The sequence below is a fragment of the Brevibacillus gelatini genome (genome assembly GCF_050920745.1).
Lineage (GTDB): Bacteria > Bacillota > Bacilli > Brevibacillales > Brevibacillaceae > Brevibacillus > Brevibacillus gelatini.
Genome location: NZ_CP154342.1, coordinates 2,168,675 through 2,284,017, shown reverse-complemented (window position 1 = coordinate 2,284,017; position 115,343 = coordinate 2,168,675). Strand labels below are relative to the sequence as shown.

The 115,343-nt window shown below is 54.4% G+C and carries 89 protein-coding genes (2 of these 89 running past the window's edge); 21 read left to right on the top strand and 68 right to left on the bottom strand.

Features of this window, described 5'->3' with window-relative positions:
* The 6 genes from AAFJ72_RS11260 to AAFJ72_RS11235 all read left to right on the top strand — a co-directional run.
* A protein-coding gene (locus AAFJ72_RS11260) for a non-ribosomal peptide synthase/polyketide synthase (protein ID WP_432774041.1) crosses the window boundary here: on the top strand, window positions 1-5,771 show its end. The gene continues 13,690 nt to the left of window position 1, outside the view; the window shows 5,771 of its 19,461 coding nt (coding positions 13,691-19,461); its start codon lies beyond the left edge, outside the window; the stop codon is at window positions 5,769-5,771.
* 85 nt (window positions 5,772-5,856) lie between these two features.
* Complete coding sequence (locus AAFJ72_RS11255) at window positions 5,857-7,638, top strand: ABC transporter ATP-binding protein (RefSeq protein ID WP_432774040.1); 1,782 nt, start codon at window positions 5,857-5,859, stop codon at window positions 7,636-7,638.
* Between the two features lie 2 nt (window positions 7,639-7,640).
* A complete protein-coding gene (locus AAFJ72_RS11250; RefSeq protein WP_432774039.1) occupies window positions 7,641-9,428 on the top strand; it encodes an ABC transporter ATP-binding protein in 1,788 nt (595 codons plus the stop codon).
* Window positions 9,394-10,206: a thioesterase II family protein gene (locus AAFJ72_RS11245; protein WP_432774038.1), complete on the top strand. Its 813-nt coding sequence runs from the start codon at window positions 9,394-9,396 to the stop codon at window positions 10,204-10,206. The genes AAFJ72_RS11250 and AAFJ72_RS11245 overlap by 35 nt, the downstream gene beginning before the upstream one ends.
* Window positions 10,207-10,255: 49 nt before the next feature.
* Window positions 10,256-11,845 (top strand): alpha/beta hydrolase, encoded by a 1,590-nt coding sequence (locus AAFJ72_RS11240; protein WP_432774037.1) that lies wholly within the window; start codon window positions 10,256-10,258, stop codon window positions 11,843-11,845.
* Window positions 11,846-11,993: 148 nt separating this feature from the next.
* Window positions 11,994-14,249, top strand: a complete 2,256-nt coding sequence (locus AAFJ72_RS11235; protein WP_432774036.1) for an ATP-binding cassette domain-containing protein — start codon at window positions 11,994-11,996, stop codon at window positions 14,247-14,249.
* Between the two features lie 1,433 nt (window positions 14,250-15,682).
* Here AAFJ72_RS11235 and AAFJ72_RS11230 read toward each other — a convergent pair.
* The 9 genes from AAFJ72_RS11230 to AAFJ72_RS11190 all read right to left on the bottom strand — a co-directional run bounded on the left by AAFJ72_RS11230 (window position 15,683) and on the right by AAFJ72_RS11190 (window position 22,177).
* Entirely contained in the window at window positions 15,683-15,811 is a 129-nt protein-coding gene (locus tag AAFJ72_RS11230) for a DUF4241 domain-containing protein (RefSeq protein ID WP_432774035.1), read from the bottom strand.
* Window positions 15,812-15,827: 16 nt separating this feature from the next.
* A complete protein-coding gene (gene deoD / locus AAFJ72_RS11225) occupies window positions 15,828-16,535 on the bottom strand; it encodes a purine-nucleoside phosphorylase (protein ID WP_432774034.1) in 708 nt (235 codons plus the stop codon).
* 122 nt (window positions 16,536-16,657) lie between these two features.
* The gene (locus AAFJ72_RS11220; protein WP_432774033.1) at window positions 16,658-17,452 is read right to left on the bottom strand and encodes a glycosyltransferase family 2 protein; all 795 of its coding nucleotides are present in this window, start codon (window positions 17,450-17,452) and stop codon (window positions 16,658-16,660) included.
* Window positions 17,382-18,260: a hypothetical protein gene (locus AAFJ72_RS11215; RefSeq protein ID WP_432774032.1), complete on the bottom strand. Its 879-nt coding sequence runs from the start codon at window positions 18,258-18,260 to the stop codon at window positions 17,382-17,384. Before AAFJ72_RS11215 ends, AAFJ72_RS11220 begins: the two co-directional genes overlap by 71 nt.
* A gap of 158 nt (window positions 18,261-18,418) precedes the next feature.
* Window positions 18,419-19,642, bottom strand: a complete 1,224-nt coding sequence (locus AAFJ72_RS11210) for a D-alanyl-D-alanine carboxypeptidase family protein (RefSeq protein WP_432774031.1) — start codon at window positions 19,640-19,642, stop codon at window positions 18,419-18,421.
* Window positions 19,643-19,722: 80 nt separating this feature from the next.
* The gene (locus AAFJ72_RS11205; RefSeq protein ID WP_122903825.1) at window positions 19,723-20,541 is read right to left on the bottom strand and encodes a GTP pyrophosphokinase; all 819 of its coding nucleotides are present in this window, start codon (window positions 20,539-20,541) and stop codon (window positions 19,723-19,725) included.
* A 14-nt stretch (window positions 20,542-20,555) separates the two neighbouring features.
* On the bottom strand, window positions 20,556-21,428 hold the full coding sequence (locus AAFJ72_RS11200) for a M23 family metallopeptidase (protein ID WP_432774030.1): 873 nt from the start codon (window positions 21,426-21,428) through the stop codon (window positions 20,556-20,558).
* 100 nt (window positions 21,429-21,528) lie between these two features.
* Entirely contained in the window at window positions 21,529-21,786 is a 258-nt protein-coding gene (locus AAFJ72_RS11195) for a hypothetical protein (protein WP_432774029.1), read from the bottom strand.
* A 190-nt stretch (window positions 21,787-21,976) separates the two neighbouring features.
* The gene (locus AAFJ72_RS11190; RefSeq protein ID WP_122903828.1) at window positions 21,977-22,177 is read right to left on the bottom strand and encodes an alpha/beta-type small acid-soluble spore protein; all 201 of its coding nucleotides are present in this window, start codon (window positions 22,175-22,177) and stop codon (window positions 21,977-21,979) included.
* 250 nt (window positions 22,178-22,427) lie between these two features.
* Here AAFJ72_RS11190 and AAFJ72_RS11185 point away from each other — a divergent pair, with 250 nt between their 5' ends.
* Window positions 22,428-23,306 (top strand): 5'-3' exonuclease, encoded by an 879-nt coding sequence (locus tag AAFJ72_RS11185; protein WP_432774028.1) that lies wholly within the window; start codon window positions 22,428-22,430, stop codon window positions 23,304-23,306.
* Between the two features lie 86 nt (window positions 23,307-23,392).
* Here the strand turns inward: AAFJ72_RS11185 and AAFJ72_RS11180 are convergent, their stop codons facing one another.
* Both AAFJ72_RS11180 and AAFJ72_RS11175 read right to left on the bottom strand, forming a co-directional pair.
* Window positions 23,393-25,147, bottom strand: coding sequence for a VWA domain-containing protein (locus AAFJ72_RS11180; RefSeq protein WP_432777125.1), 1,755 nt, complete (start codon window positions 25,145-25,147; stop codon window positions 23,393-23,395).
* A 12-nt stretch (window positions 25,148-25,159) separates the two neighbouring features.
* Window positions 25,160-26,461: an AAA family ATPase gene (locus AAFJ72_RS11175; RefSeq protein ID WP_432777124.1), complete on the bottom strand. Its 1,302-nt coding sequence runs from the start codon at window positions 26,459-26,461 to the stop codon at window positions 25,160-25,162.
* A gap of 237 nt (window positions 26,462-26,698) precedes the next feature.
* On the opposite strand from AAFJ72_RS11175, the gene AAFJ72_RS11170 reads away from it, so the two are divergent.
* Both AAFJ72_RS11170 and AAFJ72_RS11165 read left to right on the top strand, forming a co-directional pair.
* Window positions 26,699-28,093, top strand: a complete 1,395-nt coding sequence (locus AAFJ72_RS11170; protein WP_432777123.1) for a hypothetical protein — start codon at window positions 26,699-26,701, stop codon at window positions 28,091-28,093.
* Between the two features lie 127 nt (window positions 28,094-28,220).
* A complete protein-coding gene (locus AAFJ72_RS11165; RefSeq protein ID WP_432777122.1) occupies window positions 28,221-29,255 on the top strand; it encodes a YkvI family membrane protein in 1,035 nt (344 codons plus the stop codon).
* 80 nt (window positions 29,256-29,335) lie between these two features.
* On the opposite strand, the gene AAFJ72_RS11160 is transcribed toward AAFJ72_RS11165, so the two are convergent.
* The 26 genes from AAFJ72_RS11160 to AAFJ72_RS11035 all read right to left on the bottom strand — a co-directional run bounded on the left by AAFJ72_RS11160 (window position 29,336) and on the right by AAFJ72_RS11035 (window position 61,386).
* Window positions 29,336-30,805, bottom strand: coding sequence for a protein adenylyltransferase SelO (locus AAFJ72_RS11160; RefSeq protein WP_432777121.1), 1,470 nt, complete (start codon window positions 30,803-30,805; stop codon window positions 29,336-29,338).
* Window positions 30,806-30,954: 149 nt separating this feature from the next.
* On the bottom strand, window positions 30,955-31,749 hold the full coding sequence (locus tag AAFJ72_RS11155; protein WP_432777120.1) for a ParB N-terminal domain-containing protein: 795 nt from the start codon (window positions 31,747-31,749) through the stop codon (window positions 30,955-30,957).
* A 14-nt stretch (window positions 31,750-31,763) separates the two neighbouring features.
* Window positions 31,764-32,969, bottom strand: a complete 1,206-nt coding sequence (locus AAFJ72_RS11150) for a type III PLP-dependent enzyme (protein WP_432777119.1) — start codon at window positions 32,967-32,969, stop codon at window positions 31,764-31,766.
* Window positions 32,953-33,765: an HpcH/HpaI aldolase family protein gene (locus AAFJ72_RS11145; protein WP_432777118.1), complete on the bottom strand. Its 813-nt coding sequence runs from the start codon at window positions 33,763-33,765 to the stop codon at window positions 32,953-32,955. Before AAFJ72_RS11145 ends, AAFJ72_RS11150 begins: the two co-directional genes overlap by 17 nt.
* A 23-nt stretch (window positions 33,766-33,788) precedes the next feature.
* Window positions 33,789-35,633 carry an IucA/IucC family protein gene (locus AAFJ72_RS11140; RefSeq protein ID WP_432777117.1) on the bottom strand — a complete coding sequence of 615 codons (1,845 nt, stop codon included), beginning with the start codon at window positions 35,631-35,633 and terminating at the stop codon, window positions 33,789-33,791.
* A complete protein-coding gene (locus tag AAFJ72_RS11135) occupies window positions 35,630-37,471 on the bottom strand; it encodes an IucA/IucC family protein (protein ID WP_432777116.1) in 1,842 nt (613 codons plus the stop codon). Before AAFJ72_RS11135 ends, AAFJ72_RS11140 begins: the two co-directional genes overlap by 4 nt.
* Window positions 37,468-38,712, bottom strand: a complete 1,245-nt coding sequence (locus AAFJ72_RS11130; RefSeq protein WP_432777115.1) for an MFS transporter — start codon at window positions 38,710-38,712, stop codon at window positions 37,468-37,470. Before AAFJ72_RS11130 ends, AAFJ72_RS11135 begins: the two co-directional genes overlap by 4 nt.
* Entirely contained in the window at window positions 38,709-40,583 is a 1,875-nt protein-coding gene (locus tag AAFJ72_RS11125) for an IucA/IucC family protein (RefSeq protein WP_432777114.1), read from the bottom strand. Before AAFJ72_RS11125 ends, AAFJ72_RS11130 begins: the two co-directional genes overlap by 4 nt.
* 25 nt (window positions 40,584-40,608) lie before the next feature.
* The gene (sbnB, locus tag AAFJ72_RS11120; RefSeq protein WP_432777113.1) at window positions 40,609-41,622 is read right to left on the bottom strand and encodes a 2,3-diaminopropionate biosynthesis protein SbnB; all 1,014 of its coding nucleotides are present in this window, start codon (window positions 41,620-41,622) and stop codon (window positions 40,609-40,611) included.
* Window positions 41,623-41,650: 28 nt separating this feature from the next.
* Window positions 41,651-42,655, bottom strand: coding sequence for a 2,3-diaminopropionate biosynthesis protein SbnA (gene sbnA, locus AAFJ72_RS11115; RefSeq protein ID WP_432777112.1), 1,005 nt, complete (start codon window positions 42,653-42,655; stop codon window positions 41,651-41,653).
* Window positions 42,656-43,143: 488 nt separating this feature from the next.
* A complete protein-coding gene (locus AAFJ72_RS11110; protein ID WP_432777111.1) occupies window positions 43,144-44,109 on the bottom strand; it encodes a CsxC family protein in 966 nt (321 codons plus the stop codon).
* Between the two features lie 282 nt (window positions 44,110-44,391).
* Complete coding sequence (locus tag AAFJ72_RS11105; protein WP_432777110.1) at window positions 44,392-45,306, bottom strand: hypothetical protein; 915 nt, start codon at window positions 45,304-45,306, stop codon at window positions 44,392-44,394.
* Between the two features lie 402 nt (window positions 45,307-45,708).
* On the bottom strand, window positions 45,709-46,113 hold the full coding sequence (gene arsC, locus AAFJ72_RS11100; protein WP_432777109.1) for an arsenate reductase (thioredoxin): 405 nt from the start codon (window positions 46,111-46,113) through the stop codon (window positions 45,709-45,711).
* A gap of 22 nt (window positions 46,114-46,135) precedes the next feature.
* Window positions 46,136-46,576: an ArsI/CadI family heavy metal resistance metalloenzyme gene (locus AAFJ72_RS11095; RefSeq protein WP_432777108.1), complete on the bottom strand. Its 441-nt coding sequence runs from the start codon at window positions 46,574-46,576 to the stop codon at window positions 46,136-46,138.
* 65 nt (window positions 46,577-46,641) lie between these two features.
* Window positions 46,642-46,971, bottom strand: coding sequence for an ArsR/SmtB family transcription factor (locus AAFJ72_RS11090; protein ID WP_432777107.1), 330 nt, complete (start codon window positions 46,969-46,971; stop codon window positions 46,642-46,644).
* A gap of 225 nt (window positions 46,972-47,196) precedes the next feature.
* Window positions 47,197-47,568: an acyl-CoA thioesterase gene (locus AAFJ72_RS11085; protein WP_432777106.1), complete on the bottom strand. Its 372-nt coding sequence runs from the start codon at window positions 47,566-47,568 to the stop codon at window positions 47,197-47,199.
* A 124-nt stretch (window positions 47,569-47,692) separates the two neighbouring features.
* Window positions 47,693-48,520, bottom strand: a complete 828-nt coding sequence (locus AAFJ72_RS11080) for a carbohydrate ABC transporter permease (protein WP_122903843.1) — start codon at window positions 48,518-48,520, stop codon at window positions 47,693-47,695.
* A 13-nt stretch (window positions 48,521-48,533) separates the two neighbouring features.
* Window positions 48,534-49,844, bottom strand: a complete 1,311-nt coding sequence (locus AAFJ72_RS11075; RefSeq protein ID WP_122903844.1) for a carbohydrate ABC transporter permease — start codon at window positions 49,842-49,844, stop codon at window positions 48,534-48,536.
* A gap of 122 nt (window positions 49,845-49,966) precedes the next feature.
* Entirely contained in the window at window positions 49,967-51,295 is a 1,329-nt protein-coding gene (locus AAFJ72_RS11070) for an ABC transporter substrate-binding protein (protein WP_122903845.1), read from the bottom strand.
* Between the two features lie 71 nt (window positions 51,296-51,366).
* Window positions 51,367-52,416, bottom strand: coding sequence for a Gfo/Idh/MocA family protein (locus tag AAFJ72_RS11065; RefSeq protein WP_122903846.1), 1,050 nt, complete (start codon window positions 52,414-52,416; stop codon window positions 51,367-51,369).
* Window positions 52,417-52,434: 18 nt separating this feature from the next.
* A complete protein-coding gene (locus AAFJ72_RS11060) occupies window positions 52,435-53,403 on the bottom strand; it encodes a sugar phosphate isomerase/epimerase family protein (RefSeq protein WP_122903847.1) in 969 nt (322 codons plus the stop codon).
* Between the two features lie 55 nt (window positions 53,404-53,458).
* On the bottom strand, window positions 53,459-54,469 hold the full coding sequence (locus AAFJ72_RS11055; protein WP_122903848.1) for a LacI family DNA-binding transcriptional regulator: 1,011 nt from the start codon (window positions 54,467-54,469) through the stop codon (window positions 53,459-53,461).
* Between the two features lie 209 nt (window positions 54,470-54,678).
* Window positions 54,679-57,561: a PAS domain S-box protein gene (locus AAFJ72_RS11050; protein WP_122903849.1), complete on the bottom strand. Its 2,883-nt coding sequence runs from the start codon at window positions 57,559-57,561 to the stop codon at window positions 54,679-54,681.
* 163 nt (window positions 57,562-57,724) lie between these two features.
* Entirely contained in the window at window positions 57,725-58,915 is a 1,191-nt protein-coding gene (locus AAFJ72_RS11045; protein ID WP_432774250.1) for an ISL3 family transposase, read from the bottom strand.
* Between the two features lie 229 nt (window positions 58,916-59,144).
* The gene (locus AAFJ72_RS11040; RefSeq protein ID WP_432777105.1) at window positions 59,145-60,080 is read right to left on the bottom strand and encodes a response regulator; all 936 of its coding nucleotides are present in this window, start codon (window positions 60,078-60,080) and stop codon (window positions 59,145-59,147) included.
* Between the two features lie 4 nt (window positions 60,081-60,084).
* Window positions 60,085-61,386, bottom strand: a complete 1,302-nt coding sequence (locus AAFJ72_RS11035; RefSeq protein WP_432777104.1) for an ATP-binding protein — start codon at window positions 61,384-61,386, stop codon at window positions 60,085-60,087.
* Between the two features lie 235 nt (window positions 61,387-61,621).
* On the opposite strand from AAFJ72_RS11035, the gene AAFJ72_RS11030 reads away from it, so the two are divergent.
* Both AAFJ72_RS11030 and AAFJ72_RS11025 read left to right on the top strand, forming a co-directional pair.
* Entirely contained in the window at window positions 61,622-62,629 is a 1,008-nt protein-coding gene (locus AAFJ72_RS11030) for a glutaminase (RefSeq protein ID WP_432777176.1), read from the top strand.
* A 27-nt stretch (window positions 62,630-62,656) separates the two neighbouring features.
* Window positions 62,657-64,087 carry an alanine/glycine:cation symporter family protein gene (locus AAFJ72_RS11025; RefSeq protein ID WP_432777103.1) on the top strand — a complete coding sequence of 477 codons (1,431 nt, stop codon included), beginning with the start codon at window positions 62,657-62,659 and terminating at the stop codon, window positions 64,085-64,087.
* Between the two features lie 81 nt (window positions 64,088-64,168).
* Here the strand turns inward: AAFJ72_RS11025 and AAFJ72_RS11020 are convergent, their stop codons facing one another.
* From AAFJ72_RS11020 to gnd, 3 genes are all read right to left on the bottom strand, one after another.
* On the bottom strand, window positions 64,169-66,754 hold the full coding sequence (locus AAFJ72_RS11020) for a metallophosphoesterase (RefSeq protein WP_432777102.1): 2,586 nt from the start codon (window positions 66,752-66,754) through the stop codon (window positions 64,169-64,171).
* A gap of 3 nt (window positions 66,755-66,757) precedes the next feature.
* Window positions 66,758-68,023, bottom strand: coding sequence for a class I SAM-dependent methyltransferase (locus AAFJ72_RS11015; RefSeq protein ID WP_432777101.1), 1,266 nt, complete (start codon window positions 68,021-68,023; stop codon window positions 66,758-66,760).
* A 216-nt stretch (window positions 68,024-68,239) separates the two neighbouring features.
* Window positions 68,240-69,136 carry a phosphogluconate dehydrogenase (NAD(+)-dependent, decarboxylating) gene (gene gnd / locus AAFJ72_RS11010; protein ID WP_432777100.1) on the bottom strand — a complete coding sequence of 299 codons (897 nt, stop codon included), beginning with the start codon at window positions 69,134-69,136 and terminating at the stop codon, window positions 68,240-68,242.
* 225 nt (window positions 69,137-69,361) lie between these two features.
* Between gnd and AAFJ72_RS11005 the strand changes: the two genes are divergently transcribed.
* The 3 genes from AAFJ72_RS11005 to AAFJ72_RS10995 all read left to right on the top strand — a co-directional run bounded on the left by AAFJ72_RS11005 (window position 69,362) and on the right by AAFJ72_RS10995 (window position 73,355).
* Window positions 69,362-70,231, top strand: a complete 870-nt coding sequence (locus tag AAFJ72_RS11005; protein WP_432777099.1) for a MurR/RpiR family transcriptional regulator — start codon at window positions 69,362-69,364, stop codon at window positions 70,229-70,231.
* 228 nt (window positions 70,232-70,459) lie between these two features.
* On the top strand, window positions 70,460-72,001 hold the full coding sequence (gntK, locus tag AAFJ72_RS11000) for a gluconokinase (RefSeq protein WP_432777098.1): 1,542 nt from the start codon (window positions 70,460-70,462) through the stop codon (window positions 71,999-72,001).
* Window positions 72,002-72,026: 25 nt separating this feature from the next.
* The gene (locus AAFJ72_RS10995) at window positions 72,027-73,355 is read left to right on the top strand and encodes a GntP family permease (RefSeq protein WP_432777097.1); all 1,329 of its coding nucleotides are present in this window, start codon (window positions 72,027-72,029) and stop codon (window positions 73,353-73,355) included.
* A 278-nt stretch (window positions 73,356-73,633) separates the two neighbouring features.
* Here AAFJ72_RS10995 and gltB read toward each other — a convergent pair whose 3' ends face one another.
* On the bottom strand, window positions 73,634-78,253 hold the full coding sequence (gltB, locus tag AAFJ72_RS10990; protein ID WP_432777096.1) for a glutamate synthase large subunit: 4,620 nt from the start codon (window positions 78,251-78,253) through the stop codon (window positions 73,634-73,636).
* 122 nt (window positions 78,254-78,375) lie between these two features.
* Between gltB and AAFJ72_RS10985 the strand changes: the two genes are divergently transcribed.
* The gene (locus AAFJ72_RS10985; RefSeq protein WP_122903861.1) at window positions 78,376-79,278 is read left to right on the top strand and encodes a LysR family transcriptional regulator; all 903 of its coding nucleotides are present in this window, start codon (window positions 78,376-78,378) and stop codon (window positions 79,276-79,278) included.
* A 28-nt stretch (window positions 79,279-79,306) separates the two neighbouring features.
* On the opposite strand, the gene ybaK is transcribed toward AAFJ72_RS10985, so the two are convergent.
* From ybaK to AAFJ72_RS10970, 3 genes are all read right to left on the bottom strand, one after another.
* Window positions 79,307-79,795, bottom strand: coding sequence for a Cys-tRNA(Pro) deacylase (gene ybaK, locus AAFJ72_RS10980; protein ID WP_432777175.1), 489 nt, complete (start codon window positions 79,793-79,795; stop codon window positions 79,307-79,309).
* Between the two features lie 163 nt (window positions 79,796-79,958).
* Window positions 79,959-80,819: a tryptophan 2,3-dioxygenase gene (gene kynA, locus AAFJ72_RS10975; protein ID WP_432777095.1), complete on the bottom strand. Its 861-nt coding sequence runs from the start codon at window positions 80,817-80,819 to the stop codon at window positions 79,959-79,961.
* Window positions 80,820-81,040: 221 nt separating this feature from the next.
* Window positions 81,041-81,652, bottom strand: a complete 612-nt coding sequence (locus tag AAFJ72_RS10970; RefSeq protein ID WP_432777094.1) for a DedA family protein — start codon at window positions 81,650-81,652, stop codon at window positions 81,041-81,043.
* Window positions 81,653-81,855: 203 nt separating this feature from the next.
* On the opposite strand from AAFJ72_RS10970, the gene AAFJ72_RS10965 reads away from it, so the two are divergent.
* The 3 genes from AAFJ72_RS10965 to AAFJ72_RS10955 all read left to right on the top strand — a co-directional run bounded on the left by AAFJ72_RS10965 (window position 81,856) and on the right by AAFJ72_RS10955 (window position 83,979).
* Window positions 81,856-82,005, top strand: a complete 150-nt coding sequence (locus AAFJ72_RS10965) for a hypothetical protein (protein ID WP_432777093.1) — start codon at window positions 81,856-81,858, stop codon at window positions 82,003-82,005.
* A 221-nt stretch (window positions 82,006-82,226) separates the two neighbouring features.
* Window positions 82,227-82,724 (top strand): cation:proton antiporter regulatory subunit, encoded by a 498-nt coding sequence (locus tag AAFJ72_RS10960; protein WP_122903864.1) that lies wholly within the window; start codon window positions 82,227-82,229, stop codon window positions 82,722-82,724.
* Between the two features lies 1 nt (window position 82,725).
* Window positions 82,726-83,979, top strand: a complete 1,254-nt coding sequence (locus tag AAFJ72_RS10955) for a cation:proton antiporter (protein ID WP_432777092.1) — start codon at window positions 82,726-82,728, stop codon at window positions 83,977-83,979.
* An 86-nt stretch (window positions 83,980-84,065) separates the two neighbouring features.
* On the opposite strand, the gene AAFJ72_RS10950 is transcribed toward AAFJ72_RS10955, so the two are convergent.
* The 4 genes from AAFJ72_RS10950 to AAFJ72_RS10935 all read right to left on the bottom strand — a co-directional run bounded on the left by AAFJ72_RS10950 (window position 84,066) and on the right by AAFJ72_RS10935 (window position 90,024).
* Window positions 84,066-85,700: a SagB family peptide dehydrogenase gene (locus AAFJ72_RS10950; RefSeq protein ID WP_432777091.1), complete on the bottom strand. Its 1,635-nt coding sequence runs from the start codon at window positions 85,698-85,700 to the stop codon at window positions 84,066-84,068.
* A gap of 26 nt (window positions 85,701-85,726) precedes the next feature.
* A complete protein-coding gene (locus tag AAFJ72_RS10945) occupies window positions 85,727-87,667 on the bottom strand; it encodes a TOMM precursor leader peptide-binding protein (RefSeq protein ID WP_432777090.1) in 1,941 nt (646 codons plus the stop codon).
* Window positions 87,660-89,621 carry a putative thiazole-containing bacteriocin maturation protein gene (locus tag AAFJ72_RS10940; RefSeq protein ID WP_432777089.1) on the bottom strand — a complete coding sequence of 654 codons (1,962 nt, stop codon included), beginning with the start codon at window positions 89,619-89,621 and terminating at the stop codon, window positions 87,660-87,662. Before AAFJ72_RS10940 ends, AAFJ72_RS10945 begins: the two co-directional genes overlap by 8 nt.
* 151 nt (window positions 89,622-89,772) lie before the next feature.
* Window positions 89,773-90,024, bottom strand: a complete 252-nt coding sequence (locus AAFJ72_RS10935) for a heterocycloanthracin/sonorensin family bacteriocin (RefSeq protein ID WP_432777088.1) — start codon at window positions 90,022-90,024, stop codon at window positions 89,773-89,775.
* A gap of 247 nt (window positions 90,025-90,271) precedes the next feature.
* On the opposite strand from AAFJ72_RS10935, the gene AAFJ72_RS10930 reads away from it, so the two are divergent.
* The gene (locus AAFJ72_RS10930; RefSeq protein ID WP_432777087.1) at window positions 90,272-90,904 is read left to right on the top strand and encodes a TVP38/TMEM64 family protein; all 633 of its coding nucleotides are present in this window, start codon (window positions 90,272-90,274) and stop codon (window positions 90,902-90,904) included.
* 38 nt (window positions 90,905-90,942) lie between these two features.
* Here the strand turns inward: AAFJ72_RS10930 and AAFJ72_RS10925 are convergent, their stop codons facing one another.
* Window positions 90,943-92,022: a helix-turn-helix transcriptional regulator gene (locus AAFJ72_RS10925; protein ID WP_432777086.1), complete on the bottom strand. Its 1,080-nt coding sequence runs from the start codon at window positions 92,020-92,022 to the stop codon at window positions 90,943-90,945.
* A gap of 83 nt (window positions 92,023-92,105) precedes the next feature.
* On the opposite strand from AAFJ72_RS10925, the gene AAFJ72_RS10920 reads away from it, so the two are divergent.
* The gene (locus AAFJ72_RS10920; RefSeq protein WP_432777085.1) at window positions 92,106-92,930 is read left to right on the top strand and encodes an alpha/beta fold hydrolase; all 825 of its coding nucleotides are present in this window, start codon (window positions 92,106-92,108) and stop codon (window positions 92,928-92,930) included.
* A gap of 354 nt (window positions 92,931-93,284) precedes the next feature.
* Here AAFJ72_RS10920 and AAFJ72_RS10915 read toward each other — a convergent pair whose 3' ends face one another.
* The 15 genes from AAFJ72_RS10915 to AAFJ72_RS10845 form a co-directional block, all read right to left on the bottom strand.
* Entirely contained in the window at window positions 93,285-93,623 is a 339-nt protein-coding gene (locus AAFJ72_RS10915; protein WP_432777084.1) for a hypothetical protein, read from the bottom strand.
* Between the two features lie 21 nt (window positions 93,624-93,644).
* A complete protein-coding gene (locus tag AAFJ72_RS10910) occupies window positions 93,645-94,229 on the bottom strand; it encodes a hypothetical protein (protein WP_432777083.1) in 585 nt (194 codons plus the stop codon).
* A gap of 221 nt (window positions 94,230-94,450) precedes the next feature.
* Window positions 94,451-95,929 (bottom strand): Lsa family ABC-F type ribosomal protection protein, encoded by a 1,479-nt coding sequence (locus AAFJ72_RS10905; RefSeq protein ID WP_432777082.1) that lies wholly within the window; start codon window positions 95,927-95,929, stop codon window positions 94,451-94,453.
* A 371-nt stretch (window positions 95,930-96,300) separates the two neighbouring features.
* Window positions 96,301-97,677 (bottom strand): acetyl-CoA carboxylase biotin carboxylase subunit, encoded by a 1,377-nt coding sequence (gene accC, locus AAFJ72_RS10900; protein ID WP_432777081.1) that lies wholly within the window; start codon window positions 97,675-97,677, stop codon window positions 96,301-96,303.
* 14 nt (window positions 97,678-97,691) lie between these two features.
* Window positions 97,692-98,153: an acetyl-CoA carboxylase biotin carboxyl carrier protein gene (locus tag AAFJ72_RS10895; RefSeq protein WP_122903877.1), complete on the bottom strand. Its 462-nt coding sequence runs from the start codon at window positions 98,151-98,153 to the stop codon at window positions 97,692-97,694.
* 17 nt (window positions 98,154-98,170) lie between these two features.
* Complete coding sequence (locus tag AAFJ72_RS10890; protein ID WP_432777080.1) at window positions 98,171-99,721, bottom strand: acyl-CoA carboxylase subunit beta; 1,551 nt, start codon at window positions 99,719-99,721, stop codon at window positions 98,171-98,173.
* A 23-nt stretch (window positions 99,722-99,744) separates the two neighbouring features.
* Entirely contained in the window at window positions 99,745-100,791 is a 1,047-nt protein-coding gene (meaB, locus tag AAFJ72_RS10885) for a methylmalonyl Co-A mutase-associated GTPase MeaB (protein ID WP_432777079.1), read from the bottom strand.
* A complete protein-coding gene (gene scpA, locus AAFJ72_RS10880; RefSeq protein ID WP_432777078.1) occupies window positions 100,788-102,971 on the bottom strand; it encodes a methylmalonyl-CoA mutase in 2,184 nt (727 codons plus the stop codon). The genes meaB and scpA overlap by 4 nt, the downstream gene beginning before the upstream one ends.
* Window positions 102,968-105,094, bottom strand: a complete 2,127-nt coding sequence (locus AAFJ72_RS10875; RefSeq protein WP_432777077.1) for a methylmalonyl-CoA mutase family protein — start codon at window positions 105,092-105,094, stop codon at window positions 102,968-102,970. Before AAFJ72_RS10875 ends, scpA begins: the two co-directional genes overlap by 4 nt.
* 33 nt (window positions 105,095-105,127) lie before the next feature.
* Entirely contained in the window at window positions 105,128-105,658 is a 531-nt protein-coding gene (gene accB, locus AAFJ72_RS10870; RefSeq protein WP_432777076.1) for an acetyl-CoA carboxylase biotin carboxyl carrier protein, read from the bottom strand.
* A 237-nt stretch (window positions 105,659-105,895) separates the two neighbouring features.
* A complete protein-coding gene (locus AAFJ72_RS10865; RefSeq protein ID WP_432777075.1) occupies window positions 105,896-106,543 on the bottom strand; it encodes a TetR/AcrR family transcriptional regulator in 648 nt (215 codons plus the stop codon).
* Window positions 106,544-106,671: 128 nt separating this feature from the next.
* A complete protein-coding gene (locus tag AAFJ72_RS10860) occupies window positions 106,672-107,592 on the bottom strand; it encodes a M15 family metallopeptidase (RefSeq protein WP_432777074.1) in 921 nt (306 codons plus the stop codon).
* A gap of 163 nt (window positions 107,593-107,755) precedes the next feature.
* Window positions 107,756-108,679, bottom strand: a complete 924-nt coding sequence (locus AAFJ72_RS10855; RefSeq protein ID WP_432777073.1) for a bile acid:sodium symporter family protein — start codon at window positions 108,677-108,679, stop codon at window positions 107,756-107,758.
* A gap of 222 nt (window positions 108,680-108,901) precedes the next feature.
* Window positions 108,902-109,873 (bottom strand): peptide-methionine (S)-S-oxide reductase MsrA, encoded by a 972-nt coding sequence (msrA, locus tag AAFJ72_RS10850; protein WP_432777072.1) that lies wholly within the window; start codon window positions 109,871-109,873, stop codon window positions 108,902-108,904.
* A 186-nt stretch (window positions 109,874-110,059) separates the two neighbouring features.
* Window positions 110,060-110,965 carry a DMT family transporter gene (locus tag AAFJ72_RS10845; RefSeq protein WP_432777071.1) on the bottom strand — a complete coding sequence of 302 codons (906 nt, stop codon included), beginning with the start codon at window positions 110,963-110,965 and terminating at the stop codon, window positions 110,060-110,062.
* Window positions 110,966-111,323: 358 nt separating this feature from the next.
* Between AAFJ72_RS10845 and AAFJ72_RS10840 the strand changes: the two genes are divergently transcribed.
* The gene (locus tag AAFJ72_RS10840) at window positions 111,324-111,515 is read left to right on the top strand and encodes a hypothetical protein (protein WP_432777070.1); all 192 of its coding nucleotides are present in this window, start codon (window positions 111,324-111,326) and stop codon (window positions 111,513-111,515) included.
* A gap of 92 nt (window positions 111,516-111,607) precedes the next feature.
* On the opposite strand, the gene AAFJ72_RS10835 is transcribed toward AAFJ72_RS10840, so the two are convergent.
* The 4 genes from AAFJ72_RS10835 to AAFJ72_RS10820 form a co-directional block, all read right to left on the bottom strand.
* Entirely contained in the window at window positions 111,608-113,749 is a 2,142-nt protein-coding gene (locus AAFJ72_RS10835) for an acyltransferase family protein (RefSeq protein WP_432777069.1), read from the bottom strand.
* Window positions 113,742-113,873, bottom strand: coding sequence for a hypothetical protein (locus AAFJ72_RS10830; protein WP_432777068.1), 132 nt, complete (start codon window positions 113,871-113,873; stop codon window positions 113,742-113,744). The genes AAFJ72_RS10835 and AAFJ72_RS10830 overlap by 8 nt, the downstream gene beginning before the upstream one ends.
* A gap of 675 nt (window positions 113,874-114,548) precedes the next feature.
* A complete protein-coding gene (locus tag AAFJ72_RS10825) occupies window positions 114,549-114,740 on the bottom strand; it encodes a hypothetical protein (protein WP_246005757.1) in 192 nt (63 codons plus the stop codon).
* 217 nt (window positions 114,741-114,957) lie between these two features.
* A protein-coding gene (locus tag AAFJ72_RS10820) for an ATP-dependent DNA helicase (protein WP_432777067.1) crosses the window boundary here: on the bottom strand, window positions 114,958-115,343 show its final stretch. The gene runs 1,579 nt beyond the window's last position; 386 of the gene's 1,965 nt are visible here — the last part of the coding sequence; its start codon lies beyond the right edge, outside the window — the gene reads right to left on this strand; its stop codon occupies window positions 114,958-114,960.

Genomic DNA, 115,343 nt, shown 5'->3' with positions numbered 1-115,343 from the left:
GCCATTACGTCCACCTCCTGCGGACAATCACCGCCGATCCGGACATCATGCTGTCCCGAATCAGCGTCTTGTCTGAGCAAGAGAAGGAGCAGATGCTGCACAGCTTCACGGCGACAAGCCGCGCATATCCAACGGATAAAACGTTCCAGGAGCTGTTCGAGGAGCAAGTGGAAAAAACGCCGAACCAGATTGCGGTTCTCGCGGAAAACGAACAGTTGACCTATCAGGAACTGAACGAAAAAGCCAACCAGCTCGCCCGCGTCCTGCGGCGAAAAGGCGTCAAGCCGGAAAGCACGGTCGGCATCCTGGTAGACCGCTCGCCTTACATGGTTGTGGGCATGCTTGCCGTCTTGAAAGCAGGGGGAGCGTACGTTCCGATTGATCCGGACTATCCGCTGGAGCGTCAAGCTTTCATGCTCGAAGACAGCGGAGCGAAACTGCTGCTCACCTTGCCTAAAATGAGCGATCAGCTTGCCTTCCCGTACGAAACGCTCTATCTGGATGCGCAGGAGCTGGCCGAGGAGGAAACAGGCAATCTGGAGCATGTCGCGCGTCCGGAGCATGCAGCCTACATCATTTACACATCGGGTACAACCGGAAAGCCAAAAGGCGTCGTGATCGAGCACCACAGCTATGCCAACGTCGCATTTGCCTGGAAAGATGAGTATCACCTGGACAGCTTCCCGGTACGCTTGCTGCAAATGGCGAGCTTCGCCTTCGACGTATCGACTGGCGACTTTGCCCGGGCACTGCTGACTGGTGGACAACTCGTCATTTGCCCGAACGAAGTCAAAATGGACCCAGCTTCGCTGTACGAGATCATCCATCGCTACCAGATCACGATCTTTGAAGCGACTCCGGCGCTGATCGTACCGTTGATGCACTACATTTACGAAAACAAGCTGGACATCAGCCAGATGAAGCTGCTGATTCTCGGTGCGGACAGTTGCCCGGCAGAAGACTTCAAAACGCTGCTGGCTCGCTTCGGTGACAAGATGCGGATCATCAACAGCTACGGCGTAACAGAGGCGTGCATCGATTCCAGCTACTACGAAGAAGCAGACATTAGCGCCATCGGTTCGGGAACCGTGCCAATCGGCAAACCACTTCCGAACATGACGATGTATGTCGTCGATGAGCAATTGAATCTGCAGCCTGTTGGCGTCGTAGGTGAATTGTGCATCGGGGGAGCGGGCGTTGCACGCGGTTATTTGAACAGACCGGATCTTACCGAAGAGAAGTTCGTTGTGAATCCGTTTGCCCCAGGTGAACGCTTGTACCGCACAGGTGATCTGGCGAAGTGGCGTCCGGATGGCAATGTCGAATTCCTTGGCCGCAACGACCACCAGGTAAAAATCAGAGGGGTCCGCATTGAGCTGGGTGAAATCGAGACACAACTGCGCAAGCTGGACGGAATTACCGAAGCAGTCGTGGTTGCACGAGAAGACCACAACCAGGAAAAGTATTTGTGCGCTTATATTGTGGCGGACCGCGAGTTCGACAGCGCGGATTTGCGGGCGCATTTGCTGCAGGAACTGCCGCAGACGATGATCCCATCGTATTTTGTCTGGCTGGAGGCAATGCCGTTGACTGCCAATGGCAAAGTGGACAGACGTTCCTTGCCGGCACCGGATGTATCCATGCTCAGAACGACAGAATACGTGGCACCGCGCACTGTATGGGAAGCACGGTTGGCCAACGTATGGGAGCAGGTGCTCCATGTTCCGCAAGTGGGCGTACTGGACGACTTTTTCGCACTCGGCGGACACTCCCTGCGTGCGATGCGGGTCATTACGAGCATGCACAACGAGTATCAGGTCGATATTCCGCTCCGCATTCTGTTCGAAAAGCCGACGATTCAGGAATTGGCGGCGTATATCGAAGAGACAGCAAAAGGGAATGTCGTCTCTATCGAACCAGCGCGCGAGCAAGCGTATTACCCGGTGTCCTCGGCGCAAAAACGGATGTATATTCTCGATCAATTTGAGGGAGTCGGCATCAGCTACAACATGCCTTCAACCATGCTGATCGAAGGAAAGCTGGACCGAAACCGTGTGGAAGCAGCGTTCAAGGGTCTGATTGCGCGACACGAAAGCCTGCGCACTTCGTTTTCCGTCGTCAACGGAGAGCCGGTGCAAAAAATCCACGCAGACGTGCCTTTTGCAATGGCCTATTTCGAAGTCACAGAAGACGAGGCGCGCGATCTCGTTTCCAGTCTCGTGCAGCCATTCGATCTGGAAGTCGCACCGCTGATTCGCGTCGCGCTGCTGAAAATCGGCGAAGATCGTCACGTACTCTTTACCGATATGCATCACAGCATTTCCGATGGGGTATCATCCGGCATTCTGCTTGCCGATTGGGTGCAACTGTATCAGGGAGAAGTTTTGCCAAACCTGCGCATCCAGTACAAAGACTTCGCTGTCTGGCAGCAGGAGTTCTCGCAATCGGCCGCCTTCCAGCAGCAAGAAGCGTATTGGCTCCAGACGTTTGCCGACGATATTCCAGTGCTGAACCTGCCGACCGATTTCACCCGTCCAAGCATCCAGAGCTTTGCCGGGGATCAGTACACGGTTGGCGCGGGCAAATCGCTCACGGAGGGCTTGAACCAGCTGGCGCAGGAGACAGGAACGACTCTGTACATGGTTCTGCTTGCAGCGTACAACGTGCTGCTGGCCAAGTACACCGGGCAGGAGGACATCATCGTCGGTACGCCGATTACAGGCAGATCGCATGCCGATCTGGAACCGATTGTCGGCATGTTTGTAAACACCCTGGCGATGCGGAACAAGCCTGCGCGTGAAAAGACCTTTGTCGAGTTTTTGCAAGAAGTCAAACAAAATGCGCTGGATGCATACAGCCACCAGGATTATCCGTTTGAAGAGCTGGTCGAAAAACTGGCGATCCCGCGCGACTTGAGCAGAAACCCGCTGTTTGACACCGTGTTTACGTTCCAGAACGGCACAGAAGAAACGCTCGTGTTGCCAGAGTGCACACTTGCGCCGTACATGACCGAAGAAACAGGCAAACACGCCAAGTTCGACTTGACGTTGGTTGCCACAGAAGAAAAAGACGAGATTATGCTCGGAGTGGAGTACAGCACAAGCCTGTTTGCGCGAAAAACGATTGAACGGCTTAGCCGCCACCTTTTGGCGATTGCCGGCATCGTCGTGCAAAATCCGCACATCCCCCTGGGTGAGATCGACATGCTCTCCCTTGAGGAAAGACAGCAGATTTTGCACGAGTTCAACGATACGGCTGTCAACTACGCGCTGGATAAAACGCTGCACCAGCTTTTCGAGGAACAGGTCGACAAAACGCCGGATCAAGCAGCGCTGTACTTCGACGGACAGACACTCACGTACCGGGAGCTGAACGCAAGAGCGAACCAACTGGCAAACGTTCTGCGCGCAAAAGGAGTCGGGCCAGACCGTCTTGTCGCCATCATGGCGGAGCGTTCACCGGAAATGGTCATCGGAATTCTCGGCATTATGAAGGCAGGCGGAGCCTATGTGCCAGTCGATCCGGCCTATCCGCAGGATCGGATCCAGTATTTGCTCGAAGACAGCGGGGCATCCCTCCTGCTCAGTCAGGCACATCTGATGCCGCTGTTGAGCAGCTTGTCAGACAAACTGCCGGAGTGCCTTGATCTGAACACTGCATGGGATGCGAAGCTCGACAGCTCCAATCTGTCTGTAGTCAATCAACCGAGCGACCTTGCCTATGTCATCTATACATCCGGTACGACCGGGAAGCCGAAGGGTGTCATGATCCCGCATCAAGGTATTGTCAACTGCATGCAGTGGCGCAGGGATGAATACGGCTTCGGACCAGGGGACAAGGCGCTGCAAGTATTCTCCTTCGCCTTCGACGGTTTTGTGGCCAGCCTGTTCGCACCGCTGCTCGGTGGGGCCACATGCGTACTGCCGCGAGAGGAAGAAGCGAAAGATCCGGTTGCACTGAAAAAACTGATGGCGGCAACCGCTGTCACTCATTACTATGGCGTGCCAAGTCTGTTCCAGGCGATTGTGGATTGCTCGACGACTACAGACTTCGCTCACCTGCGCTGCGCCACACTGGGAGGCGAGAAGCTGCCGGAGCAGCTTGTCCGCAAGACAAAAGAAAAACATCCAGCCGTTGAGATCAACAATGAGTACGGCCCGACGGAAAACAGTGTCGTGACGACCATCTCCCGTTCGATTGAACCGGGGCAAACGATCACGATTGGCCGACCGCTAGCAAACGTCCAAGTTTACATCGTGGATGAGGGTCACAACCTGCAGCCGGTTGGCGTAGTCGGTGAGCTGTGCATCGGCGGAGCCGGGCTTGCCAGAGGCTATCTGAACAGACCTGATCTGACCGCTGAGAAGTTCGTCGAAAATCCGTTCCAGCCAGGCGAACGCATGTACAAAACAGGCGATCTGGTGAAATGGCGGACAGACGGCACGATCGAATACGTTGGCCGCGCAGACGAACAAGTCAAGGTGAGAGGGTACCGCATCGAGATCGGGGAGATCGAAAGTGCTGTACTCGCCTACAAAGGCATCGAGCAAGCGGTCGTTGTGGCAAGAGAAGATGACGCCGCTTCTGGCCCGTACCTTTGCGCCTATTTTGTCCCGGCAGCAGAAGTGTCTATAGCGGACCTGCGTAGCCATTTGGCGAAAGAACTGCCCGCCTACATGGTTCCAAGCTATTTCGTCAAACTGGCGCAACTGCCGCTTTCTGCCAATGGAAAAGTGGATCGCAAAGCATTGCCGAAGCCGCAACCGTCCGATGCGACCACACGCGAGTACGTCGCACCGAGAAATGCGACCGAACAGCAACTCGTATCCATTTGGCAAGAAGTATTGGGGATCGAGCCAATTGGGATTACCGACCATTTCTTTGAACTGGGCGGCCATTCCTTAAAAGCGACGCTTTTGATCGCCAAGGTGTATGAGTACATGCAGGTCGAGCTGCCGCTGAACCTCATCTTCCAGCATCCTACGGTAGAAAAGGTAGCTGACTTTATCACGCACAAGCGCTTTGAGAGTCAGTACGGCAAAGCCATTTTGCTGAATGAAAAGTCAGAAAGAAACGTATTCTGCTTCACACCAATCGGTGCGCAAAGCGTCTACTACCAAAAGCTTGCTGCACAAATTCAAGGCATTTCCCTGTACAGCTTCGACTTTATCCAGGACGACAACCGGATGGAGCAGTATATCGAGGCGATTACCGCAATCGATCCGAACGGCCCGTACACGCTGATGGGCTACTCCTCGGGCGGAAACCTTGCCTTCGAAGTAGCGAAAGAACTGGAGCAGCGCGGTTATGCCGTAACCGACATCATCCTGTTTGACTCGTACTGGAAAGACAAGGTAATCGAGCGGACCGTCGCGGAAACCGAGAACGACATTGCCCGGTTGTTCGCCGAGATTGGAGAAAACACCGAGATGTTCAACATGACCCGGGAAGATTTCGAGCTGTACGCGGCCAATGAGTTCGTCAAACAAAGCTTCGTTCGCAAAACGGTCGGCTATGTGATGTACCATAACCAACTGGTCAACACAGGAACGACCAATGCCGCCATCCACCTCATCCAATCGGAGCTGGAAGCCGAAGAGGACGCTGCGGCGGCAGCCGAATGGAACGAGTCGGCATGGGCGACCGCAACAAAACGACTGCTGACATACGACGGCTACGGAATCCACTCGCACATGCTGTCCGGTCAATACGTGTCGCAAAATGCTTCGATCTTCCGCAACATCCTGCAAGAGCTGTTCATCGCGAAGTAAAACGGCAACTGCATGAGGATTCCCCCTTGGGAAAAAGCGATCCCGGGGGGAATCCATCCCTAACATCCATGGAGAGGAGCCGCACATGATTTTTACGAAGCAAGATTCCCACACAAGAAGCAACTCCGTGTTTGGCTGGGTGCTGTCGTTTGTAAAGCCTTACCGAATTTGGGTATTCATTTGCATCCTTGCTTCGGTACTCGTAGCGGTGGCAGACATCTGGATGGGGGTACTGATTCAAAGCATGGTTGAATACACCAGCGACTTCGACAAGCTGGTCAGGATCGCCCTCATCATTTTGTGTCTCACCATCGTCGGATTTTTCTCGAAATATTTCATTACGTACTCGGCGGCAAGATTTAGCGCAAGAGCGATGCGGGATTTGAAAAACAAAATGGCGGCACATCTCGAACAAGTCCCCATGTCCACCATGGATAAATACCACTCGGGCGATCTCGTTTCTCGTCTGACGAGTGATGCGCAAATTTTGCAAAGCTTTTTGCAGCAGCATTTTTACCAGTTGTTTTATTTGCCAGTCGTGTTCATTGGGGCACTGGCCCTGCTGCTGTCGATCAACTGGAAGCTCATCCTGTTCAGTGTCGCGATCTTGCCCGTTGCGATTGCGGTCACAGGGGCGATGAGCAGACCGTTGCAAACGTATGCGGCGCGCATGCAGGATCATTTGGGACAAGCCAACGCCATTGTCCAGGACACGTTGTCCGGGATTCACATGGTAAAAGCGTTCCGACTGGAAGACGTGATGTACCGCAAATACGAAGCAGGCATGCAACAAGTGCTGAAAAACGGGATACTGGCCGAGAAAAAACGAGCTTTCATGACCGCTCCCGGAATTTTGCTGTTTTCTGCTCCCATTCTGTTTTTTGTCGCCTACGGCGGCTACTTGATCCAGACAGGGGAACTGACCTTGGGCAGCCTGGTCATTTTCAGCTATTTGCTTCACTTTATTATCGAGCCGTTGTCACTTGCCCCCGTACTGTTTGCCCAGGTCCAGGAAACATCCGGAGCAGCCAAGCGTCTGCAAGAAATATGTTTGCAGCCTGTGGAGCAAAACGATCTGCCTGCGATTTCTGTTGATCCAAAAGCGGTTCCGGTACAGTTTGAAAACGTCACGTTTGCCTACGACCAGACGAAGATCCTGGACGCCATAAGCTTTGCCCTTCCCAAAAACAAAACGGTTGCATTGGTCGGAGCAAGCGGCAGCGGAAAAAGCACCATCCTGAAATTGTTGTGCGGGTTTTACCAAATCGAACCAGGCGAGGGGTGCATCAAAGTGTTCGGGCATTCTCTGGATCACTGGAATCTGGCAGCGCTGCGCAGCCATCTGTCATTGGTTTCGCAGGATACGACGCTCTTTCCGGTGTCGATTGCCGAAAATATTTCCTACGGTCGCCTTGACGCCACGCGCGACGAGATTATTGCCGCAGCCAAAGCGGCCAATGCGCATGATTTCATCATGGAGCTTCCCGAAGGCTATGAAACAAGAGTGGGGGAACGAGGCTCCCGGCTGTCTGGCGGACAAAAACAGCGCATTGCCATCGCCAGGGCGATTTTGAAGGATGCCCCGATTTTGTTGCTCGATGAACCGACATCCGCCCTCGATACCGAATCGGAAGCACTCGTGCAGGAGGCGCTGGAAAATGTGATGCGCGACCGCACGGTGTTGGTTATTGCCCATCGGCTTTCCACGATTAAGGACGCGGATGAAGTGCTTGTCCTGGAGCAAGGACAAATCGTCGAACGAGGCACGCACTTCGACTTGCTCGCCAAAGGCGGCGTGTACACCCGCCTGTATCAAAAACAGTTTGCCACAGAGGAGCAAGGTGTGCTGGCAGCAGAGGGGGTATAGCGATGTTCATCCAGAAATTGATGCAGGAGCTTTCGCAACTGCTGTCGCTGATGAAAGCAAAAAAGCGAGCGTATTTTTTGGGGCTGTTGGGCGATGGAATCGGGCAAGCTTCCGTTTTGGTCGCTTTGCCGTTCGTTTTTAAAGACCTGACGGATTTTGCGAACACAAAAGACCCGGCTTTGCTCACACGAGCGATTGTGACCATGGCTGCCATGTTCCTTCTGTTCAGCCTGCTCTCCCCCTTTTTCAGCTATATGTACCGTCGATGCGTCCGCGAGGTGATTGCCAACATTCGGCTGCTCGTCTTTCAGCGACTGAGCCGTCTGCCTTTTGCCTACTACGAGCAGCACCATTCGGGCGATACGATGTCGCGACTCGGCAACGACGTCCAACTGATGGAGCGGGCTTACGCTGAACAACTGAAAACGTTGTGCATCATTTTGCTGTCGCTGATTGGCTCGATCGCCGGGATGTTTGCTTTGGACTGGAAAATTGCCATCGTCCTGCTTTTCGTGAGCGCACTGACCTTGTATGTAAATACGCTGTTTGCCAAGTCCGTGCGGCGCATTGGCGATCAGTTGCAGCAGCAGCTGGGGGTGGGGACCGAACGGCTGAGCGATTTTTTGTCGGGCCTGCCCGTCATCAAAATGTTTCACTTACAGAAGGTTGTGACGGCGCGCTATACAGAAGCCAATGAGGAAGTGACCGCTTCTGCCATCAAGCAGGGCCATAAGCACGCGCTGCTGGAAGGGACGAACTTTTTCATCCAGTTTGTAAGCTTCGGGGGCATGCTCGTTCTCGGAATCATGCTGGTTGCCAAACAAGTGATCGGGCTCGGCGTACTCGTCGCTCTGGTGCAGCAGCAAATGCTGGTGACGCTGGCCTTTTTGCAGCTTGGTCAGGTTATCACGACGCTGCAAGGATCGCTTGCAGGCGCCTCGCGCATTGTCGGGTTCCTGCAGGAGCCGCTTGAACCAAGCCAGTACCAGCTGGACTCCACTGAGGCTCGGGATGACGACAGCATGGTGAAAATGGAGCAGGTCGTCTTTGGCTACACTGCCGATTCAAACGTGCTCGACGAAGTGTCGCTGCAAGTCGGACGAGGCCAAATGGCGGCGCTGGTAGGGACGAGTGGCGGCGGAAAAAGCACAGTCATGAAGCTGCTGCTCGGCTATTACCCGCCAGCTCACGGTTCGATTACCTTGCAAGGAAAACCGCTCGGACAGTATTCGATTGCAGAGCTGAGAAACCTGATCGCCTACGTGCCCCAGGATGCCTTTTTGTTCGAGGGGACGATTGAAGAAAATATCCGCTACGGTTGTCTGGATGCGACGGAAGAAGAAGTTGTGAGGGCGAGCCAAGCTGCTTACGCGCACGATTTCATCATGGAGCTGCCGGACGGCTATCAGACGCGGACGGGTGAGCGAGGCGCGAAGCTGTCAGGAGGACAGCGGCAACGTATTGCGATTGCCAGAGCGATTTTGAAAAATGCGCCGATTCTGTTGCTCGATGAAGCGACCTCTGCGCTCGATGCGGAGTCGGAATTTTGGGTGCAGCGGGCGTTGACTGCGCTTATGCGGGAAAAAACGGTTTTGGTCATCGCTCATCGTCTGTCGACTGTTGAACATGCAGACATGATTTACGTCTTGCACGAAGGAAAAGTCAGGGAACAGGGTCGGCATGCAGAATTGCTGGCTAAAAACGGCCTGTACGCCAGCATGTATGAAGTGCAGCAGAAAAAGGACAGACCTGCCCTTGAACTGGCAAAAAGCAGCGCGGGCCTTGCCTGACCGTGTTTTGCCTCTATCCATCAAAAAAGATTGGGGGAAAAAGATGAAGCTGTTTTGCTTTCCGTATGCGGGCGGACTTCCTGGCATCTATTACAGTTGGAAGTCGCGTTTTCCGCCGACCTTTTTGGACATCTACCCATTCGAGGTGCGCCCACGCGCGCTGCAGCAGAATGGGGCGGTGCACCTCCCCACCAGCTTTTATGAGCTGCTGGAGGATGTGTACGGCAGGATCACGCCCGAACTGGACGGATCGCCATTTGCCTTCTTCGGCCACAGCATGGGCGGTCTGGTCGCATTTGAGCTGACGCGAAAGCTGATGCAGAGGGGCGAACCGTTGCCGCAGCATTTGTTTTTGTCCGCTTCCCGTGTACCGCATGCGTATCACAAGCTGGCAAAGACGTACCATCTGCCGCATGACGAATTTGTCGAAGAGTTGCGCAGGCTTGGCGGCACTCCTGACGACGTGCTGGACAATCCAGAGCTCTTGGAGCTGTTTTTGCCCATCCTGCGCGCCGATTTTCAAGCCGTGCAGACGTACGAAATGGACCAGAGCCTTCCTCGTCAGGTACCCGTCAACATGTCTGTGCTGTACGGAACGAAAGATTCCATCGCGCTCGAAGACATTTTGGCGTGGCGCGACTACTGCCAGGGCGCGTGCAAGTTTTACCCGGTGACTGGCGGTCATTTCTTCATTCATCATCAGATAGAACCGATTCTCCAAATCATTTCGCATGTTTTGCAAGTAGAAACGGTGGTGCCAATCCATGCCCCTTACTAGCTAAGGGGTATGGCACAATAAATCCTATCTTGAAAAGGTTGGTGTTACGATGAAGAAACAAAAATCTTTGTCCCGCATGCTGGCAGCCGTCACGCTGACGACGGCACTGATCTCCCCCAATGTCGCAAGCGCGGCAGCTCCTGCTCCGGTGCTGCATGACGACAACCCGAATGGCAACTTCGGCGACTGGTACACGGGGGCTGTCCCGCCCAATTCCTCCAACAAGCCGGTGATTCTCTTCGTCCAAGGCTTGCACTCCAACTACAAAACCTGGTACACGACAGACGGATTTTATGATGCAGCCTATAACGCCGGGTATCGCACCGCTTTCGTCCAACTGAAAGACGCCGATGGTACCGGCGGCAACATGTGGACAAACGGAGCCAAGCTCGCCGAAGTCATCAAAAAGGTAGCGAAGCATTACGGCGTCTCCAAAATCAACATCATTGCGCATTCCAAAGGCGGCATTGATACGCAAACCGCGCTTGTCCACTACGGCGCCTATCCGTATGTCAACGTCGTTCATCAACTGTCTACCCCGAATAAAGGTTCAGAATTGGCAGACTTGGCATACAGCAATTGGGCAGGGTGGCTCGCCGATATTCTCGGGAAAAAAGACGATGCCGTGTACTCCTTGCAAACATCCTACATGGCCAATTTCCGTTCCCAGACCGACCACCGCAGCGAAAATGGCTACACGACTACCTACATGTCTGCCGGAACAGGCGACGATGGCATGTTTAGCGCAACCTGGTTCGCCCATGCGGTTCTTCCCGGTGAAGATGACGGCGCTGTTTCCGTAGATTCTGCTTTTGGCTTGCCATACGGGATCAGAAGTTTTACGAAAAACATTTCCCACGGACAAATGGCAAAAGCCTCCCAAACGTGGAATCTGGTCGAGCCTAAGTTGAAAAAAGCAACCGCGGCACTTCGGGAGCAGCCGAACCAGGTAAGAAAATCCAAGGAAAAAGCTTCTGCCACGGAAGAGAGCTCCTTCATTTTGCGCGGTGGCGAAGTAGAGGACAAGGTATCGGAAACGTTCTTCCTGGAGAGCGGCATTGACAAACTGAATCTCGACACGATGACGTCGTCGAAAGATACAAAAGTGACATTAATCAGCCCGTCCGGCAAAGAATACGAGGCAGACTTGAGCAAAACGAACAGAGCAGAGGACGAGCCCCCGATTTTCAGCGACGCCGTGCATCATTTCATTGAAGTCGACGAGCCGGAAGCGGGCGAGTGGACGCTTGAAGTAGAGGGAGAAGACGATGCCTTCTTCATGGTTGCCCAGATTGAAGGCGGCGAACAGGCGAAGGTAAAGGCCAACAAAAAGGTATTCCAGCAGGGCGACAAAGCGAAAATTTCCGTCGAGCTAGGGAACAGCGAGATTGATGCTTCCATGCTGCAAAAAGCTAATGTAACGCGCTCGCTCAACGGCAAAAAGGCCAGTGTGCTCGATCAGGTGAAGTTTTCCATCAAAGGCGATGAGCTGACAGGCAATTTTGCCGTCCCCACCAAGCCAGGTGTGTACAATCTTTCTTTTGACTTGACAGGCATCAATGAAGACGGCGAGCCATTTACGCGCTCGGTCAACTACAACTTTGCTGTAACCGATGAGGATGGAGAATTAGAAAAATAAGCGGCGATAAACGATGGACGACCCTGTTTACGGGGTCGTTTTTTTCTTTTCAGGGTGAAAAAGCATGTCCTGTTTGACTATAGATCCACAAGGAATGGTACAATGAGGGGATGAGCAAAAATCGAACAGTAGCGGGAGGGTGTCATGCATGAGCGAACCGAATCAGGAGTATATCGTCATCTCGGGGGCGCGGGAAAACAATCTCAAAAACGTATCACTGCGCATTCCCAAACGGAAGATCACGATTTTCACCGGGGTATCCGGGTCTGGCAAATCTTCCATCGTCTTCGATACGATTGCCGCAGAATCGACGCGCTTGCTAAATGAGAACTTCAGCATGTTCGTGCGCAATTTCCTGCCGCGCTATCCGCAGCCGGATGCAGATGCGATTGAGAACTTGAGCATGGCTGTCATCGTCGATCAGAAGCGGCTGGGCGGCGGTTCGCATTCCACGTTGGGCACGATTACCGATATTTCCCCCATTCTCCGCCTGCTTTTTTCGCGAGTAGGGCAGCCGCATGTAGGACCAGCGCACATGTTTTCGTTTAACGATCCGCAAGGGATGTGCCCGGAGTGCAACGGGCTCGGCCGCAAATTGGGCGTCGATATGGACAAGGCGATTGATATGTCCAAGTCGTTGAACGAAGGGGCGATCATGCTGCCGGACTATAAAGTAGACAGCTGGGATTGGACGTTGGTTGTACAGTCAGGCTCGTTTGACCCGGACAAAAAGCTGCGCGATTACGCGGCGGAGGAACTGGAGCTGCTGCTGCACGGCAAAGCGAGGAAAGTGAAGCTCGACTTCGCCGGAAAGGCGACGAACGTTACCGTGGAAGGCGTCATCGAGAAGTTCACGAACAAATACATCAAGCAGGACGTAAAAACGAAGTCGGAACGCACCCAAAAAGCGGTCGCCCCGTACCTTATCGAAGGGCCATGTCCAAGCTGCCACGGTGCAAGACTCAACCAGGCGGCGCTCCGTTGCAAAATCAACGGGCGTAACATCGCGGACATGTCTGCAATGGAGGTCGGCCAGCTTATTCACGTCATCCGGGAGATTGACGATCCCACCGTCGCCCCAATCGTCAAGTCGCTGACCGAACGGTTGCAGCATCTGGTCGACATCGGGCTGGACTACCTGACACTGGACCGGGAGACCGATACGCTGTCCGGCGGTGAGTCGCAGCGCGTCAAGATGGTCAAGCACCTGAGCGGCAGTTTGGTCGACGTCACCTACATTTTCGATGAGCCGAGCGTTGGCTTGCACCCGCGCGATGTCCATCGGCTAAACGCCTTGCTGAAAAAGCTGCGCGACAAAGGCAATACCGTCATCGTCGTCGAGCACGACCCGGATGTCATCAAGGTGGCGGACCATATCGTCGACGTCGGGCCACACGCGGGCAGTCACGGCGGCACCATCGTATATGAAGGCAGCTACGAGGGACTGCTGGAGTCAGGCACACTGACAGGCATGCACATGAAGCGGCCGCTGCAGTTGAAGCAAGCGTGCAGACAGCCGTCCGGCACGCTTTCCATAAAAAATGCGACGTTGCACAATTTGCAAAACGTGAGTGTGGACATTCCCACCGGCGTGATGACAGTTGTAACGGGTGTCGCCGGATCAGGAAAAAGTACGCTCATCAACGAAGTTTTCCTTCGCCAGCAGCCGGACGCAATCGTCATCGACCAGTCGGCAGTAGGTGTGTCGACGCGCTCGAATCCCGCTACCTATACAGGGATCATGGACGATGTGCGCAAGGCGTTTGCTTCCGCGAACAAGGTCAACCAAAGCTTGTTTAGCTTCAACTCCAAAGGGGCCTGCGAGAACTGCCAGGGGCTGGGGGTCGTGTACACAGACCTGGCCTTCCTTGAGAGCGTGAAGCTCCCGTGTGAGGTATGCGGCGGCAAGCGGTTCAAGGAAGAGGTGCTCGACTACAAGCTGAACGGCAAGTCAATTGCAGACGTACTGGCAATGACAGTAGAGCAGGCGTTGGACTTTTTCGAGCTGAAAGAAGTCGTCCGCAAGCTGCAGGCATTGAGCGACGTGGGACTGAACTACATTACCCTCGGCCAACCGCTCAGCACGCTCTCAGGCGGGGAATGCCAGCGCATCAAGCTGGCCAGCGAGCTGCATAAAAAAGGCAGTATCTACGTCATGGACGAGCCGACGACTGGTTTGCACATGTCCGATATTGGACACCTGTTGCAGATCATGAACCGCCTCGTAGATGCCGGCAACACAGTGATCGTTATCGAGCACAACCTCGAAGTCATCAGCCAGGCAGACTGGATCATCGACATGGGGCCGGACGGCGGCAGCAAAGGCGGTCAGGTTGTGTTTGAGGGCACACCGTCGCAGATCGTTCAGGCGGAGCAGTCGATTACGGGGAAGTATTTGCGGTAAGGTCGTCGGATGAGGAAGTTTTCATCCATCTTAAAAAATGGCTTGGAAAGCGGCTTGTTTCCGATTTTTGTTAAACAGTTATGGAAAGGAGTTTCTTCTGGCGAGCATTTAGGTTAGGCAGTAGGGAGAAGTGCAAATTGGCTCCATCCATCTGTACTTCGGGGTGGAGCTATAAATATTCGTAACGCAATGGGCTCTCTCGCGGTAGGGAACTCGCTGGAGGGCAGGGAAAGATACCTCTCTTTACTATTCATATTTCAGTTCATGAAATAGCGTTTTCATGAACTGAATTTTTTTAGTTATAATGAACAAAAAGGGGTGTTTTACCTCACATATCGCTATTTCAAGCATTTTAGGTTCATTTTAAATTTATTATATGTTTCCTCAAGATCACAAGATCAATTTATCGCTGATATGTTATCATTCAATACCATGCCATTCACGACCATACCTGGCACAAAAATTTTATCAGCAGACAACGGCCAACTAGATCTAACCAAGGAAGTTTCATTAAAGTTGCATTGATTAATTGAACTAACTACTTATTAGTGAATCCACTTCGCAAAACACGAGTAATATTTACGTCACAGACAATAACATATAAACCATACCCATATCCCTTTCTTGCTCTTTTTATAAGTTTACATAATATATATTATCGGACTCAAAATAAAATGCAAAGAGCAGCCGTGAAGAGTGCCCTCCTATTGCTCGTATGGCAAACAAGAGCCACATAATCAATACAACGCTATCAACACAACGTTCCGGTAATCCTCAAATGCTTATCTATCGACCGACGCATCCATATCCGATAACCGGATTTGTCACAATCGTCAAATGCCACGCAAATGTCAACGCTCCGAACTCTTACATGCTCAAGGCGCAGCTCTAAACAACCAGCATCCAAACACCAGCAACGATAACGAACCAACTCAAGTCTCATAAATCAACAATCAACACGATAAAATGCAATATTGAGCAACTGTCTGCGTCCATTTATCTATTAACAGCGCAGACTAACGGTACAAACTCAAAACTGACACGAACTAGAAAAAGTCACTTACTAAAAAAATTTAAGTTTTTTTAAAAAAGCCTATTTACATTTACTGGAATTTAATTTATATTATAATCAGGATCAATACACCTAAAAATCACAATCACCCACCTGGAGGTCCCGACATGACAAAAGTAAAAACAAAATCGCCGGAAACCACCACTCTCTCCAAGAAACGCTCTTATGAAGACACCCTGAACAACCTGGCCCACTACCTGAACAGAAAAACGCAGAAAAAATAAACTGAAAAGAGTGCCCCAAATAGCGGCACTCTGTTTTGGCGTATAGACATATAGCGGATTCCATTTGCACCTTACCCTATATCCCTCACCCTTTACTTCCCTGCCCCGGCAAAGCCTCCAAAAGCCTTTGACTCGCCTCACTCTCCTTCTGGCGTTTCCATCCAATCCACCAGGTAAAAATCCGTCAGCAACCGCACGATTTGTCCATCTGCATCGTAGCCGATATAGCTCGCGTAGCTGCCGTCACCCCAGCCGCTGGAAAACATCGCGACTTGGTCAGGACTATTTCGTTAGAGCTGCGTCCAGCGCTACTTCGATCATTTCGTTGAAAGTCGTCTGACGCTCCTCTGCCGTTGTTTCTTCCCCTGTGAGGATATGGTCGCTCACCGTCAGGATGGACAAGGCATTGCGCTTGTACTTCGCTGCGAGCGTATAGAGCGCGGAAGACTCCATCTCCACGGCGAGCACCTGGTAGGTAGCCAGCTTTTTGTACAGGTCAAAATTTTCACGGTAAAAACTGTCGCTTGTGAAAATATTGCCGACCTTCACAGGCAGGTTGCGCTCGGAAGCGACCTGATAAGCTTTGTGCAGCAGGTCGAAGCTTGCTGTCGGGGCGAAGTCGATCTGGTTGAACAGCAGGCGATTGACTTGCGAGTCAGAAGAGGCGCTCATCGCGATAATGACGTCGCGCACCTTGATGTCCTCCTGGATCGCGCCGCATGTGCCGACGCGAATCAGGTTTTGCACGCCGTACGACTCCATCAGCTCGTTGACGTAGATCGAGATGGAAGGCACTCCCATGCCTGTCCCTTGTACGGATACCCGCTTTCCTTTGTATGTACCTGTAAATCCGAGCATGCCGCGTACTTCATTGTAGCATTCGGCCCCTTCCAGGAAGGTCTCGGCAATGTATTTCGCCCGCAGCGGATCACCTGGCAGCAAAATCGTTTCGGCAATCTGGCCTTGTTTGGCTCCGATATGTACACTCATATTCATTTGCTCCTTCGCGTTCAAAAAATTTCCTACTTGCTTATCGTACTACAAAAACGAAACGCTGCAAAATGAAAAAATAGAGAGCGATACTCGTCGCAGCATCGCTTGTGCAAGCTTTTTCACTTCGCCTCCTTTTGCCAGAGGGAGAGCGCTTCCAGATGGTCGCCCAGTTCTGTCAGAGCTTGTGTGCTGGCGCGGGCCCGCTCTGTTGCTTTCGCCTCTCTGGCAGCACTCCGCTTCTGCCTGGTGCGCACGTGTGTTACCCGCAGCTCTTTTTGCAGGGCGATCAGATGGGCTACTGCCGGAACGAACAGATGATGGGTGCCAATCGACACAGCGGCCTCGCGGGTTATGGCAAACGGCAAATCGTCCATGGACGAGCTGCCCAGCTCTCCGCGTTCAAGCAAGCTATTGAGAAAACACTTTGCCAACTGTACAGAATCTTGTCCGCTGTTTTTCCTCCCGGGAAAAGGATGCGCTTGCCGCAGCGCAATATCTGTCCCGCGATAACACAAGCGGACAAAAGGCTGCAACTGTTGTGCGGCGATGATTTGCTTCCCCTCCAGAAACAGCCACACATCGCCAGCCGCTTCCTGCGCCCCGATTGCCCGCCAGACATCTTCCCCCAGCGCATACGGGTAGGCGTAAACGCGCATGGCGGGTGTTGCCGCATAAGTCAACACCTGTTCCAGTGACCGATCCCGGCTGCCGTGTACCACGACGACAATTTCCAGTGGACACAGCTTTTCTGCCTGTCTGAGCACCTTGACAATCGTGTTTTCATCCTGCTCCACCCCGATGATAATGCTTAGTCTGCCCTGATTCTCCAATTTGTCCCCAGCGCTAATGCGAGCGTTTTGGGCGGCTTTGTACCCTTTTGCGGGCTCTTTTGGCCCTTTCCTTCCGTTTGGCACCCCATCCATCCCCCTCCTTTTCGCGGGAATGCTGATAGAATACGGAACGCAAATGCAACAGTCCAGGCACTTGCACCAATATTCGATGACGCTCGCCGTCTGGCAAGGCACCGCGAACGTTTTGATCCTGCAGGAGCAGTTGGATCGCTTTGGCATGCTCTTGAAAAATCAAGGATTTCGCTTTCGCCACGCCCTGATTTGCCGCTGAACTTTTCCGCTCTCTGGACGCAGGCGCCACAGTGGTGATCGCCAGACCCTTTTGCACGGCACTCACGAGCGCAGTCGCCGGAACCTGCAAATGGTGCGGCCCAATGGCTTCCTGCGCTGTGCGGGTAAGGGAAAAAGGAGCCGTTTCCAGAGAAGCGCTTCCCAGTTGCTTTTGCCCGAGCAGATCGTTCAGCAGCGCGCAGGCGCAACGAACGGTGGACAGTCTGCCTTTTGTCAACACGCGGCCACCTGCAGACAGGACGAGGTCGTAATCTCGCTGCAAAGGCGCGATGTACTTGCGTAACGAGGCAGGCGGGAAAATGCCCTCTTCCGGCAAAAACAACAGCACGTTTCCAGTGGCGTGCTGCGCGCCGATGGCGTGACACTCGCTGGCAGTTGCGTGCTTGCCCGCCGCAACCACTTTCGCCCCGGCAACGCATTCGATGTCTGCTTGGTGGGAACACAACGGTGCGTAAACGATAATCACTTCGGTAGCCGGGGCGATCTGTTTGGCCATGTGAGTCAGTCGTTCTGGATTCCTGGCCCCATGGGTGGGGATAATGACGGACACGCGGTTTTGCCCACAGGTTGGAGAGTCCATTTCCCTTGCCCCCTCGCCAGAAAAGTAACGCTTTACCGACAGTGTACGTTATACCCGATGGTTTGGACACGGCTACTTGCCCACACCGCTCATACAAATGCGCATGCCAAAAAACAGGACGGAGAACGAAGCCCCGTCCTGTTTTTGCTAGTCCCCAACTAATTAATGCGGCGCTGCCAATCGCGCTGCCTGACTCGCCGCTTTCTGCGCGCGCGGGTCAGCGTATAGCCGATCAAAAACAGATTCATGGCCAGCCAGGCCATCAAGAGTCCGTAACGCGCGTACGTATGGTCGCTGTCAGTCGTGTCCATGGCGACGCTGGCTACTTGCACGCGCTGACCAGGCGGCTCGTGACGCTCCAGTGGATACGTCACTTCCAACTCTCCGGCCGTCACCGAAAGCTGTCCATCTGCAGTTAGCTGCACGATCGGCTCACTGCCTGCCGGAACGGTGGCGTACAAATCTTCCTTCGCCGTATAGCTCACCTGGCTGGTGTCGCCTGGAGCGGCAACGGCGGAGTAGCGCTCGCCTTTTTTGGCGACTTGTTTCGTTTCGAATCCATTCAGGCCGTAATCGAGCAGTTTGGTCACGTCTTTGTAGGCGTAGTTGCTCGAAGCCGCTTTCATCGTAACGGCGATCATTTCCGTGTCGCCGCGCTTGGCAGAGCCGACCAGCGTGTGCATCGCCTGATCGGTAAAGCCGTTTTTAATCCCGGTAGCGCCGGGGTAATCGCGCAACAGCTTGTTATGGTTGACAAGCTCCGACTTCCATTCCTTTCCGTCCCAGGGAAGGCGATTCGTCCCGACGATCTCGCGGAAAATCGGGTTTTTCATCGCATATTGCGCAATTTTCGCCATATCGGAAGCCGTCGTATAGTGCTCCGGGTCGTGCAGCCCGTGCGCATTGGCAAAATGCGTCTCGGTCACGCCTGTCTTTTCGGCCAGATAGGCGTTCAAATCGCGGGCAAATTGCTCGACAGACCCGCTCATATGCTCCGCAATTGCCGTCGCTGCGTCGTTGCCGGAGTGCATGAGCAGGCCGTACTCCAGCTTGCGCAGCGAGACCTGCTCCCCTTCGCCCAAATAGACACGGGTGCCTTCCTCATATCTGGCTTTTTTGGAAACGGTGACGATGTCGTCCGGATTCCCTTTTTCGATGGCGTAAATGCCTGTAGCAATTTTCGTAATGCTAGCAGGGTACAGCTTCACATGAGGGTTCTTTTCAAACAGAACTTGTCCCGTTGTCGCATCAATGAGGATGGCCGATTCCCCAAACAGCTCGTCTGGTGTAATCGCTGCCGATCCCTCCGCAAAAGCAACAGGTACGTCAAGGTTGAAGATCACCGTGACCACAACGAGAAGGTACGTGAGTAGTAGACGCATGTTAGTCTAAATCCTTTCCTTTGCCTTGCTTGTCGGGTGTTAACGCATGGCTTTTGGCTCCAGGAAGCATCGTAAGTAAGTTATTTTTTCAACCTTTTTCCGAGCAAATCGTGAATCATTTTAAATTTCGGATTGTCTGCAAACGCCTCTTCAAAGCCGCTGACGTGCTCACGGTACAAGGCTGCGGCGGACTCCACATCTTGTTTGACGTACAGCGAGAAAATTTCCTCCAGCTTTTCTTCCAGGTTGGAATCCACCTCGGGCGGCGTAAGAATCTCATGTCGCAAGTTGTTCATCAGCACGTCCAGCTGATGGGTTATCACTGAAGCCTCATGCAACTGCTGCATCACGTCGGTTGGAATGTTGCCGGCGTATTTGTAGCGCAGCTCATGCTCGTTCGTTGCCCAAAAGTTCATGCCGAGCGTACGAATCTGGATTTCACAAAACAGGGTGCGCTTTTCGCTCCCGTGATATACCGTATAGGAGACGATCATATGGATGCTGCGGTAGCCGGACTCTTTTGGCGTGGTGATATAGTCCTTGATGTCATGGATGACAATGTCCTCCCGCTCCTGGAGCAGCTGCTGAACCTCTCTGACATCGTCGACGTAGCGGCAGACGACACGCAAGCCGGCAATATCCTGGACTTCCCTTGCCACTTCGTCCTGCCAACTGGCTTGCTGAAAATCGATTCCTTTCTCATTCGCTTTCTTGATGAGACTGTCCACTTTTTTGACCCGTCCCACCACGAATTCAATGGGAGAATAGCGACCGCTTTTCAGAAAGCCGTACTTGATTCCTTTCAGTTTCAGCTTCAATTCCTCTACTGCCTGTTCATACGGTGCCAAGAAATGGACCATATTGTTCAAGACTTTGCTTGGCACATGGGTAACTCTCATGAAAACACCTCCAATTACTTCCAGAGGAAAGGTGATGCATCAAAAAACGGCTGTGGATTGACGTACGTATTGCCGATCAACATGCCGTAATGAAGGTGAGGGCCTGTGGAAAAACCCGTGGTGCCCATAAGCCCGATCACCTGTCCCTGTTTCACTTCCTGTCCGGTTGCAACCGCAAGCTTGGACAGATGCGCATAGATCGAAAAGACATTCAGACCGTGATCGATAATAATCGTGTTTCCGGTCAAATAAAGCGAATCGGCCAAAACAACCTTGCCGTGGTTGCTCGCCCAAATCGGCGTTCCTGTTTTGTTCGCAATATCAATCGCAGCGTGCCGATTGGCGGGCACTCCGTTTACGACCCGCTGATAGCCGTATGGCGTCGTTAAGGTTCCGTTGGCCGGCATCGTAAACGGTTCGGTAAAGTACGGAGTCGGCCGCGAGCTTGCACGTGCGGCGTTGATTTTCTGCTGATCCGCATGAATCCGGGCCGTATCCTGCCGCATCGCATTCATTTGCTTGCTAACGGTCAGCTTGTCCACGGCGAATGACTTGGGCAGAATCGTCAACGTGACCGTGAACTTTTTATCCGCAGATTGCATGTTGTACTCTCCCGGCTTCACATCAAATGGAATCGGGATAAATCGGGCATACTCATGAGAAGAAGGCTGCAAACGGTACGATCGCGAGAAGAGTGTGACCGTTTGAGGCTGTTTGCTGCGCACGAAAATAACATCACCGGGATACGTCCTGGCTGGTGTCACGCTAATCGATGGTTGCTGTTTCTCTACGGTCGCGTAAACGCCTTCCAGTACATGGCTATAGGCAGTCGTTCCCGTGAGCGTCAGGGCAACGACGGTCATCAAACTGACCATCGATTGAAACATAGGCATGCTCCCTCCCATTTTCTAGTATAGCAAAACAGGCTTTGAAAGGAAAAAGAAAAAGAAGGCTATCCGACTAGCCTTCCCCATCTGTAAGTGTGCCTTACAGTTTTTTTGTGTAATTGGCCATCATGTCCATGATGGACTGTACACCTGTCAGCATTTCGCTGGCTCGTTTTGTTTTTTGCGAGATGTTGTCAAAATCAAGGCGTCCTCTTTTGCGGTCATTCCAACGCTTGAAAAATTGTTCGGTCATGCTGGGATTGCTGCGGATGGCTCGAACGCGCATGGAGTCTTCCGCGATCCACGCTTCGAATTCAGGATTTTCCTTCAGAAGCTTTTTCACTTCTTTTTTCCTCATCGTCGAAAACCTCACTCCTTTCGCGTGTACAACCAATATGGAGAGCTGTTCGTTACACCATATGACTAGTCCGCGATTGTGCTTGTGTGTTTGCACCCTGTCTCAAAGAAAGGGCGTACAACCAAAACAAGAAAGGCCCCGTGGAAGGGACCTTTCTTCATCCAGCTATTTACTTGTCCAAAGGCTGTGCTTAGCGGCCTGCCAATTGTTGCTCAGCAAAGCTTACCAGACGCTTGGTGATTTCGCCACCAACAGAACCGTTTTGACGAGAAGTAGTGTCAGGACCGAGATTTACACCGAACTCGGCTGCAATCTCATACTTCAGTTGATCCAGAGCTTGGTTCGCTTGAGGAACTACCAGGTTGTTGCTGCTTCCGTTGTTGTTAGCCATGATTGATTCCTCCTGACGCGTTTTTTTCTCCCGGGACGGATTTGAACCGCCAGCTTGCTTGCCTCTCACCGACTGAGACCGGAAGATGTTACTGGGATCCAAGAGGCGGTTGTTCAACCTCTTGTGCTACTATCATCCCACGAGAACAAAAGTCCATGCACGATCCGGCATTGTAAAATCTGACAAGGTTGTCCGCAAGCATTGTGCTATAATGGGGCGTATAGTTTGGAACTGAGAGGGGTCACAGTTTGTGAGGGAAACAGGAAAAGTATTGCTCATCGACGGCATGAGCTTTTTATTTCGCGCCTTTTACGGGTCTGCATGGGGCGGCGCTTACCGGCAAACGTCCACAGGCGTCTACACAAACGCGGTGTACGGATTTACGAAAATGATGCTGGATTACGTCGAACTGGTTCGCCCTACGCACCTGATGGTCGGCTGGGATGTCGCCTCCCGCGAGTCGCTTGTGCGCAGCCAGTGGTTTGACGGCTACAAATCCAATCGCACAGCACCGCCGGACGAGCTGATCCCGCAATTCGATCTCGTCAAAGAAATTACCGCGGCTTTCTCCGTACCGAATCTGGGCTGTCCGGGGTACGAAGGCGACGACGTGTTGGGAACGCTGTCCACACGTCTCGCTGCAGAAGGCCATGAGATCGTGATCGCAACAGGCGATTACGACAGCTTGCAGCTCGTCGATGAAAAAGTCAGCGTCAAAATCTTGAAAAACGGCGGCAAGCACGAGCATTACGATCCGGCCAGTCTGCGCGCTTTGCGCGGCATTTCTCCGGAACAGGTCGTAGATGTCAAGGCGCTCATGGGCGACACTTCCGACTGTATCCCAGGCTGTCCAGGCATTGGGGAAAAGACAGCGACCAAGCTGATTGTCGAGCACGGCAACCTGGACAACCTGTACGCCAATTTGCCGAGTTGTACGCCGAAGATGCGCAGCAAGCTGGAAGAGCATCGCGACCAGGTGTACCTGAGCCAGAAGCTCGCGACCATTATCCGCGATGTGCCTGTGGAATTTTCCCTGAAGGAAGCCGAATGGGAGTACGATCCGGCAACCGTCCTGAACAAATTTGACGAACTGGAATTTGGCCGCAGTCTGGCGAAACGGGTTGGTTAACAATGCGGCAATAAAACAAGTATCCCGTCCCACTTTTCGCACATGAAAGGGAGACGGGATGTTTTCTGTCTAACGGAGAACGGCTTTCATCTTGGTATCGCTCTGGGAATGTTTTCTGCCGCTGGTGCCAAAGTGCCAAAAACGTCGAGCAAAAGTCCCGTGTTTTCGCTCCCTTCCGTTTCCCAGCTTGTCGCAAAGCGCACGCGGTGAGAGACGCCAAGCAGGTCATACGTTTGCACGAGATGCTGCCGGGCCGAGCCGACGATCAGGCTGTGCAGGCGAAGCTGCTTCTTTTGTCCGAGCGCCGCAAGCTTTTCCTGCACGTAGGGCGAGATGCCCCCTACACCGTCAGTCACCATGACCAGATCAGCCCCTTGCCACGTTTTTTCTGTCTCGACAAGCTCCATCGCCCGCTTCATCGGCGCATCAAAATGCGTCCCGCCGCCAAACGACATTTGCGCCAGGCTGTAAAACGCGCCCCAGTCAGGCTTTTTATGATACAAGGGCTGCTCTCTCAGCTCTCCTTTTGCCCCGAACAAAATCAGCACGAAATCGCGCTTTTCCAGCATCGACAACGCCGCAAACGTCATGAGAAAAATTTGCGCCAGCCGCAGCTTTGCCCCGCGCATGGAGTGCGAAGTGTCCAGCATGCAAATGACAGGGCCTTTTGGCGGTTCCTCTACAAAGCCGGACGTATCGTACGTCATCAGCTTTTGCTCCAGCCATTTGAGCATGAAGTAATGTTCGTAGTCCGGGTCGGCGAGCAGCACCGCCTCGCCTGGCAGCATGTGCGCAATATCGCCTGACTGCCGCAAATCGTAGTATTCCTCCGGCAATTGTCGGGAGCGAATTTCCTTGCGCCGTACGCGAAACCGATGCACCTGACGACCAACCTCGTCCAAAAAGGCAACCAGGTCGGGATGGCGCTTTAGTTTTTCCACCCATTTCAAATACTGCTCGAAGCTTTGTCTGCGCAGCTTGCCCAGGTCGTGGCCCCAGCTGCGGTTGGCAAAGCGCTGACTGGCGGCAAACACCTCATCCACAAACAGCGTATCTACATCCTCTTGGGCAAGCGTCCCCTTCAACGACTGCTCCAGCCACTGTCCCAGCTCTTTTTCCAACGCCTCTATCGCTTCTTTTTCCTGCTTTTGCAGACGATCAAGCTGTTTTTCCCGCTGGGCCAGCTCTTCTTCGAGCTTCTTGATTTTTTGCAACAGCTTCGTCCGTTTCGTAAACTGCACACTCATTTCTTCGCGCAGCTCCCGGATTTTCGTTTGCAGCATGACGATTTCCGCGCGCACAAGCGGCTTTTTGTCGAGTGCTTCCTGCTTGTCCTCGACCACGCGCTTGCCTTGTTGCAGCGTATAGCCGACCAACTCCAGCTTCGCTTTTTGCTTTTCGGTGAGCAACTCGGCCAGTTGAGCCTCTTTTGCGCCCTCCTGTCCTTGCTGCTCACGCAGGCCCGCGAGAAGCGGCGAGAGACTGCGATCCTTTTGCCGCTGTTTTACTTCCTCCGCGAACGTCTCCGTGAGCCACAAAAGCGCCTTGATCGCCGTCTTGAAAGCCGCACTCTCATTGCCGACCGTGCGGGGATGAATCATCCGCGTAAAATACTGCTTCATCAGCGTGCGAATCATCCAGTGATGGAACGGAGTCGCTTCCTGCGTCATGTCGATTTCCGGCTTTTCCACGTAAAAGACGAGAAAAAAGTCGGCGAGCAGCTCGTGATCGAACCACTCGGCCCGGGACGCTGCCTCGCGTACCCATTCCTGTGCGGTGCGCGAGGACGCGAGATACGTTTCGAACAGATAGCGCTCGACGCCGCTCGCCCGAATTATCATCGTCGCTCCCCCCTATAACGTAAAGTCGTAGTCCGCCCCGGCGATGTCTTTGTCAAAAATGGTCCGGTACGTTTTTTGCAATTGCTGCAAAATCCGCTCGCCTTCGATCCGCAAGTACGAATATTTGACGGTGTACTTCTCGACGTTGTGGATCAGACGATTTTTTTCCAGCACATACGCTCCCAGGTCGTGCTCGCGCTTTTCCCACTGCATCAGGCGGTTGCGCAAGTCGCGCGCCGTCTCCTCCAGCTCCGTGCGGCAAGCTTCCAGCAATTTCGTGTTGCGCTCCACCGCTTCTTTTCCCAGCTTGGCGCCCACTTCCTTTTTGAATTGGAAAGCGTGCAATTCTGATTCCTTTTCTTTCCACTTATCTGCCAATTGCTGCAGGCGCTTAAGCGGCAGCTCGTTTTCCAGCTCCGCCTTGAGCATCTGTGTAAACTGGCGCTCGAATAGCTCGCGCATGACCGTCAAGTCCTCCGGCACATCCCACAGCATGTGCGGGGTAAAGACGGTATCCCAGATTGTGACCTGTTCTCTGCCATGCAGGGCAGCAGATGTCCGCCATACGCCCGCGATTTTGCTCCAGCGGCGGTCAGACAGCACGTATTCCTTTTCCTCCATGTCTTGCTTGATCCGGTAGAGGAAGTAGATCAATGGCTCGGGAATCGTCACCTGCTTTGCTTGCGCCTGGATGTCCTTGATGTCGTACAAGGAAAAGACGACAGGCAAAGGAGTTGTCGGCAGCGAGAACATCCGCTCGTAGCTTGCGGCCTGCTGCAAATACTGGACTTCATAGCGGATCAGAAAGCGGTCGTATAAAGCAGTGAGCTGCTCCTCGTCCTCCGGCAGTTCATTGGACGCCGCGATCAAAAACTGCAGCGGAACTTCTTCTTTTTCCCTGCCGTTAAAGTAAAGCCGCTCGTTCAAGATCGACAGCAAGGCATTCAGGATCGCGCTGTTCGCCTTGAAAATCTCGTCGAGGAAGGCAAACTGCGCCTGGGGCAAATAGCCTGCGGTTTTTCGCACGTAGTTGTCGAGCTTCAACTGCTGAAGGGACACGGGGCCGAAAAGCTCGTCCGGTGTCGTAAACCGGGTCAGCAAGTATTCGAACCAATGCTCAGCGCCAAAAAGCTGTGCGACCGAGCGGGCAAGCTGTGATTTTGCCGTTCCCGGCGGGCCGATCAAAAGCGCATTCTCTCCGCTCATCATTCCGAGCATCAACAGGCGGATCAATTCGCTCCGTTCCAAAAAGCGGCGCTCCAATAGCTCGATGGCCTGGTCCATTTTTCGTTGGATTGGTGTAGTCGTATTCATCGTCGTTTGGCGCCCGTCTCCTGCGGAAAAAGAAAGAGCGCCGTTCCCCCTCTCTTGCCTGATACCCAAGTCGTCAAGACCCCGATTATTGTCATGTCTCCTGCTTCTTTTATAGTGGCATATTGCGGACAAAAATGCCAGTTGCGCCAGTCTGATGCGCGCCACCGCTGTATGTTCACCCACGGATTTGCTTGCGCATATGGTGTGGCAAACGAAAAAAACGAGAGGAGGTACAGCATGGGGATTGAACTCGCATGGTTGCACGGTGTGTATGTGTTGTTCGTAGTTGGCATCATACTCATGATGGTTTTGCGCAGAGACACCAGCGTGATGAGCATCGTCGGGATCGCCATGCTTGGGCTGGTCGCAACCGGGTCTGTGACGACGGCGCTCGGCGGGATTTTCGGCAGCTTTATTTACGCGATCACCGAGCTTTTGCCGACGATTTTGGTCATCTGTATCATCGTGGCGATGAGTCATGTCCTGACGGATACCGGAGTCAACGAGACGATGATCCGGCCGATGACGCACCTGATTCGCAACGCCACACTGGCTTATTGGGTAATCGGGATCGTGATGATGGTCATTTCCTGGTTTTTCTGGCCGTCGCCTGCAGTAGCACTGGTTGGCGCGGTCATGCTGCCTGTTGCTTTGCGGGCGGGACTGCCCGCGATGGGCGTCGCGATTGCCATGAACCTGTTCGGGCACGGAATCGCGCTCTCCGGCGACTTCGTCATTCAGGGAGCGCCAACGTTGACTGCCAAAGCGGCGGGGCTTCCTGTCGAGGACGTAATTGCCGCCAGTGTTCCGCTCGTCGTCATCATGGGCCTGGTCACGACCGCGGTCGCCTTCTGGTATTTGAAAAAAGACATGAAGCTGGGGAATCTTCCGGCGTCACCAGACTTGCCTGCCCGTGATTCTGTGTTCGCTGCGGCGCGCGTTCCCTTGCCTGCGGGTATTCGCCGCTTTTTGGCAGTCCTCGTTCCCGTCCTGTTTGCACTCGATGTAGCGGCCATGTCTTTTTTGGACTTGCGCGGTGGGGACGCGACTGCCTTGGTCGGAGGAACCGCACTGCTGATTTTGCTTGTCGCAACCATGCTCGCCCACAAGCAAAAAGGACTGGAGCAAGTGACGAGCCATCTCATTTCCGGCTTTCAGTTTGGCTTCAAAGTGTTCGGACCTGTCATTCCGATTGCCGCTTTTTTTTACATGGGCGACAGCGGCTTTGTCAACGTGTTCGGCGAGGTGCTGCCGTCAGGATCGCAAGGAATCGTCAACGATTTGGGCGTGGCGCTGGCACACGCGATCCCGATCAGCAAAGAGGTCGCTGCCCTGGCCGTATCTGCTGTCGGCGTTATCACCGGACTGGACGGCTCAGGTTTCTCCGGCATCACGCTTGCCGGATCGCTCGCACAGCTTTTCTCTGCCGCTTTGGGTACCGGAGCCGCTACCTTGACCGCCCTTGGGCAAATTGCCGCCATCTGGGTCGGCGGCGGAACGATCATCCCCTGGGCGCTGATCCCCGCAGCGGCGATTTGCGGCGTCGATCCGTTCGAGCTTGCACGGCGCAACCTGTACCCTGTCGCCATCGGCCTTTTGGTTACGACCATCATCGTTATGTTCCTTTTGTGACTGAAAAAATAGTGTTTTTTAAAAAAAGGCGAATGGACCTATGCCCCGTTCGCCTTTTTTTCTTCTGTTTTCGCCCAAGCTTCATACACTTTTGTACTAGCATCCCATTTGGAAAGGATCGGTCCGTATGAAGCTGTGGGGAAAAAGTATCCAGGTCGCAGCAACCTACATCGGAACCGTGGTCGGAGCCGGATTTGCGAGCGGCCAGGAAATTCTCGCCTTTTTCACCTCATATGGCCATGCCGGCACAATCGGCATTCTACTTGCCACGGGGCTTTTCGTCTGGCTGGGCTACAAAATGATGGTGCTGGCCCACGAGCTGCGCACGCCCTCTTACGAATCGTTTAACCAAAGGCTGTTTGGGCCGATACTTGGCCGCACCATGAACCTGCTCGTCTTTTTGACCTTGTTCGGCGTCACCACCGTCATGCTTGCCGGGGCGGGATCGGTACTGGAGGAGCAGTTCGCCATTCCGTATTTGCTTGGTACGGCCGGAACGGTTTTGCTCGCACTGTTTATCCTGCGAAAAGGGCTTGCGCAAATCTTGGTGGTCAATGCGATCGTCGTCCCGTCCATGCTGTTGTTTGCCCTGCTCATCCTGCTGGACGGCAGCGCCGAATCGCCTTTGCCGCTTGCCAAGCCTTCCGACTACGCCTTTTTGTGGAAAACGGTTCTGTACGTTTCCTTCAATCTGGCAATGGCCCAGTCTGTCCTCATCCCGATCGGCTACACCATCCGCGACAAGGCTATCTTGTTCCGCGCGGCCGTCATCGGAGGTGTCGTTCTCGGCTTCATGCTGCTCGTCGTCCACACGGCGATGCTGGCCAACTGGGACGACGTGCGCTTCATGGACATCCCGATCTTGTTCATCACCGACCATTGGAATGAGTGGCTGCAATTGTTTTTCGTGTTCGTCCTCTACTCCGAGATTTTCACCACGCTCATCTCCAACGTGTTCGGAATCGGCCAGCAGCTACGCGAGCTGTTCCCGCAGCCGGAATCCCGGCTCTACCTGTTTCTTTTTGCGACGGCCTTCCTTCTCTGCCTGATCGGCTACAGCCAGTTGCTCATGTTTTTGTATCCGTTGTTCGGGTACCTGGGGCTGTCTACGCTGTGCAGAATATCCGTTCCGGCGGTTTGGCTGCCGCGCGGGCGACTTTGACCCCGTTTGCTTTGTGAGCAAGTAACGAAAAAGAAAAAACCTCTGCTTGGGACAGCAAAGGTTTTCTCACACGAAATGATTTACGTTCCACAATACGTCCGATACGGACCGCACGAGTCCGGCGGCAGCGTGGCGTACTCGGCCTGCTCGGGCAAGTGCGCGTAAGGGTTGGCGAGTGCGGCAACAAACCGTTTCAGCACGCTGTAGTCGCCGTTCTGCACGGCTGCCGCCAGTGCTTCTTCGACGCGATGGTTTCGCGGGATCAAGGCCGGGTTGCTCGCTTTCATCCGTTGCCGGACAGCATCGTCGGAGGGAGCATGGCGCTTTTGTCTTGCCTGCCACTTTTCCTCCCAGCTGGCAAACTCCGGGGCGGCGTACAACGCTTCGTCCCTCTTCTCCCCAAACGTCAAGGCGAGGAATGTGTTCGTATAGTCCGCCCGGTGTTTTTGCATCAAGCCGAGCAACTCTTCCATCAAGGCGAAATCGTCCTCTTCCTCGCCGAACAGCCCGAGCTTGCCCCGCATGCCAGCAAGCCAAGCCCGATAATACAGCTCGCCAAAGCGGGAAAGCTCCTGCTGCGCCAGGTGAACCGCCTGTGCCTGGTTTTCATGCACGAGCGGCAGCAGGGATTCGGCAAAGCGCGCCAGGTTCCAGACGGCGATTTGCGGCTGGTTGCCGTAGGCGTAGCGTCCCTGGTAGTCGATGGAAGAAAAGACGGTGGCCGGATCGTACACATCCATGAAGGCGCACGGGCCATAGTCAATAGTCTCGCCGCAGATGGACATGTTGTCGGTGTTCATGACGCCATGGATAAATCCGACAAGCTGCCACTTGGCGATCAATTCGGCCTGCCGACGGATCACTTCCTGCAGGAGAGCCAGATAGGGATTGTCCTGATCGGCAACATCCGGGAAATGTCTATGTATCGTATAGTCGGCGAGCGCTTGCAGCTCTTCATCGCCTCCCCATTGGGCAGCGTACTGGAACGTACCCACGCGCAAATGGCTGGAGGCTACCCGCATGAGCACCGCTCCGGGCAGTTCGTCCTCGCGAATCACGGTTTCTCCGGTCGTGGCCACCGCGAGACTGCGCGTTGTCGGGATGCCCAAACCGTGCATCGCTTCGCTAATGATGTATTCGCGCAGCATCGGCCCAAGTGCAGCACGGCCATCGCCCTGCCGGGAGTACGGCGTGCGGCCTGAGCCTTTCCATTGCAGATCAAACCGCTCGCCTTTGGGGGTAATGTGCTCGCCCATCAACAGCGCGCGTCCGTCCCCGAGCATCGTGAAGTGTCCAAACTGGTGCCCGGCGTAGGCTTGGGCAATCGGTTTCGCGCCAGCGGGAATGCGGTTGCCCGCAAAGATTTGCGCTCCCGCTTCCCCCTCCAGCGCTTCGGCATCCAAGCCAAGCGCCGCAGCCAGCGGACGGTTGAACATGACGAGCCTGGGTGATCGTACAGGAGTAGGATTCAGTCTGGTAAAAAACATTTCCGGCAAGTTTGCATAGCTGTTGTCAAAATGCCAGCCTGCCTCTGTGTGGGGTTGGGTCATTGGTTCCCTTTGCTCCTTTTTGGTCAAATGATCGCCTTCTGTTCATTTTACCAAAAGGATACCCAAAAAAGACACCAGCCACGATTGACTGGTGCCTTCGACGCTGCTTGTTTGCTTGCAAGTGCCTGCTTTTTGCCGTTTGCTCGCGCCTAAATCTGCTGCGGCACTTTCCTAAATTCCTTTTCATTCAAGTAAACCGTCTCCGCATACATGCGCAGCGAGTTTGCCCAATGCTGCTTGTATGCCGCCCACTCCTGCTCGTCAAAGTGTCGGTGCAAAAGCAGCGAAAGAGGAATTTTCAGGTTCAGCAGCCTTCCGCTTATCAAAAAGCGGGTGACGCCCGCTGGCATGACGTGCCCATGCGTCACGATTGCCTCGATTTCTTCTATCGTATAGGGACGATAGCGGAGGCACACCATTCCTTTTTCGGGCAGCACCTCCAACCCCTGCGGAATCCGCCTGACAGTATAGCTGCTGCTGTACGACTGGACGATCCGGTGCCAAAGTGTAAGCAAATGCGCGTTGCCTGCCTCCGCCTGCTTGGCCGTCACGTATGTTTTTGTGCCGTCTGCATACAGGATTGTAGCGATCTGCTCCCCGGCATGTTCATTCGTGCATAAAAACGCGCCACTCTGGAGCAGCTCATTCAGCCATGCCCCTGACGGAACCACGTGTGCCCATGCCTCCAACTGGTAATCGGCATCTGTGACGACTTGCAATGGAATCCGGTGGCAGCCGAGTTTTTGCAAAGCGGCCGTACGGTGTGCTCCGTCCAGAATCAAGTATCTGCCGTCCTGCATTTGTCTGGCGATCGGCGGGTGAAGCAGCATCCCCTGCTGCGAGATAGACTGGCACGTGTCGTCCAGGCGGTTTGGCTCGTGATCCTCGTGCAGGCAGACCCGATCCGCGGCAACAACCTGGATGGAAGACAAAACATGGTTCACGCTACAATTCCTCCTCAAGCTAAAATGCCGGCTTGCTCCAAGAAAATGTGGTCAGGGTGTGGATGGCTGAGAAAATCATGGTGAGAAATCGCCCACCCGTACGCTCCTGCATACTGGAAGCAGATAATGTCGCCTACCCGCAGTGACGGTACAAACACATCGCTTGCCAGTACGTCTTTTGGCGTGCAAAGCTGGCCAACGATGGTAATCGGGCCGTTTTCATGGCAGATGCGCTCGTACGGATACGCCCATTTTTCTGTCCGGATGACCGTAAACGGATGGCTGTGCTGCCACGAGGACGGAAGGCGGAACTGATGCGTCCCGCCGCGAACGATCGCGTACGTTTTGCCGTGATTTTCCTTGATGTCCAGCACTTCTGCCGCATAGTAGCCGGAAGCGGCGGTCAAGTAACGGCCGCATTCGAACAAGACGTGGCGGACAGGAAGCGAAGCGCTGTCGAGCAGCGCAGACAAGCCCTGCACAAAAGCCGGCCAGTCAAACTGCTGCTGCAAATCGGCGTAGTTGACCCCGATCCCGCCTCCTGCGTTCAGGTACGTAATATCCAGCTCAAACATGGCCCGCCACTTGGCGACGATCTGCAAATAGTACGCGACAAGTTCTACGTGCTTGCCCGCATCCAGATTGTTGGACAACGAGTGAAAATGAAAGCCTTTTAACTCTACGCCATCCAAGGCAAGCGCCAGACGGATAGCCTCTGGTACGAGCGACTCGTCAATCCCGAACTGCGTCGGGCGACCCGCCATGGCAAGTGTCGCGGAAGGAAACGGGCCGCGCAAGTTTACGCGCAGCAAAATCGGGACGACCACGCCGTTTTTTCGCGCCAAAAAATCTACGCGCAAAAGTTCGCTGAGGCTCTCGACGTGAATCAGGCTGACACGCTGCCGAATGGCGCCCTCTATCTCCTCGTTGGTCTTCCCCGGACCGCCGAACAAGATCGGAACGTCCGCAGAAATTGCCCGAACTTTGTCCACTTCCCCGAGCGAAGCGACTTCAAAGCCGTGTACGTGCGGCAAGAGCGCACGCAAAATGTGCGGCTCGGAGTTCGCCTTGATCGCGTAAAAAAGCCGGCACGCTGTCGGCAACGATGCTGCCTTTGACACGACATGGCTTCTCAGGTGATCCAAATCGTAGAGATAGGCGCAAAAAGGCTTGTCGCTGCTTGCGTGTGTCCGTTTTATATAATCAATGACTTGACTCATAGCCTCTCTCCCTTTTCCTCAGTTCCTGCTCTTTGTCGCGCAGCTTGCCGAGCTGCTGGCGCAGCGCCCGAAACGCGATGCCCCGCTCATCGCCCAGCACGAAGGCGCGCACTCCTTTTTCGTACCACCCATCCATGTCTTCTGCGACGCGCGGAATCGCGCAGTACGGCACGCCACGACTGTGAGCGGCAGCCTGCACGGACGCAAGCGCGGTTTTCACAAGCTCGCCGCGCGTGTCCCACGGTCTGCCGAGCGACTGCGACAAATCTGCCGCTCCTTCCAGCACCATGTCAATTCCCGGCACTTCCAAAATATCTGCAATGCGCTCGACCCCTGCCTTGCTTTCGATCATCGGGACGACCATGATCTGTTCATTGGCCCGCTCCATATAAGCGACCAGGTCGTTTTTGCCAAAGGCACCAGGCCGTCCGCTGTTCAGGCTACGCGTGCCAAGCGGATAGTAGCGGCTGTTGCGGACGATCTGCTCGGCTTGCTCTCTGCTCTCCACGTGCGGCACGACCACTCCCTGCGCACCGCTGTCCAGTGCCCGCAGGATGGTGCCGGGCTCTGCATCCGCCACGCGCACCAATGGGGTAATCTCTGCAGCTTCCGCGGCCCGGATCATGTTTTCCAACGTTTCCGGATTGACGAGTACATGTTCTGTGTCGATGATGACAAAATCGTACTCGGCGCAGCCGATCATCTCGACGACGACAGGAGCTGGTATCGAGCAAAACAGTCCGTACACCGTTTGGCCTTCGCGTAGTTTACGCTTGAGTGTATTTTCCTTGAGCAATTCCTCTCTTCTCCTTTTCGTTTTTAACGAGGCGACCTGCTGGCAGCCAAAGGATTTGGCACTTTGTGTACACGCAGCTCCGTGTCCGCAAACAGCCTGCGTTTCGCGAGCTGCTCAACCTCAATCGCAGGTGCAAACAAGTCGAAAAGCGAGAAGCGCTCTGTGAGATGCGGATGCCGCTGTTGGTACGCCTCCAGCACCTGGTGCACAAGCTCCCAGAAGCGTTTTTCGGAAAAGCCGAAAGCGTCTGCCATGAGCAATGCCAGTTCGCCTATATTAATGAAGAAAAAGGCATCGTGCATAAAGTCGCGCACCAAAGCGAGATCATCGGTTTCAATAAACGAGTTGCGGTTTACGCGGGCGTGATAGGCTGGGGTTTCGAACAATGCCGGGCAGCGTTCCGGCGCCGAAAGATATGTTTTGGAAAAACGGATGCCGTCATGAAAATCTTTCAGTGCGACGCGCACAGGCAGGCCGTCCCGATGGAGCAGCACCATGTTTTGCGCATGCGATTCCAGGGCGATACCGTGTGCATAGAGCATGTGTACGATGGGCAGCACGCTTGCTTCAAACAGGCGGGTCAGCCATGTCTCTGCCCCGTAGCTCTCGATCCACGGTGCGATCAGCGGACGACCGTTGCCATCGAGGGAGCAAAGTCCGTTGAAGGGCAGCGCCTGCTCGCCCTGTTCCAGGTAAGGATGCAAGCTCTCCCGCCAGATGCAGCCAAGCACCCCGTACGTTTTGGCCTGTACGAGCGCGGAATGTGGCGGAGCGTCATAAGAAATTCCCATGATCTCACGCAGCAGCACCACGCGGGCTTCCTCCCGCAAAAAGTCATCGGACTGGACGATCTCATGCAGCCAGTCGGAGATGACCGGGGCATTCGCTACGGTGTGCGGAGCGAGAATCCGCCCTGTCGACGTGTTGACAAGACTCATCGCGAGCTTCACATAAGCTTTGTGCGGGGCACTGGCGTTCGCCAGCGTGCGGATCGACTGCTGCGGCCGGTATGTGTCCTGCCCTGTGCCAAGCAAAATCACGCGGTTTTGGCGCAATTCCTCCAAAAAAGCCGTCGTCATGATGTTCTCCCACTGCCACGGATGCACCGGGACAAACAAAAAGCTGTGCGGATCAAGCCCTCGGTCTCGGATGACCTGGGAAAATGCGGCTATCTGCTGTTCGCCAAGCTCATCCCGCAGCAGACGCTCATACTCCAGATGCCCGGAGATGGCGAAGCGAGCGTGCTGTTTCTCAACCGCGAGCCAGAGCAAGCCAAGCTCCTGTCTGAACTCGGGACCATACTGGTAGTTGTCGGCGTAGGCAAACCCGATGCGCGATTTATAGCTCGGATGGTACGGATGTCCGTCCATAATCTCGCCTTCCAGTGCGTCGTAATCGCGCAAGGAGAAGCCACCGCCCTGCAACTGGCGCTCGTACTGGGCCAGCGTGTCCTTGAGCAGCGTATGCTCCAGTTCATTAATAAACGCGGTTAGGCGTTCTTCGTCTGCTCCCGTCTGATGCCGCACTTCCAGCAAAAACTGGGCGAGCGACTGCGCCTCTGCGCTCCCCGCGTCGCTCAGGCGCAGGATCGGGGCGTCAGACAGACGGATGCGCCCGAAGGTGAAGCGGCGCTGCCCGCGGCAAATGTAGCTGACAGCCTTGCCGTCCTCTGTCTGGCCCGCGATGCAAAATACCGTTTCGTTCCCTTCCTCATTCGTTTTGGCCGGAATCACACCTTCGAATAGCAACGCTTCGAGCAGTTGGCGAAAAATTCTTCGCCGCACCTGGACGTACTGTTCGGACTGAATCGCTGCTTCGACGGTGGCAGCCTGCTTGGCAAAATCGGTTGGTGCCATGATCTGCTTCATTGTTTCCTCCTCGATTGCGCCAGCGGATTGGGGACAGGGACATAGAGAGGTCTTTCCCCGCGACGCTGGAAGCTGCTGATAAAGTTCGCTTTGGCGGGCAACGTTTCCGAATCCAGCAAATCTTCGAGCATAGCTTGTGCTTCCTGGAAAAAGTCTGCGGAGCGGATTGCGTCGCCCACGATGTGCCACAGCTTTTCCTCCGGAACCGCGCTGTAGTAGGCCAGCGTGCTGACGAGATGCCCGACATGATTGACGATGACGTAGTATTGGAATCGGCTCCACGCTTCTTCCTCTGCGTAAAGCACCGGGCTGTCTTCCTTCAGGCATTGGCCAAACATGTCTTGCTCGCGGGCGTGTTTGCGGCTGATGCTGACCCCTTCCAGATCGCGCACGTAAAAGTGGACGGGCCAGCCGTCACGAAACGCGACCATCGAGTTTTGCACATGCGCCTCCATGCTGACCCCGTGCCGGACAAACAGGCGCAGCAACGGCACGAAGGAAATTTCAAGATATTGCCGCAGCCACTGTTCCAGCCAAGCAGATAGCGAAAGCTGCGGCTGCTTTTCCGCCGACTTGCGCACAGCGTCCATGATCGGCGGGCACGCCGAATGAGGCGGTTCCTCCAGCGCGGAGGCGACGACGATCGGCACGTCCCGATCCAGCGGAAGCACGGCGGGATTTTCCCGGAAAATCGCCCCGAAGCTCTCGGTCAGCTTCTCGCGTTCTTCCGGCGTAGCCGCTTGTGGGGCAATCGTGCGGTAGCCTGATTCCTGCAGGATCGTAAAAGTTGCGCTCTGCACGTGCGGCGCCAATTTTTTCATGACACGGCTGGCATCCATCGTTCGTTCCAGCTGATCGAGCGGATTGACCCGAATAAAATTCGTGATTCTGACATTCAGCGGCAGCTTGAAAAAATAAGGGTGATAGGGGTCCCACACGGTTCGGACGGACGAAGTCGGGTACACCTTGTTTCCGATCGGTCCCAGATCGACCAGAAGGTCACTTTCCAGGAGACGTTGCACAATCGGCCAACTTTTCACATGTTCAGCCTGCCACGGATGGCACGGCAGCAGACGGTATGATTGCTGCACTTCGGTCAGCTTGCTTTTTGCCGCTTCGTACACCGCCTGAGGAATCCACTCCTTGTCGTGCAGCTCGTCGGTCAAGCTCACTTCCCTGACAATCTCGGGAGAGCACGCGAAATAGTGCAGGACAAAGGAAGCCCCAAGCTCCGGCGCGTACTTCACCATGTCCTGAGCCGTAAAGCCTTGCGAGCTTTTCGGTGTCGGATGGAACGGATGGCCGTACACCATCGCCTGTTCAGCGGCATAGAACCGTTCCATTCCTTGCAGTTCCATCAGGACGCGCTTTTCCCGCAGGCTGTAGTCCACATACGTGTTCGTCTTGTGGACGGAATTTTCGACCTGGGTGAGCAACGTGTTGACCAGTTCTGTCTTGGGCAGGGAGGGCGGCGCGGTTTCTGCCAGCTCCTGCAAGAGCGCCTCCGCCAGCTTGCTCGCCGCAAGTACGGGCGAGATTTTCTTCCCTCCCTCCTGCAGCAGCCATAGCGAATGACCGTACCGATGATGGCCAAAAGCGGAAAAATAGGTGAGCGAGCCGACGATCTCCACCGCTGTCGCGGGCAGCTTCACTCGCATCGGCACACCTTCCGCCTGCAGCTGCGAGACGATGTCCGGCGGCAAGTCGGCGAGCGCTCCTCCCTCTGCTCGCACGGTCGGGTCAAACACCCCTGTCTCCCGCAAAAAAGCGTTGAATAGACGCTCGATTGCCGCTGTCTCGGCCAGATTGCGTCTGTTTGTCACGGTGTCTAGTGTCACTCATTCTTCACCTCTTTGGCATGATAAGGTAGAGCGGCGTGGGCCAGTTGCTTGCGGGAAGCGGTGAGCGCAAGCCAGCCGGCACCACTCAAAAACGAAATCCCCATCGCAAAAAACGCCCATTCCAGTGGAAGCAGGGCTCCGAATCCCGCTCCCAGTAACGAACCGATAATTTGGCCAACGGTCAGCGTAGAGTTGGCCAGACCGATATAGACGCCGCGGTGGTTGTCGGCTGTTTCCAGTGTGACCACGAGAAAAATCGACTGGATGAGCGCAGCAAAGCAAAAGCCTTGCAGCGCCCGAAGCGGCAGCAGCCAGAGGGCGTCAGTCGGCCACGTTTGCAGCACGATGCTGAGGCCGCAACCGAGCGTGGCCAGGCACACATTTTTCTCGACGCGTCTTTTGTCGTTGAGCCGCCCCCACCAAGGCGCAGCAAGAAACGTCGCCCCCCAGGTCACGGCCTGGAGCACTCCGACCCAGGAAGCGGCGTATGTGCTCCCGACAAGTCCTTCCACGTGGGGCGCAAAAATCGCGACCAGGCCGTACACGCCAAACTGGGCGAGCATTCCGGCTACGAGCATGTTCCGCAGCCGGGGATGACGCAGCATTTCCCGGGAGGCATGGGCAATCGGCAGCTTTTCGTAACGTTTTTGGCTCTTGCGGCGAGCTGGCTCTTGCAGAACCAATGCCGCCGCTACGCTGCACAGCGCGGTAAACAGGGCGCTCCACAAGATGATCGTCGCAAGACCGAACCAGTCGGAGAGCAGCCCGCCGATCAGCGGCCCGGCAAGCGAGCCTGCGGCAGTCGCGCTTTGCAGATTGCCCAGGGCGCGGCCTTTCGTCCCTTCGCTCGCCTGTGCCCCTGCAAAAGCGGCCGCCGCATCGACGACACCGCCAAAAGCGCCTTGCAGCAGCCGTGCCAGCACAAACATAAGCGGCGAACCGGACAGCCCCATCCAAAGTAAACTGATGGATATACCCGCCAAAGCGCGCACAACCATCCACTTTTTCCCTACGTGATCGCCGTATTTTCCCCAGAGCGGCGAAAACAGGCACATCGTCACGGCCGGAGCTGCCAGCGCCACTCCCGTCCAGAGCCTGTTTTCTTCCGGAAGCGTTGCCCCAAGCTCCGCCATGTAAAAAGGCAGCAACGGGACGATGACCGTCAGACTGCACGTGGAGAAAAACTGTCCCGCCCACAAAATGCGGAAGCTTTTGGCAAAGGAAGTCGCACTGCTCATTTTTCTGTTTCGAGCAGCCGGAGCGGATTGCCAGTGCTCCCTGTGCCAGCAGGCATGCTCCCGCCGCCGGAATCGGTGCGCTTCAACAGCGGCGTCAATAGCAGGCGGATCGGCCAAGTATCGGACGTAAGCAGTTGTCTTTGCCAGATGTCTGTTACCCTCTCTGGCAAGTCCGCTTCCTCCAGCGATTCGCGTACAACGGACGCGATCATGCGCCAGAACGCGGCTTCCTCAAGCGCATAGGCGGTCATCAGGGCATCGGCAATCGCATAGAGGTTGACCTGTACGCCCAACGTTTGAAAATAGGACAGCAGTTGCTCCGGCGTTTCGTTGATGAGACTGTTCGGCGTACCCGGCTTGATGCGATACGCAGGCTCCTGCAAGCCTTCCGCCGCAAGCCACGGCAGATGCAGCCGGATCGTGTCATGGTCGCGCAGCAAAAGACCCGTTATCTGGTGATCGCGCACGATCAGCATTACATTTTGTCCGTGAATTTCCGGCATGATCCCGTAGCGGAACAGGCGAAGCGACGTTCCGATCAGCATGCGGCAAACTTCACGGAACAGTTGCAAAGCTTCCGCCACTCCTGCCTCTGATCCAAAGCGTGCCCGCAGCCATGTGGCAAACAGCGTGTTTTTTCCATGCGGATCGACGACAGCCAGGGCAGACATCGGGATCAACTGCACAGCCTCGTCATGCAGCAAATCAGCCGGGTATTCCCGAATCAGGCACGCCAGATGGCCAGGCTTATCCGCAAACGGATCGCCCGCCGGGTCATGATAGCCCCACCAGTTCGTTTCATCGCACAGGCGCAGCCGCTTTTTCAGCCACTCGTCTTTTTCCATGACGCTCGCAAGCAATCGCTGTCCTTCGGCTCCGTTGTGCAAATAGCGCGGTGGCAACAGGCGCAGTGCCCCGAGAGAATAAATGCCGATTGGCACCTTGACGTGGTAGCGTTGGCGGTCTGAGGGAGCCAGCGCCCGCACGGAAGAAGTCGGACGAAACTCACCTAATCCCCGCACGACGGGCACGCATATCTGCTGCGCCAGTTCCTCGCGGTAATAAGCTGGCAGGACGCGATCCGTCTGCCAGGGGTGGACAGGCATCAGCAAATAGCGCTGGCCGTCAATCCCGGCATGGTTCGCCGCTTGTTGCAAGCTCGCTTTTTCTGCATCGTCCAAAATAAAGTCGGCGATATTCTTCTCTGTACTCGCCTGGATGTAGTCGCGGCGGACAGCAAACCAATCCAGCCCGAACGTTTGCCCATACTCGGCGCTGTACGCGCGGTACTCTTCGTCGCTCCAGCCTCTTTTTGCCCGGGATGTCGGATGAAAAGGACGATCCCGCATGGCGGAAAAGCGTTCCGCTTGCAGCAGCGCCGGATCGTCGCTCTTTTGCCCGTTTTGCCCTGTGCTCGCTTGCAGCGACAAAGCCGTATGGCGAATCGAATCTCGCAGTTCTGTCTGAAAGTCTTGCAAATTCGGCATGCTTGCCTGCCGCTCCGCCGCAGAGAGCGAGTCGGCGAACAGCTGCATGAACGTGATCGGGTCCAGCTCCTGCACGCTGCTTCTCATGTGATCGATCAGCACCACGGGCAGCCTGCTGATTTTGTACGGCTGGATAAACTTCGTAGCTTTAACGCGCACGACCAGACTGCGCGCACGGTCAAGCGGCAGGCACAGATAATGCTCGCCCTCGTCAAGCTCGCTGCATTCGTGACCGGAAGGCCCCGGCCACACTCGCTCCATTCGTGCCCGATCAAGCATCCCGGCCAGGTTTTCTTGCAAAAGTGCGTTGAGAAGGTCGCAAAAAACGAGTTGTTCTGCCCTTTGCCACAGCGAATGCTCTTTTTTCAGCAAATCCGTTTCCATCGCTAGTTCCTCTCCTCTCGCATCCTTACAGAGGCAGTCGGGTCCCTACGTTTTCTGCAACGGCTTTCTGGTAGATTTCATAAGCGCTCGAAATATCCTCGACGGCCATGCCCATCGGATTCAAGAGAATGATCTCATCCGCGGATTCCCGTCCCGCTTTTTTCCCCAGCAAAATTTCTCCCAGTTCCGCATGTAGCTGCTCGCGGGAAAACGCTCCTTCCAGCACGAGCTGGTTAATCACTTTCTTCTCGCGGTTCGACTGATCCCAGTCATCCACCACGACTTTGTCCGCTTTCAGGAAGACCTCTTTATGTACATCCATGATCGAGATGTTACTGACAAACGCTCCTTTTTGCAGCCATTCAAACGGAATGTACGGCTTGTCGACCACCGTGCACGTAATGACGACCTCTCCTGCACGCACCGCCTGCTCGGCGCTTGTGGCAATCACGACCTCCACCGACGGCGCTTTTTCGCGCAACTGGTCGGCCAGGCGGCGAGCCGCATCGCTATTCAGGTCAAACAGATAGATTGTCGTAATCTGCGGGAATTGCTCCAGCATGGAGCGAAGCTGTGTGCTGGCGATCACGCCGCAACCCATGCACGCGACAGTCTGAAAATCTTTTTTGGCGAGATAGCGCGCCCCGATCACGGTCACGGCAGCGGTACGCATCGCACTAATCAGGCTGGTTTCCATGACGGCAATCGGATAATTGTTGGCCGGGTCATTCAGGATGATTAAGCCGCTGGCCCGCTCCAGCCCTCGTTTGCTCGGGTTGTCGTGCTTGCTGCCGATCCATTTGAGCCCGGAGACAGGCGCTTCCCCGCCAACATAAGCCGGCATGGCGATGATCCGGTCTGCAATATGACCGTTCGCTTCATTGACACGCAAGTACGGCTTCAAGGGCTGGACAAAATCTCCCTTGGCATGCAGCTCCAGCGCCCGTGATACAGCTTTCACATACAAATCGGACGAATTGCCCCCTAATTGCAAAATATCAGACTTGGACAAATACAAAATGGATGGTTGGTTGGACATGGTTTGTGATCGCTCCTTTTTTCTCACGTTATACCGTTACGGCTGACTTGCTGAGTTTTTGCACCCACGCTTCATCGTACACACTGTCGAGATAGCGCTCGCCTCGATCCGGCAAAATCGTCACTACGCGCGATCCGGCTGGAAGAGTCGAGATGATTTTTTGAATCGCTGAAATGACGGAGCCGGACGACCCCCCGGCAAAAATCCCTTCCGCCGAGAGCAGTTCCTGGCATCCCCGCACGGATTCGCTGTCGCTGACAAAAACGACGTCGTCTATTTCCTCCCGCTTGAACAGTTCAGGAACACGACTGGAACCGATGCCGGGCAGCTCGCGCGGGGCAGGCGGCGCTCCGAAAATGACCGATCCGACAGCATCCACCGCGATGACCTTCAGATTCGGATTTGCTTCCCGCAGTCTGCGCGCGGTTCCCAGGATGCTTCCCGTCGTGCTCACGGCCATAACCAGATAGTCGACCTTGCCGCCTGTCTGCTCGACGATTTCACGCGCGGTGCCGTGGTAGTACGCCTTCCAGTTGTTTTCATTCGCATACTGGTTGATCCAGTAGGCATTCGGAATCGTGGCCAAGAGTTCTTTTACCCGCTTGATCCGCGTTTTCAAATACCCGCCCTGATCGTCCGGCTCCTGCACCATTTCAATGTTGGCACCAAGCTGCTTGATGATCGTGAGGTTCGTCTTCGTGATCTTGGGGTCGACGACGCACGTAAACGTAAGCCCGTAGACCTTGGCAATCATCGAGATGGCAATACCAAGATTCCCAGACGTACTCTCGATCAAATGCGTGCCCTCATGGATGGTGCCGTCTTGCAGTCCTTGCTCGATGATGTAACGCGCTGGACGATCTTTCATGCTTCCGCCGGGATTCATCAGTTCCAGCTTGGCGAAAACTTCCACCTCGTGTTGCGCGAACAGGCGGCTCAGCTTGACCAAGGGGGTGTTCCCTACGCATGAAACAATAGAATCAGAAGCGGTACTTCTTCCACCAGCTACTTCCAGATTGGATCGAATCACCACAGGCACATTCTCCCTTTCATTTTTCGATAATGAAAATCATTATCGTTGTATATGTTGCACATACATAATATTTGATAATGATTCTTAATGTCAATTAGTAACATGGAATTTTTTTCTTTCATGATTCGACACCTGCTTCTCCGTCGGGCAATTGCTCGCACAATGCCAAAGAAGCCCTTTTCTTGCGCGAATCAAGGGCTACGTTTCGCCATTTTTTATTCCCCTCGACCTATTTGCCTTGACGAAAAAAAAGACTTCCAGCCATACAATCGTTTGAACTTATGTATGCGAATTGTCGCTTTTTTTGTTGATTTGCAAAATAAATTCACGCCTCTTGGACTACCTGTCTGTTATCTTCGGCCGCTTCATGCCCACTCCTTTTTGTATGTAGAAAAGCGCCCCCACATGCCCATTGTTGGTCCGGTTACGGAACCAAAAAGAAGAGGCACACTCTCCCGCCTCTTCTTTTCGCCATTTCCTTGTCGAAATCACTTGCACGTAAATGGTGGCTTGTGCGGAGGGGGAGGTGTAGGCACGGGCAGTGGCACTTGCTGATCTTGCAAAACTTTCAGCCCGAGATTCAGGACGATTTTCTCCCGCACGCTTGAAAACGGCTGCTCGACGTTTTGCCCTTTTTTCGAGCCTTGCCCGATGTCCAATTCGGTAAATTCGGAGTACACCAGCTCACAGTACGGCTTTTCGTTATACACCTGGCGATTTCCGAACAATCCCATGTTCAACTGGGCAGCCGTTCCCGCTTTGTTGCCGAGCTCGCCGGATGAAGAGACATCTGGTGTAAGCTGCAGAGACGGGCCGCCCGTCGGGAAGGTAATGCCCACGCAAAAATCGAATGGCAGCAAGGCAGAAACGTGGCGAATATCTCCGCAAACCGCACTTTCCGACAGGTGATCGGCGGTGGCGTACTCGATGTTTTTGCGGATGAAGCCGCTGCCAAACAGTTTGGCTGCATACGGATTGAAGGTCGGAACGAGCTCGCATTGTTCGAGAATGACACTTTTCCACGTGCGAATAATTTCCAGCGCCGGCTTTTCCAGTTGGATATTGGCTTCCACACAGACCACGACGGAAATTTCCGCCAGTGTCACAGGCACCTTGATCGTCTTCGGAAACGTGGTCGCTTCGAGACTGGAGCTGAACACGCGCACATTTTCCACCGCACAGGAATGAGGGACGGGCTTGCTGCCAAGCTCCTGTTCAGCCTTGACACTGAACTCCTTGTCAGGCTTGTGCTTGTACCCATGCCCGCATTTGCATTCGAACTTATGCTTGTGTTCGTGCTCGTGCTTGTGTTCGTGCTCGAGCTTGAACTTATATTCGTGTTCGTGTTTATGCTTGTCTTTGTGCTCGTGCTTGTCCCTATGCTTGTGTTTGTCGTCATTGCAAAAATATTCAACACTGAACTTGCCTTCTTTTGAGTCGTTTTGTTTCCCCATGTTGGTTATCGCCTCCTTTTTCCGTTCCCGAACTTACCATTCATTGTATGGCCTGGACTCTCCATTGGACTTGGCTGTTGCCGAGCGCAATTTACCCATTTTTTCTTGTGAGCTTGCAAAGTCCACTCCTTATATTTACCTAAGTAAGTATTTGGTGTAAGTCTATGTACGGCCCGGACGTTCCAAGAGTACATCCGCCTGCCACTATGGTGATCTGTGGGCGGGCAACCAGTTCTTATGGTCCTCCTGCCTGCTTTTTGATCGTCCGGCAAAAAGCAGGCCTCACACCTGACCCAGTCTGCTGAGCGGAACCAGCTGTTTGCGAAACCAGCAAATTCGCCCGCTTACCATCGCCACTCCGTTGTAAACGTGCCCGCTTGCACCGTGCTGCAAAAACGGCTCGGACATCAGACTTGCTTTCCACTCTCCGGTCTCGATCCATTTTTCCTGCAAGGCCAGCGGGCTGTTGTCGACAAGGACGCCCGCTTCCGTTTTTTCGCGGGCAACGGGCGGGCGCAATACGGTGGAAGTAAAGGGAAGGCGCAGCGTCTCATGCGCGACTTGTCCCGCCTCTCCTGTCGTGCCAAATGCCGTCAGTTCAAATTCGCCCCGAACCCAAACGACTCGACCGTTGTTCTCATGGCGCGTCTCCTGCACCTCGATGGCGATCTGCGGCTGAAGCGTATGCCACGCCTGTTTCCAGCAGGCCTGGATCGGGTGTACCCAGTTTACTTCCCACACCTCTTCCAGCACGGGCACTTGCACATAGGAGCGCTCAGCCTGTTCGGAGTACGACACATCGGCAAACACTACATGATTGTTCGCTGTGTTCGCTTGTTGCCGGGGCATGGGCTGTTGTTGTTGCGATAGCCTGACGATTGCCGTATCCGTTGCAGGTTCAGATTCAGGTTCGGTCTTGACCTCGCTTTTGGCTTCGGCAGTCTCCTGTTCCGTTACGTCGTACTGCTCCTCGGTTTGCTCCCATCCTTCCTCGGTCGGCCGGGCAGCAGACCTCCGCAGACGCTGCGACTTGGTCCATGGCGATTTGGTCAAAAGTGACCTGGACCAGGGCAGCTTTTTGACGACAGGCTTTCCGCCCCTTCGCTCCTGTCTGGCCTGGTCACGGACGAGAGGCCCTTTGCTTTTGGCAAGCCTGGTTCCTCCCGCTCGCTGCGGCGGATGCTTGTCAGCTGCCATGCCCTGCTTTTCCGCTTGCTTTACACGCAAAAATTTTTGCTGGGGGCTTTTCGGGGCCCTTTTTAATTCTGCGTTGTTTAAAAAAGGCAGCTTTTTCGTCGATGCTCGTTTCGGATGGGGGACAGCCATGTGCAACCTCCTTTCTTTCGGTCTGTCGCGTTACTTCTTTGCTATATTCATACGCGTTGCCGTGCCCGTTGGGTATAGTCGACTGTCTTCGTTGACAGCAGCAGCCGAGCTTGCTCTACGTAAGCGATTTATTCGGAGGGAAACGGGGATTTTAACGTGGAAGAAGCCCGTTACCGCGAAGGTACGGGCTTACACGTCTTCAGTCTCTCTGCAAGTTCGACAGTCCAACAACATGCAGCCTTGCAAAGGCTCAGCTTTTTCATGGAAAAAATATTATTCTCCCGTTTCGGCGAATTTCTTGATTCGCGAACCGATTTCATCGCGAACCCGCTGAAATTCCCGCCATTCTTTTCCGGCAGGATCATCAAAGCCCCAATGGACCCGTTTTACATGCGAGGGTGTTGTCGGGCAGGCAGAATCCGCGTGATGGCAAAGCGTCACAACAAGGTCTGCTTTGTTTAATATGGCTGGATCTATCACATCTGAGGTATGGGCGGACATGTCAATTCCGACTTCTTGCATCGCTCGCACCGCATTGGGATTGATACCGTGCGCTTCAATTCCGGCTGAAAACACATTCCAGGCATGGCCCAAGTATTTCTTTCCCCATGCTTCGGCCATTTGACTCCGGCAAGAGTTCCCAGTGCACAAGAAGTATATGGTTTTTTTGTTTTCCATCCTATCAGCCCCTTTTTTTGGCTTAACAACACGAATTGTTATCCTGCGCTGTATGTTCCTTTACACAACAAGCATCTTGGTTTGCTTGCGAGAGATCGCTGTCAGCCTTTGTGTAAAAAAACTCCCATTCGTTTCCGTCCGGATCGGTGATCCAAAATTTGTCCTGGACAGCATAACAGCAGGTCGTATCCAGTTCTTCACGTACCAAAAGGCCTTCTTTTTCCAACCTTTCCTTGTGAACGGCAATCTCTTCTGCACGTTCAACCTGGAACCCGAAGTGATTCACCTGGTTACCACTAACAGCGTCCCGAACATTCAAGGTAAAGTTTAGCCCTGGGCTTTCCAGCAAAAATTTCGCATAGTCACCCTTGACCTTTACAGGCTCCACCCCAAACATTTTTTGGTAAAATTCCACTGACTTCTCCAAATGCGAAACATTAATTCCAACATGTACATACTTCATTTCTGATTCCTCCCCAGATTCAAATGTTATTCATCAAAAAAAATTGATATAAGGTTTAAAAAAAATTAGCAGCAGCTTCCTTTGCCAGCTTTCCTGAAGATGCAGCATAGCTCTTCCGATAGCAGGTGGTTCACTTCCTCATCGTTCAGATCGTAGTAACTCCAGGTTCCTCTTGTCTCTTTTGTAATTAGGTTGGCGTCCAGCAAAATTTTGAGATGGTACGAAAGCTTGGATTGTGGCATGTCAAAAACTTCTGTAAGGTCGCAGACGCACGTTTTCCCTCTTTGGCATAGCTCATACATAATTTCTAATCGTCTCTGATCGCCGAGAGCTTTGAATTTCTTCTCATACTGGTCCAGCTTTTGTTTGAGATTGTTCACGGAAGATGACCCCATTCATCAATTTTTTTTGATGAATATATTATAAGCATGATTTTTAAGAAAATGCAATCATTGCATCAACTTTTTTTGATGAAACATCTTTCGGGGCGCTGCTTTGCAAACGTGTTGTCGTTCTTTTGGCGTTTTTTTGTTTTTGCACGCCAAAAAAGCCCGATTTCCAAGCGATCGGACTCTTTCTTTCTGCTCTGTCGTGTTTTTTCCTGGAGGGCTTCGCCCTGCTTACACCTGTTTGCGCAGCTCGTCGGGCACACGCATTTTTTCGCCTGTTCTTACGCTAATAGCGACAAACGTAACGTCGGCTTGCAGGACAAGCTCATCATGCTGGTTGCGGATGAGCTGCCGGAGAACAAAGCTCGTATTGCCCACCCGTTCTATGTACGAGTGAATCAACAGGACGTCGCCGAGAAAAGCCTCCTTTTTGTACTCCGCGTGCAACTGAGCCACAAACGAGCGGAAGCCAAGACTGGCAAAATAGTGATACCAATGCTGGCGCGCCTGCTCCAAAAACGCCATGTACTTGACGTTGTTCACATGGCCATCGTGTATCGCCTCTGGCTGTACGTGAATTTCGAACGGTGAAACAGGTGGCATGGACGAATCCCCTTTTCTTTTGTGCTGGCAGGTTTCTTTTCGTCAACATTCGCGGTCCACGCGGAAAATTCCTGCCAGCCTTGTCCATCGTCCATCGCACGGGAGACAGGCGCATTTTCACTTTTCACTCTTTGACTGCACCGGACGTCAACCCGGAGATGATCCGTCTTTGGAAAATCAGCACCATGACCACGAGCGGAACGGTAACGATGATGGATGCGGCCGAGATTTCCCCCCACGGAATCGTGTACATCCCCTGAAACATGACGATACCTACAGGAACTGTCTTCATCGCTTCTTGCGTATTCAGCGTCAGCGCGAACAAAAATTCGTTCCAGGCGGCGATAAAGACGAGAATCGCTGTCGTAAACACGCCTGGCATTGCCAGTGGGAAAAATACTTTCGTCATCGTCTGCCAGACGCTCGCTCCGTCCACCTTTGCGGCTTCTCCCAGATCGCTCGGAATTTTGCGGAAGTAGATCGTCAAATTCCAGATCGCGAGCGGCAGCGCAAAAGTCGTGTACGGAATAATCAGGCCAAGGTAGCTGTTGGTCAGACCCATGGATTGCATGAACATGAATATCGGCGAGATCGTGGCAATTTGCGGGAACATGGATACCGCCAACACGACGCCGAGAATGATCGTCTTCCCGCGAAAAGACAGCCAGGCAATCGCGTACGCGGCAAAGGACGCGATTGTGATCGAGTACAACGTCGTCAGCGTCGCTACTACCGTCGAGTTCCACAAATAAGTAGCGAATGGCCGTTCGGTGAAGACCCGGATGAAGTTGTCGAGCGTCGGATTCTGGATGATAAAGTGAAAGGCGCGCTCTCCAAAAAGCTCTCCGGGCGGCTTCAGTGCGGCAAGCAAAATCCATAAAAATGGGAACATGACGACGAAGACAAAAAGCAGCAATCCAATGTAGAACAAGGGCCCTGCACTTTTTTGCATGCGCGTTTCCTCCTTATCTTCTGTTGCCTTCACCCAAGAGGTCTGCCCCCAAAATTTTCACGTAGCCAATCGAGATCAAGGCGACGCACAAGAAGACAATGACAGCGAGCGCCGAGCCTTCCCCAAAACTCATCTGCGCAAACATCGTTTTGTAGGCGTAGATGGAAATCGTTTCGGTAGAGTTGGCTGGTCCACCGCCCGTCAACGCGTAAATGAGGTCGAACACGCGGAAGGCATCCAGCGTCCGGAACAATAGCGCTACAAGAATCGTCGACTTGAGCATGGGCAGCGTGATGCGGAAAAACTGTTGCAAGCGGCTGGCTCCGTCTACAGAAGCGGCTTCGTACAAGCTTTGCGGAATCGTCTGCAAGCCGGCAAAGATCAACAGCGCCATGAACGGAGTCGTCTTCCAGACGTCCGCCAAAATGACCGAGAACATTGCGCCTGCCTTTGTCGAGAGCAGCACGCCCATGTCCGAAACAAGTCCTGTCGCCTCAAACAGATGGGCGACGATCCCGTTTTGTCCGTCGTAGAGAAATTTCCACATCATCGCGGAAATCACCGTTGGAATGGCCCACGGAATCAGGACAGTTGCGCGGACAAGCCCCCGCCCGCGAAACGGCCGATTGATGAGCAGCGCGATACCCAAGCCAAGGACAAGCTCAATCGCAACGGAAATGACCGTAAAAAAGAACGTGTTATACAAAGCCGCCCACATGCGGTTGTCGGTCAAAAACTGCTTGTAGTAGGTGAAGCCAACGTAGTTCGGCTCAATGATCGAGGATTTGATTCCCGACACGACACCGACTGCCCCCTCGGGCTTGGACAACTGCTTTTGCGCGCCGAGCTCCAGGAGCGTCGACTCTGCTGTCGCCAAGGTAGTCCGTATGGTTTCGGTCTGCTCAGCCGAGAGTGTCACGTACTTCAGTTCGGCGGGCACTGGCTTGAATTCCAGCAAAAGCTGATCGATAGCTTCATAGCGACTCGCGATCTCGCCTGTCTGGCTGAGGGCAGCATGCATTTGCTCGATCTGCTGCCGGACTGCGTCCAACCGTTCCTTCGTTGCCCCTTCGGCTGTCTCCGCCTCTTTTTTCACATAGCGGAGCAAATTGGGCAGCGTGCTGACGTAGCGCTCCATATCCAGACCATACGAGGAATGGATCTCAGTCTTTGTCGGGTCATTCAGCCGGATGTCGTGCAGACTGATCCAAAATGATCGCATGACAGGCCAAATCGCGATGACAAGTATAATCAGCAGTGCGGGAAAAATCAGCAAATAGCCCATCTGCTTTTCCGTAAGGGACCCTTTGTTTTGTCGATTCATCCGTTCACCACCTTCTCCTGATTGAAAGCCTCGTGGAACTGTGCGAGATCCATTCACTCCCGGGAGAGACATCCTCCCCCGGAAGCGATGCGGACCCGTTCTTGTTTACAGCTTGTCTTCGGCTATTTTTTCATCAGTTCGTTCATTTTTGTTTCCATGTTTTGCACAGCCTGCTCGGCGGATTGTTGTCCGGCGAGTGCCTTGGACACCTCGATCTGGATTACTTCCGAAATTTTCGGATAAATCGGGGTGGTCGGACGGGAAACAGCAGCGCTGACGCCATCTACGAAATCTTTGTTGGCAAACAACGGGCTTGCCTTTTGCACGTCAGCATCTTCATACACAGGCAGCAGAGTTGGGGCGAGGCCGCCGTGTACCGCCGAAATTTTTTGTCCCTCGGCTCCTGTCATGAACTTGAGGAATTCCCAAGCTTCTTTCGGATGTTTGCTGAACTTGTTGATTCCGCCCATCCAGCCGCCGAGTGCGGCTGCAGACCCTGCATCTCCTGCTGGCAGCGGCGCGATTGCCACTTTGTCGACGATTTTCGATTGGGCCTGATCCTGCGCCAGTGCGAACTGGTACGGCCAGTTGCGGATAAAGGCCGACTGTCCTTCCAGGAAGGCGGTATGCGATTCTGTCTCCATGAAGGTAGTGATGTTGCTTGGCACGAAGTCCGATTGGACGACTTCGATCATTTTCTGCAAGCCTTTGATGGTGGCCGGATTGTTGATCGCTACATTGCCCTGTTCATCGAGAATTTTGCCGCCGTAAGAGGCAATGAACTCGACGAAGTTGCACACGAGTCCTTCGTATTGCTTCGCTTGCATCAGGTAGCCGAATTTCGTGCCTCCCTGTCCCTTCGTGGCTTTTGCCTGCGCGATCAATTCATCCCATGTTTTGGGCGGCTCTTGGACCAGGTCTTTGCGGTAAAACAGCAGTCCGGCATCGATGAACTTCGGCATGGTCCATTGCTGACCACCAAAGTTCCCAGCATCCATCGCCCCTTTGATGTATTTTCCGGTATCGATTCCGTCCTGCTCGATCAGGCGGTCGAGCGGAAGCAGATAGCCGGCCTGGGCAAATTCAGCGGGCCAGATGACGTCCAGGTCAAACACGTCGATCTCCGACGATTGCGCACTGAACATCGTGACGTACTGGTCGTGGCTCTGTCCGGTATCCGCAGGCATTTCGCGAATCTCTACCTCAATGTTGGGGTGAGCGTTCTGAAAAGCTTCCACAAGCCTTTTCGTGGAGTCTGTAGAGTCTTTGCCGCGGGCGTAGACGATTTTGACTTTTTCTGCAGGCTGTGACGCAGGTTCTGTGTTGGATGTGTCTGTTGTGGGCTGTCCCTGGGCGGGCGCGGATTGTTGCGGAGTGGATGAGCATGCTGCCAAAGAGAGTGCAACCGTCAAGGTAAGTCCCATTGATGCAAGTCGTTTCATCACTTTCATACAATTCAACCCCCTATGCTCTTTGTATGAATCTATTTCTTCGCCTGCAGAAGCAGGACAAGAAACCATCGTTACAGTCGGACAGCCTCGCCTGTTTGCGCCGACTGGTAAATCGCCTCGATCAACCGGGTAATGTACAAGGCTTGCTCTGGAGTGCAAAGCGGCTGTGCCTTGCCTTCGATCGCATCGAGGAAATTGCCGAGCAAGAGAACCCGTTCATTGCAGGGCTTTGGCGAAAGCTCCGTCGTTGCCGTCACGCCGCCCCACTCGTGGTACAGCGTGAGCTTTTCCTCCAGCAAGTCAAACGAGACACCGCCCTCCTGCCCGTACAGTTGCAGGAAAACGTTTTCTTTTTCAATGTGAGAAGCCCAGCTGGCATCAAGTGTGAGCGAAAATCCGTTTTCAAACGTAATCATCGCAACGGCCATGTCTTCCACGTCGAATTTGCCGTCATCCACACGTCTTCCCCACTCTGACAGTCCACGCTTGTGCGGGCCGAATTGCGCATACGTTTGACCGAGTACAGATACCGGCTTCGGATGACCGAGCAGCCACAAAGTCAAGTCGAGCATATGTACCCCGATGTCGATCAAAGGCCCGCCGCCAGCCAGCTCTTTTTGCGTAAACCAGCTTCCCCAGCCGGGGATGCCGTTGCGGCGAACCCAGCCTGTCTTGGCGTGGTAAATCGTGCCCAGTCTGCCTTCATCCAGCCATGCCTTGACTTGCAGGGCTTGGCTGCGAAAGCGGTTGTTTTGCGCGACCATCAAAATTTTCCCGGCTTGCTTCGCTGCATCGATCATTTCTTGTGCCTGTCCGGCGTTCAGCGCGATCGGCTTTTCGCACAGCAGGTGCTTGCCTGCGGCCAACGCCTGTTTGGCAGCTTCGGCATGCAAATAGTTCGGGACGCAGACGATTGCAGCGTCGATCTGCGACTCGGCAAGCATCTCCCGATAATCGGCAAATACGTGCGGAATACCGTACTGCCGCGCCTTTTCGTTGGCCATATCCGTCGATACATCGGCAATGGCGACAACCTCGGCGCGCGGTTCCCTCCTGGCTGCCTCCAGATGAGCCTGAGCGATCCCGCCTGCTCCGATGATTCCGATTTTGTGCGTTTGCATAGTTGTCACACCTCCCTCCTACACCCACCATGGAGTATGAATCGGCTCGCGCAAAATGACCTGTTGCAAGTTTTGCACGGCACGCTGGAAGCCTTCCTCGATTGACATGAGCGCATCTTCGTGCTCGATGCTGATGACGTAATCGTAGCCATTCATGCGCAGGGCGCTCATCATGTCCGCCCACGTCTGCTGCGAATGTCCGTAGCCGACCGTGCGGAAATACCACGCCCGCTCATTGAGATTGGCGTACGAATTCATGTCGGTCAGCCCGTACATGTTCACCTTTTCCTGATCGATATACGTATCCTTTGCATGGAAGTGGTAGATCGCTTTTTCTTTTCCCAATAGTTTGATCGCCGCTACCGGATCAATGCCTTGCCACCACATATGGCTCGGATCGAAGTTGGCTCCGATGGCGTCTCCGACCTGCTCGCGCAGCTTGAGCAGCGTCCCTGGCGTATGGACGAGGAAGCCACCGTGCATCTCCAAGGCGACCTTGACCTGATGCGACTTGGCGTAGCCGCCCCACTCCCGCCAGTACGGGATGAGCTTCTCGTTCCACTGCCAGTTCAGCACGTCGCGATATTCATTCGGCCATGGAGCGACAGGCCAGTTCGGGTACTTCGCGCCTTCGTGATCCCCGGCTGTACCGGAAAAACAATTGACGACAGGAACCTCCAAAAGCTCAGCCAGCTGGACCGTTTTGACAAACGTATCGTGCGACTGCCGGGCAAAGCTTTTGTCTGGCGAAAGCGGGTTGCCATGGCAGCTGAGTGCGCTAATCACCAGCCCCCGATCCTCAACGGCTTTGCGGTACGCCCGGCGCTTTTGCTCACTTTCCAACAGCTCATCAAGCGGACAATGCGCATTGCCGGGATAGCAACCCGTTCCGATTTCCACCGCCTCCAGTCCCGCCTCCTTCACGTGATCGAGCATGTCCTCAAACGACTTTTCGCTAAACAGAACGGTAAACACACCGAGCTTCACATGTTTTCCTCCTTCATCATCGCTTTTATCGCTTTCTCGCGCAAAGCTTGCAGATTTATCTATGGGCAGATCGTGATGTTTCCTCGTTTATAGCGCTTACACTTTGCCGGATGACGAGATGGTGCGGCACGATGCTCATCCGCTCCACCGGCTCGTTGCGGATTTGCTTGAGCAGCTGCTCTGCCGCTGCCTTGCCGTACATGAACGGGTCGTTGTGCACGGTCGTCAGCATCGGACGGGTCAAGGAGGCCAGCTCCAGGTTGTCAAACCCCATGACCGAGATGTCCTCCGGGACGCGAATCCCGTGGTCGTGCAAGTAGTTGAGCACGCCGACAGCCATCAGGTCTGTGGCGACAAACACGGCGGTCGGGCGCACGTCTTCCTCCCAGATACGGCGCATGGCTTCATAGCCGCTTTTGGCGGTGAAATCTCCCTCCACGACAAAGCCGTCGTGAATCGGCAGGTCGTGCGCGCGCATCGCTTTGCGGTATCCGCCCATGCGGTCCAGCCCGCACGGAGGGTCCCACAGCGGACCGGAGACACAGGCGATTTTCCGGTGGCCCTGCGAGATGAGATAGGCTGTGGCATCGTAGGACGCTTGGACGTTGTTGACGTTCACGGTCGGGATCTGGTAGCCGGGCAAGTCATGGCCCGTCACGACCATCGGCACCTGCATTTCGTGGAGCGTCTGGAAGTTGCTCTCCAAAAAGTGAATGCTGGCGATGATGACGCCATCGAGCTGCTTTTCCTTGAACAGACGCAGATACTTCAGCTCTTTGTCCACCACCTCGTCCGAGATGGCCAGAAACATGCTGTAGTCGTCGTTGCTAAGCACGCTGTCAATGCCGTACGTGAGATTGGAGTAAAAGTTGTTGTTGATGTCCGGAATCATGACTCCGATAATTCGGGTCTCCTTGCTGACGAGACTGCGGGCAATCGCATTCGGCTGAAAGCCCGTTTCCTCAACGATGCGCAAAACCCGCTCGCGCAACTCCGGCCTGACTGGTTTGGAGTTGTTCAATACACGCGAGACGGTGGCAATCGAGACGTTGGCGAGTTGAGCAATGTCTTTTATCGTGACTGGAATGATTTTTCACTCACTTTCTCACATTCAGGTAAACGTTTTCCTACCCCAAAAATAACATCAGATAATTATTGTTGTCAATATTCTGTCACTTTCTCTTTTTCGACTTTTTCTGTCAAATACAGTTCTATTTGTCGAAAAATGCCACAAAAAAAACCCAGAGGCTTTCCCCCTGGGCTATCTCCAAAAGCTCATGCAAAGGGTGTATATACCGGCAGCGAAATCTCTACCGTCGTCCCCATGTTCCGCTGGCTGCTGATTTTCATGCGCCCTTGATGGGCTTGAATGATTTTGTAGCTAATCATCAGGCCAAGACCTGTCCCTTTTTCTTTCGTCGTATAGAACGGCTCGCCCAGCTTTCGGATGCGCTCTTCGTCGATCCCCTCTCCCTGGTCCTGAATGCTCACAGAAAGGGTGTCTTCGATCTGCTGAAGCTGAATCGTGATGCACCCGCCACTTGACATGGCTTCGATCGCATTTTTTAAAATATGGATAAAGACTTGCTTTAACTGATTTTCTTCACAATTGACCATCGCCGCAGTCGCGTCCAGCTCCATCGTAATCTGCACGTTGTTTACAATCGCCTCGGTTTGCAGCAGCTCGACTACCTGATGCAAGAGCGGCGAGAGGCTGCGCGGCGTAAAGTTGACGGCCTGCGGCTTGGCGAGCACCAGAAATTCGTTCACAACCGATTGGATGCGATCCAGCTCGGAGAGGATCGTCTGAAAATACTCCCGCTTGTCATTGCCTTCCAGAATGAATTGGGTAAAGCCGCGAATCGAAGTCAGCGGATTGCGGATTTCATGGGCAACACCTGCGGCCAGTTGACCGACGACAGACAGCTTTTCCGATTTGCGCAGCAGTTCTTCCGTCTTTTTCAGCTCGGTAATGTCCCGGCTGATGACCAGCAGTCCGTTACGCTTGCCATCCGGGTCAAAGATCGGAACCTTGTACACGTCAAAAATGCGGGTTTCGTCCTGGCTGATCGATACGCTCCCTTCCAGCCGCACTGGCTTGCCCTCTTCCCACACCTGCCTGTCCGATTCGGCACATTTCAGCAGTGCTCTTTTGTAATGGGGCGACAGTTGCGCAAGCTCTGCATTGGTCTTCCCCCGATAAGAAACGTCCTCCAGCTCAAAAATGCGCAGGCAGCTGTCGTTTGCTTCGATCCAGCGGCCTTCGCCGTCTTTGTAGCAGACGGAATCCGGCATGGCATTGATTAAAGTCCGCAGCAGCTTTGCATTTTCGATCAGCGCGGCCTCCATCCGCTTGTGCTCCGAGATGTCCCGCTGCGTCGCTACAAAAGCGAGCAGATTTCCTTCCGCATCCGGGAGCGGCAAAATGAAGGCGCTGACATCGAGCAAACTGCCGTCCTTGCGCTGCCGCACCGTCTCATACGACATCACATGGCGACTGCGCACGATTTCCTGCTGCAGCAATTGAAACTCCTCGCGCAAAAAATCGGGAACCGTGGGCAGCGTGTCTCCGACAACCTCTTGCTCGCTCCACCCGTACATTTGCTCAAAGGCGCGGTTTACCTTGAGAATTTTGAAGTCGACGTCGAGCACAACAATCGAATCCTCTGTATTACGCAAATACAGGTCAAGCCGTTCCTTCGTCGCTCGCAAATCCGCCTCGATCTGCTTGTGGCGGGTAATGTCTTTGGCGATCGCGTAAAAGCCGCTGATCTCATTGTCCACAAACATCGGAAAGTTGTGAATGCAGACGTCAACGCTGTGACCGTTTTTATGTTTGAAAGCGATTTCAAATTCTTGCGGCCGAATCATCGCGTCCAGGTCGAACGGACGGGGGTGCTTGTCGGTGCATTCCGACAAAATCAAACTGCGGAGGTTGGTCGCCTGCAAATCTTCGACAGGATAGCCTACCAATCTCTCCGCCGACGGATTGGCGTCCAAGATGTTGCCCTGCAAGTCGCAGCAGATGATTGCCGCAGGGTTGTCTTCAAAAAGCGACCGGTAAAACAACTCGCTGCGGACGGTTGGCTTGGCCTTCTCTTCCGGCTCGGGCAGCTGTCCCCGTTCGCTGTTCGGTGAAGCAGCGCCTGCATCTACGGACGCGTCTTGCGCCCCTTTTTCGCAAAAAGCAGGCTCGTAACCGCTCGGCGGGATGGCGTAAACGACAGAGCCGATTGGTTTGCCGCCGTATATATAAGGGATTCGTTCAAAACGCCACGTTCCTTTCCGGTGCTCTGCCTCCCACTGCGATTTCGAAACAATCTTCAGTGCTCCTGGCGGTGCGCCGAGCAAATTTTGCTGATGATCGATCCAGCCTTGCTCGTACAGGGTCTCCGAGGCATGGATGACCTTGCCCCCGCGATCCAGCACCAAAAAAGGGCTGCACCCTGGAGATGACACGAGCTTGTAGAAGCGCTCCGTCAGGCGCAAACGCTCCTGCTCCAGTTGGTTGCGCAAGTAGTTTTCAACTGTTTGCTTCACGGAGATCACTGTTGCAAGCGACTGGGGATGGTTGACCCTCCACAAGCCAGTGAGGTTGAACACCCCCAGAATGTCACCGGTAGCAGGGTCGCGAATGGGCGCGGCCGAGCACGTCCATTTTTGCACCTCCTGACAAAAATGCTCTCCGGCGAACACTTGCACGGGGCTGCCTGTCACCAGCGAAGTCCCGATGGCGTTCGTTCCCGCCCGATTTTCCGCCCAGGAAGAGCCGAGGACAAAATTCATGTCTTCTGCTTTCAGCATGAGCGACAAATTGCCATCGAGGTGAACAATTTCGCCTGCTGCATTGCAAAACGTGACCAAGTGACCAGAATCCATCGCAGCTTCCTTCTGCTGATCCAGAAGCGGCTTGAGGATGCGCTGCAGCGAATCATCCTGCCAAAATGCCTCAATCTCTTCCTGCGACAGGGTGATCGCTGTTTTGTTGGTCAGAGGATGGATGCTTTGCTCCTGACAGCGTTGCCAGGATTCGTACATCAGCGGTCGAATGGCTGGTTTATCATTGATTCCTGAAACGTATCGTTCCCATTCCAGTTCAAGCTTTACTCTTTCTTCAGAAAGATTAGCAAATCGATCCAGAGCTATCCGCTGATTCATGGTCTCCACCCTCCAGATTAGAAAACTTGGCTGCGGCAAAAAAGTGGGTGCCCGCGATTTTACATGAAATCTTTCGACAATTTCTTGAAATTTCCTTTTTATCAAAAAATTAGCTCTTCACCATAAAACGTGCTTGATCTCCCTCTATCGCAGTTTTTCGTAGTTATGTAGCCGGTTTACACTCCAGTCTAATGCGAATCTTGAATCTCTCTAGATTGCGGTAGCCGTAGGCTCTTCGTTTGATTACCTTCACTTTGTTGTGTGTCCCTTCAATCTTGGCATTCGTTACCCGAAAGGAAAAATAATGCTGAATGGGCTCTTGCCACTGGACAATCGTTTTGGCAATGGAACGAACCGCAGGAGTCGGAGAATAGAGATGGTCGACAATCCATTTCTGAAGCGCTTCCTCCCCTGCCTCTTGGGTTTCAACGGCATACACGGTTCTTATGTCTTGAAGCGCAAAGTAGAGTCGTTCCAGATGTGGATCTTCTGCTAACCAAATCTTCAGTTCCTGAAGCTCTTCGGGCTTCAGCTTGTCAGGGATCGTATGGAGCAGGCGTTGCTCATGTCTGCCCCGACGATGTGTTCCACGAGCATGAGTGCGTTTTCGGGTAGCTTCCAACGCTTTAGAGAAAAGCTGGATCACGTGAAATTTATCTGCTACCACAAGGGTATGCTTCCAGACCTGGCGTACGGTTTCAGCCATTCCTGGAGCCAAATCCGTGACAACTACATGGGGAGCCTTACGAAAAGGCCATTGCTGCAGCGCGTTTCGTACTTGTTCACGTGAACGTCCTTCTGTGACTTGCCAGATATGACCGGTTTGAGCATCCATGAGGTTCACGCCATACTTATGTCCTTTTTGCAGAGCAAACTCATCCAGACAGACCACTTCAGGAGCTTCATGTTCTTTTGGTTGAGCAAGGCGTTGGGGGGCCAGTTGGTAGTACCAGCGTTCGAGTGTCGAGTAGGCCACACTCAATTGCTTGGCAACCGAGAGCAAATCCCGACTGCGGCACATATCCACCGCCATCTCTTGAAAAGCAGAGGTCACGGATCCTCGAGGCGGGATACCGTTCCATTCCACTGTCCATGTAAGCATACAACTAGCACAGCGCTGGCGATACACGGGAACGGATACCCAGACGGTCCCCCAAGAAGGAACGAAACGATGACGAAGAATACGCCGTCCAGGACGTGCATGGTTGGTACTGGCTCCGAGGCAGATCGGACAAAGATGACAGGCAGAATGCGGTTCCAGAACAGCGATCCAATCCGTTTCCTTTGTTTTTTCCCAATGTGTGAGATGGAATGATGGAAGTCTGATAAAGTCTGTGCTAAAATCAAGGCACAACGCAGATTTCCTCCTTTTCAGTGGTTGTCTCGACAACTCCCACGATAAAGGAACATCTGCGTTTTTTCAATGTCTAGCACGGGTTATGGTGATGAATCAAAAAATTTTTAGGCATACTTGAGCGAAAAAAATAGCCAGTGTGTCTTTTGGTGCTGCTACTGCCGAAAGACACACTGGCCAGCTTTTCGATGCGGGCACTGAGCGGAGGCCGGAAAAGAAGCCGTATGTTTCACGCTTCCGACTGAATGCGCCTGGCCTCTGCATACAGCACCTGAATAAACTTTTTCATATTGATCCGAATATCGGAGGGGGTAGAGGACGACTTGTTTTTCAACTCCGCCATTTTTTTATACACGAACGTGAAGTCAAAAAACTGCGAGGCGTAATTTTCGAACTTCCAGTTGGACAAATCGGACAGGCCGAGCGAGGCGAGATGGTTCAACGACTGATAAATTGCCCTTCTGACCCGTTGCTCCGATGCCTTGACCACCTTCATGACCTGCTCTTTATCCGCAGATGGGCCAAGCCTGGATTCCGCCACCGCGACAAAAATTTCCTTGAGCGCCGGAAAGCCGTTTTTGAACGTTTGCTTTTGCTCGTATTCGGCCAGGAAATCCAAAATATCGAGCAAGTCGTTGCTCCCGTTCTCGCCCGCAATGCCAAGCTCCGCCAAAAGGAATTGTCCCGCCTCGCGCAGCTGCTTTTCGTGTTTGACCGCTGGTACCGGGACCGTGTTCACCGGACTGAGCTGCAAAACCGAATGCAGCGATTTGTGGATGTCCTGGATCGACTTTTCCAGTCGAATTTTCTCAATCACTTTTTGCAAAATCGTCACCACTTCGATCCGGTTGATCGGCTTGATGATGTAGTATTCGCTGCCAAGCGCATAGGCTTGCGCGATCAAATCCTTCGATTCCACCTGGGAGATCATCACGATCTTGCCCTTGAACGCCGGGCGGATTTGCCGGATCGTTTCAATTCCGTCGCGGACGGGCATGAGCATGTCGATCAGGACGATATCGACTTGGCGCATCGTCAGCATTTGCCCGTCGATGAGCGACCCGTCCTCGGCTTCCCCCACGACTTCTCCCAAATTTTCATCCTCAATAATCTCCGTCAACATCAGGCGCACGGCCTCATCATCATCGACTACATAAAAAAGCATCGTCTCACTCTTTCTCCCTTACATGTTTGATCGGCAGCCGGATGAAAAACTCGGTCCCAATTCCGGACACGCCATCGTGTACAGCAAGCTCCCCTCCCAACTCGTCCACTATCGCTTTAACGTAGGAAAGACCAATGCCTGTCGAGGGTATTCCTTTCAAGTCGTACTTGGTCGTAAAGCCTGGGGTAAAAATTAACTTTTTACGGCGAGGCGGAACCCCTGGCCCGTCATCCGTGATGCGGAGTTCCAAAAAGTTTTCGGTCCTGTCCACGGAAATCACGATCCGCCCCGTCTGCTGAATCGCTTCGACGGCGTTGGCGACGATGTTGTTAATGAGCGACAGCAGCGTAAACGCGTGGTAGTGCGGATGCTCGCCAGAAATGGTGCTGGAAAACTCGATCTGTTTTTGCAAAAGGCTCGCGTATTTCTCGTTGGAGCGCATGATGATGTCCACCAGTTGCTCGATGTCCATAAAATCGGACTTGTTTTCATGCGAAATCAGCTTTTGCAGACCCGCAAAAATGCGCTGGTTGTCCTTTTTGATTTCGTGGACTTCCCCTGCGATAATCAGCGCCTTTTTCGCGAACGACTCAACAGAAATTCGGTCGGGCATGCTCTTCAACGCCTGCAAGCCCTGGTACAGCTCAAACGATTTGACGGTGATGTCCTCTGCGTTTTGCAGCGTCTTTTTCAGATGAATCGATTCCTCGTACAAATTGGAAATGAGCAGCAGCATGTGCTCGTGCTGGGTGCGCGTCTGCTTTTCCCGCGCCTGCGTCTCGTACAGCCGGATCATGTTCCAAAAGCTCAGGACGACAAAGCTGTGCGACAGCGCGATGACAAACATCTCCTGCAACGCGCCCCACGTAATGACAATGTGGAACATGACGTATTGCGACAGCAGCTCGACCAAATCGGCCACGACCTCGACGATCATCCCGATAAAGGCGATCAAGAGCGTCTGCTCGCGAAACCGTTCGATGCGTATGACGTAAAACAGCAGCGAGTAGGAAAAGTAGAAGAAAAAGCTGGAATAGTGCTCCCGCATGGAAGCCGTCCAATCAAAAGGGCTTTGCGTGGAATAATCAAGCAGCAGACGAAAGCCGACGACGCAAAGCCCGGTCAAAAATCCGGGCAAAACCACCGGAAGCCGCTGGAACAACAGCAAGAAGAAGAAAAAAGTAGGAGCGCCAAAGCTGATCCGAAACGTCTCATTGACCGGATAAAATTTCAACTCACCGGCAATCGGCACGGTAATCAGCATGAGCGCCAGGATGTACCCGTCTTTTTTTAATGGGGAATGCATGCAGCAAGCTTCCCCTCCCTGTCTAGTTTCTCACGATACCTATCATTATTTACCTTATCTATTCTTATATAGAATACCCGTGAACGACAAGTATAGAAAAAATATTTATATAAATGCATGAATATTTTTGTTGGTTTTTGTTTGATTTTGTAGGTTGGTTTTAAAGTGTTCAATATACCTTATCGCCTGATGTGGAAGCGCTTACGCTCCAAGACAAAAGGCTAGAAAGTACAGGATTTGGGGGGAAACATGTTTGTTTGAATCAGCAACAATGACAAAAAGCAAGTGGGACCGCAAGCGGATGGACGAGCTGGAGCAATGGGTCGCCTACCATCGCCTTCAAGCGTCAGAAGGAAAATGCGCCAGCTATATTCCGGCCTTGCGGCGAGCAGACCCGACACATCTAGGCATCTGCATCATCGAGCCTTCCGGGCACAAGATTACGGCTGGTGACTGGGATGTTCCCTTCACGCTGCAAAGCATATCCAAAGTCGTCAGCTTTATCGCTGCCTGCTGCCACCACGGGATCAGCTACGTGCTGGATCGCGTCGATGTCGAGCCGACGGGCGATGCCTTCAACTCAATCATCCGGCTGGAGATGCACAAGCCGGGCAAGCCGTTCAACCCGATGATTAATGCGGGCGCCATCACGGTATCATCGCTTTTGCCAGGGGATACGCCAAAACAGAAATTGGACTATTTATACGCAATTTTCCAAAAAATTACATCTTCTGCCCCTGTCGTAAACGAAGAAGTGTTCGTCTCCGAATGGATGACGTCTCACCGCAACCGTGCGTTGTCCCATTACCTGAAGGATACGGGTTATCTGGACTGCGAGGTTGAGGAAGCGCTGGAAGTGTACCTGAAGCAATGCTCCATCGAGGTCAACACGGAGCAGATTGCGCTGATCGGTCTGATTCTCGCGCTCGATGGCTATCATCCGCTACGCGGCGAGCAAATTTTCCCTAAACAGGTCGTCCGGCTGGCAAAAGCGCTGATGCTGACGTGCGGTATGTATGACGCTTCGGGAAAATTCGCTGCCTACGTCGGACTCCCGGCAAAAAGCGGCGTGTCTGGCGGCATTATGACCTTGGTTCCTCCCATCCTGAAACGAGAGTCCCCTTTTCCCGACGGTTGCGGCATCGGTATTTTCGGTCCGGCGATCGATTCGTGCGGGAACAGTGTAGCAGGCGTATCACTATTGAAGCAAATCGCGCACGAATGGGATGTCAGTATTTTTTAACCCAATCTATTCATTCGAGGTGACAAGATGCAACAATTTCTGTTAGACGTAGTAGGGTCCATTAACGACATTTTCTGGTCGTACATCCTGATTGTCATGCTGGTTGTACTCGGCCTGTTCTTCACGTTCAAAGGCGGCTTCCTGCAAATCCGCATGATAAAAGACATGCTGCAAGCCATTCGCGAAGGAAAGAAAGGTTCCGCTGCAGACAGCATCACGCCTTTCCAGGCATTTTGTATCAGTATGGCCGCGCGTGTCGGTACCGGTAACATTACGGGAATCGCCATCGCGGTTGCGCTGGGCGGCCCTGGCGCCGTCTTCTGGATGTGGGTCATCGCCATCATCGGTTCTGCTTCTGCCTTTGTGGAAAGCACACTGGCGCAAATTTACAAAATCAAGGATAAAGACGGCTTCCGCGGGGGCCCTGCCTACTACATGGAAAAAGGGCTCAACAAACGCTGGATGGGTGCCCTGTTCGCGGTGCTGATTACCCTGTCGTTCGGTCTGGTCTTCAATGCGGTGCAATCCAACACGATTACACTTGCGTTTGAAAACTCCTTCGGCACGGATCGTCTGACAGTTGGTCTGATTATGACCATCGCTTTTGCTGCCATCATCTTTGGCGGAGTCAAACGCATTGCGAAAGCGTCTGAATACATCGTCATCGTGCTCGCTATTTTGTACATCGGTGTTGCGCTGTTGATCGTCTTGATGAACATTGACAAAATGCCGGAAATGCTTGCCCTGATTGTGAAAAGCGCCTTTGGTCTGGAACAGGTTGCTGGCGGTACGCTCGGTGCGGCACTCATGCACGGGGTAAAACGCGGTTTGTTCTCCAACGAAGCTGGTATGGGTAGTGCTCCGAACGCCGCTGCTACAGCTACGACAAGCCACCCGGTCAAGCAAGGTCTGATTCAAGCGTTTGGCGTTTTGACCGATACACTCATCATTTGTACAAGCACAGCTTTCATCATCCTGCTGTCCGGCGCATACAAGCAGTCTGAATTGAGCGGCATCGAGTTGTCCCAGGCTGCTCTGTCCATCCACCTTGGCGACTGGGCATCGGCTACTCTCGCAGTGATGGTCTTCCTGTTTGCCTTCAGTACACTGATCGGGAACTACTACTACGGTGAGACAAACATCGAGTTTTTGAAAACAAGCAAGGCATGGCTGCTGCTCTACCGCATTAGCGTTCTTGGCATGGTGCTGTTTGGCGCGGTGGCAAAAGTCCAGCTCGTTTGGGACCTGGCCGACTTGTTCATGGGTCTGATGGTTGTGGTCAACCTGATTGCGATTTTCATGCTGTCCAAGGTCGCCTTCGCCGCTTTGCGTGATTATCAAGAGCAGAAAAAAGCTGGAAAAGATCCTGTATTCTACTCCGACACCATTCCTGGCGCAGGAAACCTGGAAGCCTGGGAAGCATCGCCAGCCGCTGCGAAAAAAGAGCGGATCGGCTAAAGTTTCACACTCGCTTCAATTGAAGAAGCCTGAGTCCTTTGCCAAAGAGGACGCAGGCTTTCTTTTTTTGCGGTGGCTCCCCTACAGCCGAGGGTCGATCTCTTTTTCCTGTGCGACTGCAAACAGCATCGTCGCGACTGTCTGCTGATACGCCTCGTTCGCGGGCGAAATGTCTGCGAATTTGACGCGCAGCATGCTTTTGCCCAATTCGTACTCCTTCATCGCCGCCCGCAGCTTTTGGCCGATGTTTTTTTGCTTCATCAGCTTGCGGTACTTGTGAGGAAAACGGTAGTCGTAGCCGTAAATGATCGACAAGTAGTCGGCGTTACGCACCTTCATCGCCGGAACCGTCTTCTCGTTTGCCACTTCGGGCTTGATAACGACCCCCTCCATTTGTTGCTCCAACGTCATTTTGGCGAAAAAGCGCGCAGCCTGTTCATACGCATCGGCCTCGTCCAGATCGACTACGAGGCAGTCATCCTCGCTGACAAACCGATACATGTCCGACGTTCGCCACTCCGGCAACCGTTCCTCCCCTGTTTCGTAGACGAGCTTCAACACGGCAAATGGCTTGTATTCCAGCTCACCAGCCTCGCCGTACAGCACCAGTTGCTGTTCGTACGTCGCATACGCTGCGAGCTGCTGATCGATGGGAACGAACGTTTCTTTGATCTCACGAGCATACTTGTAGTTTTGGTACAGCGTAGAGCCGTACTTGTCGGTCAGAGCGCTTTTGGCAAGATGATACTGGTCCTGTTCAAAGCCGCTGGCCTCGTATTCGTCCACAAGCCTGCGGAGCGCCTGCTCAAAGCCGTGCTCCTGCAGGTAGGACAGCTCGCTATACAGCGCTTTTTCAATCGGCTTGAACTGCTTTTCAATCAATCCCTCGCCAATCGCCCGCCACGGGAGCAGCTCTCCGTCCAGCAACATCATTTCCACTCGCTGCTCCTCCATGTACGAAGCGAATTTGTCCAAAAGCTTTGTGTAAATCGGCGTCAAGTCAACCTGCGTGATCTTGTAGCCGTTGCGGCTGACAGCAAAGCACTTTGCCAGTTCGCGGTGGAGGTAGACATTGCAGCGGGAGCCCATGTATTTCGGCTGCAGCACGACCTGGCTCGCTCCGCGCTCCGCAAAGTAGCGCAAGCCCGCCCGAAGTGACTCCAGCTCGTCAGCTGCTTCGTCTTTGTCTGCTGGCGGCATCGTCCCGGAGATAAAGTTGATCTTGTTGCGCAGGCAGTATTGCAAACGGTGCAGCTCGTCTTCTGCCAACTCTTCTAGTGATACGCGCTGTTTTTCCTGGAACAAGTCCGGCAGCTCTTCTGAAAGTGCCGCATGGTCAGAGCGTACGGATTTATACAAAGGCTTGTGCCCGATCACAACAGAGGTCAGGGCGTTGCCTTGTACGCATCCGGTGTCGAGGTGCAGCTTGTTTTTCAGGCGAAAAGCCTGTTTGGCCGCGATATGGCCGAAGACGTGATACGGATGGTTGCTGACCGCTTCCTCGCGCAAAAAGCCAAGCTGTTCTTCGCGAGAATGGGATCGATCGAGCCGGAAGTTTCGCTGGTGGCGCACGGAAACCGCGTCGAGCTTGCCGATGTACTTGTTTTTGCACGGGGCATGTGTCACGTAGTAAGACGGTTCAGACTGTGCGTGGCAGCGGTAAAAAGGCCGGGAAATCGCGCACAAATGGAAGAACTTTTCTTGCAGCAGCAAATCGTCCTGCAAGACAGCGACCGAATCGAAATACGTCGCGAGCAGCTCTGGCTCGACTCCCTTGATTTTTCCCTGCAAAAATTTGCGGACAAAGTTTTCATGGTTGCCCAGCACCAGCAAAAAATGCTCCTGGTTGTCGTACAGAAACTCGATGATCTCGCGGGTATGCTTGCCTTTGTCGATCCAGTCGCCCGCGAGAATGATTTTCGTGTTGCGCACCTTGTCTGTGGCCACAAGCCGGTTTTGGTCGAGCTGGTACCCATGGGCGACCAGCAGCCGTTTCAGCTCGTGCACGCATTCATGCACGTCGCCGATGATAATGTAACGCGTATCGGGCAGAAGCATCGTCGCCAAATAGTCGTCTTTGTCTGCGATCACGACCTGGTACGCGGGGTTGGCTGTTTTCTCTTGCGGCTCGTAAAAATCTTTGGCGCGGACGCGGTGAATGTTCGCGTACCCTTCTTTGGACAAGGCGCGCAGAACTTCCTTTTTCAGCCGGAGAATGTGGTTCGTAATCAGCTTTTTTGACCGCTCGGAGGCGTAATAGTCCTCGCGTTTGCGGTAGTCGAAAACGATGGCTTCCAGGTTGTAGTGGTTCTCACGGGCGATCTCGCAGACTTTGGCCCGGAAGTCTTCGGCAAGGCCAGTCGTGTCGACGACGACAAACGGCGCGTTGATCGGAAACGTTGTGACGAGCCGCAGCTTTTCAAACAGGAGCGAAAACGCCTGCTCGCTCGCCTCCAGCATGATCTGATCGTATTTGTCGTACGCATGCCCGAGCAGCTCCTGCCGCAATTCGTCCGAGGAAATGTACGCCACATTGGCCTTGAGCTTTCTCGCCTCATCCTCGATGCGAAGCTGCGGTATCAGCACTTCTTTGGCAAAGGTCGTTTTTCCGCATTCGGTCGGACCTACGAGCATGAAAATCGTGTGCAGTTGTGTGGAAATGCGCATCGGTTACGTCCCCCTTTTCCTGAAAATGACCCCTTGCGTTGTCGGAGAGCCGTTTACCCGGTCGCCAATCGCGACGAACTCCGCCTGGACGTCCGCTTCTTGCACAATCTCGTGCATCCAAGCCTGAAAAGCGGCCTGCCCCATTTCCCAGCGGTGGTCGTCGTGACGAAACCCGGTCAGCTCGTAGTACGGGTTAAAGTCGGCATTCGGTGTCGTGATGATAAATCGGTCAAAATCGACTTGTCGGCACAACTGCAAAATGAGCGCCCGCGCTTCATCCTGGCTCATATGCTCGATCACTTCGGTCAAAATGATGTCGACCTGTTCGCCGTTGTAGTCGTGCAAAAAATCATCGACAGACGGAAACACGACGATATTGTCGACTTCTTTCGCAGCTGCTTTGCGATTGACGAGCGCCAGCCGCTCTTCGTCGATGTCAACGGCGTAGTAGCAATGTGTCATCTTCGCGGCAAACGGCAAGGCGTAAAACCCTTCGCCGCAGCCGACATCGAGAATCGGCCGGGTAAAAGAAAGCTGCGAAGCGATGAAGTTTCTCCGCTGCAGCCCGGTGCTGCCATATTCGAGCTGAATCGTGTACCGCGCTGTCTGTTCAAGCAGCGCTTTGTACTTGTGAAAATGCTCGCGCCGAACCAGAAACTGGCGCGCGAACAAGCTGCGAATGTAAAACGGGGCATCCACCGCGTTGATACTCTTGATGTATTTGTCAAGAATCCCCTCGGAAATATCGAGATGCTCCTTGCCAAACGTAGCGAGAAACAAGCAGAGCACGCTTACCACATGCAGCAGGTCGTACAAGCTTTTTTGCGTGCGGATCGTCAAGGCGTAGCTTTTATGGGCGTGGTGCCGGATCTCGAACGAAAAGTCCGGAAGATGCTTCTGAAAAAACTCGATGTAGCGCACCAGCTCAATATGGATCATGTTGATGAAAAACACGTGCGTGTACCCTTCGACGTCGCGCTCGTCCCGCGTTTTCATTGTTGTGGAAAAAAATTCATTGATCGCGTTGAGCGGAAACAAAGGCGTGTTGTAGCGCGACACATTGAGGTATTCAAACCGCTCTTCGGCAAACTGTTTGTACGATACTTCGTTGTCGGCGTCCTTGAAGTAAATGTGGTAGACGGAGCTTTCCGAATACCAGCCGTAGGCGATGCCTTTGCGCACCGACCGGAGCGTCAGCCCGGACGCCGGGTTTTTCCTGATAAGATACGAGAAGGCCGGGTTCTCTGAGCGCAATTGGACGATGGCCATGTTCGTTTCTCTCCTTCCTCCCTGGCTGTAGAACCATCTTCTACCATTTCAACCGGGATGAACAGGGCAAAAGTATTACGAACCGGATTGGTCGGGCAAAAAAGAATCGTTTCGCTCGTCACATGTTACAAAAATCCGCACAAAAAAAGGACGAACAGCAAAGCCGCTCCTTTGTCCAGAGTGGCTTTTCCGTCATCCTTTTTGCCGAATATCGCTTTATTTTTTTTCCACCGCATGGCCGCCAAACTCGTTGCGCAGCGCAGCTACGACTTTGCCGTGGAAGGTGTCTTCATCAAGCGAGCGGTAGCGCATGAGCAGCGACATCGCGATCACCGGAGTGGCTGCTTGCAGATCCAGGGCGGTTTCCAGCGTCCATTTTCCTTCCCCGGACGAATGCATGACGCCGCGAATGCCGTCCAGCTTGGCGTCTTTGCGGAAAGCGCGTTCCGTCAGATCCATCAGCCAGCCGCGAATAACCGAGCCGTTCGCCCACACGCGCGCCACTTCTGCGAAGTCGTAATCGTACTGGCTTTTTGCCAGCACCTCGAAGCCTTCACCGATTGCCTGCATCATGCCGTACTCGATCCCGTTGTGAATCATTTTCAAAAAGTGCCCGCTGCCCGCTTCGCCTGTGTACAGGTAGCCCTTGTCCACATTGATGTCGCGAATCATCGGTTCGATATGAGCGAATGCCTCACGATCCCCGCCGATCATCATACATGCCCCGTGGCGAGCGCCTTCCATGCCACCGCTCGTTCCCACGTCGAGGAAGTGAATGCCTTTTGCTTTCAGCCGCTCGTAGCGCTCAACCGACTGCTTGTAGTGCGAGTTGCCTCCGTCGATCACGATGTCTCCCGGCGAGAGCAAGGCGGAAAGCTGGTCGACCAGTTGATCCACGATCTCTCCCGCCGGAACCATCAGCCAGATGACGCGCGGCGCTTCCAGCTTCGCCACGGCATCTTCCACGGAAGCGGCCGGAATCGCACCTTCGCGGCTGAGCTCCTCTGCGCGGCTGCTGTCTACATCGTAAGCCACTACTTCATGCTGGTGGGAAAGCAGGTTGAGCGTAAGGTTGTAACCCATTTTGCCTAAACCGAGTATCGCAAGTTTCATTCGCGTACGTCACTCCTTTGGGTAATCTCCATTTCCTCGTATTATATGACAAAAATTTTCATCTTTCATCATAAAAAGAGAAAATTTTTTCGAATCTAGGAATCAGGCAGCCATTTTCCTTATACTAACAGAAAGCAAACCTATTCGCTTGCACGATCAAGCTGTCCATAGACGAGCTTTCACGACACAGAAGGCACAGCGCCACTTTTTGGGAGGTAGCAATTCATGGCTGAAACGACACCACACGTTCCGGCAAGCGTGCTTGCGCAGTTGCGCGCGATCTATACGCAGTTGAGCGGCAAGGAGCAGCAAATTGCCGACTACATTTTGCAAAATGCCAGCAAAATTGTTCATTTGTCCATTACCGAGCTGGCCGACCAGTGCCAATGTGCGGATGCGACCGTGTTCCGCCTGTGCCGCAGGCTCGGCTTTCGCGGCTACCAGGCGTTTAAAATTGCGCTCGCCAGCGAAGTGACAAACCCGAAACAAGCGATCTACCAGGAAATCAACCTCGATGACGATGATGTCGGCGCGATTGCGGAAAAAATTTTCACCGCCAATCTGGAAACGTTGCGCGACACCTTGCAAATCATTAACAAGGATGAGCTGTTGAAAATTGTCGACTGTCTGGAAAAAGCAACCCGCATTGAGTTTTACGGTTCCGGCGGCTCGGCAGCGATTGCCCAGGACGCCTACCACAAGTTCATGCGGACAGGTATACCCTGTATTCACCACTCCGACGCTCATTATCAGGTCATGTCCGCTTCGCTGCTCTCAGAGGGAGCCGTTGCGGTGGGCTTCTCCCACTCCGGCTCCAACAAGGATATACTGGCCGCCCTGCGCGTGGCCAAAGAACGCGGGGCGAAAACAATCGGCATCACGAGCTACGGCAAATCTCCGCTCGTCCGGCTGGCCGACATGTGCCTCTACACCACTTCCCGGGAAACTGTTTTTCGCACGGAGGCCCTGTCTTCCCGGCTGGCCCAGCTCAGTCTGATCGATTTGCTGTACGTGGCGGTGTCGTTGCGCCGTCAGGACGACACCATCTCCAACATCCAGCATATTCGCGAGGCGATCTCGCTCAAACGCCTGTAAATCGGGCGTTTTTCTTTTGCCTGCCTGCGAAAACTGCATGAAAAGAATAGCATGGTGCTGGACGGGGATACTACTTTCCACTATTCAGGATTTTCGTCAATACTAGGAATCGGCATGAAAATTGAAATAATTTTTTTCTTTTGTATTAACAAATGAAAAAAATTTCGATATAATCGCGTTATCACCACGCCACTCTGTTGAAAGCGTATACAAAAAGGGTGAACACAAATGAAGCAAACCTACTTTATCGGTCTGGATATTGGCACGACAAGTACGAAGGCGATCGTCTTCACGCCTTCCGGTGCCGTCAGAGGGACGGGCAATATCGATTACCCCCTGCTCGTCCCGAAAGCCTCCTGGGCGGAGCAAGACCCGGAAACGATTTTCGCCGCTGTCATTCAGGCACTGAAGCATGCGATTGTCCAGGCAGGCATCGACAGGCAAGAAATCGGCGGAATCGGCTTCTCGACCGCGATGCACAGCCTGATCGCCGTCGATGCACACGGAAATCCGCTGACGAACAGTATCATCTGGGCAGATAACCGAAGTGCGGCACAGGCAGATCGGCTCAAGGAAAACGGCGTCGGCCACCAGATTTACCTCGCCACAGGCACGCCGATCCATCCGATGTCTCCCCTGCCAAAAATCATGTGGCTGAAAGAGCACATGCCGGAGACGTGCCAGAAGACAGCCAAGTACATTTCGATCAAGGAGTACGTAATCTATCGGCTGTTCGGGCAGTATGTCGTCGACTACTCCATCGCTTCTGCCACCGGATTGTTCAACCTGCGCAAGCTGGACTGGGACGAGCAGGCGCTCGCGGTCGCCGGCATCAGCAGGCAGCACCTGAGCGAGCCTGTGCCGACTACCCATGTCCTGCGGGGAATGAAGCTGCGCTATGCGGAAGAAATCGGGCTTGACCCCGATACGCCATTTGTCGTCGGGGCCAGTGATGGCGTGCTGGCCAACCTGGGCATCGGTGCGATCGACCACGGACAGGTCGCGATTACGATTGGGACAAGCGGTGCGGTCCGAACTGTCGTGCCCGAACCGATTACCGATCCGAAAGGCCGCACCTTCTGCTACGTGCTGACAGAAAATCATTGGGTCATCGGCGGCCCGTCCAACAACGGCGGGATTATGCTGCGCTGGTTCCGCGACGAGTTTAGCTGGCCGGAAGTGGAAAAAGCCAAACAGCTTGGCGTCGATCCGTACGACGTGATGATCGAGGCGGCGAAAAACGTACGCGCTGGCGCAGACGGGCTGCTCTTCCTCCCCTTCCTCTCCGGAGAACGCGCTCCGTACTGGAATGCGCAGGCACGAGGCTCCTTTTTCGGGATCGGTCTGCATCACAAGCGCGAGCATTTCATCCGCGCCGTGCTCGAAGGGATTTTGTTCAGCGTCTACAGCATTGGCATCGCACTTCGCGACCTGGCTGGCGGAGCCAAGGAAATCCGCGCCTCGGGCGGCTTTGCCCGCTCCAAAGAATGGCGCCAGATCATGTCGGACATGTTCGGCTACGAGGTGCTCATTCCCGAGAGCCATGAAAGCTCCAGCTTCGGCGCTGCCCTACTGGCGATGCACGCGCTCGGCGCGCTCGACGATTTGCACGATGTGAAAAAAATGATTCACATCTCCCACCGGCACGAGCCCGATCTGGAGCGATCCAGCACGTATCTGGAACTGTTTTACATTTACGAACGCGTCTACTACAACTTGCTGGAGGAATACAAGCTGATTGCCAAGTTCCAAAAGCAACTGAACAACTAGAGAGACACTGTAAGGAGGGTCATCCATGCCGCTACTCATTACGCTACTATCCATTATTTTCTTACTCCTTCTTATCACGCGTTTCAAGGTGAATCCGTTTGTCGCCTTGCTGCTCGCCGCCGGATTTGTCGGGATCGCGTCCGGCATGCCGCTTGACAAGGTTGTCGACTCGATCAAGGACGGGATGGGCGGAACGCTCGGATTCATCGCCATCGTGCTTGCGCTGGGCACCATGCTCGGAAAAATGATGGCAGAATCAGGCGGGGCCGAGCGCATCGCCCGCACCTTGATTAACCGTTTCGGTGAAAAAAATGTGCACTGGGCCATGATGTTCGTCGCTTTTATCGTAGGAATTCCGGTCTTTTTCCAGGTAGGCTTCGTCCTTTTAATTCCACTCGTCTTCACCATCGCGAGACAGACAGGCGTTTCGCTGTTGAAAATCGGGATTCCGCTCGTCGCCGGATTGTCCATCGTACACGGGATTGTGCCGCCGCACCCTGCGGCGATGGCAGCCGTTGATCTGTTCCAGGCCGATGTCGGGAAAACGATTTTGCTCTCGATCATCGTCGGGCTTCCAGCCGCCATTATCGCAGGACCGCTTTACGGCAACTGGATCAGCAAACGGGTCAAAACGAGCATCTCGCCTGAACTCGCTTCGCAACTGGCAGAGCCAAAAGACGAGCGCGAGCTGCCTGGCTTTGGCATTACGGTCTTTACTGTTCTCCTGCCCGTTCTGTTGATGCTAATGGCAACGGTTGCCGACGTTACGTTGCCGAAGGAAGACATGCTGCGCCAATGGGCTGACTTCATCGGCAGCCCGATCACGTCCCTGTTGATCGCCGTTATTATTTCGTTCTGGACACTCGGTTACAATCGCGGCTTTTCCAAGGACGACATTCTCAAGTTCACAAACGACTGCCTCGCCCCTACGGCCACCATTCTGCTCGTGATCGGTGCGGGCGGCGCGTTTAACAAGGTGCTTCTCAACAGCGGCGTCGGTGACTACATTGCCGATCTGGCCAAGGCATCTGCGATCTCCCCCATTTTCCTGGGCTGGCTGATCGCCGCCTTGATTCGAGTAGCAACCGGCTCCGCAACCGTATCCATGATGACTGCAGCCGGCATCGTCGGCCCAATCGCCCTGCAAATCCCAGGGACAAGCCCTGAACTTTTGGTACTGGCAACAGGCTCGGGCTCGCTGATCCTGTCGCACGTCAACGATTCCGGCTTCTGGCTGATTAAGGAATACTTCAACATGTCGGTTCAGGATACACTCAAGACGTGGACCGTCATGGAGACAATTTTGTCAGTCGTCGCGATCATTCTCATCATGGGGCTTAGCCTGGTGATTTAATCGGCTTGCACAATTTGCACGCAATTAACAGGACATTCCATCCAGCATAGGCGGGAGGAATGTCCTGTTTTGTTGAAAGGGTTGACCTGCTGATCTTCTCCCAGTTGCAGGGGGAGTGGATAGAACCATCCGGCAATTGAACCGTTCGTAAAAAGATTCCTGTTCCTTTGGCTTTCTGTGGGGAAAAGAGTAGGACTCCGCCATCTGACTGCGCACGCCGAAACGTTTTTCCCACGAAAAAAAACGGCAACCCACTCACGAGTTGCCGTTCTGCTTTTTTAGTTGCCTACAGATACGCTGAGCTGCTCAGGCGCCTTTTTTTTCGGTGCCTTTTTGTCTGCGCTCTTTTTCTGATTCATCTCAAATGCGGCCAAAATCGCTTCCTGGCGCTTCATGCCGGACTTTTCCAGTTCCTCCATGGTCGAGATGATTTGCTTGTAGTCTTTTGGAATAACTTTGACGAACTTGGCGATTGTCTGCGGCCACGAAGCGAGCAAGGCTTTCGCCCGAGGACTGCCTGTGTAGGCGACGTGGTTTTCCAATAGCCGCTTGACTTCGGCGATCTCCCGCTGGTCTTCGAGCTTCTCCAGAAGCACCATTTCCTGGTTGCAGCGGGCGGCAAACGCCTCTTGATCTTCTGCCAGCACATAGGCTGTACCGCCAGACATCCCGGCGGCAAAGTTTTTGCCCACCTGACCGAGGACGACGACACGTCCGCCTGTCATGTACTCGCAGCCGTGATCGCCCACACCTTCGACGACGGCGGTGACTCCGCTGTTTCGGACGCAGAAGCGCTCACCTGCAAGGCCGTTGATGTACGCTTCGCCGGAGGTCGCGCCGTAGAACGCGACGTTACCGATAATCATGTTGCGCTCTGGGGCGAAGGTGCTCTTTTTCGCTGGCGCCACGATGATTTTCCCGCCGGACAGCCCTTTGCCGACGTAATCATTCGCGTCACCCTCAAGCTGCAACGTAATGCCGCGTGGAACAAACGCGCCAAAGCTTTGCCCTGCCGAACCGTAAAAATCCAGTTGAATCGTGTCTTCGGGCAGGCCGTGAACGCCGTATCTTCTCGTCACTTCGCTGCCAAGAATCGTTCCGACAACGCGGTTCGTGTTGCTGATCGGCAGTCTCGCCTGAACGTGCTTTTGCTTCTCCAGTGCCGGCTTGCACAAGGCGAGCAGCGTTTGGCGGTCCAGTGTCTCCTCCAGCTTGTGGTCCTGATTGCGATGATGGTATTTGCCGACCTCTGCGGATACTGCCGGCTGGTACAAGAGCGCGGACAGATCAAGATGCTTTGCTTTCCAGTGCGCTTTTGCCCGTTCGCTTACGGTCAGCAGCTGGCTTTGGCCGATCATCGCGTCCAGCGAGCGGAAGCCGAGCTGGGCCATGATCTCGCGCACTTCGCGAGCCACGAGGCGCATGAAGTTGACCGCGTGCTGCGGGTCGCCCTTGAAGCGTTTGCGCAGCTCCGGATTTTGTGTCGCGACCCCTACCGGGCACGTATCGAGGTGGCAGACACGCGCCATGACGCAGCCGATGGAGACGAGCGGTGCGGTAGCGAAGCCAAATTCTTCTGCGCCGAGCAGCGCGGCAATGACTACGTCGCGTCCGGTCATCAGCTTGCCGTCTGTCTCCAGCACGACGCGGTCGCGCAGTTGGTTGAGCAAAAGCGTCTGGTGCGTCTCGGCGAGTCCCAGCTCCCACGGCATTCCTGCATGCTTGATGCTCGATTTCGGCGAAGCGCCCGTACCGCCATCGTGACCGCTGATGACGATGACATCTGCCAGCCCTTTCGCGACGCCTGCCGCAATCGTGCCGACGCCTGCCTTTGAGACGAGCTTCACGCTGATGCGCGCTCGCGGATTGGCATTTTTCAGGTCAAAAATCAACTGCGCCAGGTCCTCGATGGAGTAAATGTCGTGGTGCGGCGGCGGCGAAATCAGGCCCACGCCTGGGGTGGAGCCGCGCACTTCGGCAATCCACGGGTACACCTTGCTCCCTGGCAGTTGTCCGCCTTCTCCCGGCTTTGCCCCTTGTGCCATTTTGATCTGGATTTCCGACGCGTTAACCAGGTAGTGGCTGGATACACCGAAGCGTCCGGAGGCAACCTGCTTGATCGCGCTGCGGCGCAGATCGCCGTTTTCATCCGGCGTGTAACGGGCCGGATCTTCACCGCCCTCCCCGCTGTTGCTTTTCGCTCCCAGACGGTTCATGGCAATGGCCAGCGTCTCATGCGCTTCCTTGCTGAGCGAGCCATAAGACATCGCGCCCGTTTTGAAGCGGTGGACGATGGAGTCGACCGACTCGACTTCGCTTAGCGGGATCGGCTTGCGGTCCGATTGGAAGTCCAGCAGGTGGCGCAAGGCGGAAAACGGTTGCTCCCCTGCCATTTCGGCGTAAATTTTGTACTGCTCGTAGCTGCCTTCCCGGCAAGCCTTTTGCAGGGCGTGCACGGTTTTCGGCTGGAACAGGTGGTACTCGCCGTCGCGGCGGAACTGGAAGTCGCTGCCTGGATCGAGCTTTTCGTCGGCATGCTCTGGTGAGAAAGCTTGCGCGTGGCGAATCAGCGTCTCCTGTGCGATGACGTCCAGCGAAATGCCGGAAATTTGCGATGGCGTGCGGGTAAAGTAGCGGTCAATGACGTCGGTGTGAATCCCGACCGCCTCAAAAATTTGCGCCCCGCGATAGCTTTGGACGGTCGAAATGCCCATTTTGGACATGACCTTGACGATGCCTTCGATTCCGGTTTGCAGGTACGCTTCGATTGCATCTTCCGCTGTGATGTCCTTGAGCTTGCCGGATGCGATCAGATCGAGGACGGAGGCAATGGCGACATAAGGATTGACAGCGTCTGCCCCGTAGCCGATCAGCATGGCGAACTGGTGGACGTCGCGCGGCTCGCCCGACTCGACGATCAGGCTGGCTTTTGTCCGCGTACCGGAGCGCACCAGATGGTGATGCAGGCCGCTCGTGGCAAGCAGGGCCGGAATCGCTGCCCGCTTCTCGTCGATGCCGCGATCAGACAGGATCAGAAGCGTATAGCCTGCCGCAATCGCTTCATCGGCTGCGGCGAACAACTGCTCCAAAGCCTGTTCCAACGCGCTTTCTCCCCCGTCTGCCGCAAACAGGATCGGCAGCGTTTGCGCCCGGAACTCCTGATACGGATTGGCGCGCAACTGGGCCAGCTCCTTGTTGGAAATCAGCGGATTGGTCAAGCGGATGCGGCGGCAGTGGCTCGCTGCCGGTTCCAGCAGGTTTCCTTCCGCGCCAAGCACCGTGTGCGTCGAGGTCACGCAAGCCTCCCGCAGCGAATCGATAGGCGGGTTTGTCACCTGGGCGAACGATTGTTTGAAGTAGTTGTACAAAAGCTGCGGACGGTCCGACAGCACGGCGAGCGGTGTATCGACGCCCATGGAGCCAATCGGGTCTTTTTGCTCCGCAACCATCGGCAGGAGCATCTTGTCAAGCTCTTCCTGTGTATACCCAAACGCCTTTTGCCGCGCCAGCAGCGCTTTTCCGTCGAGCTCTTCGGTCGCGCCTGCCTGTGGGAGCTGCTCCAGCGTGTACAGGTTGTTTTTCACCCACTCGCTGTATGGCTGCTCGCTGGCGATTTTTTGCTTGATCTCTTCATCGGAGACGATTCGGCCTTCCTCCAGGTCGACCAGCAGCATGCGGCCTGGGCTGAGGCGGCCTTTTTGCACAATTTTTTCTTCCGGTACTTCCAAAACGCCTACTTCTGATGAGAAAATGATCTTATCGTCTGTCGTCACGTAGTAGCGGGCCGGACGCAATCCGTTGCGGTCGAGAATCGCCCCGATCTGTCGGCCATCGGTAAAGGAAATCGCCGTCGGGCCATCCCATGGCTCCATCAGGCAGCTGTGGTATTCGTAAAACGCTTTTTTGTTCGCGTCGATTTGCTCATCCTGGTCCCAAGGTTCGGGAATCATCATCATTGCGACGTGCGGCAGCGATCTGCCCGCCAGCGAGAAAAATTCCACGCAGTTGTCGAGAATGGCCGAGTCGCTGCCTTGCATGTCAATGACAGGAACGACTTTTTGCAAATCCTCGCCAAACAGCTTGGATGCAAACATTTTTTCACGCGCCCGCATCCAGTTCACGTTGCCCTGCAAGGTGTTGATCTCGCCGTTGTGAATCAAATAGCGGTTCGGATGCGCTCGCTCCCACGTCGGGAATGTATTCGTGCTGAAACGCGAGTGCACGACGGAAAACGTAGAAGTGTAAGAATTATCTTGCAAATCCAGGTAAAACGCATCCACCTGGCCTGGCGTGAGCAAGCCTTTGTATACGATTGTACGGGACGACATGGAGGCGGCGTAGAAGTCAGAGCCTGCTGCGTGCTCCATCTGCTTGCGGATGACGTACAGCTTTCGCTCGAAGGCCATCTGGTCCGCTGCTGCTTGTGCGCTCGCTCCGATGAACACCTGACGGATAAAAGGCTGACTCGCTGCCGCAGTTTTGCCGAGCTTCGTCGCATCGACAGGGACGGTTCTCCAGCCGAGCAGCTTCTGCCCTTCCGCTTCGATAATCGCGGCCAGCTTCGCCTCGTACTCGTTGCGCAGGCTCTCGTCCATCGGCAGGAACAGCATGCCGACACCGTACTTGCCTGGCGCTGGCAGTTGAATGTTCAGCTCCTTACAGACCTTTTTGAAAAAGGTATGCGGGATTTGCGTCAGGATGCCCGCTCCGTCACCCGTCTCCGGGTCGCTGCCTTGCCCGCCGCGATGCTCCAGCTGGCAAAGAATTTTCAGTCCATTTTTTACCATATCGTGAGATGCTTTTGCTTTCAAATTCGCGATAAAACCGATTCCACAAGCGTCGTGCTCGAACATCGGGTCGTATAAACCTTGCTTTGCAGGCATTCCATTTCTCGTCATGTATCTCCACTCCCTTGCTCTCTCTGTTAACACAATTTTAGATTGAGTGAAACGATACAAACAATATATAATTTACTCAATATTAATCTCAAAACGAGATCAATTGGGAATGGAGGGTACTCATGGAGCTACGACAGATTCAATACTTCATTGAAGTGGCCAAGCGCGAGCACTTCACGGAAGCCTCGCACAACCTGCATGTTGCCCAATCCGCCCTGAGCCGGCAAATCGCCAACCTGGAGACAGAGCTTGGCGTCTCCCTGTTCATCCGTGAAGGTCGAAACGTCAAACTGACGGCTGTAGGCAAAATTTTTCTGAAGCACGTGGAACTGGCCATGAACGAGATTGAAAAGGCAAAGCAAAAAATTGACGAGTTTCTCGATCCGGAGCGCGGGACGATTCGCGTCGGGTTTACGAGCAGTCTGGCCGCGAATCCTCTGCCGACGGTCATCTCCGGCTTTCGCGCACGGTATCCGGACATCGGCTTCCAGCTTCGGCAAGGCTCTTACCAGGGGCTGATCGACTCTGTGATTAACGGAGAAATCGACCTCGCCTTTCTCGGCCCGGTTCCGACCCAGGAAAAAAACGTGCGCAGCCATATTTTTTTCGCGGAAAACATCGTCGCGCTGCTGCCCGCCAAGCACCCGCTGGCCAAACAGCCGAGCCTGCGCCTGGATCAGTTGCAGGACGATACGTTCGTGCTGTTTCCGCCGGGGTTCATCCTGCGCAATATTGCGGTGAATGCCTGTTCGCAAATGGGCTTCACGCCCAAAACCGCCTTCGAGGGCGAGGACATCGACGCGATCAAGGGACTCGTCGCCGCCGGCCTGGGCGTTACGCTACTGCCGGAGCTGACTCTGACGGACAATGTGCCGCGCGAGACGGTGAAAATTCCGATCAGCGAGCCGCTCGTACAAAGAACAGTGGGCATCATCATTCCGAACAACCGGGAGCTGCCGCCTTCGGAAAAGTTGTTTTATCATTTTTTGAAGGAGTTTTTTGATGTGTTGAGCAAGTACAGCTAGGGAATACGGGTGGGGTAAAATCCCCCCCTTACGCCGTTGGACCCGCAGAGACGTCAGCCAGTCGGCCCTTCGTCGCCTTGAGCAGTCCGTCGACTCCAAGCTCGATCTGCACGCCGATCTTTCCTCCGCTGACGATGATCCGTTCCATCTTCGCTGCGCTGCTGTCAATGACGGTCGGAAACAGTTTTTTCATCCCCACCGGGGAGCAGCCGCCCCGCACATATCCCGTTACGGCGGTAATGTCTTTTACTGGAATCAGCTCGACCTTTTTCTCCCCGACCGCTTTCGCCGCTTTTTTCAGATCCAGCTCCGCCTCCACCGGGATGACGAAAACGTAATACCCCTGGCTCGTGCCCTGTGAAACGAGTGTTTTATAGACAACTCCGGCTTCCCGGCCGATTTTTTGCGCCACCGAGATACCGTCAATTTTCCCGTCGTCCTTCCGATAGTTCAGCATCGTATAGTCGATTTTTTCTTTTTCTAACATCCGCATCGCATTCGTTTTTACTTGCTTCATCATTAGACACTCCATTTCGCTCTCCAATGGTAAATTTCACGCCGTCCGCGGACAGACGTTTGCCCGTTCGGCGGCTCGCCCTGTATTGCTTTTGCGTTTTGCGAAAACCAAAAACCGCCTCACGCGAAATAGCGAGGCGGAATGGTTGCATTGATCGCCATGTCTACAGGTGCGTTCGCAAGCTCCACAGCTCCGGGAAAAAACGGTGATCGAGCGTTCTGCGCAAATAAGCGACGCCAGATGAACCACCTGTTCCCGGCTTTTGCCCAATGATGCGCTCCACGGTCGTCATGTGGTTGAAACGCCATTGCTGCTGCTGGCTGGCGATGTCGACGAGCTTTTCTGCCAGCTCGTACAAGTCCCAATACTGGTTCACGTTGCGGTACACGGTCAGCCAGGCTTGTTCGACGCTCTCATTTGCCTGATACGGCTGCGACCAGTCCCTTTCCAGACACGCCGGGTCGATCGGCAGGCCGCGCGCTGCCATTTCCTTGATCGCCGCATCGTAAATGCTTGGCGCATGCAGCGCTTTGCTCAACTGCCCGTGCAGGTCCGGCTGATGCTCGTACACAGCGAGGACATGCGCGTTTTTATAGCCGAGCGCAAATTCGATCAGCCTGTTTTGATAGGACTGAAATCCGGACGAATGTCCCAGCTTGTCGCGGAACTGCAAGTAATCCGCCGGGGTGAGCGTGGAGAGGACATCCCACGATTTGATGAGCTGGTGCTGAATGCGCGACACCCGCGAAAACATCTTGAATGCCGGCTCCAGCTCGTGATTGACAATACAGTCCATCGCAGCAGCAAGCTCGTGCAAAATCTGCTTCATCCACAGCTCGCTCACCTGGTGAATGATGATGAACAGCATCTCATCGTGATGAGTCGACAGCGGCTTTTGGCTCGCCAAAATTTTGTCCAGATGCAAATAGTCGCCGTAGGTCATCTCCTTCTGGAAATCGGTATGGATCTCCTTTTCCAATGAGAATTTGTCCGGCTCGTTGCCTCCTTGCTGGTGAGGATTCATCTGTGGTTGGCCTCCTTTTTCATGTTGCCATATTGTATGCGCTTACATTTTTAAACATTTGTTTAAGTGCGAATGCTTATCCTCTATATACTTCTGCACGTCATGCCTTGTTCCTGCTGATTGTCGCTTGCCTGCCATCATTTTCTTCACGAAACCTTCCCCACGTAAAAAAACCACCTTTCCAAAACGAAAGATGGCCAATGGCAACCACCGACAGCGCTTTATGGATTGACTCTGCGTCTGCGCAGGAACACCGTGAGAAAAACGACCGCTGCAACCGCGATCACCCCGTAGACAATATACGAGTACACGTCCATCACGTGCAGGACATCCTGCCACGATTCACCGAGAAACGCCCCAATCCACACCAGGGCAATGTTCCACAAAAACGTTCCGATGCTCGTAAACAGCAAAAACAGCAGTAGGTTCATTCTGGTCATCCCCGCCGGAATGGAAATGAGACTGCGCACCAACGGAATCATCCGGCAAAACAGAATCGTCCAGTAACCGTATTTGTCGAACCAGGCATGCGCTCTCTGGACGTCTTTTTGCTTGATGCGCAGCAGATGTCCCCAGCGCTCCACCACTTTCTCGATTTTGTCCACGTCCAAATAGTACCCGATGCCATATAGCAGGATCGCGCCGAGTACGGACCCGAACGTAGCCGACAAAATGACTCCTGGTACGGTCAGTGGCGAGTGTGTGGTCATAAAACCGCCAAATGTCAGGATCACTTCGGAAGGAATCGGCGGAAAAACGTTTTCCAGCGCCATCATCAGGAAAATACCCAGATAGCTGTATTGTTCAATCACTTGCGTCAGCCAGTTTTGCATACTACCCCTCTTTTGTATCAACCGATGCTTATGCTTCAAGTATAGAGACGATTTGTTCACAGTTCAATGAAAAGCGGCAATTGCCCCGGAGAAACCGTGCCAGGTAACGGGTGAAGCGCACGCCAGATCACGCTAAACCTGGAAAATATGGTACACTTTTTCTCATAAAATACTTTGCCAGAAAATAGAGAAGGAGCGAACCAATGCTGACTTTGGCTGCCATCGTCTCCGTTGCTGCTCTGGCTGCCCTGTACGATGCCCTGCGAAAAATCAACGCGAACATCCTCACGCAAGTCGAGCAAAACGAACGAATCATCAAACTGCTGGAAGAAATCAAAAAAAGACAATCGTAGTGTCCACCCCAAGCTAAAGACCGTTATCTGAGCTACTCGCAGAGGCGGTCTTTTTTGTGTGCTCTCTTGTCCATATAGAAGTTATTGCAAAAGTGTGTCAGATTTATTGCAAACTGTTTCGAAATGTAGACTTTTTGCATCATTTAAGTATATGATGATATTAGCAAACAATTATTTGTTTGTCGAATGCAGGTGAATTCCACTTATAGGAGGCGTAGTCCATGTTCAATATCAGGGAATCAGATTTGCCAGGAATCGGACGAAAATACCAGGTGGAAACAAAAAGTGGCGACAAGCTGATTATTATTATTCACGATGACGGTCAACGGGAAATTTATCATTTTGACAAATCGGACTGGGACGAAAGCATTTCGATGGTCACTCTCGACGACCAGGAATCGCGTCAGCTCGCGGGCATCATCGGGGGGATGACCTACAAGCCGAAAGCGTTGGAGACAATCGAGATGGCGCTCGATCAGCTCGTGATTGAATGGTACAAGATCGAGCCAGGGTCTGCCTGCATCGGAAAGTCAATCGGGGAACTCGATATTCGCCAAAAGACAGGGGCTACCATCATCGCGATTATTGAAAAGAATCAAAAGCAAATCGTAAGTCCGGGACCAGAGTGCGTGCTGACAGCAGGCGTGACGCTGGTTGTCGCAGGTGAGAGAGGGCAGGTGAAAGTGTTAAAATCTACACTCGTATCAGGGGGGGCTTGATTTGGAACACATCGTCTTTGAGATTGGTCTGGCGATCGGCTTGATTGCCATCGCAGGGTACATTTCGCAAAAACTCCGCTTTTCCATCGTTCCGTTTTACATCCTCATCGGCATGGCTGTAGGGCCGCACGCCGCCTCGATCGGTCTGATCGATTTTCGGTTTATTGAAAGTGAACCGCTCATTGACTTCATGGGGCGGATGGGTGTGCTGTTCCTCTTGTTTTACGTCGGGCTTGAATTTTCGGTTGGCCGTCTGATAAAAGCGGGACGCTCGATCGCAATCGGCGGCACGATCTATATCGCCATCAACTTTACGCTCGGCTTGCTTTTCGGGTACTTTGCCGGGGTTCCTTTCAAGGAAATTCTCATGATCGCCGGCATTACGACCATTTCCTCCACCGCCATTGTGGCAAAAGTGCTGGTGGATCTCAAACGGACAGCCAATCCGGAAACAGAAATGATTCTCGGCATGATTATGTTCGACGACCTGTTCCTCGCTGTCTATTTGTCCATCATATCCGGTCTTGTGCTCAGTGGAGCCACCTCTTTCGTCGGTGTGCTCACCTCAGCCTTGATCGCACTCGGCTACATGCTTTTGTTCATCATCGTAGGGCGCAAGCTCGTGCCATTCCTCAATCGTGCGCTCAATATCAAATCCAATGAACTTTTCATGTTGACGGTCTTTGCAGGCCTGTTCCTCGTTGCGGGCTTTTCGGAAACCATCCACGTAGCCGAGGCGATTGGCGCCTTGCTCGTCGGTCTGGTCCTTGCAGAAACGGTCCATATGAAGAGAATTGAGCACATGATCTTGCCGTTCCGCGACTTTTTTGGCGCTATGTTCTTTTTCAGCTTCGGCTTGTCGATTGACCCGACACAGCTCGGCGGTGCTGTCTGGCTGTCGCTGGCCGCTGTCGCCGTCACCTTGATCGGAAACTACACCGCCGGACTGCTCGCCGGGCGCAGTGCCGGCTTGTCGGCACGCGGTTCCTCGAACATCGGTCTGACGATTACGGCTCGCGGTGAGTTTTCGATCCTGATTGCGAATATGGGGAAAGCAGGCGGACTGTTGGAAATTTTGCAGCCATTCACCGCCCTCTACGTGCTGATTCTGGCCATTCTCGGCCCGATCCTGACGAAGGAATCGAAGCACATTCACAACCTGATGAGCAAAGTGCTTCCACTGGAGCGGATGTTTCAGGCAAAAGCAGCCAAAGCGGCTTCGCCTGCTGCAAGCGCGGAAAAGCACCAAGGGTAGCGCCCCGTTCATTCACACGCCAAAAGGCAATCCCATACCAAGAGAAGGCTGTCTGTGCAGCTCGCGCACAACAGCCTTCTCTTTTATTATCCATGCAAACTGCCCTCCAGACGGACTCGCGGTCTGTATGCGCCAATTGGCAACTGGATCAGGCACGTCTTCTGTTCGTCTGTCAGTCCGTAAATCTCGTCAGTTGTCGCCACATCGTACCCGAGCAGCGGGTGTCCCCCCAGACCGCAGGAAAATGCCCCCAGCAGCAAGCGGTGTACGGCGATCCCTGCCTGCATTTGTTGAATCCGATAACCTCTGTATCCCCATTTGTCCAGCAGATGGTTGTTCTCCCCCGTTACGTGGAAGCAGAGCGGCACTTGAAACAGGTTGACATTGTCGAGCAACATACCCGCCTGCAACTTTGTCCGTTGCTCCCCGTACCGTCTTGCCACCAGGCTGTGGCTGTCCGGTTCGTAGCGGTACGCCCCATCCGCTATGCCATCCACCTGATGAATACAGACGTACAGGGCGGGCAACGCGCTGGCTGTTTCGCCTAAGTCATGGCGGTAGCGAAAAGCGCCAAACGCCTCCTGCAGCAGAGCCGCAAGCTGCTCTCGCGTCATTTTTCGCCAGACAAAATCAAGCTCCGGCGAAGTGCGACGGCGGCAAAACTCTGCGAGATCAACCTGCTGCGGCGGCGCGTCTGGCAAAGCATGCGGCTCATACTGATTCGGCGGCACGTCCGGCAATACATGCGACTCGCTTCCCCTTGCCGCATCTCGCGCTTCGACGGCTGCTGCCGGGCATTCGAACATGGCGGTCGACTCGTACATCGCCGCTTCATTCATCTCGCGCAGCAGCGGATAGTCTTTTTGTCTTCGCGAACCGATTTGATACCGGTGCGTGACGGGCACAAGCTGGCGGATCAACGGTTCGGCCGTCGTCTCCTGTGTGGACGCAGGGCCTCGCCCAGGCACAGTGGACATCTGCCACGCTTTCCGTGGCTTCGGCGCAAGCGGCATGATCGCGTACACGCTTTCCTCGTTCCCCGACAAGCCGAGCAGATGGTTGACAGCGCGATCCAAAAACAGGTAGTGCACGTCTGTCTCGATGCCGCAGCCAGAAGCCAAAGTCAGCCATTGCCCGAGCAGCACGCCCGTATCCAGCCCTTGCAGGCGGTATGAAAAGAGATCGTATTTGAACGCATTTTTCCAAAAGTAGGTAGAGACAAACAGCACGCCAAAGCAATGTTGAATCGCCAAGCGCTGCCCGAGCGCCTGACTCACGTATTCATCGAAGTCGCCCTCGCGGAGCAGCACCAGCCGATGATGCGCCACATCGTAATGATAGATGCCCTGCGCCATGTACGAAAGCTTCGCGTACAGATAGATTTCGTTCGGATACAACGCGCCACCGGACGGAACCGGCCTGCGGCAAGACTGGACGGGAAACAGCGCATCCTCCAATAGCTCCTGCGGAAATACCGTCTGGGTGACTTTTGTCAAACCGTACGCATAGTAGAGCAAGCTGCCAAGTTGGGCAAGCGACGGCTCGCCGGTCACTTTTTCACCTGTCAGCGACAGTGCCACCTCCGCAGGGAGCAAAACAGTCGGCAAGCCGCTGTACAGCTTGTATGGCAGCGGGGCATCGTCCCAGTCCACTTCCAGATCAGGCGGCCTGACTTTCTCGGTGGCAAAATGCAGGTCGTGCAGGAAACGTTCAAGACTCATGGCTCTCCCCCCTTTGGGGCGCGATTTTACGGAAACGGATGCGGATGCGGATTCAGCTGCGCGTATGTGAGCGGCTGTTTGGCGTAGCCGAGCGTGACCGGGACGTGCAGGACGCGCTCCAGATTGGTCAGGCGGGTCAGATGGTGACCGAATGTCATCGGGAGCATACCCGGAATCAGCACCCGCACGCAGGACAGCCCAAGGCGGCTTACCTCTGGCGTCGTCTGATCGACGACAATCACGTCAAGCTGCAAGCGGCGGAATGCGTCCAGCAGCTCCTTCAGGTCGTCGGTCAAATCCGCATGTCTGCCCGGCTCCCCAAACGCCTCGGCAAAAGACTGCTTTCGCCCGTTGTTTTCGAGCAAAAAGCCAAGCCTGTCTTCTGCTTCCGGCAAGCCGTAGAGCATAGCGTGATCGTCCATTTTTTTCACGAGCGAGGCGTCGTGGTACATGCGCAAATAGTGATCGCGATTGGCTTCGAACTTGTCATGCAGGTTGTGCAGCATCGCTGCGATTTCGTGCAGTCCGCTTTTGACAGCCCGTACCGGGTCGGGATGGGCCCCGCCAGCGCAGACGAGATTCAGCCCTGTCTTTTTGCGGTTTTTCGCAATCATCCAGACGCTCGGGATGCCGTTTTCCATCGTCGCATTAAACATGTGCAGTTCGTAGTCGGTGACGGACTCAAGACGCGCGATCATCAAGTCCAGCTCGCGGTCGCCGGACGATGCCGGATCGAGCCTTGGCAGCGGCAGTTGGGCGTACCAGGTGAGCAAAAAGGCATCCCGCTCCACCACTTCCAGCATGCCGTAAAAAATCGCTTCCTCCAGACTGCCTCCAACCGCACAGCCATTGGACGTCTCAAAGACGAACCCGTCTCCAAAGCCCAGACTGTAGTAAGCCATCCGCTCGGGCACGAGGATCGGTCGCTCCTGCATGCAGGAATAGCCCCATACCCAGTTCATCGGTCGCTTCGCGTCAAACGGTTGAAAAGGAAAGTCGGGCAAAGCGTACTGCTCCCTGGAATGAACGCCGCACGTCAGAGGATCGAGCGCGTCTTCCGCCAGATTCGCGTAGCAGTCGTACACAACCGTTTTTTTGCCGCGCGGCGTCAAGCCGCAATAGCGCTCCAGCCCTTCCAGAATGGCCGTCCACTCGCTGTCGGCGTAGGAATTCGACCTCCCTGCCGTCGCTTCGTCGTGGGGAAACAGCGGAAGATTGACGCTCACATCCGAGTAAACCGAGACGAGATCGCGCATTTTTCCGTTCAAAAAGCCTGTCCTCGCATCCACATATTCCGTGCGCAGCGCAGGCTGCAAATCATCCATTGACTTTACACGATAGCTGTGCGGATTTCGCTTTGGATTCGGTTTCCAGGCAAAAGTCGCTCCCTCTGGCGTGTCCTCGGCCAACTGCCCGCAAACGCCGCAGTGCGGATCGGCGAGAAAAAAGTGGCGGGAACTCGCCAGCGTTTGCAAGTCAATCAACTGGAGATGGTCGCGCAGCCGGGCTTGTTTTCCCGCCGCGACCCGCTGGACTTCTGCCGCCACATAATGGCTCACCTGCAAAAGTCCCGAGCGCGAAGCCCAGGCATCTGTCGCCACCCCTCCCTCTTCTGTAAGCTGGAACTGATGCTCCCACATTTCCTTGCGATCACGGCCCGCCATGAGCCGCCGCATGTCCGCACATTGTGAGCAGCCCGGAACCCCCGGCTGCACGTACGGCCCAACCACTGCTTCGCCGAAGGAGACAAACGCCCGAAGCCACGGGATGCCGGATGCCTGAAACCACTTTTCCGCTTCCAGATGCTCATGGGGCCGCCAACCGTCTTGCAGCACTAGCGCCATGTCGGCACGTGCAGTTACACGTTCGACCGTCCGCTGTCTCGTCAGGCGAAAATCCGCATGCAACTGCGAGTAAACCAGATCAGCCAACAGCCCTTCGCCCACGATCAGAATCTCCTTACCCATGCGCTTCCTCCTCTCGCAGCGACAGAGCGATAACTCCCCCCAAATCTTCCTGTAAAAATGGCTCTACAGCGGCATCCAGCAACACTGGAACAAGTCGATTAAGGGCGAGCACGTCACGGGCCTGCCGCCAAAGCTCTATCTCGCTTTCCGGGCAAGGGCGAATCTGCACTTCTTTGGGATGGTCGGGCTGATCCAGCAAAACGGCCGATACCCTGACGACGGGAGCGAGCTGCTCATCCGGTATGCCCTGCTGTTTTTGCAGCGCCACTTGCAGCGCTTTTCGCAGTGCCGCCGCTTCATGCAAACCGACACTGCCAAACCAGTCTGGGCCAATCCCTACCCAATACACTGGGAAACCGCAAACATCCGCACCTTGGGCGATGCGAGGCTGCGCTTTCCCGATGGCCAGCGCGCGCAAGTAAAAACGACTCGGCTCATCTTGCAGCTCTGGCAGCTTCACGCAAGTTACCACAGGCGGCTGCAACTGCACCTGTTCAGCCAGCCTGGCTTGCAGGTAATGATGCAACGCGCGGCACAGCGCCTCCGCTTTCGACTCACCTGCGCCTATGCCCCAGGCGTTCTCCTGTGTCCGGTCAGGCTCGCCGCCAAACAGATGGGCATGAGCCGTCCGGATGCCACCCGCGCTGACAAGGCGGGACACGTACATTTCCGCCCCCAGCAAGCCCGCTTCCCTACGCGCTTCTTCATGGGTATACCCCGGACATATGCAGGCAGGCAGCAGCTCCGCTGGCCCGTCAGCTACAGGGTCGACTGCCTGCACTTGACACTCTGCAAGCGGCAACTGCACCAGCTCCCCTTCGTCCCAGATGTGGAAAATGCCGATGTCAGGTGAAGTCCACGCCTGAAAGGAAGCAAACAGATCCTTCCTTGGCGGCACGGCTTCCGCAAGCAACTCCTGTTCCTCTACTGCGACGGGAGGCAGACTTCCTGTAACGAGCGGATGCGCCATCGTCATATGCCAGCTTCCCGAAAGCGTCTCCAGATCGAGCATGAACAGCTTGCTGTCCGGCTCCGTTTCTGCTATTCCGGTCACATGCTTGAACCATTCAAAGACAGCGACATTTGCCAGCAGGGCTGCAGTTGTAGCCGTAAACGGATGGTCACGCGGGTCTTCGTTCAAGGAAACGCGGTGCAAGCGGCGCAGAGCCGACTCCAGACACACTTGCGAGCCCGGGTGAACCAGCGGGCCAGCGAATCCCTTTTGCAGCAGCCCAAAGGCGGGAACGAACGTTTTTCCCATCTCCCGGCAGAGGGAATGCACGAGCTGCAGCTCGCTTTGCTCCAACTGATCCGCGACGTACAATACCGCCGAAAACGGTGCAAGCACCTGCTCCCAGCCCGCTTTTCCCTGCTGCTTCCGCGAGATTTCCGTCAGTGTTGCCTCCGCATCCTTTTTCCTGGCATGTTCGTACAGCTCTGCCAGACGGCTGCGATTCACGTTCGCAGGATTGGTCAGCACGTAATGAACATGCGGGCAGCCCGACTCCCACAACGCGTGAATCAAGGCCAGTAAAAAAGGGCCTGCCCCTACGGCGAGCGGTTTTTGCTGCCGATACAGCTGAAAGGCGTAACCGCCCGAGCCTGTCAGATGCTCGACAAAGCCGATCTGCGTGGAAAATTGCTCCACGACTTCAGCCGACAACTGGTGAGGCTTGCGCGCGCTGACGTCGCGGGCAAATCCGTTTTGCAGCAGACTGTTGGCGATTCGATAAATCTGGGTCTGGTATTCCTCCGGCAAGTCAGCGGTGATCTCAGCCAGCGTATATTCCCCGTTGAAGATCGGCAACAGCTTCTGGACCCATTGATCGATCATTTCTCCTTCCATGCGAAACGTCCCGACGTTATTGCGAAAGTACACGCTGCCATCGGGACTCGGCAAAAAAAACGTATCCCGGTTCACTGCCAGACGCATCGATGGATTCAGTTTGACCATGCTCCTCCTCCTTGCTTGGCTGTAGTCGCCACTTCGCGCTATGAGGGTGTCACGGTCATCTTATGTCGAACGATTTGTCCAAAATGCCCGCGGAAAAAGCCGAAAAGCTCCTGCCAGGTCACAGCCTGACGGGAGCTTTTGTTGTGAACGGCTAGAAGCAACGGGCGCACGACGTGCAAGGGAAAAAGCACGGAAAGAAGCAGGTGCCAATACAACTGCAAAAGCAACTGCACGAACAACTGCATCGTGCGCAGCGGGCACAGCTTCCACAGCGGCCGCAACGGCCACATCGGCTGCGAACCAGCATCGCTTCCTGTTCTTGTTCTTTATGCCAAGGAGTCACTTTTTCCGCCTTGAACTCCGAAGTCTTCAGCTTTCTGAGCTCTTTTTTAAAATCATCCATCTGATCTTCACCTCCGCCACTGCATGTAGCTACTCTACATGTATGAAGCAGCGATAGGTATTCGTTCCGGCTGCAAACGCCCATTTTTGGCGGGACAACACCGGGAAGCGCTCCGCCACCGCTTGCGTCAAGAAACGGACAAAGCGCGTAAAATCCGGGCTAGTGGCTATCATATGGTTGATCGCTTTATGCTCGTATTATAAAATGAAGCGTTGCAGGGATTGTCAGAGAGGATGAGCGCGTCCGCATGAAAAAATGGGTTCTGTTGTTCGGCTATGCCTTCGTCTTTTTGATCGGTTTTTGGCAAAAAGAGATGTTTTTGGACTGGATTGAAAGCGATTCCATTCAGCTGCTGCCGCTGATGTTTTTGGCATCTGTTATTCTCGGCTTGTTTCCCGTCATTCCGTTCGGCTTGTTCGCCGGAATGATGGGCGCGAAGTTCGGGCCGATTTGGGGTGCCTTCATCAACTGGACAGGCTCTGTCGGCTCCGCGTGGCTGTTTTTTCTGTTTGTGCGCTACGGGTATCAACAGACCGGACGCCATTACCTGGCAAAATACCCGCGCCTGGCGCTGTTGACCCGTGCCTTCGAGCAAAACGCCTTCGTGGCGATCCTGTTCGCCCGACTCATCCCGTTCATCCCTTCGCCCGTCATCAACATTTACGCGGCGATCAGCGCGGTTCGCTTCCCGACTTTCGCGCTCGCGACCGCAATCGGAAAAATCCCGACCATGCTGGTGTTTGCGCTTTTGGGCGATCAACTGTTCCACAATGCCCAGCGTTTCCTGCTGACGATCCTGGCTTATGCAGGCTTTCTCGGCATTGCCATCCTGCTCTACCGCATATGGCAGAGCCGCAGCAAGGCGAAGACACCCTCGTAGCTCGCTTTCACTACCTATTACAGAATTTAGAAAAATGCTTACGGATTGTTTTTCCGGGACTTCCCTGCACGACAACGGCTGGGCTGCGCCGGCTTTGACAGTTTTGGAAAATCAGTAGCCGCTTCGTTTTGCTTCCGATTCGTCAAGTCTGTCCCTCCTTCTGCTTTTTCGCCGTATTTGCTTGTCAACTCCGCCAAATACCTTTTCATGCTCGCCAATAGCTCTGGTGAGCGCAGCACTGTCACTTCCAGCCCCAACCCGATGAAGTATTTGGCAAAATAATCAAGGTCTCCCTCCGCGATGCTGCCTGCAAGCCAGCCCGTCCCATCCGGCCGCGTATGCAGAAGAGAAGCGGCCCACGCCTCTGCTTCGCACATCTGCACCCCTGCCCTTGTCAGCTCTGCGTATACCGGGCTTCCCTCCTGCCCTGCGATCACACGTTGCGACTTACGATTGGCCAGATGAACATCCCGCAAATCGAGCGACTCCCACTCCGCCCCGGCGAACGTCGCAGCATGAATCCGGTCGCAGCGGAATACACGATAATCTTCGTTTTGCCAGCAATAGGCCGGGCAGTACCACAGCCCGTTGCGCGTATAAATGCCGATCGGCTGAATGTGGCGGCTGGATCGCATTCCCCGTGATTCGTACTCGATGAGCAGCACCTTTTGCTCAACGGCTGCTTCGAGCAGGATGGACAAATACGGCGATTCCGCCTGCCTTTTCGGCGTGACAAAATCTACCCGATTCCTCATCTGGTCGATCCGCTCGCGCACATCCGGCGGCATGTAGGCGTAAAATTTGCTCACGGCCGACGCCACTTCTGCCGCAAAAGGCAGCGAAGAATAATGGCGCAGCGCATGAATCGCAAAAAAGATGGCAACCGCTTCTTCTTCGGAAAAAGCAATTGGCGGGAGGATGCGCTCCTTCAGCACGCGGTAGCCGCCATGAGGCCCGACCTCGGAGTAAAGCGGCACTCCCCACTCGCTCAGCTCCTGCAAATCGCGCAGCATCGTCCGCTGCGAGACGCCAAACTCGCGGGCCAGCTCTCCGACGGTAAACGACCGCTTGCGATTGACAGCCATCAGCAGTTCGAGCAGGCGTTGTGATTTGGACATTTGTTTCATTCCTTCTAACTATGACATGTTTTGTCACTATTATCTGCTACCATCAAGGTAAAGTCCAGTGAGGAGGAATGAACATGTCCCATGAACAACAGCCACAAACCCCAATGCGAAATTTTTTCCGCTCCGGCGAGATGCAGCTCTCGTATCTCGACTATGGCGGCGACAGCGAAAACGTACTGCTGCTGCTGCACGGCCATATGAACGATGCGCGGGTCTTCAACACCTTTGCCGGACAACTCACAGGCTGGCGTGTGCTCGCCCTGGACCAGCGCGGCCACGGCTGGAGCGATCATTCGCCGGAAAAAGATTACTCGCGAGCAGCCTATCTGCAAGACATCCTGGCTTTTGTCCAGTCTGAGCTTGGCGGACAGCCGGTCGTCATCCTCGGTCATTCTTTGGGCGGGCTCAATGCTTACCAGTTTGCCGCCCGCTATCCGAAATACGTGCGGGCCGCCATCATCGAAGACATCGGCGCCGAAATCCAGGCAGACTTGTCTTTTGCCGAACGGCTCCCCGAACGCTCCGCTTCGCTTGCCCAATTGAAAGAAGCATTGAGGCAGGTCGGCGTGCGTGCCGTGGACTACTTTGCGGAAAGTGTATTTGAAGATGAACGCGGCTTTGGCTTTCGTTCGGATTGCCCGGGAATGCGCATCTCGCAGGAGCACTGCAACGGAGCGTGGTGGGAAGATTGGCTGTCCTCGACTTGTCCCGTGCTGCTCATTCACGGCAAACACAGCTTCGTCATGAACGAAGCGCACGCCCGGCTAATGGCCGCGCGCAGACCAAATACTGAGCTTGCCGTGTTTGCCGAGTGCGGACACGATGTCCATTCTGCGGACCCGGACGGCTTTTTTCAGGTCGTCAGCAAATTTCTCGAAAACGTGTCTGGCTCTGCCTAAAAACGTTTTTGGCGTCCTTATCAGAAATCATCCGGAAAATCCCAGTCTCTCAACCAGATCGAACGGCAAATCTACACGGTGACAGGGGCAGAGGAATGTTTTTTATTGACATAATATAATTATGGTAAACAACCTAACTGGAAATGGGGAAACGTTGTTGCCAGACTGTATGATTCCCCCGTATAGTCCAACCTTTCCTTTGCGATACAGGCATGCTGAAAACATTTTTCAACGACAAAAAAGGCAGTGGCCTGTCTGGAGCGTGCTGCATCGTATGCATGCGGCATTCTGCACACTACTCCCGACCGACCACTGCCCTTTTCTTTTGAAGCCTGAAAAAGATGTTCGCAACCGCTATCTGCCTCGCCTGACAAGTATACTTCCCTTCCAGTCGAAGACGAGCGGCGCGCCTTTTGCTTCCGGCTCCCAACCTTGCGCCACCGCTTCCGTGATGATCGCCTCCACGTCAGATGGCTTGATTGCCCGGCGTTCGCGCGTTGGCAGGAAGCCGTCTGCACCCGCCAGCCGCGCGTCATGTACATCTGCTTTGGCGTAGACGCGAATCAACTGGCCCGTTCCTTCCGCATGCTGAATGGTGACGACAATCATCCCGTCCGCAGCGGGGCTGACCACCCAGCGATAGTCGGTTTGCCCTACAGTAATTTTCCTCGTGCCTTTTTTGCTTAGCGCCATTCCTTCCTCCTGTTTTTTCATTCACTTTTGTCGCTGTTGATGATGCATCGGTTCGCCAGACCGCTCGCCTGATTCGGACGGCGCAAAGCTCATCGCCTGAAACCAGACAAACACAGCGAGCAACAGCAACGCCCCGACGGCGGGATGCCGCAGCGCAAGCAACGTGGAAGACGTCTCAGACTGCTGCTGTCCAGATACATGCCACCGCTCCATCAACAAAAGACACGCCGTGTACAGCATCACCAGAAAAAACAAAAGCGGTTCCGCCTGCTCCAACGTTATCATGTCCCCAAGCATGGCACCCATCATGCCTGCCATCAGCCCGGACAACGTGCCTTCGACCACGGTCAGCGCCGATAAAGGCAAGCCCACCAAAAAGCCTGCCGCTGCACCAGCCGACATCCCCCACAATGTGGAACGGGACAGGCTCCCCTGAAATACAAGTCCAAACAGCATGCCCGCGATCAGCCCGACCAGCATCCCGACCGCCATGGCGCTTACCATCCCGTGCATTTGCTGTATTTGCTCTCTCCTGCGCCAAACCAGCCAGCCAAACCAGACGTAGGCGATGATGACAAACCAAAAAATCTGGGAAACGGCGCTCATGAAAACCACCTCTGCCTATATGTCCCTCCTTACACCGTATGAGCGGACGGCGAAAAACAGGACAAGAACAGACAGTGGCTCCCTGTCGCTTTCGTGTTCTGCGCCGGCGGTTGCATTGCCTTGGCTTTCGTTCCAGCCAGCGTCTATGACGGAGCGACCTCACGAGTGCAATCGAACAGCCAATGCCATCGTGATGCGAGCTGCCTTCGCTACCTTCCTGCTCACAGCTCGATAACCTTCGTCGCGATATTTTTGCAAAACTCGCTGTCATGCTCGACAAACAGAATCGTCGGCGCATGCTGCAAAAGCAGTTCCTCGATCTGCATGCGCGAAATGACGTCGATAAAGTTCAGCGGCTCATCCCATACGTACAGATGCGCCCGCTCGCACAAGCTTTTGGCGATCAGCACCTTTTTCTTCTGTCCCCCGCTGAACGCAGCCATATCTTTTTCAAATTGCACGCGGGAAAAATCAAGCTTGCGCAGGATCGCCTTGAACAAGCTTTCGTCCAGCCCGTTGCTTCTGGCGTAGTCGGTCAAATTGCCCTGCAAGTGCGACGTATCCTGGGAAACGTAGGAAATTTTCAGTTGGCTTCCTTTGCGGAACGTTCCCGTATAGCTCACGTCCTCGCCGCAGATCAGCTTGAGAATGCTCGATTTGCCCGAGCCGTTTTTCCCTGCCAGCGCGATTCGCTCCCCTTGGGAAACCGAAAAACGGATACCGCTTGTTACCTGCTTGTCACCGTAAAAAATCCCGACGTCCACCAGCTCGACCAGGCGATCTTTATGGTACGCCAGCGGCGCAATTTTTAACGTATCGCTTTGCTCGACGTTTTTTTGCAGCCTGGACTTTTCCTCGATCGCTGCATGCTGGCGCTGCTCCAGTGATTTTGCGCGCTTCATCATTTTCGCTGCCTTGTGGCCAATGTACCCTTTGTCGACTTTGGAGCCGGAATTTCGCGTGCCATTTTTCGTTTTTTCCACTGCATGCGACCAGTTGCTGGTGCGTTTGGCGGCTTCGGACAGCCGTTTGATGTCCTTTTTCAGCCGCTCGTTTTCGGCCAGCTCGTAGTTGTCCTGCCGCTCCTTGTTTTCCCACCACGTTGAAAAATTGCCTTTCTGAATCTCGATGTTCGTTCTGTTAATGGACAGAATGTGGTCGACGCAGTTGTCGAGAAAAGCTCTGTCATGGGAGACGAGAATAAAGCCGCTTTTCGTCTGGAGATAGTCGCTCACGAGCTTTCTGCCAGCCATGTCCAGATGGTTCGTCGGCTCATCGATCAGCAAAAAGCTGTTTTCCTTCATAAACAGGGCTGCAAGCAGCACCTTTGTCTGCTCGCCGTTGGACAACGTCGCAAACGGCCGTTCCAACACTTCCTCGTTTATTTGCAAATAGGAAAACTCGCGCAAAAGCTCCCAATGCAGATAATCGGGAATCATTTCCTGGATGATCTCTGCGGTGATCCGCTCCTTGTTTTCGATTGGATACGGAAAGTATTCGAACTGCACCTGCGCCGAGATCGTGCCGCTGTATTCATAGCGCCCGAGCAGCAGGTTCAGAAATGTCGTCTTCCCTCTGCCGTTCCTTCCGGTAAAGCCCAGCTTCCAATCGGTATCGATCTGGAAGCTCACGTTTTCAAATATGTTATCGAAACTGCCGTCGTAGGCAAAAGTCAGATTCGTCACTTTGATGGTCGACATTCCATCATCCCCCCTGGATAAAAATAGAAGAGCTGCAAGAAAGTTACTCTCTTGCAGCTCAAATACGCATAACAAAACCTACTCCATCCAGGAGCCGGATTCGGCTATATCGCTTGAGTGAACAGATGCAGTAACTTTCTTGCATACAAGGAAATAAGCATGCGAAAAAACGCAATTGTTTTCCTTCTCGTGCAAGAAAGCTTACTTCATCGGCTTCAACTCCAGTTCATCAAAGTACACTTATTTTACCACGCCGTATGGTTTCGATCAACGATCCGGCACGCTCCACAGCAAATGTCCCGGTGCTGCCAGTCTGCGCGCAAGAGCGACTGCCTCTTGCTCGCCTGACGAGCCGGACCGGGTGCTTTTCGTCATTTGTTGCTGCTTGCGGCTTCGTTTTCCTTCAGCTCCAGCGGATTTTTCTCCAGGAAGTTGGTCGCAAAATGACCCGAGACAAAATCAGGATGCTCCAACAGTTTTTCGTGGAACGGAATCGTCGTGTGCACGCCTTCGATCACGAATTCGGCAAGCGCCCGCTTCATGCGAGCAATCGCTTCTTCGCGCGTTGTGCCCCACGCAATCAGCTTCGCGACCATGGAATCGTAAAACGGCGAAATCTCGTAGCCCGGGTATACCGCGCTGTCTACGCGCACGCCGTAGCCTCCTGGCGGCAGGTAGTTGCGAACCTTCCCGGGGGATGGCATGAAGTTTTTCACAGGATTTTCCGCATTGATCCGGCATTCGATTGCCCAGCCGTTGATTTTGACGTCTTCCTGGGAAAAAGACAGCCGATTGCCTGCCGCGACCGAAATTTGCTCTTTGATAAGGTCGATGCCCGTAATCATTTCCGTAACCGGATGCTCGACCTGGATGCGCGTGTTCATTTCCATGAAGTAAAACTGTCCATGCCGATCGAGCAAAAACTCGACGGTGCCCGCTCCATGGTACGAAACCGCCTTTGCGGCCGCGACAGCCGCTTGTCCCATCCGCTCGCGCAGCTTTGGATCGAGTGCAGGAGATGGCGCTTCCTCCACCAGCTTCTGATGGCGACGCTGGATCGAGCAGTCCCGCTCGCCCAGGTGGACGACGTTGCCGTGCTTGTCGCCCATTACCTGAATTTCCACATGGCGCGGTTCCTCGACGTATTTTTCCAGGTACACGCCCGCGTTGCCAAAAGCTGTTTCCGCCTCTTTTTGCGCCTGGCGAATCGCTTTTTCCAGCTCTTCGGCGTCAAAGGCGACGCGCATGCCTCTGCCGCCTCCGCCCGCTGTCGCCTTGACGATGACGGGATAGCCGATGTTCTCGGCCACCTGCAGCGCTTCGTCGATGTCGTCGATCAGCCCGTCCGTGCCTGGGACGAGCGGCACATTCGCCGCGCTCATCGTCGCTTTGGCGACCGCCTTGTCTCCCATTTTTGTGATCGATTCCGGATCAGGGCCGATGAACGTAATGGAGCAATCCTGGCACAGTTGGGCAAACGAAGCGTTCTCCGCCAAAAAGCCGTAGCCGGGATGAATCGCATCCACGCCTGTGAGCAAGGCAACCGTCATGATCCGGGCCATGTTCAGGTAGCTGTCCTTGGACTCCTTCGGGCCGATACAATACGCTTCGTCAGCCAGTTCGACGTGCAGCGCTTCGCGGTCTGCTTCCGAGTAGACAGCGACTGTGGCGATTCCCAGCTCCTGGCACGCCCGGATAATGCGCACGGCGATCTCGCCGCGATTGGCAATCAATACTTTCGTGAACATAGGAACGCTCCTTCTTACTGTGGTTTGACGACCAGCAACGCTCTGCCGTAATCGACGAGTTGACCGTCTGGTACAAGCACTTCTGTTACGATCCCGGCCACCGGCGACACAATGTCAGACGACAGTTGCAGCGCGTCCACGGTGCAGCGTCCGACTACCTCCTGTGCCTTGATCGCCTGGCCAACGGTTACTTCTGCGGAAAAGATGCCGACAGCCGTGGACAGGACAAGCTGTGTCCCTTCCTCTGGCGCTTTTTCCTCGGCGACGGCTTCGACCGGCTCTGCCGCAACCGTCGCCGCTGCTTCCTGAAAGCCTTGCTCGACTTCGCTTGCTTGCTCAGGGAGCACGCCTGCCGCTATTGCGACAGGCTCGCTTTTTTTGATGACGATCCGGGTTTTGCCCTTTTGCCATTCCAGTTCCTCAATGGAGGACTGGTTCACCAGCTTGATAAATTCACGCAGTTCATGCAGCTTCATTCCAAGACGCTCCCCTCTTACAATGGGATGTTCCCATGCTTTTTATATGGACGGTCTTCCTGCTTGTTTCGAAGCATCTCCAACGCTTGAGCGACCTTCAGGCGCGTCTCGCGCGGGTCGATCACATCGTCGACCATGCCCAGGCTGGCTGCGACGTACGGATTGGCGAACTTCTCGCGGTATAGCGCGATTTTTTCCGCACGCGTCGCCGCCGGGTTTTCGCTGCTCTCGATCTCCTTGGCAAAAATGACATTGGCTGCGCCTTCCGGTCCCATCACGGCGATTTCCGCATTCGGCCAGGCGTAGACGATGTCCGCGCCAATCGACTTGGAGTTGAGCGCCACGTAAGCGCCGCCGTACGCCTTGCGCAAAATGACGGTGATCTTCGGCACAGTCGCTTCCGAATAGGCGTACAAAATTTTCGCGCCGTGGCGAATGATACCCCCGTGCTCCTGGTTGACCCCTGGGAAAAAGCCGGACACGTCCTCGAAGGTCAAAAGCGGGATGTTGAAGCAATCGCAGAAACGGATGAACCGCGCCAGCTTGTCGGAGGAATGAATGTCGAGTCCTCCTGCCATCACCTTCGGCTGGTTGGCGATAATCCCGACGCTGTGACCGTCGATGCGGGCCAGTCCGATGACGATGTTGCGCGCGAAGTTTGGCTGCACCTCCATGAAATCGCCAAAGTCGACGATTTTTTCAATCACCTTGCGCACATCGTACACTTTGGTGCTCTCGGCAGGCACCAGATCAAGCAGTTCTTCCTGCCAATCCTTGCCTGCTTCTCCTTCCACTACAGGGGCGCGATCGCGGTTGTTTTGCGGCAGGAAACTGAGCAGCCTGCGCACGCTTTCGAGTACCTCCTGCTCGGACTCGGCCGTGAAGTGGGCGTTGCCGCTGACCGTAGAATGCACCCGTGCTCCGCCCAAATCTTCGGCGGAAATTTTCTCGCCTGTTACCGTTTCGATCACTTTCGGGCCAGTGATGAACATCTGGCTCGTCTTTTCCACCATGAACACGAAGTCGGTAATGGCCGGAGAGTAGACGGCACCGCCAGCGCAAGGACCGAGAATGACCGAAATTTGCGGGATGACGCCGGAGTAGATCGCATTGCGGTAAAAAATCGTGCCGTAGCCGTCAAGCGAGCTGACCCCTTCCTGGATGCGTGCGCCGCCGGAGTCGTTCAGCCCGATGAACGGAGCGCCGTTTTTCGCCGCCAAATCCATTACCTTGGCGATTTTCATTGCGTGCATTTCACCGAGCGCGCCGCCAAACACGGTAAAATCTTGCGCGAACAAGTAGACAGGGCGTCCGTTGATTTTTCCGTAGCCCGTCACGACACCTTCGCCTGGCGCTTCCATCTGGTCCAGCCCAAAGTGCGTGGCCCGGTGCTCGACAAACGGATTCAGCTCCACGAACGTGTCCGGGTCGAGCAGCAGCTCGATCCGCTCACGGGCGGTCAGCTTGCCGCGGTTGTGCTGGGCATCAATGCGCGCATCGCCGCCGCCCAGCTGGATTTTAAATTTTCGTTCCATCAATTCGTCGATTTTTTCGTACATATCGCTCATCGTCCGACCTTCTTCCTGTTCCTCTATTTCATGATCGCTTTTTCGTAGATCGCTACCAGCTGCTGAACTGCGCTCGTCGGTGACAGCTCCCCGCTGGCGACAGACTGCTCAATCGCCGGAAGCATTTGCGCGACCGCTGGATTGCCGAAAAAGGTGGTGCGCAAATAGTCCTGCACCATGCTGTGCATCCAGTCGCGCAGCTGCGCCTTGCGCCTGGCCGCAAAGCTGCCTGATTTCACCGTCTTCTCGCGAAACTGTCCGATGACGTCCCAAATATCGGCAATACCTTCACCCGTCAACGCCGAGCACATGTAAGCCTTCGTCTCCCAACCGGATGTCGCAGGCTGCAAATAGTGCAAGACCCGGTTGTATTCGCCCTTGGCGATCAGCGCGCGGGTGCGGTTTTCCCCGTCTGCCTTGTTTATCACCAGCGCATCGGCGATTTCCATGATGCCTTTTTTGATGCCTTGCAGTTCGTCGCCTGCTCCTGTCAGCACGAGCAGCAAAAAGAAGTCGACCATCGACCTGACCGTCGTCTCGCTCTGCCCGACGCCGACTGTCTCGACCAAAATGACGTCGTATCCTGCCGCTTCGCAAATCAGCATCGTCTCCCGCGTCTTGCGGTTGACGCCGCCCAGCGTTCCGCCCGTCGCCGACGGCCGGATGAACGCCTGCGGATTGCGCGACAACAGCTCCATCCGCGTCTTGTCCCCGAGAATGCTGCCGCCCGTCACCGTGCTGCTCGGATCGACTGCCAGCACAGCGACGCGGTGGCCTTTTTCACACAGCATCGTGCCAAATGCCTCGATAAACGTACTCTTGCCCGCTCCCGGCACACCGGACACGCCGATGCGAATGGAATTTCCCGTGTGCGGCAAAAGCTGGCGGATCACCTCCTGAGCCATCTCCATATGGGCGGCGGAGTTGCTTTCGACAAGCGTAATTGCCTGCGCAAGCACGGTCCGGTTGTTTTCGCGCACGCCCTGGACGTACTGCTCGACGGAAAGGCGCGGGAGGCGAGCTTTGGAGGAAAAGTTCAGCGAAGCTTTGCCGTCTCCCCCTGCGCTCATGAGCCAGCAGCCTCCAGACGTTTTACAACCTCTTGCAAAACGTGCTGCGCCGCTACCGGAATGACCGTACCCGGACCGAAGATGGCGGCAGCGCCATGCTCGCGCAAGAAATCGTAGTCCTGTGGCGGAATAACCCCTCCGACGACGACGACGATGTCCTCGCGCCCCAGCTTTTTCAGCTCCTCGACGAGCTGCGGCAGCAGCGTCTTGTGCCCGGCGGCGAGCGAACTGAACCCGATTACGTGAACGTCGTTTTCCACCGCTTGCTTGGCGGTTTCCTCCGGTGTCTGGAACAGCGGCCCGATGTCGACGTCAAAGCCGAGATCGGCAAAAGCAGTCGCGATCACTTTGGCACCCCGGTCGTGCCCGTCCTGGCCCATTTTGGCGATCATGATGCGCGGGCGTCGGCCTTCCCACTGCTCGAACTCATCCGCCATCTTGCGCACTGCTGCCACTTCTTCGGCATCGGCGTATTCCGAACTGTAGATGCCGCTGACCGAGCGAATCACCGCTTTGTGGCGGCCGACCACTTTTTCGTAGGCATCCGAGATTTCTCCGAGCGAAGCCCGTGCCCGCGCCGCTTCAATCGCCAGCGCAAGCAGGTTGCCTTCGCCAGTGCGTGCGCACTCCGTAATCGCCGCCAGAGCCGCCTGCACTCTCGCCTCGTCGCGGTTTTGGCGCAGCTCCTGCAAACGCCGGATTTGCGCCTCGCGCACCGCTGTATTGTCGACTTCGAGAATTTCCAGCGGGTCTTCCTTGTCCAGACGGTATTTGTTTACACCGATAATCGCTTCCTTCGCCGAATCGATGTGCGCCTGGCGTCTCGCTGCCGCTTCCTCGATCTTCATTTTCGGCAGGCCTGTCTCAATCGCCTTGGCCATGCCGCCCAACGCTTCGATCTCTTCGATGTGCGCCCAAGCTCTTTCCACGAGCTGCTTCGTCAGCGACTCGACGTAGTACGAGCCTGCCCACGGATCGACGACCTTTGTAATCTGTGTCTCATCCTGCAAGAAAAGCTGTGTATTGCGCGCGATTCGCGCCGAAAAGTCCGTCGGCAGCGCGATGGCCTCGTCGAGTGCGTTCGTATGCAGGGACTGGGTATGCCCGAGCGCCGCTGCCATCGCTTCGATGCACGTCCGCACGACGTTGTTGTACGGGTCTTGCTCCGTCAGGCTCCAGCCGGATGTCTGCGAGTGGGTACGAAGTGCCATCGACTTTTCGTTTTTCGGATGGAACTGCTTGATGAGGTTCGCCCAGATCAGGCGGGCTGCCCGCATTTTCGCAACTTCCATGAAGTAGTTCATGCCGATTGCCCAGAAAAACGACAGACGCGGTGCGAATGCGTCGATGTCAATCCCGGCGGCAAGTCCTGTGCGCACGTACTCCAGACCGTCTGCCAGCGTGTACGCCAGCTCGATGTCCGCCGTCGCTCCCGCCTCCTGCATATGGTAACCGGAAATACTGATGCTGTTGAATTTCGGCATATGCTTCGAGGTGTAGGCGAAAATATCGGAAATGATTTTCATCGACGCTTCCGGCGGATAAATGTACGTATTGCGCACCATGTATTCCTTCAAAATGTCGTTTTGGATCGTTCCGGTCAACTGTTCCTGCGAGACGCCCTGTTCCTCCGCCGCCACGATGTAGAACGCCATGATCGGCAGCACCGCTCCGTTCATTGTCATCGAAACCGACATTTTGTCCAGCGGAATCCCGTCGAACAAAATTTTCATGTCGAGAATCGAGTCTACCGCTACCCCGGCCTTTCCGACATCGCCTACGACCCGCGGATGGTCGGAATCGTAGCCGCGGTGCGTCGCGAGGTCAAAGGCAATCGACAGCCCTTTTTGTCCCGCTGCCAAATTGCGGCGGTAAAAGGCGTTGCTCTCCTCCGCAGTGGAGAAACCGGCATATTGGCGCACCGTCCACGGCTGCGTCACGTACATCGTCGGATACGGCCCGCGAAAATACGGCGGCAGGCCCGGCATGTAGCCCAGATGCGTCATGCCTTGCAAATCTTCTTTTGTATAGAGAGGCTTGACGGGAATTTGCTCCAGCGTCTGCCAAATTTGCTCATCCAAAAGCTTTTTCGCTTCGGCGGATGCCACCTGGTTAGGAAACAGGTCGGAAATGTCCCGGCTGCCCCGATACGGCACTTTGGAAAAATCAGGTCTGTTCATCGTGAACTCACTCCTGTCCGCTCCTGAAGTTCTCGCAGCATCTCATAGCAATTCGTCCGCAGATGGATGCAGTCATCTACGCCAGCCGCCTTGTACGCGGCCAACTGCTCGGCGTCAGGCAACCCGGCTAGCAGCACCGTCATGTCAGCTGCTTCCTGCTTGAGCGCCTGGGCGAGCGGCGGCACCAGCTCGGGATAGCTCGCATCGTCGGAGCAGATGACGGTAATTTTCGCTCCGGAGGCGAGTGCCGCTTCCTTGGCATCTGCGGCAGTGCCGTATGCTTGCGGACGCAAAACCGCAAAGCCACCGACGGCGAAAAACTCGGCGGCAAAATCCGCCCTCGCCTTATGCTTCGCCACAGGGCCGACTGCCGCGAGAAAGACGCTCGGGCGCTGTCCGGTTCTGTGCGTATGTTCGTCCGCCTGCTTGCGGAGCGCTTCAAACGCCTCGGCCGCGCGGTGCGGACGCAGCGGAGCGATGACGGTCGCTGTTTGTCCGGAGCGGGTCAGTGCTTTTGTGAGATCGCCCACGGTCGCTCCGGCGAGCGCTGCCTGTACAGCCTGGCCAACCCAATTTTCTGCGTCATTCGCGAGCTTTGCCAACGCTTCGGTAAACGCAGATGGTGCTTTTTTCGCCCGATGCGCGCGCAGCTCGGCGATGCGCTGTTCATGCAGGGCAGGTGCTTCCTGCTGCGGCAACGGCTGCTCGGTCGGATTCGGATACATGTTCGTGCCGACGATGCGGCTTTTGCGCTCGGCGATGTCTTTTGCCTTGCGTGCAGCGCTCTCGGCAATCAAGTCTTGCGGGAAGCCTGTCGCAAGCGCACGGATCATGCCGCCCTTTTCCTCCACCTGCAAAAACAGCTCCCACGCTTTTTTGGCCAGCTCATCCGTGAGCCATTCCACGTACCACGAGCCGCCGGCAGGGTCTGCCACCTTCGCCAGGTGTGCCTCCTGCTCCAAAATAATTTGCGTGTTGCGGGCGATGCGCCGGGAAAATTCGTTTGCCGGGCGAATCGCTTCGTCGAACGCCGACACGTGCAGACTGTCTACCCCGCCGACGATCGCTGAAAACGCTTCCGTTGTCGCGCGCAGCATGTTGACGTACGGATCGTACACCGTTTTCGTCCAGGTGGCTGTCCGCGCGTGAATCTTCATCTTTTGCGCCTCAACCGAACCTCCGTACGATGCGACGATGTTCGCCCACAGCAGCTTCGCGGCACGCAGCTTCGCGATTTCCATGAACACATCAGAGCCGACGGCAAAAGAAAACTGCATCCGGCCCGCCGCTTCCTCAATGGTCAGCCCGCGCTCCAGCATGGCCTGAATGTAATCAACACCCGTCGCAAGCGTAAACGCAAGCTCGGCAACGGCATGACCGCCGCCTTCGTAGTAGGGGTTTCCTTGGACGAGAATCGTCCTTAGCTGCGGCGCATGTTCGCTCGCCCAGCGCGTTACTTTCGCCATGGCGTCAAACGCCGTGTCCAGCGAGTACGCAAGCTCGCCTTCTGCAAGCAGCGTTGCCAGCGGATCTTGGCCGATACAGCCGCGCAGCTTCTCTGCTTTTTGTCCGTTCGCTTCCAGATGAGCCAACAACAGGGCAAATACCGGCAAGCCGAGCGGCCCGGATTGAATGAACAGCGGCAGTTCCTCCAGATTCATGCCGCGCAGCGCTTCGCCCAGCTCCTCTACAGAAAACAGGGAAACGCCCCCCGCTCCAATGTCCTCCGGCAGCGCTTCATCCGGGTCCAGTCCCGCCCGCGCTGCCCGGTCGAGGACGAGGTGCAGCATCGTTTGTCCGCGAGCCAGATCCGCGAGAGCCGTTTCGTTAAACGACCTGGCGTCCGGGACCGTTATTTCCTGACAGACCGCCCAGCGCTGTGCGCCGCTTTCGTACGGACTTTTCGTTCCCCTCACAAATGGCGCCTGGCCCGGCTCTGCGTCCAGGTGTGGCAGCCCTGCGACATCTTCCGTCCGGTAAATCGGTTGGCGGACGATTCCTTCATAGGTCTTGGTCAACAGTTTGGCGTCGAATGACGCGCCCTTCAACGATTTTTCTGCCGCTTCCCGCCACTGTTCGTACGTTGGCACGGGAAACTGCGTAAACAGTGTGTCTTTGTTCACTTGTTCAGACCTCCCTTCCATAGCATTTTCCTTCTAGGTGAGTTTTACTAGAAACAGCGGCTGACCAAGCTCAACCAACTGACCGTTTTCCACCAATACTTGAACGATTTCTCCTTTTACCTCTGCTTCAATCTCGTTAAACAGCTTCATCGCCTCGACAATACAAACGATGCTCGACGGCTCGACGCGGTCGCCCACCGAAACGTACGGCGGAGCATCCTCGGCCGGAGCGGCATAAAAGGTCCCGACCATCGGAGAGGTAATTTTGTGCAAACTTTCTGTCTGTTCTACATTTGCCGCAGGAGCTGGTTTTTCTGCTACAGCTACAGGCTGAGGCTTCGGTTGCTGGACGGGTGCTTTTTCAGGTTGGGGCAAGGCAACGACCGCAGCCGCTTTTTTGCCAGGCTCTGTCTTTTGCACGTAAACCGCCTTGTCGGCTGTCGCCATTTCGTTTGCGCGTCGTTTGATGAGCAGGCGGGATTCCTCGTCAGTTACTTCGAGTGATTCTATGTCGGTCTGTTCCAACAGCTTTACAAGTTCTCTCAGTTCATAGATCGTCAGCACAGCTATTCCTCCCGGGTTCCGAGTCTGTATGTCACGAACCGACTGGTTGGTCTGTAAAGGGTCTACTAGACCGACCAGTTGGTCTTTTGATGATTATAACAAATATCTGAATAATAGTACAGACCAACCAGTCAGTCTGCGCGTTCCAATAAATAACGGACCGTGAAGCGACTATGCCCCTGCTTTTCCGTCAGCAAACAGCAACTAGCCGCCTGATCCTTCTGCTTTTCCCTGTATTTAAAACAGCTTGAACGACGTTTCGCCAGACGTCAGGAAAAAACGGTTGAACGCCGGATTTTCCATCGCCTCGGGCTTCAAAACGGAATGCAGCACCATGTCGGCGTAAATGTCCGCGATCTGCTCGATCGAATACGTCCCTGTTTTCTGATACCATTTGTAAATCCAGTTGACCATGCCGAAAATCGCCATGGAGACGATTGGCACTGGCAGCTCCGGCCGAAATTCGCCTGACTTGATCCCGTCCGAGATGACGGTAAACATGATCTCTTTGTAGCGATCTCGCTTCGTTTCAATATCCGAAAAATATTCCGGAGTCAAAAAGAGGCTTTCCTGATAAAAAATCGTTACCTGTGAGCGGTACAGATCAATCATCATGACAAACGATTTTACGATAGCCTGCAGGCGTTCCGTCGGCGTATCCCATTTCTCGTAAGCTTCCTCTGCTTTTTCCAGAACGTACGTAATGAATTGATCGTGAATGATGTAGAGGAGTTCATCCTTGGATTTGAAGTTGTGATAAAATCCTCCCTTCGAGGTTCCGCTTTCCTTGACGATTTGGTCGACGGTCACCCGGTGGTAGCCATGTGCTTCGAACAGGCGCATGGATGTTTCGATGATTCGTTCTCTGATTGATTTTTCGCTCATGATCTTCACCCGAGTTCATTATAGCATAGAAATTCATTTCTCAATGGCCGATTGCACGAGCCACAGCCAGGCAGGAAAAACGCCGATTTTTCATCGGGCGAAAAATCGGCGTCCCTTTTAGAGGATGGCTATTCGCTTGTGGAGGCTGGAACTGCACCCAAATACTCTTCCAGGGTAATGCCTTGCGCTTTGATTTCTTGGGCGATTTCTGTTCCGACGTAGCGCAAATGCCACGGTTCGTATATGTAGCCGGTAATCGCCTCTTTGCCTTCCGGATAGCGGATGATAAAGCCGTATTCCTGGGCGTGCTCGGCAAGCCACTTCGCTTCTTTTGTGTCGGCAAAGCAGCTCGTTGCCGCACACTTGCCGTCAATGCCGGAGACGTCAATCGCAAGTCCTGTCTCATGCTCGCTCGTGCCGGGCACGGCGCTGTACGTGCGCGCTTTTTCCAGACCGTCTTTTTGCACGTAGCGGTTGAACAGCGCTTTTTGATACGCGTGGGAACGGTAGGCGGATACGCCTGCAAGTGAGATGCCGTCTGCTTTCGCCGCTGCAAACAGCGCTTCCAGTGCCGTTGCTGCCTCTTTGCGCAGCTTGCGCTTTTCGCTCTTTTCCGGGAGCAAATAAGGCACGTTTGGGAAAACGAGATCCGTTGGCGAGTAGTTTTCCGGGAGCTTGCGCTGCTTGTTGACGAGAACGGCCATGCTCGCTGGCTCGGCGACTACCTCGATGTCCGCAAGCATCGCCTCTGTATCGGCGGCTGCTTTGGCAGGCTGCTTTTTCGGCGGTTGGGCTTCTGCTTGCTGCGCCTCATCCGGCTTGGCCTCAGCAGGCGGCGCGGCTTGCGCAGGAGGTGCCTGCTGCTGATCCGCAGGTTTGCTTTCCTTTGGCTCTGCGCTCTCCTGCTTCGTCTGTTCCGGCGCTGTCACGGTCGGAGCCGCATTTTCCTGCTCGGCAGGCATGGCCAATCCGCTGCACCCCGACAGCGCGAGCAACGCTGCCGTTACCAGTATGATCGGATGGTTTGTACAATTGGCAAAACGTTTCATCTTGGCGTCCTTTCGAATCGGGCCCGGCTGCAATTCCTGCCCTGAAGGTGGTAGGTACGTCCTGCAAAGTGGAAGTACATACCCATTATGACATAATTCGGACCCGTTTCGTTACAGGAACGTTGGCTGGATCGGCAAAAAATCATCCTGCCATCCCACGCGATCAGTCTTTTTTCGCAAAGTACGTGGCGAGCACCGAGCCGGACAAATTGTGCCAGACGCTGAAAATGGCGCTCGGAACGGCTGCCAGCGGGTTGAAGTGAGCGGCGGCAAGTGCCGCGCCGAGACCGGAGTTTTGCATCCCCGTTTCCAGCGTGACCGCTTTGCGCTTGGCCAGGTTCAGCCCGAACAGTTTGGCGAAAAAGTAGCCAAGCAAGTAGCCGAGTACATTGTGCAGGATGACGACTGCAAAAATCATCATGCCCGTTTCGACGATTTTGCCTTTGTTCAGCGCGACGACGATGGCCACGATCAGCACAATCGCGATGGTCGATACGAGCGGCAGCGCTTTTGCACTCGCCTCCGCCTGCTTGCCGAAAAACGCTTTGACGATGACACCGAGCACAATCGGCACAATGACAACCAGGACAATATCGAGAAACAGCGACTTTGCATCAATCGCCATCCATTTGCCAGCCAAAAGCGAGATGAGTGCCGGCGTGGCAATCGGCGCAATCAGTGTGGACACAGCAGCGATAGACACACCAAGCGCCACGTCCCCTTTTGACAAATAGGTCATGACGTTGGACGCCGTTCCGCTTGGACAGCAGCCCACCAAAATGACACCGACGGCAATATCAGGCGGGAGCTGCAACGTAACCGCGAGAAGAAACGCGAGCGAAGGCATAATCAAATAGTGGCCGACGACGCCGATCAGCACATCGACTGGCCTGCGAAACACTTCACGGAAATCTTCGGACGACAGTGTCAACCCCATTCCGAACATAATGATTCCGAGCAAAAAAGAAATGTAGCCTTTTCCGCCGACGAACGCTTCCGGCATGAAAAACCCGAGAATGGCAAACAGGATCACCCAGAGTGAAAACGTGCTGCCGACAAACTTGCTGATTCTCTCCACAGTATGCATGTTTTTCTCTCCTAACTCTTTCTTCATTTTTTATATATTTAAAATATTTTCGATTATACTGCACATCCTTTGAATGTTCTATCCTTTTCGGCCATTCTCTCCATACGAAAAACCTATACAGCTATAGTCTACTCGCAAAAAGACAACAAAAAGACCGCCATTCCCTAAATCCATAGAGAATGGCGGCCAGACCTCACGTTGCGATATGAACTGCAACTCGCGTTATTTGTTTTCAAACAGCTTTTTGTACTCGCCGAAGCCTTCTTCTTCCAGCCTGTCTTTTGGAATGAAGCGCAGCGCCGCAGAGTTGATGCAGTAGCGCAAGCCGTTTTCCCCCGGACCGTCCTCGAACACGTGCCCGAGATGGGAATCCGCGTGCTTGCTGCGCACCTCTGTGCGAATCATGTTGTGACTCAAGTCGAGGTGCTCGGTTACGTTGTCACTTTCCAGCGGTTTGGTAAAGGACGGCCAGCCGCAGCCCGAATCGAATTTGTCCAACGAAGAAAACAGCGGCTCGTTGGAGACGATGTCGACGTAGATCCCCTCTTCCTTGTGGTTCCAGAACTCGTTGGCAAACGGAGGCTCGGTGCCGTTGTTTTGCGTCACTTCATACTGAAGCGGCGTCAGTTTCTTTTTCAATTCTTCCTGCTTCTGTTTGTCGCGCCACGCTTCCTTGATGAACTTCGCTCTGCCGGACGCTAGCTTGTAATATTGATAGCGCAGCGGATTTTTCTTGTAGTAATCCTGGTGATACTCTTCTGCCGGGTAAAACGGCTTGGCAGGCAAAATCAAGGTCGCAATCGGCTTTTGAAAACGGCCGCTTTGCGCAAGCTCCTCGCGCGACTGGATCGCCAGCCGTTCCTGTTCGGGGCTGTGATAGAAAATGGCCGGGGCGTACGATTGTCCGCGATCTCCGAACTGGCCGCCCGCATCTGTCGGGTCGATTTGCCTCCAGAACATCTGCAAAAGTTCCTCGTAGGAGATGAGCGCAGGATCGTACGTGATCTGTACCGCTTCATAGTGTCCAGTCGTACCGGAGCATACCTGTTCATAGGTCGGGTTTTCCACATGTCCGCCTGTATAGCCGGATACAACCTTTTGAATCCCTGGCAGTTTGTCAAACGGGCTGACCATGCACCAGAAGCAGCCACCCGCAAAGGTCGCCGTTTCAAACCGGGAATGTTCGCTGTTCATGCCTTTCGCCTCCTGAAATTTACAGCAGCTTCGCTACCACCGATTGTACATGGTTTGCAAAATGAAAGTCCACTCTGCAACTGTCGCCAAAAGCAACGGGAAAAGACGACCCGTACGCTCGAAAATCGCAAATACGATCATAGGTGAGCTGTGCCGGGTCATTTTTTCCCGTTTGCGTCCATTGTTCTAAACGTTGCAGCGATTCGGACGATCGGCAAGCTGGTGTGCAGTCTGCTTCCTGTGTACGCTGGCGACGATCACGCCTGCGACGATCAAAAGCGAGCCGCCCACCTGAATCGCCGTCACCTGCGAGCCGAGCAGCAAAAAGCCGACGAGCATCGCGACAAACGGCTGCAGGTTGAGAAAAATCGCCGCTTTTCCTGTGCCGACAATTTTCAGTTGCGAGTTCCAGACGATCCCGCATACCCCTTGCATGAGGATCGCTGTAACGATCAGCATCCCCCAGGCCCACGCTTCATGGCTGATGTGCGCTGAGGAATCAAGCGACAGCATCGCCGCAGGTGTCAAAAACAGCGTCCCGACCGTCGTCGAGTACACGGTCGTAATGAACGGCTGCATCGTCTGCGTCAGCTTGCGGATGATAATCATCGACGCTGAGAACGTCACCATCGCAATCACAATTAATAGCACGCCTTTGGAGATGGAGAGACCCGCTCCAATCCCCACGACGAAAAACGTGCCGAGCAAGGCGATGCCCGAACCGATTTTCATGCGCAGCGTAAATTGCTCCTTCAAAAACAGCGAAGCCAAAACGGCTGTCACAATCGGCGCGAGCGACAGGATCAGCGAGGCCGTCGTGGCATCTGTCGTCAGCAATCCGTTGAAATACGCCGTCTGATTGGCCAGTGTGCCGATGAGTCCGAGCAAGACGAGCAGCCCCAGCTCGCGCAGCGTAATTTTTACAAATTTTTTCGTCAGCCAGGCGTACAAAATCAAAAACAGCGACGTGAAAATCAGCCGGACATCGGCGAGAAACAGCGGTGGAAACTCTTTGACCAGCATACTCCCGAACACAAAGTTGCTTCCCCACAGCGTCACACAAAAAAGCAGCAGCAAGTATGAGCGAATCATCGTTTTTCCTTCTTTCACCGTACATGATACAATCCCGTATGCAATCGTACATGAGAAGGCCAAAAAAGTCCATGTGCGGATGCGCAATGGCTGGCATGAGATTGTATCATGCGGATCGCCGGGAAACCACGGGCATTTTTCATGCTGAGTCGATGAGCAATATCTGCTCCTGCATGAAACCAATCGTTGTCCTTCCTCTGAAATTAGGTGTGGAAAATATTAGGAATATGATATACTTGATGGGAGTTTTGATAAACTGGAAAAAGGCAATTGGACTGACCGTGGGATGGGATTACTGCGGACAGACAACCGGAATTTCCTATTTTTTCACCCCCCTTTCCAAGGAGGATGGATTGGTTTGGATGCGATTCGTGAATATGTCAGAACAAAATTGCTTTGGAACTTAGCAGCAGCATTTATTTTGGTTGCCCTGCCTTATTTTTTTCAAATTCAACTGGAGAGCAGAGAAACTTTACTGGGAGGAATCGTGTTCTTCATCATTCTCACCCTTTTTGACATCCTGAGCATTTCCGGAAGGCTCAACCCGTAGAAGTCATGTTGGTAGCCGCCAACAAAAAACCTCGATTTCCTGTTTGCCAAGGAAATCGAGGTTTTGCTGTGTATTCGGGTCTTGCCATTTTTTCAGGATTGCGCTTCTTCCGCATCCTGCGGTTCTTTTTGCGCATGCTCCTGCGTGCTGTCCTCCTGCGTCGCTGGCTGTTGCTGTTGCGGTTTTTCCTCATTCGGCTTCGGCGCTTCCGTCTTGTTTTCTGTCTCGGCTTTCGCCGGAGCAAGCGCACTGGCTACGAGCAACGCGTACGCCCGTGCGCCCTCGGAGTTGAGATGCACGCCGTCTTTGTAAAAGTACGAATTTTTCCCGGCGCTTGCCGCGTGCCAGTCGATCAGCTTGATGTTCGGATGGGCTGCGGCTACCTCTGCCAACGTCTGGTTGACCACACTCTCCCACGGCTTCGGAACCCGCGTATTGATGACGATGATCTGCTCAACGCCATCCAATGCCTGTAGCAGCTTGTCGAGCTGACCTTTGCTAAAGGAGCCATTCGTTCCCAGCTCGATGATGACCCGATTGCCCAGCCGCCCTTGCGCTTTCAGTGCGGCAATCGCCTCAGGCGCTTGCGACATTTGCCGACCGACTTTGCCGTCTATCACGATTCCGGGCAAAAGCTTTTCCAGGTACGGCTGCACATCGAGCATCACCGAGTCGCCAATGGCGGTAATTCCTTTGCCGGAATGGATGGCAACGGCTGGGGCATCCGAAGCTTTCGGCTGTTTGGAATCGGCGGAATTGCCCTGATTTTGCGCGGGCTTTGTACTGTCTGCAGCAGGTTTGGTTGCGTTTGGCTTTGTTTCGTTTTTTGGCTTTGCCGCCGTCTGGTTGTCTGGCTTCGCTGTCGGGTCCGGCTTTTTCACAGCGACTGGCACTTGTGGGCCGTGCAGCTTTCCGGCACTTTCGGCAACTTGCTGCTTTTTCCCTGCGTCTTCTGCGGCAGAGGACGACTCCACCGGCTTTGGCTGCGGGAAGCTGTCGCCTGCGGAAGCGCCGGACGTCAAGGTCGCGACGCCAAAGTAAATGACGCACAGCGCAAAGGCGCAGCCTGTGGCCAATATGCGGGTGGAGCGCCTGGAAGCCCCCCGCTTTTTCGCCGAGCCAAGCTTCGCCCACAGTCTGCCCAGCGCACCATGGCGAATCGGCTCCTCCACATATTTCCAGGACAAAGCGGCCAGCACAATGCAAACGGTTAGCTGCAAGAGGGCGCGCAGGACAGCGGACCATCCTCCGTCCTCCACAACCGTCGGGCTTGTGAGCACAATCACGGGATAGTGCCACAAATAAATCCCGTATGAGCGCACACCAAGCCATCTGAGCGGCTTGCAGCCCATCCATCTCGCCAGGACGCTTGCCGGATGGGCGAGGACGGCTACCAAAACCGCACTTGCTACCGACAGCAGCACCAGGCCGCCCTGATACAAAAAGTCATCGTACTGGTTCGTCTTCCAGATCGACAAAAGCAAAATCGCAAGACTCGCGCCACCGACCAAGTCCAGTGTCAGACGCGCCTTGCCGGAGAGGGTAGCGGTCAGCTTGCGACTCGGCCAGACCATCGCCAGCGCCGCTCCGATCAACAGGGCGAACACCCGTGTATCGGTTCCGTAGTAAATCCGGCTCGGGTCTTCTCCCGGCACGTAAAGCGCAGCCATCAGGATTGCCGAGCCTGCCGCAAGAGCAAGCGTCAGCATCACGAGCGGACCGCGGCGTCTGAGCATGGACAGTCCGAACGCGACCAACAGCGGCCAGATCAGGTAAAACTGCTCCTCGACCGCAAGCGACCAGAGATGACCGAGCGGCGAAGGCGGGCCAAACTTTTCAAAATACGACACTTCGGAAAAGACCAGCCACCAGTTGCTGACATAGAAAATGGCTGCCCACACATCCCCGCGCAAGCGTCCCATCTGCTCCGGGACAAACAGCGCAACGCTGACCGAGACAACAGCCAGCAGCAACAACAGCGCTGGCAGAAGCCGTCTGGCCCTGCGCAGCCAGAAGTCTTTCATATCCAATCGCCCGTGTCTGCTCCACTGGGCGATCAGCAAATCGGTAATCAGGTAGCCGGAGAGGACGAAAAAAATACCGACTCCGAGCAGTCCTCCCGGTGCCCAATTGTAATTGACGTGATAAATAATGACTGCGAGTACCGCCAGTGCCCTCAGCCCGTCGATTCCGGGCATGTAACGGCTGTTGGAACCCTTGATCGGTTCAGGCATGCTGGCGGCCTCCTCTGCTGTTTGTTTGGCGAGTCCGTACTTCCACTTGCTTGTGCGTCAGATCCTTGCCATTCGAAAAAATCAATGCTTTGTACTTGCTTGCCGTGCTCGCCATGCAGTTCATCGGCACTCTCCCCTTTTGATTCCGTTCTGTTTCGTTTGTTTGTTGACGGGGGCAGTCATTACACATCGGGAATTGCGTGCTATATGAATGCAAAAACCCCAGGTTTCCGTCGTATTTGCAGAAGAAAACGGGGGTTGGTTTCGTTCATTATCAGCAGTGGAAAATGAATCCTCCCATCATCATTGCCCGTATCCAGGATGTGGTGCCCTACGTTCTATCTGTAAATGTGTGCGCCTTCTTCTTATGTATGGCTGCTTCTCTCCTTCCCTTCCATAATTTTCGTGGGCAAATCAGACTTTTCCCGTCGCGTTGCTTCAATCGGACTTTTAAGAAATGCTGATCGACCCCAAGCAATTGCCCGGTCACATTTTTCACCTGTCTCCTTTGTGCCCGGCAACCTTTTGTAACCTGATTATAAGACGCATCAGGGGAAAAACGCGTTACAAATTGTTTACATTCTCTGCCGATTTTTTCCGGGTAATTTCCGGGGCAAATTGCTGTGGCAAAAGACAGGCGAACAGCATGAGTTGGAAGGCAAGACTGCGTGCATGCAAAAAAGCTGACGGCGAATTTCTGCCGTCAGCTCCACTATGTACTGCTATTGAAAAAGGATGTCCGCTATCCATCAGGCCCGCATGGGAATACTTGCAATTTGGCACATCCACGTTTTCCTAATTAAATGTGATGCGTAAACAAATAATGGAGGAAAAATCCCCCGCTAATGACCGCGATGACCATGCAGACGATACCGCTTTTCACCCGCTGGGAAACAAGACGCATGAAGCCAATACAGAAGAAAGCACCCGTTATCAAAAAATAGGCGACTCCAACCCAGAACAAATTCCAAGGCAAGCTTGCAAAATCCACGTTACCCAAAAGTGAACACCATCCCTGTCCCAATCTACTTTCCTTTTTGCATGGAGGATACTCCATTATAACATGTGTCTCGGTGCGCTTCGTCCGTTTCATCCTGATCGTAACAGAAGTGTCATACCTATGCAAAAACAACTGTTGCTTTTCAGACCAACATTGACTTTTTCGCGCAACCGAAAACTGCCGCGTCGATGCTTGTCAGACGAGCCTGCTACACAAGCTCGCCCGCATGCGCATCACACCACTGGACGCCTTCCGGAAAAACGCTCTGCACGTGTTTTCGCAGTTGCTCGTCGCTCGACAGCTCCGGGCTCAGAATCGAGACGATGCCCCTGTCCTCGCGGGTGCGAATCAGGCGACCGATCCCTTGCCGCAATCGCAACAGCATGTACGGCAGGTCGACCTCTGCGAATGGCGACGCTGCACTTTTTCGCTTGGCGGCAAACACCGGATCGTTCGGCGGAAACGGCAGCGACCAAATAATGACGTTCGAAAGAGACGGTCCCGGCACATCCAGCCCTTCCCACAGCGATACGGCACACAGAATGCTTTCCTCGTCATTTTGAAAACGGGAGATCAGGTGGCTGATTTCCGCAT

Coding starts and splice junctions, on each gene's coding strand:
- AAFJ72_RS11255 (WP_432774040.1), top strand. CDS start 5,857: ATGATTTTTACGAAGCAAGATTCCCACACAAGAAGCAACTCCGTGTTT.
- AAFJ72_RS11250 (WP_432774039.1), top strand. CDS start 7,641: ATGTTCATCCAGAAATTGATGCAGGAGCTTTCGCAACTGCTGTCGCTG.
- AAFJ72_RS11240 (WP_432774037.1), top strand. CDS start 10,256: ATGAAGAAACAAAAATCTTTGTCCCGCATGCTGGCAGCCGTCACGCTG.
- AAFJ72_RS11235 (WP_432774036.1), top strand. CDS start 11,994: ATGAGCGAACCGAATCAGGAGTATATCGTCATCTCGGGGGCGCGGGAA.
- AAFJ72_RS11230 (WP_432774035.1), bottom strand. CDS start 15,811: ATGTTTTCCAGCGGCTGGGGTGACGGCAGCTACGCGAGCTATATCGGC.
- deoD (WP_432774034.1), bottom strand. CDS start 16,535: ATGAGTGTACATATCGGAGCCAAACAAGGCCAGATTGCCGAAACGATT.
- AAFJ72_RS11215 (WP_432774032.1), bottom strand. CDS start 18,260: ATGGACTCTCCAACCTGTGGGCAAAACCGCGTGTCCGTCATTATCCCC.
- AAFJ72_RS11210 (WP_432774031.1), bottom strand. CDS start 19,642: ATGCGTCTACTACTCACGTACCTTCTCGTTGTGGTCACGGTGATCTTC.
- AAFJ72_RS11205 (WP_122903825.1), bottom strand. CDS start 20,541: ATGAGAGTTACCCATGTGCCAAGCAAAGTCTTGAACAATATGGTCCAT.
- AAFJ72_RS11200 (WP_432774030.1), bottom strand. CDS start 21,428: ATGTTTCAATCGATGGTCAGTTTGATGACCGTCGTTGCCCTGACGCTC.
- AAFJ72_RS11195 (WP_432774029.1), bottom strand. CDS start 21,786: ATGAGGAAAAAAGAAGTGAAAAAGCTTCTGAAGGAAAATCCTGAATTC.
- AAFJ72_RS11190 (WP_122903828.1), bottom strand. CDS start 22,177: ATGGCTAACAACAACGGAAGCAGCAACAACCTGGTAGTTCCTCAAGCG.
- AAFJ72_RS11180 (WP_432777125.1), bottom strand. CDS start 25,147: ATGATAATTCGGGCGAGCGGCGTCGAGCGCTATCTGTTCGAAACGTAT.
- AAFJ72_RS11175 (WP_432777124.1), bottom strand. CDS start 26,461: ATGAATACGACTACACCAATCCAACGAAAAATGGACCAGGCCATCGAG.
- AAFJ72_RS11170 (WP_432777123.1), top strand. CDS start 26,699: ATGGGGATTGAACTCGCATGGTTGCACGGTGTGTATGTGTTGTTCGTA.
- AAFJ72_RS11165 (WP_432777122.1), top strand. CDS start 28,221: ATGAAGCTGTGGGGAAAAAGTATCCAGGTCGCAGCAACCTACATCGGA.
- AAFJ72_RS11160 (WP_432777121.1), bottom strand. CDS start 30,805: ATGACCCAACCCCACACAGAGGCAGGCTGGCATTTTGACAACAGCTAT.
- AAFJ72_RS11150 (WP_432777119.1), bottom strand. CDS start 32,969: ATGAGTCAAGTCATTGATTATATAAAACGGACACACGCAAGCAGCGAC.
- AAFJ72_RS11140 (WP_432777117.1), bottom strand. CDS start 35,633: ATGAAGCAGATCATGGCACCAACCGATTTTGCCAAGCAGGCTGCCACC.
- AAFJ72_RS11130 (WP_432777115.1), bottom strand. CDS start 38,712: ATGAGCAGTGCGACTTCCTTTGCCAAAAGCTTCCGCATTTTGTGGGCG.
- AAFJ72_RS11125 (WP_432777114.1), bottom strand. CDS start 40,583: ATGGAAACGGATTTGCTGAAAAAAGAGCATTCGCTGTGGCAAAGGGCA.
- sbnB (WP_432777113.1), bottom strand. CDS start 41,622: ATGTCCAACCAACCATCCATTTTGTATTTGTCCAAGTCTGATATTTTG.
- AAFJ72_RS11110 (WP_432777111.1), bottom strand. CDS start 44,109: ATGGGGAAACAAAACGACTCAAAAGAAGGCAAGTTCAGTGTTGAATAT.
- AAFJ72_RS11105 (WP_432777110.1), bottom strand. CDS start 45,306: ATGGCAGCTGACAAGCATCCGCCGCAGCGAGCGGGAGGAACCAGGCTT.
- arsC (WP_432777109.1), bottom strand. CDS start 46,113: ATGGAAAACAAAAAAACCATATACTTCTTGTGCACTGGGAACTCTTGC.
- AAFJ72_RS11095 (WP_432777108.1), bottom strand. CDS start 46,576: ATGAAGTATGTACATGTTGGAATTAATGTTTCGCATTTGGAGAAGTCA.
- AAFJ72_RS11090 (WP_432777107.1), bottom strand. CDS start 46,971: ATGGGGTCATCTTCCGTGAACAATCTCAAACAAAAGCTGGACCAGTAT.
- AAFJ72_RS11085 (WP_432777106.1), bottom strand. CDS start 47,568: ATGCCACCTGTTTCACCGTTCGAAATTCACGTACAGCCAGAGGCGATA.
- AAFJ72_RS11080 (WP_122903843.1), bottom strand. CDS start 48,520: ATGCAAAAAAGTGCAGGGCCCTTGTTCTACATTGGATTGCTGCTTTTT.
- AAFJ72_RS11075 (WP_122903844.1), bottom strand. CDS start 49,844: ATGAATCGACAAAACAAAGGGTCCCTTACGGAAAAGCAGATGGGCTAT.
- AAFJ72_RS11070 (WP_122903845.1), bottom strand. CDS start 51,295: ATGAAAGTGATGAAACGACTTGCATCAATGGGACTTACCTTGACGGTT.
- AAFJ72_RS11065 (WP_122903846.1), bottom strand. CDS start 52,416: ATGCAAACGCACAAAATCGGAATCATCGGAGCAGGCGGGATCGCTCAG.
- AAFJ72_RS11050 (WP_122903849.1), bottom strand. CDS start 57,561: ATGAATCAGCGGATAGCTCTGGATCGATTTGCTAATCTTTCTGAAGAA.
- AAFJ72_RS11040 (WP_432777105.1), bottom strand. CDS start 60,080: ATGCTTTTTTATGTAGTCGATGATGATGAGGCCGTGCGCCTGATGTTG.
- AAFJ72_RS11035 (WP_432777104.1), bottom strand. CDS start 61,386: ATGCATTCCCCATTAAAAAAAGACGGGTACATCCTGGCGCTCATGCTG.
- AAFJ72_RS11025 (WP_432777103.1), top strand. CDS start 62,657: ATGCAACAATTTCTGTTAGACGTAGTAGGGTCCATTAACGACATTTTC.
- AAFJ72_RS11020 (WP_432777102.1), bottom strand. CDS start 66,754: ATGCGCATTTCCACACAACTGCACACGATTTTCATGCTCGTAGGTCCG.
- AAFJ72_RS11015 (WP_432777101.1), bottom strand. CDS start 68,023: ATGGCCATCGTCCAATTGCGCTCAGAGAACCCGGCCTTCTCGTATCTT.
- gnd (WP_432777100.1), bottom strand. CDS start 69,136: ATGAAACTTGCGATACTCGGTTTAGGCAAAATGGGTTACAACCTTACG.
- AAFJ72_RS11005 (WP_432777099.1), top strand. CDS start 69,362: ATGGCTGAAACGACACCACACGTTCCGGCAAGCGTGCTTGCGCAGTTG.
- gntK (WP_432777098.1), top strand. CDS start 70,460: ATGAAGCAAACCTACTTTATCGGTCTGGATATTGGCACGACAAGTACG.
- AAFJ72_RS10995 (WP_432777097.1), top strand. CDS start 72,027: ATGCCGCTACTCATTACGCTACTATCCATTATTTTCTTACTCCTTCTT.
- gltB (WP_432777096.1), bottom strand. CDS start 78,253: ATGACGAGAAATGGAATGCCTGCAAAGCAAGGTTTATACGACCCGATG.
- AAFJ72_RS10985 (WP_122903861.1), top strand. CDS start 78,376: ATGGAGCTACGACAGATTCAATACTTCATTGAAGTGGCCAAGCGCGAG.
- ybaK (WP_432777175.1), bottom strand. CDS start 79,795: ATGAAGCAAGTAAAAACGAATGCGATGCGGATGTTAGAAAAAGAAAAA.
- kynA (WP_432777095.1), bottom strand. CDS start 80,819: ATGAATCCTCACCAGCAAGGAGGCAACGAGCCGGACAAATTCTCATTG.
- AAFJ72_RS10970 (WP_432777094.1), bottom strand. CDS start 81,652: ATGCAAAACTGGCTGACGCAAGTGATTGAACAATACAGCTATCTGGGT.
- AAFJ72_RS10965 (WP_432777093.1), top strand. CDS start 81,856: ATGCTGACTTTGGCTGCCATCGTCTCCGTTGCTGCTCTGGCTGCCCTG.
- AAFJ72_RS10960 (WP_122903864.1), top strand. CDS start 82,227: ATGTTCAATATCAGGGAATCAGATTTGCCAGGAATCGGACGAAAATAC.
- AAFJ72_RS10950 (WP_432777091.1), bottom strand. CDS start 85,700: ATGAGTCTTGAACGTTTCCTGCACGACCTGCATTTTGCCACCGAGAAA.
- AAFJ72_RS10945 (WP_432777090.1), bottom strand. CDS start 87,667: ATGGGTAAGGAGATTCTGATCGTGGGCGAAGGGCTGTTGGCTGATCTG.
- AAFJ72_RS10940 (WP_432777089.1), bottom strand. CDS start 89,621: ATGGTCAAACTGAATCCATCGATGCGTCTGGCAGTGAACCGGGATACG.
- AAFJ72_RS10935 (WP_432777088.1), bottom strand. CDS start 90,024: ATGGATGATTTTAAAAAAGAGCTCAGAAAGCTGAAGACTTCGGAGTTC.
- AAFJ72_RS10930 (WP_432777087.1), top strand. CDS start 90,272: ATGAAAAAATGGGTTCTGTTGTTCGGCTATGCCTTCGTCTTTTTGATC.
- AAFJ72_RS10925 (WP_432777086.1), bottom strand. CDS start 92,022: ATGTCCAAATCACAACGCCTGCTCGAACTGCTGATGGCTGTCAATCGC.
- AAFJ72_RS10920 (WP_432777085.1), top strand. CDS start 92,106: ATGTCCCATGAACAACAGCCACAAACCCCAATGCGAAATTTTTTCCGC.
- AAFJ72_RS10915 (WP_432777084.1), bottom strand. CDS start 93,623: ATGGCGCTAAGCAAAAAAGGCACGAGGAAAATTACTGTAGGGCAAACC.
- AAFJ72_RS10910 (WP_432777083.1), bottom strand. CDS start 94,229: ATGAGCGCCGTTTCCCAGATTTTTTGGTTTGTCATCATCGCCTACGTC.
- AAFJ72_RS10905 (WP_432777082.1), bottom strand. CDS start 95,929: ATGTCGACCATCAAAGTGACGAATCTGACTTTTGCCTACGACGGCAGT.
- accC (WP_432777081.1), bottom strand. CDS start 97,677: ATGTTCACGAAAGTATTGATTGCCAATCGCGGCGAGATCGCCGTGCGC.
- AAFJ72_RS10895 (WP_122903877.1), bottom strand. CDS start 98,153: ATGAAGCTGCATGAACTGCGTGAATTTATCAAGCTGGTGAACCAGTCC.
- AAFJ72_RS10890 (WP_432777080.1), bottom strand. CDS start 99,721: ATGAGCGATATGTACGAAAAAATCGACGAATTGATGGAACGAAAATTT.
- meaB (WP_432777079.1), bottom strand. CDS start 100,791: ATGAGCGCAGGGGGAGACGGCAAAGCTTCGCTGAACTTTTCCTCCAAA.
- scpA (WP_432777078.1), bottom strand. CDS start 102,971: ATGAACAGACCTGATTTTTCCAAAGTGCCGTATCGGGGCAGCCGGGAC.
- AAFJ72_RS10865 (WP_432777075.1), bottom strand. CDS start 106,543: ATGAGCGAAAAATCAATCAGAGAACGAATCATCGAAACATCCATGCGC.
- AAFJ72_RS10860 (WP_432777074.1), bottom strand. CDS start 107,592: ATGAAACGTTTTGCCAATTGTACAAACCATCCGATCATACTGGTAACG.
- AAFJ72_RS10855 (WP_432777073.1), bottom strand. CDS start 108,679: ATGCATACTGTGGAGAGAATCAGCAAGTTTGTCGGCAGCACGTTTTCA.
- msrA (WP_432777072.1), bottom strand. CDS start 109,873: ATGAACAGCGAACATTCCCGGTTTGAAACGGCGACCTTTGCGGGTGGC.
- AAFJ72_RS10845 (WP_432777071.1), bottom strand. CDS start 110,965: ATGATTCGCTCATACTTGCTGCTGCTTTTTTGTGTGACGCTGTGGGGA.
- AAFJ72_RS10835 (WP_432777069.1), bottom strand. CDS start 113,749: ATGCCTGAACCGATCAAGGGTTCCAACAGCCGTTACATGCCCGGAATC.
- AAFJ72_RS10830 (WP_432777068.1), bottom strand. CDS start 113,873: ATGAACTGCATGGCGAGCACGGCAAGCAAGTACAAAGCATTGATTTTT.